The sequence below is a fragment of the Paraburkholderia sp. BL6665CI2N2 genome (assembly GCF_004366535.1).
Classification (GTDB): Bacteria; Pseudomonadota; Gammaproteobacteria; order Burkholderiales; family Burkholderiaceae; genus Paraburkholderia.
On sequence record NZ_SORC01000002.1, the window covers coordinates 634018 to 749360 of the forward strand.

General features: G+C 60.0%; 93 protein-coding genes, 26 pseudogenes and 1 other annotated feature (1 of these 120 running past the window's edge). Of the genes and pseudogenes, 59 read left to right on the forward strand and 60 right to left on the reverse strand.

All coding sequences use genetic code 11. The annotated features are described in order from the left end of the window. Nucleotides 1-271: 271 nt before the first annotated feature. The 3 genes from B0G81_RS40630 to B0G81_RS40645 all read left to right on the forward strand — a co-directional run bounded on the left by B0G81_RS40630 (nucleotide 272) and on the right by B0G81_RS40645 (nucleotide 4357). On the forward strand, nucleotides 272-1267 hold the full coding sequence (locus B0G81_RS40630; RefSeq protein WP_243856869.1) for an EAL domain-containing protein: 996 nt from the start codon (nucleotides 272-274) through the stop codon (nucleotides 1265-1267). Next, complete coding sequence (locus B0G81_RS40635; protein WP_134143819.1) at nucleotides 1264-3177, forward strand: diguanylate cyclase; 1914 nt, start codon at nucleotides 1264-1266, stop codon at nucleotides 3175-3177. The genes B0G81_RS40630 and B0G81_RS40635 overlap by 4 nt, the downstream gene beginning before the upstream one ends. Nucleotides 3178-3545: 368 nt before the next feature. Continuing rightward, nucleotides 3546-4357 (forward strand): IS5 family transposase gene (locus tag B0G81_RS40645; RefSeq protein ID WP_134143646.1). Its coding sequence is split into 2 segments (ribosomal slippage): nucleotides 3546-3885 and nucleotides 3885-4357, totalling 813 coding nucleotides; the frame shifts between segments, so codons are not numbered across the junction. 14 nt (nucleotides 4358-4371) lie between these two features. Here B0G81_RS40645 and B0G81_RS40650 read toward each other — a convergent pair. Continuing rightward, a pseudogene (locus tag B0G81_RS40650) lies at nucleotides 4372-5559 on the reverse strand (PLP-dependent aminotransferase family protein); the annotation flags it as partial. A gap of 243 nt (nucleotides 5560-5802) precedes the next feature. On the opposite strand from B0G81_RS40650, the gene B0G81_RS40655 reads away from it, so the two are divergent. The 4 genes from B0G81_RS40655 to B0G81_RS40665 all read left to right on the forward strand — a co-directional run bounded on the left by B0G81_RS40655 (nucleotide 5803) and on the right by B0G81_RS40665 (nucleotide 9557). Continuing rightward, nucleotides 5803-7359 (forward strand): EAL domain-containing protein, encoded by a 1557-nt coding sequence (locus B0G81_RS40655; protein WP_134143820.1) that lies wholly within the window; start codon nucleotides 5803-5805, stop codon nucleotides 7357-7359. Between the two features lie 65 nt (nucleotides 7360-7424). Further along, a complete protein-coding gene (locus tag B0G81_RS40660) occupies nucleotides 7425-8876 on the forward strand; it encodes a PLP-dependent aminotransferase family protein (RefSeq protein ID WP_134143821.1) in 1452 nt (483 codons plus the stop codon). 282 nt (nucleotides 8877-9158) lie between these two features. Continuing rightward, complete coding sequence (locus B0G81_RS45505) at nucleotides 9159-9293, forward strand: hypothetical protein (RefSeq protein ID WP_279590548.1); 135 nt, start codon at nucleotides 9159-9161, stop codon at nucleotides 9291-9293. Nucleotides 9294-9308: 15 nt separating this feature from the next. After that, the gene (locus B0G81_RS40665) at nucleotides 9309-9557 is read left to right on the forward strand and encodes a hypothetical protein (RefSeq protein ID WP_134143822.1); all 249 of its coding nucleotides are present in this window, start codon (nucleotides 9309-9311) and stop codon (nucleotides 9555-9557) included. A 408-nt stretch (nucleotides 9558-9965) separates the two neighbouring features. Here B0G81_RS40665 and B0G81_RS40670 read toward each other — a convergent pair whose 3' ends face one another. Next, nucleotides 9966-10382 (reverse strand): hypothetical protein, encoded by a 417-nt coding sequence (locus B0G81_RS40670; protein WP_134143823.1) that lies wholly within the window; start codon nucleotides 10380-10382, stop codon nucleotides 9966-9968. Nucleotides 10383-11711: 1329 nt separating this feature from the next. On the opposite strand from B0G81_RS40670, the gene B0G81_RS40675 reads away from it, so the two are divergent. The 4 genes and pseudogenes from B0G81_RS40675 to B0G81_RS40690 all read left to right on the forward strand — a co-directional run bounded on the left by B0G81_RS40675 (nucleotide 11712) and on the right by B0G81_RS40690 (nucleotide 16800). Then, nucleotides 11712-13025, forward strand: a complete 1314-nt coding sequence (locus tag B0G81_RS40675; RefSeq protein ID WP_134143824.1) for a DUF2254 domain-containing protein — start codon at nucleotides 11712-11714, stop codon at nucleotides 13023-13025. 18 nt (nucleotides 13026-13043) lie between these two features. After that, a pseudogene (locus B0G81_RS40680) lies at nucleotides 13044-13719 on the forward strand (carbonic anhydrase). 460 nt (nucleotides 13720-14179) lie between these two features. Further along, nucleotides 14180-15358: a porin gene (locus B0G81_RS40685; protein WP_134143825.1), complete on the forward strand. Its 1179-nt coding sequence runs from the start codon at nucleotides 14180-14182 to the stop codon at nucleotides 15356-15358. A gap of 488 nt (nucleotides 15359-15846) precedes the next feature. Continuing rightward, nucleotides 15847-16800: a LysR family transcriptional regulator gene (locus B0G81_RS40690; RefSeq protein WP_134143826.1), complete on the forward strand. Its 954-nt coding sequence runs from the start codon at nucleotides 15847-15849 to the stop codon at nucleotides 16798-16800. Here B0G81_RS40690 and B0G81_RS40695 read toward each other — a convergent pair. Together B0G81_RS40695 and B0G81_RS40700 are read right to left on the reverse strand one after the other, a co-directional pair. Then, the gene (locus tag B0G81_RS40695) at nucleotides 16797-17741 is read right to left on the reverse strand and encodes a cupin domain-containing protein (protein ID WP_134143897.1); all 945 of its coding nucleotides are present in this window, start codon (nucleotides 17739-17741) and stop codon (nucleotides 16797-16799) included. The genes B0G81_RS40690 and B0G81_RS40695 overlap by 4 nt on opposite strands. 714 nt (nucleotides 17742-18455) lie before the next feature. Beyond that, the gene (locus tag B0G81_RS40700; RefSeq protein WP_134143597.1) at nucleotides 18456-19586 is read right to left on the reverse strand and encodes an IS110 family transposase; all 1131 of its coding nucleotides are present in this window, start codon (nucleotides 19584-19586) and stop codon (nucleotides 18456-18458) included. A 248-nt stretch (nucleotides 19587-19834) separates the two neighbouring features. Between B0G81_RS40700 and B0G81_RS40705 the strand changes: the two genes are divergently transcribed. Together B0G81_RS40705 and B0G81_RS40710 are read left to right on the forward strand one after the other, a co-directional pair. Further along, the gene (locus B0G81_RS40705) at nucleotides 19835-20710 is read left to right on the forward strand and encodes a site-specific integrase (protein ID WP_116120094.1); all 876 of its coding nucleotides are present in this window, start codon (nucleotides 19835-19837) and stop codon (nucleotides 20708-20710) included. Between the two features lie 26 nt (nucleotides 20711-20736). After that, nucleotides 20737-21903 carry an IS91 family transposase gene (locus tag B0G81_RS40710; protein WP_243856907.1) on the forward strand — a complete coding sequence of 389 codons (1167 nt, stop codon included), beginning with the start codon at nucleotides 20737-20739 and terminating at the stop codon, nucleotides 21901-21903. A 789-nt stretch (nucleotides 21904-22692) separates the two neighbouring features. On the opposite strand, the gene B0G81_RS40715 is transcribed toward B0G81_RS40710, so the two are convergent. Both B0G81_RS40715 and B0G81_RS40720 read right to left on the reverse strand, forming a co-directional pair. Next, nucleotides 22693-22914 carry a DUF1488 family protein gene (locus B0G81_RS40715; protein ID WP_243856872.1) on the reverse strand — a complete coding sequence of 74 codons (222 nt, stop codon included), beginning with the start codon at nucleotides 22912-22914 and terminating at the stop codon, nucleotides 22693-22695. A gap of 262 nt (nucleotides 22915-23176) precedes the next feature. Beyond that, entirely contained in the window at nucleotides 23177-24892 is a 1716-nt protein-coding gene (locus tag B0G81_RS40720) for a site-specific integrase (protein WP_134143828.1), read from the reverse strand. Nucleotides 24893-25449: 557 nt separating this feature from the next. Between B0G81_RS40720 and B0G81_RS40725 the strand changes: the two genes are divergently transcribed. Continuing rightward, nucleotides 25450-25917 (forward strand): transposase, encoded by a 468-nt coding sequence (locus B0G81_RS40725; RefSeq protein ID WP_166679195.1) that lies wholly within the window; start codon nucleotides 25450-25452, stop codon nucleotides 25915-25917. 269 nt (nucleotides 25918-26186) lie between these two features. Here B0G81_RS40725 and B0G81_RS40730 read toward each other — a convergent pair. From B0G81_RS40730 to B0G81_RS40755, 6 genes and pseudogenes are all read right to left on the reverse strand, one after another. Next, nucleotides 26187-26516, reverse strand: a pseudogene (locus B0G81_RS40730) (divalent metal cation transporter); the annotation flags it as partial. A gap of 75 nt (nucleotides 26517-26591) precedes the next feature. Further along, nucleotides 26592-28209 (reverse strand): annotated as a pseudogene (locus B0G81_RS40735) (oleate hydratase). A gap of 158 nt (nucleotides 28210-28367) precedes the next feature. Continuing rightward, nucleotides 28368-28559, reverse strand: a complete 192-nt coding sequence (locus B0G81_RS45150) for a hypothetical protein (RefSeq protein ID WP_243856873.1) — start codon at nucleotides 28557-28559, stop codon at nucleotides 28368-28370. Between the two features lie 247 nt (nucleotides 28560-28806). After that, a pseudogene (locus B0G81_RS40745) lies at nucleotides 28807-29530 on the reverse strand (IS6 family transposase). Between the two features lie 60 nt (nucleotides 29531-29590). Then, nucleotides 29591-29991 (reverse strand): annotated as a pseudogene (locus B0G81_RS40750) (SDR family NAD(P)-dependent oxidoreductase); the annotation flags it as partial. A 24-nt stretch (nucleotides 29992-30015) separates the two neighbouring features. Next, complete coding sequence (locus B0G81_RS40755; RefSeq protein ID WP_106285645.1) at nucleotides 30016-30558, reverse strand: hypothetical protein; 543 nt, start codon at nucleotides 30556-30558, stop codon at nucleotides 30016-30018. 307 nt (nucleotides 30559-30865) lie between these two features. On the opposite strand from B0G81_RS40755, the pseudogene B0G81_RS45155 reads away from it, so the two are divergent. After that, nucleotides 30866-31537 (forward strand): annotated as a pseudogene (locus B0G81_RS45155) (IS3 family transposase); the annotation flags it as partial. Continuing rightward, nucleotides 31157-31273 (forward strand) — a sequence feature (AL1L pseudoknot). (Overlaps the previous pseudogene by 117 nt.) Here the strand turns inward: B0G81_RS45155 and B0G81_RS45685 are convergent. Both B0G81_RS45685 and B0G81_RS40775 read right to left on the reverse strand, forming a co-directional pair. Continuing rightward, nucleotides 31484-32475: pseudogene (locus tag B0G81_RS45685) on the reverse strand (IS110 family transposase); the annotation flags it as partial. The pseudogenes B0G81_RS45155 and B0G81_RS45685 overlap by 54 nt on opposite strands. 340 nt (nucleotides 32476-32815) lie before the next feature. Further along, nucleotides 32816-33190 carry a DUF3564 family protein gene (locus B0G81_RS40775; protein WP_106285648.1) on the reverse strand — a complete coding sequence of 125 codons (375 nt, stop codon included), beginning with the start codon at nucleotides 33188-33190 and terminating at the stop codon, nucleotides 32816-32818. Between the two features lie 287 nt (nucleotides 33191-33477). Between B0G81_RS40775 and B0G81_RS40780 the strand changes: the two genes are divergently transcribed. The 3 genes and pseudogenes from B0G81_RS40780 to B0G81_RS40790 all read left to right on the forward strand — a co-directional run. Next, a complete protein-coding gene (locus B0G81_RS40780) occupies nucleotides 33478-34284 on the forward strand; it encodes an IS5 family transposase (protein ID WP_116146006.1) in 807 nt (268 codons plus the stop codon). Nucleotides 34285-34602: 318 nt separating this feature from the next. Next, nucleotides 34603-34836 (forward strand): hypothetical protein, encoded by a 234-nt coding sequence (locus B0G81_RS40785; RefSeq protein WP_243856876.1) that lies wholly within the window; start codon nucleotides 34603-34605, stop codon nucleotides 34834-34836. A gap of 176 nt (nucleotides 34837-35012) precedes the next feature. Further along, a pseudogene (locus tag B0G81_RS40790) lies at nucleotides 35013-35303 on the forward strand (IS30 family transposase); the annotation flags it as partial. Between the two features lie 189 nt (nucleotides 35304-35492). On the opposite strand, the gene B0G81_RS40795 reads toward B0G81_RS40790, so the two are convergent. The 7 genes from B0G81_RS40795 to B0G81_RS40825 all read right to left on the reverse strand — a co-directional run bounded on the left by B0G81_RS40795 (nucleotide 35493) and on the right by B0G81_RS40825 (nucleotide 43784). Then, a complete protein-coding gene (locus B0G81_RS40795; RefSeq protein WP_134143830.1) occupies nucleotides 35493-36881 on the reverse strand; it encodes a cytochrome c peroxidase in 1389 nt (462 codons plus the stop codon). Between the two features lie 365 nt (nucleotides 36882-37246). Continuing rightward, nucleotides 37247-38404, reverse strand: coding sequence for a PLP-dependent aminotransferase family protein (locus B0G81_RS40800; protein WP_106285650.1), 1158 nt, complete (start codon nucleotides 38402-38404; stop codon nucleotides 37247-37249). Nucleotides 38405-38422: 18 nt separating this feature from the next. Then, complete coding sequence (locus tag B0G81_RS40805) at nucleotides 38423-40006, reverse strand: class I tRNA ligase family protein (RefSeq protein ID WP_106285651.1); 1584 nt, start codon at nucleotides 40004-40006, stop codon at nucleotides 38423-38425. A gap of 1 nt (nucleotide 40007) precedes the next feature. Then, on the reverse strand, nucleotides 40008-40382 hold the full coding sequence (locus tag B0G81_RS40810; protein WP_243856877.1) for a cupin domain-containing protein: 375 nt from the start codon (nucleotides 40380-40382) through the stop codon (nucleotides 40008-40010). Beyond that, nucleotides 40360-41139 carry a phytanoyl-CoA dioxygenase family protein gene (locus tag B0G81_RS40815; RefSeq protein WP_106285653.1) on the reverse strand — a complete coding sequence of 260 codons (780 nt, stop codon included), beginning with the start codon at nucleotides 41137-41139 and terminating at the stop codon, nucleotides 40360-40362. Before B0G81_RS40815 ends, B0G81_RS40810 begins: the two co-directional genes overlap by 23 nt. Nucleotides 41140-41179: 40 nt before the next feature. After that, nucleotides 41180-42421 carry an MFS transporter gene (locus B0G81_RS40820; RefSeq protein ID WP_106285654.1) on the reverse strand — a complete coding sequence of 414 codons (1242 nt, stop codon included), beginning with the start codon at nucleotides 42419-42421 and terminating at the stop codon, nucleotides 41180-41182. Nucleotides 42422-42425: 4 nt separating this feature from the next. Then, nucleotides 42426-43784 carry a SidA/IucD/PvdA family monooxygenase gene (locus B0G81_RS40825; RefSeq protein WP_243856878.1) on the reverse strand — a complete coding sequence of 453 codons (1359 nt, stop codon included), beginning with the start codon at nucleotides 43782-43784 and terminating at the stop codon, nucleotides 42426-42428. A gap of 266 nt (nucleotides 43785-44050) precedes the next feature. On the opposite strand from B0G81_RS40825, the pseudogene B0G81_RS40830 reads away from it, so the two are divergent. Further along, nucleotides 44051-44304, forward strand: a pseudogene (locus B0G81_RS40830) (transposase); the annotation flags it as partial. A 205-nt stretch (nucleotides 44305-44509) separates the two neighbouring features. On the opposite strand, the gene nodU reads toward B0G81_RS40830, so the two are convergent. The 3 genes from nodU to B0G81_RS40845 all read right to left on the reverse strand — a co-directional run bounded on the left by nodU (nucleotide 44510) and on the right by B0G81_RS40845 (nucleotide 49085). Further along, nucleotides 44510-46231 (reverse strand): nodulation protein NodU, encoded by a 1722-nt coding sequence (gene nodU / locus B0G81_RS40835; RefSeq protein ID WP_134143831.1) that lies wholly within the window; start codon nucleotides 46229-46231, stop codon nucleotides 44510-44512. Nucleotides 46232-46244: 13 nt separating this feature from the next. Further along, nucleotides 46245-46880 (reverse strand): nodulation methyltransferase NodS, encoded by a 636-nt coding sequence (gene nodS / locus B0G81_RS40840; RefSeq protein ID WP_106285657.1) that lies wholly within the window; start codon nucleotides 46878-46880, stop codon nucleotides 46245-46247. A 192-nt stretch (nucleotides 46881-47072) separates the two neighbouring features. Then, nucleotides 47073-49085: a carbamoyltransferase gene (locus tag B0G81_RS40845; protein WP_134143832.1), complete on the reverse strand. Its 2013-nt coding sequence runs from the start codon at nucleotides 49083-49085 to the stop codon at nucleotides 47073-47075. Nucleotides 49086-49598: 513 nt separating this feature from the next. On the opposite strand from B0G81_RS40845, the gene B0G81_RS40860 reads away from it, so the two are divergent. After that, nucleotides 49599-50546, forward strand: a complete 948-nt coding sequence (locus B0G81_RS40860) for a LysR family transcriptional regulator (RefSeq protein ID WP_106285659.1) — start codon at nucleotides 49599-49601, stop codon at nucleotides 50544-50546. 440 nt (nucleotides 50547-50986) lie between these two features. Here the strand turns inward: B0G81_RS40860 and B0G81_RS40865 are convergent, their stop codons facing one another. The 7 genes and pseudogenes from B0G81_RS40865 to B0G81_RS40890 form a co-directional block, all read right to left on the reverse strand. After that, nucleotides 50987-51472 (reverse strand): hypothetical protein, encoded by a 486-nt coding sequence (locus B0G81_RS40865; protein WP_106285660.1) that lies wholly within the window; start codon nucleotides 51470-51472, stop codon nucleotides 50987-50989. Between the two features lie 77 nt (nucleotides 51473-51549). Further along, nucleotides 51550-51844 (reverse strand): annotated as a pseudogene (locus tag B0G81_RS40870) (ferredoxin family protein). Continuing rightward, nucleotides 51841-53154 (reverse strand): annotated as a pseudogene (locus B0G81_RS40875) (FAD-dependent oxidoreductase). The pseudogenes B0G81_RS40870 and B0G81_RS40875 overlap by 4 nt, the downstream one beginning before the upstream one ends. Continuing rightward, nucleotides 53151-54278, reverse strand: coding sequence for an electron transfer flavoprotein subunit alpha/FixB family protein (locus tag B0G81_RS40880; protein WP_134143833.1), 1128 nt, complete (start codon nucleotides 54276-54278; stop codon nucleotides 53151-53153). The pseudogene B0G81_RS40875 and the gene B0G81_RS40880 overlap by 4 nt, the downstream one beginning before the upstream one ends. Beyond that, nucleotides 54275-54607 carry a hypothetical protein gene (locus tag B0G81_RS45170; protein ID WP_243856879.1) on the reverse strand — a complete coding sequence of 111 codons (333 nt, stop codon included), beginning with the start codon at nucleotides 54605-54607 and terminating at the stop codon, nucleotides 54275-54277. Before B0G81_RS45170 ends, B0G81_RS40880 begins: the two co-directional genes overlap by 4 nt. Further along, nucleotides 54604-55005, reverse strand: a complete 402-nt coding sequence (locus B0G81_RS45175; protein WP_243856880.1) for a nitrogenase-stabilizing/protective protein NifW — start codon at nucleotides 55003-55005, stop codon at nucleotides 54604-54606. Before B0G81_RS45175 ends, B0G81_RS45170 begins: the two co-directional genes overlap by 4 nt. A gap of 42 nt (nucleotides 55006-55047) precedes the next feature. Beyond that, nucleotides 55048-55809: pseudogene (locus B0G81_RS40890) on the reverse strand (homocitrate synthase); the annotation flags it as partial. A gap of 319 nt (nucleotides 55810-56128) precedes the next feature. Between B0G81_RS40890 and B0G81_RS45510 the strand changes: the two are divergent. Continuing rightward, the gene (locus B0G81_RS45510) at nucleotides 56129-56254 is read left to right on the forward strand and encodes a hypothetical protein (RefSeq protein ID WP_279590549.1); all 126 of its coding nucleotides are present in this window, start codon (nucleotides 56129-56131) and stop codon (nucleotides 56252-56254) included. Between the two features lie 314 nt (nucleotides 56255-56568). Continuing rightward, nucleotides 56569-57350 (forward strand): annotated as a pseudogene (locus tag B0G81_RS40895) (LysR family transcriptional regulator); the annotation flags it as partial. A 532-nt stretch (nucleotides 57351-57882) separates the two neighbouring features. Here the strand turns inward: B0G81_RS40895 and B0G81_RS40900 are convergent. The 5 genes from B0G81_RS40900 to B0G81_RS40920 form a co-directional block, all read right to left on the reverse strand. After that, the gene (locus B0G81_RS40900; protein WP_106286437.1) at nucleotides 57883-59256 is read right to left on the reverse strand and encodes a carboxyl transferase domain-containing protein; all 1374 of its coding nucleotides are present in this window, start codon (nucleotides 59254-59256) and stop codon (nucleotides 57883-57885) included. A 211-nt stretch (nucleotides 59257-59467) separates the two neighbouring features. Next, entirely contained in the window at nucleotides 59468-60808 is a 1341-nt protein-coding gene (locus B0G81_RS40905; RefSeq protein ID WP_134143834.1) for an amidase family protein, read from the reverse strand. A gap of 36 nt (nucleotides 60809-60844) precedes the next feature. After that, a complete protein-coding gene (locus B0G81_RS40910; protein ID WP_134143835.1) occupies nucleotides 60845-62533 on the reverse strand; it encodes an NAD(P)/FAD-dependent oxidoreductase in 1689 nt (562 codons plus the stop codon). A gap of 596 nt (nucleotides 62534-63129) precedes the next feature. After that, nucleotides 63130-64356: an ATP-grasp domain-containing protein gene (locus B0G81_RS40915; RefSeq protein ID WP_106286440.1), complete on the reverse strand. Its 1227-nt coding sequence runs from the start codon at nucleotides 64354-64356 to the stop codon at nucleotides 63130-63132. Nucleotides 64357-64367: 11 nt separating this feature from the next. Further along, a complete protein-coding gene (locus B0G81_RS40920) occupies nucleotides 64368-65066 on the reverse strand; it encodes a hypothetical protein (RefSeq protein WP_106286441.1) in 699 nt (232 codons plus the stop codon). Nucleotides 65067-65708: 642 nt separating this feature from the next. On the opposite strand from B0G81_RS40920, the gene B0G81_RS40925 reads away from it, so the two are divergent. Together B0G81_RS40925 and B0G81_RS40930 are read left to right on the forward strand one after the other, a co-directional pair. Further along, nucleotides 65709-66641 carry a LysR substrate-binding domain-containing protein gene (locus B0G81_RS40925; protein ID WP_106286443.1) on the forward strand — a complete coding sequence of 311 codons (933 nt, stop codon included), beginning with the start codon at nucleotides 65709-65711 and terminating at the stop codon, nucleotides 66639-66641. A gap of 306 nt (nucleotides 66642-66947) precedes the next feature. After that, nucleotides 66948-67175 (forward strand): annotated as a pseudogene (locus B0G81_RS40930) (transposase); the annotation flags it as partial. Between the two features lie 305 nt (nucleotides 67176-67480). On the opposite strand, the gene nifV (B0G81_RS40935) reads toward B0G81_RS40930, so the two are convergent. The 8 genes and pseudogenes from nifV (B0G81_RS40935) to B0G81_RS40960 all read right to left on the reverse strand — a co-directional run bounded on the left by nifV (B0G81_RS40935) (nucleotide 67481) and on the right by B0G81_RS40960 (nucleotide 72547). Next, a complete protein-coding gene (nifV, locus tag B0G81_RS40935; RefSeq protein WP_134143836.1) occupies nucleotides 67481-68617 on the reverse strand; it encodes a homocitrate synthase in 1137 nt (378 codons plus the stop codon). A 423-nt stretch (nucleotides 68618-69040) separates the two neighbouring features. Then, nucleotides 69041-69401: pseudogene (locus B0G81_RS45690) on the reverse strand (DDE-type integrase/transposase/recombinase); the annotation flags it as partial. A 15-nt stretch (nucleotides 69402-69416) separates the two neighbouring features. Continuing rightward, nucleotides 69417-70307 (reverse strand): annotated as a pseudogene (locus B0G81_RS44265) (glycosyltransferase); the annotation flags it as partial. Nucleotides 70308-70590: 283 nt separating this feature from the next. Then, on the reverse strand, nucleotides 70591-70917 hold the full coding sequence (locus tag B0G81_RS45180; protein ID WP_243856882.1) for a polysaccharide deacetylase family protein: 327 nt from the start codon (nucleotides 70915-70917) through the stop codon (nucleotides 70591-70593). Continuing rightward, on the reverse strand, nucleotides 70914-71546 hold the full coding sequence (locus B0G81_RS40950) for a NodA family N-acyltransferase (RefSeq protein WP_106286478.1): 633 nt from the start codon (nucleotides 71544-71546) through the stop codon (nucleotides 70914-70916). The genes B0G81_RS45180 and B0G81_RS40950 overlap by 4 nt, the downstream gene beginning before the upstream one ends. After that, entirely contained in the window at nucleotides 71543-72190 is a 648-nt protein-coding gene (locus tag B0G81_RS40955; RefSeq protein ID WP_134143837.1) for a hypothetical protein, read from the reverse strand. Before B0G81_RS40955 ends, B0G81_RS40950 begins: the two co-directional genes overlap by 4 nt. Beyond that, nucleotides 72187-72309 carry a hypothetical protein gene (locus B0G81_RS45515; protein ID WP_279590550.1) on the reverse strand — a complete coding sequence of 41 codons (123 nt, stop codon included), beginning with the start codon at nucleotides 72307-72309 and terminating at the stop codon, nucleotides 72187-72189. The genes B0G81_RS40955 and B0G81_RS45515 overlap by 4 nt, the downstream gene beginning before the upstream one ends. A 19-nt stretch (nucleotides 72310-72328) precedes the next feature. Continuing rightward, nucleotides 72329-72547: a hypothetical protein gene (locus tag B0G81_RS40960; protein WP_106285665.1), complete on the reverse strand. Its 219-nt coding sequence runs from the start codon at nucleotides 72545-72547 to the stop codon at nucleotides 72329-72331. Nucleotides 72548-72999: 452 nt separating this feature from the next. Here B0G81_RS40960 and B0G81_RS40970 point away from each other — a divergent pair. Both B0G81_RS40970 and nifA read left to right on the forward strand, forming a co-directional pair. Continuing rightward, a pseudogene (locus B0G81_RS40970) lies at nucleotides 73000-73312 on the forward strand (transposase); the annotation flags it as partial. A gap of 505 nt (nucleotides 73313-73817) precedes the next feature. Beyond that, nucleotides 73818-75653, forward strand: a complete 1836-nt coding sequence (nifA, locus tag B0G81_RS40980) for a nif-specific transcriptional activator NifA (protein ID WP_134143838.1) — start codon at nucleotides 73818-73820, stop codon at nucleotides 75651-75653. 1201 nt (nucleotides 75654-76854) lie between these two features. Here the strand turns inward: nifA and B0G81_RS40985 are convergent. The 11 genes and pseudogenes from B0G81_RS40985 to B0G81_RS41040 all read right to left on the reverse strand — a co-directional run. Further along, nucleotides 76855-77595 (reverse strand): helix-turn-helix domain-containing protein, encoded by a 741-nt coding sequence (locus B0G81_RS40985; protein ID WP_106285667.1) that lies wholly within the window; start codon nucleotides 77593-77595, stop codon nucleotides 76855-76857. 11 nt (nucleotides 77596-77606) lie between these two features. Beyond that, a complete protein-coding gene (locus B0G81_RS40990) occupies nucleotides 77607-78311 on the reverse strand; it encodes a (2Fe-2S) ferredoxin domain-containing protein (RefSeq protein ID WP_308705950.1) in 705 nt (234 codons plus the stop codon). 11 nt (nucleotides 78312-78322) lie between these two features. Beyond that, nucleotides 78323-78622 carry a ferredoxin family protein gene (locus B0G81_RS40995; protein ID WP_106285668.1) on the reverse strand — a complete coding sequence of 100 codons (300 nt, stop codon included), beginning with the start codon at nucleotides 78620-78622 and terminating at the stop codon, nucleotides 78323-78325. After that, entirely contained in the window at nucleotides 78619-79929 is a 1311-nt protein-coding gene (locus B0G81_RS41000) for an FAD-dependent oxidoreductase (RefSeq protein ID WP_106285669.1), read from the reverse strand. The genes B0G81_RS40995 and B0G81_RS41000 overlap by 4 nt, the downstream gene beginning before the upstream one ends. Before the next feature lie 11 nt (nucleotides 79930-79940). Further along, nucleotides 79941-81044 (reverse strand): electron transfer flavoprotein subunit alpha/FixB family protein, encoded by a 1104-nt coding sequence (locus tag B0G81_RS41005; protein ID WP_106285670.1) that lies wholly within the window; start codon nucleotides 81042-81044, stop codon nucleotides 79941-79943. Continuing rightward, the gene (locus B0G81_RS41010) at nucleotides 81041-81889 is read right to left on the reverse strand and encodes an electron transfer flavoprotein subunit beta/FixA family protein (RefSeq protein ID WP_106314631.1); all 849 of its coding nucleotides are present in this window, start codon (nucleotides 81887-81889) and stop codon (nucleotides 81041-81043) included. The genes B0G81_RS41005 and B0G81_RS41010 overlap by 4 nt, the downstream gene beginning before the upstream one ends. A 34-nt stretch (nucleotides 81890-81923) precedes the next feature. Further along, nucleotides 81924-82262 carry a nitrogenase stabilizing/protective protein NifW gene (nifW, locus tag B0G81_RS41015; RefSeq protein WP_106285671.1) on the reverse strand — a complete coding sequence of 113 codons (339 nt, stop codon included), beginning with the start codon at nucleotides 82260-82262 and terminating at the stop codon, nucleotides 81924-81926. 154 nt (nucleotides 82263-82416) lie between these two features. Further along, the gene (gene nifV, locus B0G81_RS41020; RefSeq protein WP_106285722.1) at nucleotides 82417-83553 is read right to left on the reverse strand and encodes a homocitrate synthase; all 1137 of its coding nucleotides are present in this window, start codon (nucleotides 83551-83553) and stop codon (nucleotides 82417-82419) included. Between the two features lie 384 nt (nucleotides 83554-83937). Further along, nucleotides 83938-84090, reverse strand: a pseudogene (locus B0G81_RS41025) (2Fe-2S ferredoxin); the annotation flags it as partial. 23 nt (nucleotides 84091-84113) lie between these two features. After that, nucleotides 84114-84488 (reverse strand): iron-sulfur cluster insertion protein ErpA, encoded by a 375-nt coding sequence (gene erpA, locus B0G81_RS41030; protein WP_106285672.1) that lies wholly within the window; start codon nucleotides 84486-84488, stop codon nucleotides 84114-84116. Nucleotides 84489-84780: 292 nt separating this feature from the next. Beyond that, a pseudogene (locus B0G81_RS41040) lies at nucleotides 84781-85035 on the reverse strand (aminotransferase class V-fold PLP-dependent enzyme); the annotation flags it as partial. A gap of 231 nt (nucleotides 85036-85266) precedes the next feature. Between B0G81_RS41040 and B0G81_RS41045 the strand changes: the two are divergent. The 15 genes and pseudogenes from B0G81_RS41045 to B0G81_RS44270 all read left to right on the forward strand — a co-directional run. Next, a pseudogene (locus tag B0G81_RS41045) lies at nucleotides 85267-85455 on the forward strand (nif-specific transcriptional activator NifA); the annotation flags it as partial. A 291-nt stretch (nucleotides 85456-85746) separates the two neighbouring features. Beyond that, entirely contained in the window at nucleotides 85747-87342 is a 1596-nt protein-coding gene (nifB, locus tag B0G81_RS41050; RefSeq protein WP_106285673.1) for a nitrogenase cofactor biosynthesis protein NifB, read from the forward strand. 35 nt (nucleotides 87343-87377) lie between these two features. Beyond that, a complete protein-coding gene (locus B0G81_RS41055) occupies nucleotides 87378-87572 on the forward strand; it encodes a 4Fe-4S binding protein (RefSeq protein ID WP_090811334.1) in 195 nt (64 codons plus the stop codon). Between the two features lie 50 nt (nucleotides 87573-87622). Then, a complete protein-coding gene (locus B0G81_RS41060) occupies nucleotides 87623-88030 on the forward strand; it encodes an iron-sulfur cluster assembly accessory protein (RefSeq protein WP_106285674.1) in 408 nt (135 codons plus the stop codon). Between the two features lie 15 nt (nucleotides 88031-88045). Beyond that, the gene (locus B0G81_RS41065) at nucleotides 88046-88627 is read left to right on the forward strand and encodes a hypothetical protein (RefSeq protein WP_106285723.1); all 582 of its coding nucleotides are present in this window, start codon (nucleotides 88046-88048) and stop codon (nucleotides 88625-88627) included. Continuing rightward, complete coding sequence (locus B0G81_RS41070; RefSeq protein ID WP_134143839.1) at nucleotides 88624-89208, forward strand: 4Fe4S-binding leucine-rich repeat protein; 585 nt, start codon at nucleotides 88624-88626, stop codon at nucleotides 89206-89208. The genes B0G81_RS41065 and B0G81_RS41070 overlap by 4 nt, the downstream gene beginning before the upstream one ends. Next, the gene (locus B0G81_RS41075) at nucleotides 89201-89581 is read left to right on the forward strand and encodes a nitrogen fixation protein NifZ (protein ID WP_106285676.1); all 381 of its coding nucleotides are present in this window, start codon (nucleotides 89201-89203) and stop codon (nucleotides 89579-89581) included. Before B0G81_RS41070 ends, B0G81_RS41075 begins: the two co-directional genes overlap by 8 nt. Next, on the forward strand, nucleotides 89578-89853 hold the full coding sequence (locus B0G81_RS41080; RefSeq protein WP_071336673.1) for a nitrogen fixation protein NifZ: 276 nt from the start codon (nucleotides 89578-89580) through the stop codon (nucleotides 89851-89853). The genes B0G81_RS41075 and B0G81_RS41080 overlap by 4 nt, the downstream gene beginning before the upstream one ends. After that, complete coding sequence (locus tag B0G81_RS41085; protein WP_134143840.1) at nucleotides 89850-90221, forward strand: hypothetical protein; 372 nt, start codon at nucleotides 89850-89852, stop codon at nucleotides 90219-90221. Before B0G81_RS41080 ends, B0G81_RS41085 begins: the two co-directional genes overlap by 4 nt. A 77-nt stretch (nucleotides 90222-90298) precedes the next feature. Continuing rightward, nucleotides 90299-90673, forward strand: coding sequence for an aminotransferase class V-fold PLP-dependent enzyme (locus B0G81_RS41090; RefSeq protein ID WP_243856883.1), 375 nt, complete (start codon nucleotides 90299-90301; stop codon nucleotides 90671-90673). Then, nucleotides 90645-90863 (forward strand): putative nitrogen fixation protein NifT, encoded by a 219-nt coding sequence (gene nifT, locus B0G81_RS41095; RefSeq protein ID WP_007177241.1) that lies wholly within the window; start codon nucleotides 90645-90647, stop codon nucleotides 90861-90863. The genes B0G81_RS41090 and nifT overlap by 29 nt, the downstream gene beginning before the upstream one ends. Nucleotide 90864: 1 nt before the next feature. Beyond that, nucleotides 90865-91143 (forward strand): hypothetical protein, encoded by a 279-nt coding sequence (locus B0G81_RS41100; protein WP_106285677.1) that lies wholly within the window; start codon nucleotides 90865-90867, stop codon nucleotides 91141-91143. After that, nucleotides 91130-92293 carry a DegT/DnrJ/EryC1/StrS family aminotransferase gene (locus B0G81_RS41105; RefSeq protein ID WP_106285678.1) on the forward strand — a complete coding sequence of 388 codons (1164 nt, stop codon included), beginning with the start codon at nucleotides 91130-91132 and terminating at the stop codon, nucleotides 92291-92293. Before B0G81_RS41100 ends, B0G81_RS41105 begins: the two co-directional genes overlap by 14 nt. A 10-nt stretch (nucleotides 92294-92303) precedes the next feature. After that, entirely contained in the window at nucleotides 92304-93092 is a 789-nt protein-coding gene (locus B0G81_RS41110) for an SIR2 family protein (RefSeq protein ID WP_106314627.1), read from the forward strand. Continuing rightward, nucleotides 93024-93171, forward strand: a pseudogene (locus B0G81_RS44270) (hypothetical protein); the annotation flags it as partial. The gene B0G81_RS41110 and the pseudogene B0G81_RS44270, both read left to right, overlap by 69 nt. A 101-nt stretch (nucleotides 93172-93272) precedes the next feature. On the opposite strand, the gene B0G81_RS41120 reads toward B0G81_RS44270, so the two are convergent. Beyond that, nucleotides 93273-93509 (reverse strand): zinc ribbon domain-containing protein, encoded by a 237-nt coding sequence (locus B0G81_RS41120; RefSeq protein ID WP_106285680.1) that lies wholly within the window; start codon nucleotides 93507-93509, stop codon nucleotides 93273-93275. 82 nt (nucleotides 93510-93591) lie between these two features. Next, nucleotides 93592-94160 (reverse strand): annotated as a pseudogene (locus B0G81_RS41125) (OmpW family outer membrane protein). Nucleotides 94161-94522: 362 nt separating this feature from the next. Between B0G81_RS41125 and B0G81_RS45695 the strand changes: the two are divergent. From B0G81_RS45695 to istA, 9 genes and pseudogenes are all read left to right on the forward strand, one after another. After that, nucleotides 94523-94995: pseudogene (locus B0G81_RS45695) on the forward strand (radical SAM protein); the annotation flags it as partial. 170 nt (nucleotides 94996-95165) lie between these two features. After that, entirely contained in the window at nucleotides 95166-96062 is an 897-nt protein-coding gene (gene cyoA / locus B0G81_RS41135; protein WP_166679197.1) for a ubiquinol oxidase subunit II, read from the forward strand. Between the two features lie 3 nt (nucleotides 96063-96065). After that, nucleotides 96066-98072 (forward strand): cytochrome o ubiquinol oxidase subunit I, encoded by a 2007-nt coding sequence (cyoB, locus tag B0G81_RS41140; protein ID WP_106285681.1) that lies wholly within the window; start codon nucleotides 96066-96068, stop codon nucleotides 98070-98072. 3 nt (nucleotides 98073-98075) lie between these two features. Next, on the forward strand, nucleotides 98076-98684 hold the full coding sequence (gene cyoC / locus B0G81_RS41145; RefSeq protein WP_134143842.1) for a cytochrome o ubiquinol oxidase subunit III: 609 nt from the start codon (nucleotides 98076-98078) through the stop codon (nucleotides 98682-98684). Then, complete coding sequence (gene cyoD, locus B0G81_RS41150) at nucleotides 98685-99017, forward strand: cytochrome o ubiquinol oxidase subunit IV (protein ID WP_106285683.1); 333 nt, start codon at nucleotides 98685-98687, stop codon at nucleotides 99015-99017. Between the two features lie 142 nt (nucleotides 99018-99159). Next, nucleotides 99160-100200 carry a fatty acid desaturase gene (locus B0G81_RS41155; RefSeq protein WP_134143843.1) on the forward strand — a complete coding sequence of 347 codons (1041 nt, stop codon included), beginning with the start codon at nucleotides 99160-99162 and terminating at the stop codon, nucleotides 100198-100200. Nucleotides 100201-100476: 276 nt separating this feature from the next. Continuing rightward, a complete protein-coding gene (locus B0G81_RS41160) occupies nucleotides 100477-101586 on the forward strand; it encodes an HBL/NHE enterotoxin family protein (protein ID WP_106285685.1) in 1110 nt (369 codons plus the stop codon). Nucleotides 101587-101672: 86 nt separating this feature from the next. Further along, complete coding sequence (locus B0G81_RS41165) at nucleotides 101673-102473, forward strand: hypothetical protein (protein ID WP_106285686.1); 801 nt, start codon at nucleotides 101673-101675, stop codon at nucleotides 102471-102473. A 232-nt stretch (nucleotides 102474-102705) separates the two neighbouring features. Beyond that, a pseudogene (gene istA, locus B0G81_RS41170) lies at nucleotides 102706-103655 on the forward strand (IS21 family transposase); the annotation flags it as partial. Between the two features lie 18 nt (nucleotides 103656-103673). On the opposite strand, the gene B0G81_RS41175 reads toward istA, so the two are convergent. From B0G81_RS41175 to B0G81_RS41185, 3 genes are all read right to left on the reverse strand, one after another. Then, nucleotides 103674-104186 carry an ankyrin repeat domain-containing protein gene (locus B0G81_RS41175; RefSeq protein WP_106285687.1) on the reverse strand — a complete coding sequence of 171 codons (513 nt, stop codon included), beginning with the start codon at nucleotides 104184-104186 and terminating at the stop codon, nucleotides 103674-103676. A gap of 76 nt (nucleotides 104187-104262) precedes the next feature. Continuing rightward, complete coding sequence (locus B0G81_RS41180) at nucleotides 104263-104871, reverse strand: hypothetical protein (RefSeq protein WP_106285688.1); 609 nt, start codon at nucleotides 104869-104871, stop codon at nucleotides 104263-104265. Between the two features lie 34 nt (nucleotides 104872-104905). Next, nucleotides 104906-105325 (reverse strand): group II truncated hemoglobin, encoded by a 420-nt coding sequence (locus B0G81_RS41185; protein ID WP_106285689.1) that lies wholly within the window; start codon nucleotides 105323-105325, stop codon nucleotides 104906-104908. Between the two features lie 378 nt (nucleotides 105326-105703). Between B0G81_RS41185 and nifH the strand changes: the two genes are divergently transcribed. The 9 genes and pseudogenes from nifH to nifN form a co-directional block, all read left to right on the forward strand. Further along, on the forward strand, nucleotides 105704-106585 hold the full coding sequence (gene nifH, locus B0G81_RS41190; protein WP_018423167.1) for a nitrogenase iron protein: 882 nt from the start codon (nucleotides 105704-105706) through the stop codon (nucleotides 106583-106585). Nucleotides 106586-106688: 103 nt separating this feature from the next. Further along, nucleotides 106689-108152 carry a nitrogenase molybdenum-iron protein alpha chain gene (nifD, locus tag B0G81_RS41195; protein ID WP_134143844.1) on the forward strand — a complete coding sequence of 488 codons (1464 nt, stop codon included), beginning with the start codon at nucleotides 106689-106691 and terminating at the stop codon, nucleotides 108150-108152. 74 nt (nucleotides 108153-108226) lie between these two features. Next, nucleotides 108227-109786, forward strand: coding sequence for a nitrogenase molybdenum-iron protein subunit beta (nifK, locus tag B0G81_RS41200; RefSeq protein ID WP_134143845.1), 1560 nt, complete (start codon nucleotides 108227-108229; stop codon nucleotides 109784-109786). A gap of 16 nt (nucleotides 109787-109802) precedes the next feature. Then, nucleotides 109803-110150 (forward strand): annotated as a pseudogene (locus B0G81_RS41205) (hypothetical protein). Between the two features lie 112 nt (nucleotides 110151-110262). Continuing rightward, on the forward strand, nucleotides 110263-111411 hold the full coding sequence (locus B0G81_RS41210) for an AAA family ATPase (RefSeq protein WP_243856884.1): 1149 nt from the start codon (nucleotides 110263-110265) through the stop codon (nucleotides 111409-111411). Beyond that, a complete protein-coding gene (locus B0G81_RS45185; RefSeq protein ID WP_243856885.1) occupies nucleotides 111408-111668 on the forward strand; it encodes a hypothetical protein in 261 nt (86 codons plus the stop codon). The genes B0G81_RS41210 and B0G81_RS45185 overlap by 4 nt, the downstream gene beginning before the upstream one ends. A gap of 318 nt (nucleotides 111669-111986) precedes the next feature. Further along, on the forward strand, nucleotides 111987-112148 hold the full coding sequence (locus B0G81_RS44055; protein WP_018423161.1) for a hypothetical protein: 162 nt from the start codon (nucleotides 111987-111989) through the stop codon (nucleotides 112146-112148). A gap of 500 nt (nucleotides 112149-112648) precedes the next feature. Continuing rightward, complete coding sequence (gene nifE, locus B0G81_RS41215) at nucleotides 112649-114106, forward strand: nitrogenase iron-molybdenum cofactor biosynthesis protein NifE (RefSeq protein WP_106285725.1); 1458 nt, start codon at nucleotides 112649-112651, stop codon at nucleotides 114104-114106. A gap of 50 nt (nucleotides 114107-114156) precedes the next feature. Next, nucleotides 114157-115343 carry the 5' portion of a nitrogenase iron-molybdenum cofactor biosynthesis protein NifN gene (gene nifN / locus B0G81_RS41220; RefSeq protein ID WP_106314628.1) on the forward strand. 205 nt of this gene lie beyond the right edge of the window, so 1187 of the gene's 1392 nt are visible here — the first part of the coding sequence; it begins with the start codon at nucleotides 114157-114159; its stop codon lies beyond the right edge, outside the window.

Here is a 115343-nt window from a genome sequence, read left to right on the forward strand (position 1 = left end):
TTGCCAAGATCATCCATTGCAGCTTGCCAGTCAGGCGAGCCCACGCAAAGTCGCTGGGATCATTCTTACGCCGTGCCTAGCATATCGTCTTAACGGTTGTGGCGCGCGTGAGCCGCCGGGTAAAACAAGCCTGCCTCAGCGAGTTGCCGCACCGACTTACCGCGTACGGCTGCGGATCTGATACGCATGTTTTGACGCGTAACTGCTACTCGTTTTCGGATCGCAGTCAGGTCATAGTTCGCAACTCAGATAACCGTGCGAAAACAACCTCATGCGTTTTTTGCAACGCTACACAGGACGAATACGCTGGCCGCGACCTGTATTCGACGAGCATCTTGACGCGGTGGTGACTCTCGCCGTTGCATCGAGCGTGGCTGGTTTGCTCACTGCCAGCCTGACCGCATCTCGCGACGCCGTCGTGCTGGTTATCGCACTATCGGCTTGCTGCGCGGTTGTGTACGTTGGTTACCGGGTCCGCCCAAAAGCAAGATTGCAGCGCGCGGCGCGCATCGGTCTTCGCCGCGGGGAGTTCCATGTCGTTTATCAGCCCATTGTGGACACGCGCACGCGACACTGCGTGGGCGTGGAAGCTCTGCTCCGGTGGGGCCATCCAAAGTTCGGAGCCGGAGGGCCGGGGCTATTCATTGGAGAGCTCGAAGGCACGCGTTTGCTCAGAGCGTTGACCTGTTTCGTGCTGCGCGAGGCGAATAACGCGTGCACCCAGCTGCCGTTCCCTCAGCACTGGCATATATCGGTAAATATCTGCGCGCGCCATCTGCTGGAGGACCGCTTTGTCGAGGATATCTGTGAGTCCGCCGGTCCGACGCTGGAGCGTCTTGTTCTGGAACTCACCGAGCGCAGCTGCGTCGAGCGTACGCCGCGGGTGGTCACCGCGCTTGACCATTTGAAGCAACGCGACGTGCGCCTGTCACTGGACGATTTCGGCACCGGCTTCAGCAATCTGGACCTACTCGCGGACTTCCAGTTCGATCACGTAAAAGTGGACCGGCGATTTCTAGCCATGAGCAGCGAAGCGCGCATCCAGTTTCTGAAGTCGATGGCCGCATTAGTGCATGCACTGGGGGCCAAAGTTGTCGTGGAAGGCGTCGAGAGCGCTGCAGAACACGATGTGGTAAAGCGCTCGGGAATCGACCTGGCGCAGGGATACTGGTATGGGAAGCCGATGGCCGTCGATCAGCTCCGGGCATTTGCGTCGGCGTCGATAAACACGTTACAAGATGGCACCGGAACGGAGCTTACAGCGTGAAAGACGAATGCATTATGAATGCGCAGCAACAACGACAACCAGCCAGCGCCCCCCTGCGCCCGGAAAGCGACTACGATCAGTACTTTGAGCGGGTGACCCGGGTCGCCGCCCGCGCGCTGAACTTACCTATATCCGTCGTATGTCTCGACCGACTGGGCCAGCCAGAGGTCATCGGCGCATCCGGGAGCGGACGGGACGTCGTATTCCATGTGGAGACGTACTATTGCCGCACGCTCCAGTGCGAGGAGCCGTTCGTCGTCCGGGATGCGTTGTCTGATGCGGAACTTGCGCAGGGGTCACTGGCAACCGGCGAATCGGGGATCCGCTTTTTCGCCGGCATTGCGCTGCGTCTACCGTGCGGCAAACCCATCGGTATGCTATGCGTGATGCACGCGATGCCGCGGCGCTTCACGCGCCAACAGCGTCAGATGCTGGTAGACCTGGGGCAAATGATCGAGCACGAGGTTGGACTGCGCAAGCTGGACAGCTCTGATCGTTTGCAGGTGCTTCAGGCGATCGACCGGCTTCAGGCCCAGCATGCGCTTTACGTCGAAACGTTCCATCGGACACCGGTCGCTATCGCGCATATCGGAAGGGACTGGGAGTGGCGGCACATGAATGATGCCTGCGTGAAATTCTTCGCGCACTCGCGCGCTCCGCTGACGAAAACGAAGATACTCGATCTGCTGGATGCGAGCGACCGGACCAACCTTGAAGAGGCCGTGCAGGCACTTGATCGTGGCCGCGGGGTCGAGGTCCTGACTCTCGACGTAACGTTCCGGTTGCGCAACAAGCGATGTAAGCCAGCGCGAGTGCAGGTGGCACTGAAGCAGACGACGTCGACCCGCGACGGAGGCTGGCTGTTTGTCATTCACGATACCCAGGCGGAGCAACGGGAAAAAACCGCGCGCGATGTGCGGGAGGCTGCGTTGCATCGGGGAGCACATGAGGCGTCGGAAGTTCTGCGCAGGGCGCATGAGCAACTGACGAACGCCGAGCGCCAATTGGGAGCCACGCGCGTAGATTTGCGCGCCGTCGCTGACAATCTGCCTGTGCTGGTCGCTTACGTCGACGGAGAGCGACGTTATCGGTTCGCCAACTCAACCTATCGCGAGTGGCTGGGGGTGGACCCGGAGGAGATCGTGGGACGGCTCACCCATGAGGTTCTCGACGCTGACTTTTTTGCTGCCATCGAGCCGTACGTCCAACGCGTGCTCAGCGGCGAAAGGGTCGAGTACGAGGTTGGAGCGACGCTTAACGGGAGTCAACGTGTCCTGCGTGGTGTGCTGATGCCGCGTCGCGTCCATGATCAGGCGGCTGATGGGTACTACCTGCTGGTGCAGGATGTGACGGAGCGAACGGCGTTGCTCGATCGCCTGCGGCATCAGGCGTTCCACGATGCGCTGACCGGCCTGCCTAACAGACGCTCGTTCCTCGAGAGGCTGGATGAGGCGTGCGCAGCAGGTGGCGACGGTGTGGCTGCCATCATGTTTATCGATCTGGACGGCTTCAAGGGTGTGAACGATACATACGGGCATCAGTGCGGCGACGAAGTACTGGTTGAAACCGCGCGCCGGATCAGCCGCTGCGTGCGTGGCGGGGATGTGGTTGCGCGGCATGCCGGGGATGAGTTCACAGTGCTGCTGACCGGCCCTGCAATTGATCGTGCTGCACTGGAGAGAATTGCACGTGCAATCCTGCTGACACTGAGCCAACCCATAACGTTGGGGGCGAAGGTCGTCCGGTTATCGGCCAGTATCGGCATGCTACTGCGCGGGCAGGCAGGGTCATTGAGTGGGGAAGCCCAGTTACGCGCGGCGGATGCCGCAATGTATCGCGCGAAAGTCGCAGGCAAGGCGCGTATTGTCGTGCATGAGCTTCACGATTCACCGGCCGGCGTGTCGGGTTGAGATCGACGCCCGTATCATGCCGGCTGAACCGGACCGGCCAGCTTTGCGCCGCAACGCGATTCATCGGCGCACAAGGCACCTAGTGTCGCGACCGCTTTATCGAGCCGCGCCGACCACGGGTAGCCATAGTTCAGACGCACATGGTGGCGAAAGGCGCCATCCGCAGAGAAGATAGGTCCGGGCGCGACGCTGATGCCACTGTTGAGCGCAGCCTGGAAGAGCTGTATCGAGTCTGCGTGATCCGGTAGCGCCACCCAAGTGAAATAACCGCCGTCAGACTTAGAAACTGTTGCGAAATTAAGTTTTAGGCCTGTTAACTTTTCTGACTTGGTGTTAACTTTCTGTCTTGTTTTGCCTGACAGGAAGCAATGCCTAAAGAACTCATAGACGACGAACTGTGGTCACTCATCGAACCACTTCTGCCTGCGCGAGCACCTCGCAATCGGCAATATGCGGGGCGCAAGCCAACACCCGACCGTGCTGTACTGACGGGCATCGTGTTCGTACTGCGCTCAGGCATCGCGTGGAATCTCCTGCCGCAGGAGATGGGATGCGGCTCAGGCACAGCCTGCTGGCGACGGCTTGTCGCATGGCAGGAAGCAGGTGTCTGGCAACGCATCCACGAAACGCTGCTGGCCGAACTACGCCGTCGCGGCGAAATCGATTTGTCGCGAGCGCTCGTGGACAGTTCATCGATTCGCGCCATGCTGGCGGGAAAAAAACCGGCCCGAATCCCACGGACCGGCGCAAGCTCGGCAGCAAACACCACCTCATCGTCGACGCGCAAGGCATCCCGCTCGCGGTCATCCTGAGCGCAGCGAATCGACATGACATCACCCAACTCGATGCACTCGTCGAGGCAATTCCATATATCAGAGGCAAGCGCGGGCGCCCCCTGCATAAACCACAAATCGTTCAGGGTGACCGGGGCTACAGTTCCGAACCCCATCGGCAACGTTTGAGAGCGCGCGGCATCACGCCGTTGCTCGCAAAAATTGGCTCGGTCCATGGAAGTGGTCTCGGCAAAACGCGCTGGCCCGTCGAGCGTTCGATTGCATGGCTTCACTCGTTTCGACGCCTGAAGATTCGCTACGAACGTTATGCCCACATCCATGAAGCCTTCCTGTCTCTGGCTTGTGCCTTAATTTGCTGGACACGTCTCAAGCCACTGTTTAGCTAATTTCGCAACAACTTCTTAGTCGCCGTCGTATTGGCCGGGAAGTACCGGCTGATCGCGTCGAGCATCTGCGATTGCTGATGGGCCAACTCGCGACGTAGTTTGTGCAGGAAACGTTCGTAGCCGCCATGCTCCAGATAGTCGGCGATGGCGCGCTGCGCCGGCATGCTGGCCGATAGCGTGGTCATCCATTTCGCACGTTCCAGCCCGCCCGCGAACCTTCCGGCTGCCGCCCAGCCGATACGATATCCGGGCGCAAGGCACTTCGCGAACGATCCACAATGGATGACAAGACCTCTTCGGTCGAAGTATTTGGCCGGACGCACCGGGTTCGGGCCAAAATGCAGCTCGTTGTAGACGTCATCCTCGATGAGCGGCACGTCGTGTCTGGCGAGCAGATCAACCAGTGCCTGTTTCCTGGAATCGCCCAGTGTCACCCCGGTCGGATTGTGGAACGAGGTCATGAACCAGCAGGCGCGAACCGGATGTTGCTGCAGCGCACGCGCGAGCGCATCCAGATCATGCCCCTCCATCGGGTCAACCGGAATCTCCACTACGTTCAGCCTCAGACGCTCGATAGCCTGCAGCGCTGCATAGAACGTCGGCTTTTCGATCACGATCACATCGCCTGGAGCGGCGAGCAACTGGGCGCTTAGAGTCAGGGCTTCGAGTGCACCGCTTGTAATGATGATCTCGTCGACGGGCACCGTCATCCCCGCCATCAGGTACCGCAATGAAATCAGTTGGCGCAAGTCTTCGTGTCCCGGCGGCAGTGTGTCAACCATCGTCGCCAGGTCCACTGAGCGATTGACAGTCGCGCACGACTTTCCGACGCGTGCCATCGGAAACAGCGCAGGGCTAAGGAACGCTGAACCAAATGGGACAGTCTCGGGCTGCCTGATCATCTTGAGGACCTCGAAGACAAGTTCGCCGACATTGACGGCCTTCGGGTCGGTACCCAGCGAGGTTTCGGGGCTTTGTCGCGGTAATTCTCTGGCCGTCGGTAACACGAAATAGCCTGAACGCGGGCGCGCCATGATCGTGCCCCTATTTTCGAGCAGGTAGTAGGCGCGAAATACCGTCGCGGGGCTCACGCCCCAGGCCTTGCACGCGGCGCGAACCGAAGGAATACGCGCGCCGGGTGGCAGATCACCGCGCGTGATGAGCTCGCTGATTTGGTCCGCCAACTGCTCGTACCGTTTCAACTTTTACTCCTCACAGACACCATTGCCGACGTCGGACCCGCCCCGCTAGCACATACACCTACCATTAAAAGATAGCTGCTTTTCGATCTGATACGGCCTTTCTTTCGCAATCTGCTTCTATTGCGGACGCACACACGCTGGCAAAGTGCGCGCAGACCGGTTCCACTTGTTTCGATGTTTCGCGTACGCGTAGCGGTCCGATCGACAACGATTTTCTAGCCTAATTCTCTTAGCGATAAATCAATGGCATTGGGGTTCCCGGCATCAACTATCAGGCGCAGCGCCTTCATCGCGCTCCGTCGTTCCTCAAGACAAGGGTTGGCAGTCGTCCTGGTCATCTGCACAGGCACCTCATTCGCTCTTGCAGGTCCGGCCAGCCCAGGTTCCGGTCGCATTCTCACGTTTGAACGCGAAGTCTGGCAACAATTGACGGACTGGCTTGCTGGTCCACCAGCGCCCCGGATTCGCTTCGGCTCAGCCTGCGCGTCCATTGCGCAGTTGCCCGTTGTTCCCGCAGCCCTTGCCGGACCGGTCGCTGGCCCGATGCCGGTACTGACAAACACCTGCGATTCGCTGGACGATATGCGTGCGGATACCATCGGCACCGCTGCTGCAAGGGCCAGTTCGGGGCCGAACGTTGTGACGCTGCTTAGGGAACTGCGTTGGCAAATCAGCAACCACGAGACGGCAGTACGAGGCGGCTTTCTGGCCTCTGACGCGGTGGCCGGTATCGAGTCGTGGGCCGGCCGGGCGGAGCAGTCGACGGAACCACCCGCGATGTCGACCCCGGATTGCTCATTGGGTAAGAGTTGTCAAACGCAAGCGATCTCGGCTTCGATCGCCACCGACACACTCGCCTCGGTGCGGCCTTCGGCCAGCACTACGACGCAGCGTATTCCAGTATGGACCATATTGGGTTTTGTATTGTGGCCGATCCTGGTGGCAGTTTTAGTCGTTGGGGTCGGTTGGGCCCTCAAAAGGTGGTTTCGCTACGACAAGTCGCTGCTGCGTGCTGCGCGTGCAGGGCTGCGTCGCGGCGAGTTCCATGTTGAGTACCAACCCGTCGTTGGCGTGAGGCGCGCCAAGTGCGTCGGCGTCGAAGCGTTGTTGCGATGGGACAACCAGAAGTACGGCGCGCTGGGTCCAGCTCACTATATGGAGTTCATTGATAACAGTAGTTTGATCGGACCGATGACGCGATTCGTCCTGTCGCGTGCCTCTCAGGAGCTGCGGGAAATCGGCGCTCCGAAATCGCTCTACCTGGGCGTTACCGCTCCCGCTTCTTACCTGGTAAGTTCCGCCTTCATTGCGGACCTGGGCGACATTGGCTCCCTCGGTCTTCCACCGCTAATACTAAAGATCGGAGCAGGCAGCGCGAGGAAGTTCAAAAAACGTCTCATCCCTATGATGGCGCAGGCGCGTGATAAAGGAATGCGTTTTGCCCTGTCGGCCGTGCGTTCCACTGACGTCGGACTTGAACTGCCGGCAGACATGAGTTTTGAGATGGTGAAGATTGACAGGGACGTGCTGGGAATGGATCCCGATGAGCGCTCCAGACAGCTCAATGCGTTGACGAGCATGGGCCATGAGATCGGCGCCGTGGTCGTGGTCGAAGGCATTGAAAACTCGGCGCATCACAACGTCGCGCGGGCGAGCCGTGCCGAGTTTGGTCAAGGGTTCTTCTATAGCCGTGCACTCGGCGCCAGCCGGCTGAAGGTATTTATCGAGACCGCCAACGCGCCGTCCTCAAAGCTGGCGGGAGCCGCAACCGTGCTCGGCTGGCGGGTTCGAAATTTTTAAATGAGGCGTTCACCCCGCAGCCGGAGCAGGTCGGGACAGCTCTACGTAATTAGCATGACATAATAATGAAGCGCTATCTCCAACTGGCGGCGGAGTTCGAAAACCTGATTGCGAACGGTACGCTTGAGCCCGGTGTGCGGCTCCCATCGGTGCGCCGGGCCAGCAGTTCGTACCGCGTGAGCCCTTCAACCGTTTTCCAGGCTTACTACACTCTCGAACGACGAGGCCTGATCGTCGCAAGACCTCGGTCGGGTTATTTCGTCGCCAGTCGGCCTGCGTCAACGAAATCACTAGCGATTGTTTCGAAGCGCAGTATTGACGAGGCTGATGGCGACAGCCTGATTATCCGCTTCATGAAGGCTCAACGTCGATGCGCGCATCCGGGGCTTGGCTCTTCGGAGCCATGTGCCCAGCTGTTCCCGTTTAGCCGGATTTCGCGCTCTTGGGCTACAGCGATCCGGAGGATGGCGAGTTCCCGGAACGCCTTGTCGGCGGGAGAGGCGGAAGCAGATCTGCGTCACCAGATCGCCCAGCGCTACATTCTCACGGGTGTTACGGTTCCAATTGATGAGGTTGTTGTGACGAGCGGCGCGCTCGATGCACTGATACTCTGTCTGCAGGTTCTGACGCGACCTGGCGACACTATCGCAATAGAACGTCCCGCTTTCCATGCTGTGCGAGATGCGGTTAAGCGCCTCCGTCTGAAGTTCGTGGAAGTCCCTGTCGACCCACACCGTGGACTCGACCTCGGCGTATTAGCGGAGGCGTTGCGGCAGCATCCGGTACGGGCTTGCTGGTTTATGACGACGCTGCACCAGCCTACAGGCGCGACGCTCTCCGATGATCGGAAGGAGGCGCTCGTAAGGTTGCTGGCAAAATATGACGTGCCGCTAATCGAGGACGACGTATTCCGCGAACTGCATTTTGGCCTGACGCCGGCATATCCGGCGAAGCGCTTCGATTCTAACGGTCTCGTGCTGCACTGCGGTTCGTTTTCGAAGTGCCTTGCGCCGGGTCTGCGCCTCGGTTGGGTAGCGGCGGGGCGCTACGCTGCGAGAATTGAGCACGCACGTTGGCTGACGATGACCCCGGCGTCTGTGCCCGCGCAATGCGCAATTGCTGACTACCTTGAGCATGGGGACTACGACCGGCTTCTACGTAAACTGCGCCGCGAACTGGCGTCCCTCCAGTCCCGGATGGTGGCCGCGGTCGTCAGGTACTTCCCCCAAGGGACACTGGTGGTCCGGCCGCCGGGCGGATTCTTTTTATGGGTGCAACTTCCAGAAGGAGTAGAGGCAGTGCAGCTGTTCGAAATGGCGGAAGCGCACGAAATCGCGATAGCACCCGGCGCAATCTTTTCATGCAGCCGCGAATTCCGCCGTCACATCCGGCTTAACTATGGCCGTCCGTGGACCCCCGACGTTGAAAAGGAGATCCACACTTTGGGCATGCTGGCGAGGCGAGCAATGGCTGAGCAACGGACAGCACGGCATACCAAGCGCGAAGGAGCGGAATAAATGGCAGACGAGGGGTCATGATTGCAGCCGATACGAACTGCAGCGCGGAGGATCGAGGCCGCCTGCGACCGCGTCTGGCATGAGTTGCTCGGCCGCTAACACGGATTGTTCAGGGCCGACTAAAGTAAAAGGGCACACCCCGGGTTGAAAGGGCACACGCCAGATGGGGCGGTAACCTCCGCGGGAACAAGCTGCAAGCGTAATGGAGAAGTCGGTGTTACTTGCTTAAAATCGGGAGTCCCGCTCCTGCCTCCATCGCAGGACTTTGGCGCAACGCGTCGCGTGCTTCTGATCGTCCTGATCGTGTCAATCATCGTGCCTGTCGCCTGCTTCGTCGGCTACTGTTACCGCGACTATGTCTTTCGCAAAGCGGACGCCAACGATGTCATCATGCGGCTCGTGCGAGTTGCGCAGTAACATGCGCTCAAGGTCATGGATCTGAACAACGACATGACGACGCGCGTGATGGAACTGCTTGGCCACAACGACGCAGCGCAGATCCGCAAGGCGCGGCAGGATCTGCATCGAAGACTGGCGTTCATCGGCGGCAGCTACCCGCAGGTCGCCGCTGTTGCGGTCTTCGGCGCTGGCGGTGAACTGCTGGCGAGCAGCCGTTATTTTCCGGTGGCGGAGGTATCGATCGCGCACCGCGATGATTTCGGCGCAGCCCAGGCCTCCTAGCCTGCCTCGTACATTTCGCTGCCGATGCATGCCAGCGTTTCCGAGCGGCCGGTTTTTGATACGACTACTTCGCGCTTCGACCTGAACGGGCGCCTTTCTCGGGGTCGTAACTGTGGCAGTGCGCCGCGACTATTTTGGACGGTTCTATAACGAACTTGCGGGCCAGGATCTGCCGTTATCGGCGGGGCTATACCGGCGCGATGGAACTCCGCTGGTAGCGGTCTCTTGTGAGCGCCGCTCGCCCACCTCTGAAGCTAACGGAAGTGCACAGGACCGGAACTCGGCCACTCGGTATCTGGAGACACGCTGTCAGGGCTCGGTGAGCTACGCGGCAGCGATGGCTCTCAGTGGCTTGCGGCGTTTCGGCGAGTAGGCGACTATCCGCTCGAGGTCGCAGTCGGATATCGTCTATCTGCGCTCATATCGCAGTGGTGGCGGCACTGTGCCGTGATCGGTGCGCTCGTCGGTGTGCCGAGTGTCGCCGTATGGGTGCTTATCGCGTATTCCCTGCGCCGCCTCGCCGCAGAAGAGCGCACATGGCAGTAATGGCATCGCGAAATCGTGCGCCGTGAATCGACCGAGGCTTCTGCGCGGCAACATCAGCATATGAGCGCGCTCGGCAATCTGGTCGCGAACGTAGCGCACGATCTCAACAATCTGCTGCTCGTGGTCGCCACACACATGGCCGTCGCACGCGATAAGGGCTTCAATGGCGTGCAAGACGAGGTCACCGCAGTCGAGCGCGCGCTGCGCGGTTCTGCCTCGATGGCAAGAGGACTGCTGAGCGTCTCGAGGAAGCTGCCGCTCAAAAGGCAGCGTTTGCATCCCGGCACCTGGATCCCGTCTGTCCGGCCTGTGATTCGGAACGCGCTCGGCGACACAGTCACGCTCTCGATGGACGTGCCGCCAGATTCGTGGCCGGTGTTGGCGGATGCGGCGGAACTCGAGCTGGCTTTGGTCGACGTCGCAACAAACGCCATGGACGCGACGGGCGCAACCGGACGTTTTGTCATCCGCGTTCAGAACGTTGAATGGGCGGGCGACGATCCAACGATGCCGAAGGGCGACTATGAAAGATTGAGATGGGGTGTCCTGCGATGTCCGCCGTCCGTCTCAGTACGGCCACAACGTGCCGTTCGACGAGCGAGGAAAGCGGCCGTTGGACGGCTGCATTACTCCGGAATCTGACAGACGGGCTACAGGCATAATTCGGCAATTGCCGACATTGGGGCGGTCTGGGTTCTACGTCAGCAATGTGGCGGACTGCCGACGGTGGCGGCATCGAACAGCCCGACGGCAGTTTCATGCATCAGCGAACTCACACTCCCGACCCGGAGCGGACCTTCCAGCCGGCGTCACCTCTGCGGCTGCTTTGAGGGGTTGAACGGTCGGCTGAAAATCGTTGCCCATAACTGTTGATCGCGGTTTCGCGAAAGCCGATTGGATGTCGCCAATCCGAATTTTCCGTGCGATCGGGGCCGTGGAGCGAGATGCGCGGCGCTGCGAAGCGCGGTTTGCCTGCTCAGCGTCCCGTCGCCGTCAGCCTTCCACATCCCGGAACCCATCGAAGCGTCATGCTCGAAACTCGACAGGCATACGACAATCTTTGTCTTGAGTGCCCGCTGAATTCCGTGAGTTGAATTTTCAATCGGCGCGCATGTAGGCACACAAGGCGAGTCGCGGCGCACCGTGCACATGACGAAAGACGGCTTCGTGCTATTCGTAATGAACCTCGCGCCATACCGGTTTGGGTAGCCTCCCGAACAGCACAGCGCGTGGCAGTTACACGCGAGGTCACGCGGCGCGTACGCGACGATCAACAGCGCGCGCGGTACGGTCGTGAAGTGGTCGAGCTGGCGGCGGATGCGTCCCGCCGTGTCGCCGCCGCGTCGCCGGTCAGCGACGCGATGTCCCTAGACCTATTGGACCAAGGTCTCATTGACCGGCCTGAAGCTCAGGTGTCTGATCGTATAAGGAACGTTCATGCATCCAGCCTGATCCTCGCCAGCGGGAACTCTCCACCACTGCAGGAAGCGGCCGTGGTGCGAAGGCGGTCATGCGCGTCATTGTCTGGAAGTCTCCTTTCATGCCACCTGACGCACCGCGAATATCCTTTGTCTCCGCTGCAATATGAATCGTAGGGAGAGAGCAAACATGGACTGGAATCGCTGGTACAGCTTAAAGAGTTACCTAAGATCTTCGCTTTGGACTGTGCCGTTCATCGCAGTCGCGATCGATGCCGTGGTGAAGCCTGTTTCTGAAATGGTGGGAAGGTGGATGATCAGGCAAGGAACCCTCGATCCGAAAACCGGCTTTCTTGGGCTGTCCATGACTGGGGCGCGATCGTTGCTCGGTGACATCGTTTCCGCGGACCTGGCGTTCCTGGTCTTTACGTTCGGTTCGCTGCTCGTCGCAATCCAGGTCGCGGGTGGGCAGTACACGCCTCGGATCATCGCGACGACACTGCTGCGCGATAACATCATCCGTGGCATCTCGGGATTATTCGTTTTCACACTGCTGTTCGCCAATAGAACCGAGAGCTGGATGGGCGAGAATGAGGTACACCAGCTTCAAGTGTTCATTACAGCGCTATTCGGCTTCGCTTCCCTCGTTGCCTTCCTTTTCCTCATTGATTACGCCGCGAAATTTCTGCGTCCCGTGAGCCTCGTGGCTCGCGTTGGCGAGCAAGGGATCGCGGTCATCGATAGCGTTTATCCGGCCGCGACTAAGGGCGTAACTATCCAGCCCGAATGTGACCCGAAGCGAGGCGCGCCTGATCGCATTGTTCATCAGCGCGGCAAATCCGGCATCGTTCTGGCCCTGAACCTGGAAATGCTGGTGGCCAAGGCGCGGCGTGCTGACATAGTCATCGAATTCGTGCCGCAAGTCGGCGATTTCGTCGCAGTGGGCGAACCCTTGTTTTATTTGTATGGAAACGCTGGCGCAATCAACGAAAAGCGGCTCCTCACATTTGTCGCGTTCGGCACGGAACGCACGATGGAGCAGGATCCTATGTTCGCGTTTCGCATCCTGGTCGATATTGCGCTGAAAGCGCTGTCGGCAGCGATCAACGATCCGACCACGGCCGTGCTCGCGCTCGACCAGTTGCACCGTCTTTTGCGCATCGTGGGCAAACGGTCTCTGCACATCGAAGAGATAGAGGATAGGTCGGGTCAGGTGCGCGTGATCTTGCGGACGCCCAATTGGGAAGACTTCGTGCATATCAGTTTTCGCGAGATACGACAGTACGGCGCGGGGAGCATTCAGATCGCGCGGCGTCTGCGCTCAGCGATAGAGAATCTCATCCAGACCCTGCCGGAGCATCGTCACGACGCATTGCGCATCGAGTTGACACTGCTCGATCGCACGATTACCTCGACGCATCCATTTCCGGAAGACCTGGCGTTGGCCCGTGTTCCCGACTCGCAAGGGCTTGGAGGTTCGGCAGGCTTGACGGCGAACAATTAGCCACTTTGGAGGCAAGCCATGCGCAAACTCATCATGGGCATCGTCGAATTCCGCGAAAATAGGCTGCCGCAATATGCGGGACAGTTCAGTAAGCTCGCGCTCGCCCAGACACCTGATGCGCTCTTCATCACATGCTCGGACAGCCGGGTCGTACCTGACCTGCTCGCCTCGACCCATCCGGGCGATCTGTTCACGATGCGCAACGTTGGCAACCTGATACCACCGGCGACCGCGGAAGGGGCCTCTAGAGGCGACCTCTCCGAGGCAAGCGCAATCGAGTACGCAGTGCTGGTGCTGAGAGTCGCCAATATCGTCGTGTGCGGGCATTCTGAATGCGGTGCGATGAAAGCCGTGTACGCGCGCAACCCGAAAACAAATGCGCCGAACCTCGATAAATGGCTGTACCACGCCAACAACGCGGCGTTTCGCCTCGAACACGAAGGTCCGCTCGATGACAGGCTGAAACCGCACGATCAATTGTCGCAACTCAATGTACTTGTGCTGCTTGAGCATCTGATGACTTACCCGATCGCCCGCCAGCAGGTCACTGCCGGGGCGCTGGTATTGAGCGGCTGGTGGTTCGACATCGCGACCGGCGATATGTATGCCTATGAGCGCGCGAGCCGCTCGTTCGAAGTTATTGACCGCGCGATGGCTGATCGGATCATTGCGCCTTGCCGCACGGGCGCGGTGACTGCGCATGAAGGGAGGGCTGATTGGAGACACGACTCACATATTCTGCGCACGAAGAATCGCTCGCTCTCTGGTTGCGAAGCCGACATTTGAATACCCGAGTGAAGGCGCGGGTCAACATCAGTATGCGATACCGAAATACTGAATCCAGTCCGTCTCGAAGCGCGATTCTCGTCATCTTTCTTGCAGCCAGGCTGTCGCTACTGGTGCTCTCTGCTCCAGGTCGTCGATCCAAGCATTTAGTTGCGTGTGTATCGCGCAAAGCGCGGGATCTCCTGACGCGGCAGTTTGAACAGCATATTTGAAGTTGGCGGTTCTGGGTGCGGTCGCATAAAGTGTGTGGAGAACACCGCGCCTTGTTCTGATGATGATCCGCACGGCTGCGCGCCGGCGGGCATTGAGATCTATGTAGAAACCGTTCCAAGAAGAATCGTATCTCTCGTCTTGGCTGGAGCACGCAAATGAATAAGCTTGTTATAAGCGGTGCGACGACGATGATCACACTGGCCGGCGTAGCGCATGCGCAAAGCAGCGTCACGCTTTACGGTTTGATCGATGCGGGTCTGACTTACACGAACAGCCAGATCACTGGAACCGGCGGCGGACACAGCAGTTGGGAGATGACGAGCGGTGCGGTTCAGTACAGTCGCTGGGGTTTGCGCGGGGCTGAAGACCTCGGCGCAGGATTGAAGGCCATCTTCACCCTGGAGAGCGGCTTCAACCTGAACAACGGACAGTTCTCATCGAACAACCGCATTTTCAATCGCCAGGCGTATGTCGGCTTGTCGAGCCGCGATTACGGCACGCTCACACTGGGTCGTCAAACCGACGGCATGGTCGACTTCGTCGCACCGCTTTCCTTGACCGGTACGGAATTCGGCGGCACGCATTTCGCGCACCCGTTGGACAACGACAACCTGAACGATTCGTTTCAGATCAATAACTCCGTGAAGTATCTGAGCCCGGACTTCGGGGGCCTCAGGCTCGGTGCGCTGTACGGCTTTTCCAATCAGGCGGGTGGGTTCACGAACAATCGCGCCTATAGCTTTGGCATGTCCTATGTATTGGGGGCGCTGAACTTCGGCGCTGGTTACCTCCAACTCAACAGTTCCGCGCACACTCCTGGACAGTTAAATACGAATGGCGCAGTCACCGATACAACCGGCTCGTCCCTGCAGGGCGCGCTCTCGCCGGCCACTGTGCCTTTAGGCGTGCTGGCCAGCAGTCAGAAGACCTTTGGTGCTGGCGTGAACTACACCTTCGGCCCGGCTGTGGCGGGTTTCGTGTACTCGCACAGCAAGCTCGCCCAGTTCTTTCAGACCGGGCTAAGTGGAACTTTCCAGAACTTCGAGGGCAACTTTCGCTATGCGCTGACGCCGGCGGTCGCACTTTCGGCCGCGTACACCTATTCGCGTGCTGGCGGAAATGGAGGCGGCGGCATTCCCCATTGGAATCAGGTAAGTGCGATGGCCGATTACCGCCTCTCGCGGCGCACCGATATCTACATTCAGAGCGCGTGGCAACGGGTGAGTCCAAGCGGCACTTCGCCATTGGGCGTGGCATGGATCAACGGTGTGAGCGCCCCGTCCTCCACAAGCGACCAGATCCAGGCGACGGTCGGCTTGAGACATCGCTTCTAATGCCCTAGGAAGGAAAATTGCTTTTGCGTCGCCCTCGACGCATGTGCCACCTTTCTCAGCGGCGGCTCAAGGTTGATCAGGAGACCTTCAATCGACGGGGTTGCCCCACTGCTCAGTGACTGCTTGTGGCCGACAGCGTCAGTTCAATGAAGGTACTGTAGAGCAGCCGTTGAAATCGTCGGCGGTTGCTTTCGGGCGCCTTCTGTGGATGAGTACAGTCGGCCAACACGCGACACTCGCGGACCGGTAACCAACGGCCGAACGTTCCCGTGAAGCGGACTTTCGCATTTCAACGCTGTGGCTTTGACTCTGCGATCGGCTCCTCTTCACGTTAGCGGCTCGGTGCCAGTAGACTACCCATCTAAGCAAAATCTGGATTTTCCGGTTCGCGCGTATGCGCCGAGGTCCCGCGGACAGAGCGTTTCGCGGGTTCTGGTCCTCACTTCGTGAAGCTCCTTGCAGAACGCTCGATTCGCGTCAGGAATGTCATGGATTATTTTGCCGCGGTACGGGCGTTCGTTTGCGCAGCGGAACTGCAGAGCTTCAGCAAGACGGCCCATGAGATGGCAGTCAAGACCTCGACCATCTCGCGCTACGTGAGTGAGCTGGAAAAGGATCTGGGCATTGCCCTGTTTAACCGGTCGACGCGGGGGCTCGTCCTGACGGAGGGCGGCAGGCTATTTCGTGAGCACGCCATCGCCGCCCTGCAGGCACTCGATGACGCGCGCGAGGTTACGTCGTCACTGAATCGCACCCCGCAAGGCGTGCTGCGCGTCACGATGCCGTCGGCCTTCGGACGCCGGCATATCGTGCCGCATCTGCCGGCGTTCATGACGCGCTATCCTTCCATTGACCTCGATATCGTGTCGACCGATGAAACGCTCAACATGATCGAAGCAGGCATCGACGTGGCGATCCGTATCGGCGTGCTGCCCGATTCGTCGTTGATGGCCAAACGCATTGCGCCGCACCGTCGCATTGTCTGCGGCAGCCCGGCGTATTTCGAGCGGAGCGGGATGCCTCGTGTGCCTGAAGATCTGGCCGCGCACGATGCGCTTCGCTTGTCCCTGCTGCCCGACGACAAATGGTTTTTCATCCGCGTCGCCGATGCACAGGTATCGCCGGAGCAGGTGCTGGTGGAATTGCAAGGGCGCTTGCGCGCGGACGACTCCGAAGCCGTGCTGGAACTCGCTGTAGCCGGCTGCGGCCTTGCTCTCCTGCCGACCTGGCTCGCGTCTACGGCTCTGCGCGAAGGGCGCCTTCAGCACGCGCTGCCTGAATGGGAGGCGCGCACGGGGCGAGCCGAACCAGCGGTCTGGGCGGTCTACCCACCGAAGAAAATCGTATCGTCGAAGGTGCGGGCGTTTGTGGATTTCTACGCCGAGACGATTGGCGAGCCGCCGTACTGGGACGACGGACTCGCGACGGAGCTTCGGCCTTAATGGGTAAAGCGGATGTCGAGCGTGCGCAGCCAGGTCTGCAAGCCGGCATCCTGAATCGGGATCACGTAGGCGTTTTCGTTCGTTTCGTTGAAGTGCGCATGCCAGTATCCCGGCGGCGTAACAAACGTCATCCCGGTTTCCCAGTCCACGCGGGTCGGATTCGCGATGTTGCCGTTCTCATCCAGTTCGGTACCGACCAGCGTATAGACGCCTCGGTTGCCACCGGCGATGAAGTCTAGTGCAATCGACTGGTGGCGGTGCGGCTTCTGCATAGAGTTGGGCGGCACAATGCCGAACATGGCCCACAACACATGCGTGACCGTTCGCGTCTGCGGGAAATTGGCGTTGCCCATCAGCACGCTGATGCGGTTGCGGCGGCCCGCATTGGCTTCTTCCGAGACCTTGCGCAATTCCGCCTGCGCCTGGGCGGCGGGATAGAGCGTCGGCGCAAATCGCGCGCGGACGCCCGTCGTGCCGAGATAGGTGAGCAGCGGCGCGTCGTTGACGTAATAGAGCGTGGCCGCCGCGTCGGCGGACAGCACTGCAGCATCGCCGCCCGGCAGCGTGAAGAAATCGCCCTGCGCGAACGGGAAGCTCGTTTCGGCCTGCGTCACGCTGCCGGTCCCGCTAATGACATAGCAGACCTGCGAGGTCGCGTTCGGGGCAAGCGTCAATGCATCGCCTGCGTTGATGCGCAGAAAATTGGCGCTCAAGCCGGGGCCGGTCGCGGGGCTGGGGCAACCCAACTCCGCGGAGAGGTCGAGCGGCACGACTCGAGTGGCGCCTTCTGCGTACAGCGAAGGCGGGAAACTGCAGAAAGGCACGCGCGAGATGAGTTTCGCACCGATCGGATTGGCGGACGACGTGTACTCGAAGTATTGCGCGTCCAGGGTCGCGACAGCGGGTTCGGCGAGAAGCGCCGGGGACGTCTTGGTCAACATGGTCTGCTCCTTCAGGTTAGGGGAGCTTCGTGCGGGTTCCCCCATGAAGTTGGGGTTGGCGTCCGAAAGCTGATCTGACTGTAGGCGCGGGTCGTTGGCCTCAGAAGTGCCGGGAATCGAAATCACCTTTGCGCAAAGGGGTACACCGTACATCCGCTTCGGGGGCACCGGCGGTTGTTCGGGGTGGGGCCGGTGTGGCAGTTCGTCGTCGACCCGGTTCGCATGGGAAGCGACGTCAACAATGGCGTGTTGGCGGGCCGCAATCACAGTAACAGCGGACGTTTGTCGTCCGACATTAATCGTCCGCTCCGGGTCGCAAGTACGCATTCGGTTGCAGTGGCAGCAGACGCTCGCCGCCGCCGAAGTGCGAATGTCGGCAAAGCGACTCGTAGCTGCCTGACAGATGCGATACCTGAATGTCGGGAATGGCCGAATGGACTGATATGACTTTCCGTGTCAATCGGGATCGGTTTTTGTTTTCGCTTTGTAGGCGCATGAATTTCCTGAGGGCGGCGTAGCAGTAAGTCTCGACGGTGGATCGCACTGATATCCGCGGGTTGGTTACCGCATTACAGAGGTCCGCCCCTTGAGCCTGCCGCTATCTAAAGCCGCAAATCGAATGATGTCCGTTGCATAGTCCAACCGCGGGTTGCTCGGGTGCCGGGCTACGCCGCCTTCAGGAAACTCGCAAAACCTATGTAGTGAAGCTCAACGCTACGCTGACTGCTCGTTTCTCGTTACGGCGAGCGACATTGCGAGCTTGCTAATGTCCCAGATGAACCCCGCCAGTTCGCGTGCGACGGCGACGACAGCAATGTTCACATTCTTGCCGCGTGCTGCCAGCTTGCGGTATCGGCGGCAGAGTCGGACCTGCGCGTCCCAGGCACGGTCAAGGATGCGTTTGGGAATGCCTTCATGTCGACGCTCGATTTCCGGACTCACGCGTGCTGGGTATCTGTAGCTCCAGGCGGCCTCGACGAGCAGCTTCCTTGCATAGCTGTTGCCGTTCTTCGTGATGCTGCCCTGGCGCCGCCGCTCACCCGAAGAATGTTCTGAGGGCGTCACGCCCAGCCAGGCCATCAACTGGCGCGGATGCTCGAAGCGGGAGAGGTCCCCCAATTCGGAGAGCATGCCCACGGCGGTGATGAACTGTATGCCGCGCATGGTCTGCAGACCTAGTATGGCTGGATAAAATCGCCAGCCGACGACAGCCTCGTGCAAGGTCGCCTCGAGGCGCTCACATTGCGCAAACCTGTCTTCAATCGTGCGGCGGCATTCATCGAAGGCTAGTTGCTGCCAGGGGTTTGGAAATGCAAATACGCTTATCCATCGCCGGTGCGCGGGACCCCAGTTGGCGTTACCCGAGTAGCGGACTCCATGCGATAGCAGGAAGGACTTCAACCGCTGGCGGGCCTGTCTGAGATCTGCTTTCGCTGCCGCCCATGCGCGCGCCAGGTCCCGGAACGCCTCATCTTCAACATCCGGCACGTGTACAACTGACAGGTCGCCAGCGCGTAGTGCGCGTACGAGCTTGACCGCGTCGCGCCGGTCCGTTTTGACACGTTCGCCCGGTTTCTTCGGAATCAGGGACGGCGCGCATATCACGCAGTCGAATCCTCTTTCAACGAGTTCTCTGTAAAGTCCGTAGCCACAGGGGCCGGCTTCATAGACAACGCGGACATGGCGCGCCTTCGACTGAAGACGTTTGCACAATCGATCGATATCCGCCTTCAGCGTTCCGATTTTGCCCAACAGTTCGACGTCGCCCATATCGATCGCGTACGCCACCGTGATCGACTCCTTGTGAACATCCAGACCGACAAACACCGTGCTATCGTGGTTCACGCTGGCCTCCGCGCTGGAAATCGCCGGGGTGTGCCCTGTGCACACCGTGCGGCTCTGGCAGTGATGCTAACCCGCGTTTGGTTCCTCACGGCGGGCCAGCCACTGGCTCACGGAAAGTCATACTGCCTAAACCGCTCGCGCGGTAGGGGGCTGCGGCCCGACTCTGGCGGCGAATGGGAGGCCAGTGGCGCCGGTGGTTATGTTGGTGGTTGAGGCAATCCGCCTCGCCCTCCAGCAGGAGCCCCATCATGACCTCCTCCGATCCCCGCGTCAGCCCGATGCGCCGCCATATGCTTGAGGACTTGCGCATGCGCAAGTTCGCACCCAGGACCCAGGCCGCCTATCTGCGTGCCGTCCGTCAGTTCGCCCGATACCTCGGGCGTTCACCCGATACCGCCACCGTCGAGAACCTCCGGGACTACCAGCTGCATCTGGTCGATCACGGCGTGTCTCCGATATCGCTGAACGCCGCGATCAGCGGGCTGAAGTTCTTCTTCGAAGTCACGCTCGGCAAGCCTGAGCTGATGGCGCGCATGCAGCCGGTACGCGTGCCCCGCACGCTCCCGGTTGTGCTCAGCCCCGAGGAGGTGCGGCGGCTCATCGCGGCAGCTGGAAACCTCAAGCATCAGACCGCGCTGTCGGTCGCCTATGGTGCCGGGCTGCGTGCGAGCGAAGTGGTGGCGCTGAAGGTCGGCGACATCGACAGCCAGCGCATGACCCTGCGCATCGAGCAGGGCAAGGGCCGCCGCGACCGCTACGCGATGCTTTCGCCGGTCCTGCTCGAACGTCTGCGCGTCTGGTGGCGCGTGGCCCGTGCCCAGGGCTGCATGCTCGATGGCGGGTGGCTCTTTCCGGGCCTTGATCCGATCGACCCGCTCAGCACGCGGCAGCTGACCCGCGCCATCCATGCGGCCGCCGAGGCCGCAAACATCAACAAGCGCGTCTCCATGCATACGCTGAGGCATTCGTTTGCCACGCACCTGCTGGAACAGAAGGAAGATATCCGCGTGATCCAGGTGCTCCTTGGACACAGGCAGATCGAGACCACCACGCTCTATACCCAGGTCGCCACTGATCTCCTGCGCAAGGTGATCAGTCCACTGGACCGCCTGCCCGCCGGCTAGCCCGGCCGCACGCGGAGCCCTCCGTGCTGGAGGTCGCGGATATCTTCCGCGCCTGCGGGCCAGCGTGGCGCCGTACGGTAGCGCTGAGCCTGGGGCAGCTGAAGGTCATGTCGGCCATCGAACAGTGCCGCAGCGCGGCGCTGGGGGGACATGTGCTGCGCTGTTCCGGCTGCGCAAAGGTTGAGATCGCCTATAACTCGTGTCGTAATAGACATTGCACAAAGTGCCAGGCGAGCGCCGCACACCGGTGGCTCGAGGCACGTCAGGCCGACCTGCTGCCTGTGGAGTATTACCACGTCGTCTTCACGCTACCTGCCGCGATCAGTGCGATCGCCTGGTACAACAAGGCGGTGCTCTATGGGCTGCTGTTCGATATCGCCGCCGAGACGCTGCGTACCATCGCGGCAGACCCCAGGCACCTCGGCGCGCAGATCGGCACCACGCTCGTGCTGCACACGTGGGGCTCGGCGCTTACGCATCACCCGCACGTGCATGGCATCGTCCCCGGCGGCGGCCTGTCGCCCGACGGGCAGCGGTGGATCGCCTGCCAGCCCGGCTTCTTCCTGCCGGTGCGCGTCCTGTCACGCCTGTTCCGGCGCCGCTTCCTGGAGGCACTCGATGCGGCGCACCGGCAGGGCCAACTGCAGTTCTTCGGCGAATATGCCAGCCTCACCGATCCGGCCGTCTTCACCGCATGGCTCGCGCCGCTGCGTGCCTGCGAATGGGTCGTCTATGCCAAGCGTCCCTTTGCGGGACCCGAAGCGGTACTCGCGTATCTCTCACGCTATACGCACCGGGTGGCGATTTCCAACCAGCGTCTGCTCGCCTTCGACGAGCGCGGCGTCACGTTTCGCTGGAAAGACTATCGCGCGAAGGGGCGCACCCGCTACAAGACCATGACCCGCGAGGCCGGCGAGTTCATGCGCCGCTTCATGCTGCATGTCCTGCCTGGCGGCTTCCATCGCATCCGTCACTACGGACTGCTTGCCAACCCGGTGCGCCGCGCCAGACTCGCGAAGGTGCGCGAACTGCTGCACGTTGCCACCGGCGTCGTCACGTCTCCGCGCGAAGCCGTCAGGGAAACACGGCCCGCCTTCATCTGCCGCCACTGCGGCGCGCCGATGATGGTCATCGATATCCTCGCGCGCACCGCACCGATCCGCGCGCCCCCCACGCGCCGGGGCCCGACATGAATACAACGGTTTCCGGACGTGCTACCCGACCGTCGGCTTCGCGGCAACGCGGCCCACGAGCGGACGTTTGCGCCTGTCGCTTCACGCAGTCGCTCCCACGTCCACTTCGCCCTTCCGACTGCGCCACTGCGCCGCTTCGTCAACGCGTCAGTCCCGATCCGCCACCCCGCCTGACTGCGCATCCCGCAACACTGCCTGGCATCCCGGCTCATCAATCGCCATAGCCTCAAAGCTTCCCACCGCATCGCGGCATCCCGCGGTTTCCTCCCTTCAGGTTTATTCAACGCCTGCCCACACGTCCCGTCGTGCATCTCCAGGCCTGTGGACACGGGCAGGCATCGAACAAACCTTAAGACTTGCCGTCCTCCCGGATTACCGCCGGCTGCCCGACCGCTCAGCTAGCCGTCCGCTGAAATGCCGCTTCGTCGCCGGGGGAGAGTGGGTTGGCGGGGCGATGTGCCCATTCCGAGACGGGCTCTGTGAGCACGTAATGGGTCGGGCTTTCCCCGTGTCATCGACGGACGCCACCCTGCTGAGCAGGCAGGAGCAGCGCTGGCGCTCTCGCGCATAGTTACAGGCCGCAGCGGCCGCCGATTCTCCTTTCCAGCTAAGAAGTGCTAAAGATAGTGCCGCGTTCCCGAGAATCAAAACCGATTCATTGGTGTACGCAACTAACGGTCAGGCCCTTGCAGCGGCCGACTTGGCTCCGCCACAACAGCATTGCCCAAAAAAGGGCCGCCGGCCAGCTTATTCATGCTTCAAGAAGCGTGCCCGATTCACCCGCGCTGTTCAGGGGCGCTCGAAGTCATCCGGTGTCAGTGTCAGGCGTGCGCACGGATGCGCGAGCAGCTTTCGTTCGGCGATCGCGCGGATGCGGCTGTACCCGTCCCGGAAAATCCTCAGGATCCGGGCGTCCCCGGCCCGCGGCTCAAGCCAGAAATGGGCCTCCGGCGCTGCAATCGTGACGATGCATTCGACGGTGGTGTTTCCGCGGACGAGCCAGAACGACACGCCCTATCGATTTGCCAGAATCTGCGGCTCGAATTCAGGTTTTTCCATGGCTGGTTCCGGGCGTCATCTCGTAGGCGAGTGAGCAGGCTGTCGATCGCTCCGATGATGCCAGCGATGGTCGCCGGCATCGGGCCACTGGCTGCCTGACATCACTAAAGTGGACGGAGGATTGCGCGCTCCGCTTGCCGGTTTGTACCGGCGATAGAACCGTCATCAGGAAACGGTCAACCACCGTGCCGGTCGGTCATGCAGGTTGTCTCGCTCACTTCCGGGTCGTAAACGCCTCACTGATCTGCCGCGCGCGCTTAACCTCGTCACTGTGGAGGTAGATCGAGGTGGTCGATACCGAGGCGTGCCGCAGGTTGTCGCGCACCGTGGTAAGTTCGGCGCCGTGACCGAGCGCGTAGGTAGCGTGGGTGTGCCGCAACCAGTGGGGGCTGGCGCGGCGCAGCTTCTCCGCGAGCGGTGGGTGATCGGTTTCGATGGCACTCGCGGCAAGGACGAGAAAGCGCTCAAGCACGCTCCACAGGCGCACGCTGCTGATGGCCGCGTCACTGTCCGCGTCCAGGCTGCCGATGACCGGTGTGTCCGGCCGCCAGCGCGCCATAGTAGTCGGCAACTGGCGCCCGGCCAGATAGCGGGTTAGTGCGTCCCACGCGAGCGGCGGCAGCGCCACCCGGGCGACCTTGCCGCCTTTGCCGGTGACGCGCAGCCAGTGCTCGCCGCGTGCGTCGGTCTCGACGTGGCCGAGCGTCGCGCCGACCAGCTCACTCGCGCGCAAACCCGTCGCAAAGCCGAAATCGAGCAGGAACCGCAAGCGCTGCGCGGCGGGAACCGTCCAGCCGTGAGACCATTCCAGCCCCTCGGCCATCGTACGCACCAGCGCCCATTCCCCGTCGGTAAAGGCGCGCGACGCATCGAGCGTCGATGCCGTCTTGCCGCCGCGCACCCTGATGCCGGCAAACGGATTGGCCAGCACGTAGCGCTGTTCGACCAGCCAGCGGAACAGGGCGCCGAGAATCGACAGCGCGTGCGCGACCGAGCGCGCCGAGAGGGTGCCGTTAAACGGCCGCCAGTCCGGTGACGTGCGGGGCCGCACCGGGCCGATCCAGCGTCCCCGCGGCGCCGGATGGCGCAGGAACGTCCGGTACGCAATGGCGTCTTCGGTCGTGAGCGACGACAGCGCGCGGCCGCGTTCGACGATGGCCCAGAGGATCAGCCGCTCGGCTTCCTTGCGGTAGGTCCGCTGCGTGGCGGGCGACTCGTGCAGGGACAGCCACGTCTGCACGGCGTCGTAGTCGTTGGACGCGTCGAGCGTGCAGGTGGCGGGGGGTGCGCGGAACGTGCCGGCGGAGCCGTCGACCTCGTGCGGCAATTTGAGGGTTTCCCACGGCACGATGTCGCCGCGCTGGCTCGCGACCACCAGCGCACGCGCCCTGTCCGTGAGCGCGGGCCAGGCGGCGAAGAACGCCTCGATCGAACGGGCGCTCGCCATGCCGAGCCCCGGCACGGCCTTCCACCACTGGCGCCGGCGCGGAATGCGCACGGTGAGATCGGCGAGCGTCGTGATGCCGGACGCGTGCAGTACGCGCACCGCGCGCGGGGAAAACCACCGCACGACGTCGTCGGCGATCTGCGGTCCCGGAGAGCGCGCCGTGCGCAGCGCATTGATCGCCTGCGCCACGCCTTTCGCTTGCTGCTCGCGTCCTGCTACCGGATGAGTGAGGAGTGCGACGAGATCGTCGCGATGGGCCGCGCGCGCAACGTCCAGCAGCCTGCGCCGGATGCGCCCGAGGACGCCGCGCGCCGATTTCCCGTCACCCAGTGCGGAGGGCAGGTAACGCGCCACGGCCTGCCGCACGGACACGCCGGCGTACCACGCGCGGAGCACGGCAAGCTCGTCGGCACCGGGAAAACCGGATGCAGAGGATTCAGCGTCAGCAGCAGGCGCGCAGGGCAGGGTGAGGCGCGTTTTCATACCCCGGAGTTTAGCGTAGAAACAGATGCCTTTAGATAAGAAAACTTATCTTAATAGCGACACGCACGCACGTTTTTTTTCGTGAAACTGGTCGTCGCTCACAAAGTAAAGTTGGTTCCAAATTTCAACTAAAGCTGCCAGTTTTTAGCAAAACCGCACACGGACCATGAGCCGGGTACCAGCTATTGTTAGATCACGCGTAGTGGTATCTGGCAGCGTAGCTGAATGACATCTGGTGCATCCGGCAACTGCCGGATTGCCTGTACTAAAGCATGGCTCCGGTCATGATCAGCCGCACATTTTGGTGACCGTTGCTTCCCGCTGGAAAGAATTTTTCATATGGCGTGACCGGGCCGGGGCCACCGCGCGCATTGTGATATCCCCATGCGGAGGTCACCATGTCACAGGAACTCCCGACGCTGGAATCCGCTAGCCGCGTTCGTCGACGTTGGCAGCGAACACATGCATGTTTCAGTGGGCGGCAACAAGCCGGAAGTGTTCGGTACCGTGACGTCCCAGCTGCACGCGTTGCGCGACACTGGCGGATCGCGCAGGGCGTGCGTTCGGTTGCGATGGAAGCGACCGGCGTTTACTGGTTGCCGTTGTACGGCGTACTTGAAAACGCCGGTCTCGAAGTGCGCGTGGTCAATGGCCAGCAGACACGCAACCTGCCGGGCAGGAAAACCGATATGGCCGACAGCCAGTGGGGCGCCACGCTGCACATGTGTGGCCTGCTGCACGCCGGCTTCGTACCGCCAGCTGACCCTCGCCGGTTGCAGGACTACCTGCGTCTGCGAGCCGATCATGTCGCGGTCGCAGCCAGCTGTGTGCAACTGATGCAAAAGGCGCTCGAGCGCATGAATATCAAACTGCATGACGTCATATCCTCACTGGCCGGCGTCAGTGGCATCGCGGTGGTACGTGCGATCATCGCTGGCGAGCGCTCCCCCGAGGGACTGGTAGCACTTTGCGCCGTGCAGATCCGGCGAAAAAAAGTATCGCACTCAGGTCGTCCGCTGCGCTGATCTGCTTTCGACCGTTCGCACGGTTGACGCCGTGGCGACCGTCAAGGTCGCGCGCATCGAGCGGGCGCGGCGCGATCAGGGTCGCCGGCATGGTCTGAACGTGGATCGGTGGGGGCACATGTCATCGTAATGGTCGCATGCGCGGAAGAGCCTTTGACACTACACGTGTGATGTCAAAAAATCGAATGTAACGTCTCGATAGGACGGCTTTTTGTCAATGAGCTCCAAGGAGCAACAGGTGACGAACCTCCGCCGGCGTGTCGTCCTGCTGTATTGGCCACCAGCAATACCAGCACCACGCCGTAAACCACCACAGGCGGAAACGCTTCCTTGATGTTGGCGGCCAGGCCCTTGCCGGTCACGCGGCCCAGGCTGGCGCACATCGCCTGGACGGCCGCCATTAACGGAAACGCGAACGGTATCGTCCACAGCATGCTCAGACCGAATTGCGCACCGGCCTGCGAATATGTGGCGATGCCGCCTGGATCGTCGTCGGCGACGCCCGTGATGAGGCCGGGGCCGATGCGCGCGAGCGGGTGTTCCTTGAGTCGTGCGAGTAGCGCGCCCGGGCGTTTTTGCTGTGTTGCCTCGAGTTCCACGGCGCTCTCCTAAACATGCGCGTACCGCACGGCGTGTGAGGGCGGCCGCACAGGGCGCAAAACCTGCATCACCGGTTAGTGCCTGTGCAACGCCGAAGCCGCGCTATAAACCACGCGCGGATCGTGCTGGCCTTTGTACACTGCCGGAGCGGTTCTGCAGCGTGTACACAGCTGTCTGCGCCGAGCGAACCGAATATTCGACGGTGAACACGACGTCGTTCAGCTCGCAAAACTGTCCGACGAACGCGAGGTTTGCCCAGCCTTCGGGCATCACTTGCGGACGGTCGCCGCGCTTGCGCCGCAGGAACTGGCTGGTGATGAAGGGCATCAGGCACGGAATGCAGATCGCGTCGTCGAGAATATTCGGGGCTTCCGCCTGAATGTTCAGATGACCGAGAAGTTCCGTCATGATTTCGCGGCCCGTGCATCCGGCCATCGGCTTGGCGATGAAATTGCCCGGCCGGTCGATGAAAAGCCCGTAACCCCAGAACACCTCGACACCTTTCGGCTGCCCCAGGAAATGCGGCTGATGCGGCAGCACAATCGAGACGAGCCAGTTCGATTGGGGAAAGGTAATCAGGCCACCTTCGCCGGGCACGTTGCCCGTCAGATCACGGATCAGGCGGAACAGCGTCGGATCATGCAACGTCGCTGTAAAAGACAGCCATTTGGATTCTTCGACATGGTCGGCGAAAACGGATGGATGGCCGAATTCGGCTCGTCCTGCTGCGATGGTTTTCCAGAGCGCCCACGCGCCGCTGCTGTCGTTATGATTGAACACGGCAGGGCGGTTCGTGCCGCCGAGGCTCGACCCTGCCGTCATTGACCCGAGCGTGACGATGACCTTGTCCGCCGCACCGACTGGAATCTCGACGCGACGGCTTTCATGTTCGCAGACGACGCCTGCCACCCGATTCAGTGCGCCGCTTTCGTCAGAGCGCAGATCGATGACCCGCGTGTTGGTGCGAAATCTCACCCCGTGGTTATCGAGCCATTTGCGCAGCGGCCGCACCATCGAATCATACTGATTGTAGACCGTGCGCATGATGCCGTGCAACTGGTTGAAGCCCGACGTCATATGTGCGAAACGTAGCAGATAACGCCGGAATTCGGCGGCGCTATGCCAAGGCTGGAAGGCGAACGTCGTGCACCACATATACCAGAAATTGGTTTCGAAAAAGTCCGGCTCGAAGTGGTCGGAAATCCGGCTACCGCCGAGCTGGGCTTCCGGTTCGAGCGAAAGACGGCCGAGTGAGAGCAGGTGCGTTTCGGCGAGCCAGTAAGGGGGCGCGTCTTCGCGCTGGCCGTTGCGTATGAGCCGAGCCTTCGAGGAAGTGCGGCTCGTCTCGTTCCAGTCAAAGATTTCCTTCGTGACGCTGATGCGGCCGTCAAGCGTGGGAATTGAATCGAACAGATCGTAGGTGCACAGATACTTGCTCTCGAGCATGCGGCCGCCGCGCACGACGTAGCCTCCCTGTGGCGTGCCGGCGCCGTCGAGGCTGCCGCCCGGTTTGTCGAGCGCTTCGAGGATCATGATGCGGCAGCCGGGTACGTCGGCGTCGCGAATCAAAAACGCCGCGGCCGCCAGCGAAGCGATACCGCCGCCGACGAGATAGAAATGGCCGGATGCGATCGCTTTATCGCGGCCCTGACCCGCGACAGGATGCATGCCAGAGTATTCGGAATTATTCATATCGTGCTCCCCGTAGGGTGATGGCCTTGGATGTATTGCTTGGACCATACCCGCGCAGCGGGAAGGCTCATTGAGTTGGATCAACAGAGCTCGACCGGGCTCGCCAATGCAGTGCAAGTGATCCACACGCATGCCCGGCAAAAAAGGAGGTATTGCCTTTATACGACCCACCACGCGAGCGCGGCTGTTATCAGCACGCCCCCCCACGACGGCCACTCGCCACCGGCCGAGCAGGACCAGGGCCGCGACGACCAGCGCGAAATCGCGCCCGGTATGCACTGCGCTGGTCCACACGGGTCGTACAGCGCGGCGATCAGAATGTCGACCACAGCGGCGTTGATGCCTGCCATGGCGCCGCGCATTGGTGCGAACGCGCGAAACTCGCCCCATAGGGGGTAGCGCCGCGCTGACCAGCAGGAATGAAGGCAGAAAGATCGCCACGGTAGCGATCAGTGAGCCGGCCGTACCCCGCCGGCTGACCCGTGCTGGCGGCGCCGAGAAACACGGCGACGAAAAAAGCGGAACCGGGACCGTCTGCGCCCGGTTCCGTCGCATTAAGGCAGGCGGGACAAGCAAAGGCGATATGCGAAGGATAGCTTATGAAACTATCGAGTAAAATTGCTGGGCGGCAGACAGCGGACAGTTGCCAGAACATTGCAGCTGTCCTTTCTTGATCATGCGCATTAATTCGATGCCACTCAGAATAACACGCGCACAGTTGAAATCCTTGAATCCGAGCATCGGTCGGGTTCCGCGTTTGATGGCCCGATGGTTCTGCTCCACGATGTTGTTAAAATACTTGATCTAACGAACCTTGACGGGCATGTTGCGCTCGGCATTCACCGCGTTAAGCGCGGCCAGATTGGAGCCGTTTTTGTCGATGGTCACCGTCTCGGGCGAACTGTTCTGACCGATTGCCTTTTCGAAGAAGCGCCGCGCAGCAGCCTTGTCCCGCCTAGCTCTGAACAGAAAGTCAATGGTATTGCCCGCCTTATCCACCGCGCGGTAAAGATATTTCCGCGAGCCCTTGACCCTGATATAGGTGTCACCAACCCGCCAGCTCTTGCCGACCGGACGCTTGTACTTGCGAAAACGTCTTTTCAAACAGCGGCACCAGCTTGATAACCCAGCGATGTACCGTCGAATGGTCGACGTCAATGTCACGCTCAGCCAGCATTTCCTCAGGGTTCCGAAGACTCAGCGAGTAGGCCACGTACCACCGCACGCACAGCAGCATCACTTCAAGGGGATAGTGCAGCCGCTTCAAAACCTTGGCGATGGCCGGAGCAAGCGTAGTTCGTGGTCTCAGTGTCTTCTTCATCGTGCGAACAAAGCGTTTGCATCAGCCTCGAAGTTCACCTCCCCCGCGTTAATGCGACAGAGCCCCGCGCGCGCCGTTCACCGAACTGACATTGACGATCCGCCCGAACTGCCGCTTGAGCATCCCGCCGAGCAGAGGTTTGGTCATGTTGAACATGGAATCGAGATCGGTGCGCAACACCTTGTCCCAATCTTCCTTGTTCATCCTGACAAAAGTCGAGTCGCGGGTGATGCCCGCGTTGTTCACCAGAATGTCCACCGTACCGAATTCGGCGAGCACGCGCTCGGCGCAATGGGCGCACGAATCGAAGCTGGAGACGTCGGCCTCATAGGCGATGAAATGGCGACCGGCATCGCATTCATGGGGGAGGCAACGTGATCGTTGCGCTCGGAGTGCGACATGGCGACCACCATGCCCGCATCGTGAAGACGCCGGCTGACCGCGGCGCCCAAGCCACTCATGCCACCGATAATGAAAGCTACACGCTAGCCGGCATGATGCTCTTCCTGCTTCGGACGGTTGCTGGAGGCCGGCGAATTAGCCGAAGTCACTGGCGAAACCTGACTGGAGACGTCGCCTGGGCCCGCTTGTCCGTTGGCCATGCCCGCCGGCGTGCTTGCCATACGTCGCAGCCATTCCCGCCACGGCAGCATGACCGGATTCATGGGGGCATGCGTCGGCCATTGCTCGCTCCAGGCCGATTGCCAAGTCGCCAACGCTTCGCGCAGGCCTTCGCTGAATCGGCTTTGCAGTCGCACGGCAGAGTCCAGCCCTTGCTGCCAGAGGTTTGTGGTGGTCGCCATGTAATCGCGCACCGTAGAATGGTAAGACGCCGAGAGTTCGCTCCAGTCATGAGCGGTCGACACCGCATTGCGAATGGCATGCGCCGCCGCAAGATCGCGCCGGATGCGCTGCATCTCGAACTCGGAAACCTGCTGCCGGGCTTCGTGGCTGAAACTCACCATTTGCAGCGCAAACGAGAGATTCGCGCGGTACAGATCGAAGGGTGTGACGGATTTGCCTGCCATGATAAATCTCCTGACGTGACGAAGCGGTCCGCATGCATGCAACGAGAGGTTGTGGCAAATGCGTGCGCGGCAGCAGTACGTCCAATGTACACGAGGCAGTCAGAAGTTGGTTGACCCGTGTCAACCGCGAGATAGTTTTCTGCGAGCGCGAGCGCGAGCGCGAACGCTTTGCGCTGTCCGTCGGCCGTTTCGCCGTACGTTCTGACGTGACGGACGACTCCCGCTACGCAGCGAGAGAGTTATGCCAGAGTGGAGAGTGAAGCGCGCCGGGTTTTCCGGAGACTCCAATTCTTGAGAAAACGGAGCTATGGAAAACACCAAAAAGAAGTCCCCAAGGTACTCGCCGGAAGTTCATGAGCGGGCTGTGCGAATGGTGCTGGAACATCAAGGCGACAGTGAATCGCAATGGAAAGTGATCGCCTCGATCGCAGCAAAGTTTGGCTGCTCAGGCGAGACGCTGCGCAGCTGGGTGCACAAGGAAGAGCGGGATCGGGGGTTGCGTCCGGGCACGAGCACGCAGAGCAGGATCGGATCAAGGAACTGGAGCGGGGGTGCGTGAGCTTCGGCAGGCCAATGAAATCCTGCGCAAGGCGTCTGTTGCGTATTTCGCACAGGCGGAGCTCGACCGCCGACCGAAGTGATGATCACGTTCATCGATGATCACCGGCGCGTCTACGGGGTCGAGCTGATCTGTAGGGTGCTACCGATCACGCCGTCGACGTACTACAAGCACGTGGCCCGCCGCGCCGATCCTGGCTTGGTGCCGCCGCGGGCCCGGCGCGACAGGATGCTCAAGGATGAGATCCGGTGCGTATGGAAGGAAAACTTCCAGGTCTACGGCGCAGACAAGGTCTGGAAGCAATTGAGGCGGGAAGGCATCATCGTGGCGCGCGGCATGATCGAACGGCTGATGAAGTTGAATGGGCCTGCGTGGCGTGGCGTGGTGCGGGGCAAGACGGTACGAACAACAGTGAGCGACGTTGTTTTTGTGCCGGCGCCGACATAGTTTCATGACCCACGAATCAGTCATTTCAGGCTAATTGGCTGCCATACGAATAACAGCACGAGCGCCGTGAATCAGAAGCGTTCGTAGTGCTGTATCGCCACGCTTGCTGATGCCCAGCAAACGTGGTTTGCCACACGAGGAGTGCTGACGCGGGACCGGACCCGGCCACGCGGCGAGTTTACGGCCGTCTCGAAAGGCTCGGGGGTTACCGATTGATGCTGCCAGCGCGGAAGCGGTGAGCGGCCCGACTCCGGGAATCGTTTCAAGAAGTTGCCCAGCCGCATCCGTACGATGCATCGCGCGGATGCGCCCCTCCAGTTCAGTTGCCTTGTTGCCCAGTTCGCGTAAGTGCTCCACAAGAAACTGGATCAGGGTCCGGAACTGTTCACAAAGCTCATGCTCGCGATTGGAAAGAGCTTCGATGACCCTTTGTCCGAGCAGCCGGATGCCTTGCGGCAGGACAATAGCGAACTCGCTCAGCAAACCGCGAATCTGATTGGCCAATGCCGTACGGGACTTACTGTAACGAGCCCGGCGCGTGCCCCATGCAGTGAAAGCATCGTCTGTTGCGCCTGCGTCTTGATCGGCACAAAGCGAATGTGCGGTCGATCTACCGCCTCGCAGATTGCCTCAGCATCGGCTGCATCGGTCTTGTTGCTCTTTACGTAAGGTCGAACGAACTGCGGGGCAATGAGGCACGCCGTGTGTCCAAGCTTCGTGAGTTCCCAGCCCCAATAATGCGACGACCCACATGCCTCCATGCCGACCACGCACGGTTCAAGCTTTGCGAAAAACGCCAGTACATCAGCGCGGCGCAGTTGCTTGCGTACGACAACATGCCCCTGAGAATCCACTCCATGAACCTGGAATAGAGTCTCTGCAAGATCCAGTCCGACAGTGGCAATCTTCATGATGAACACTCCTTTGCCGTGGAAGTCACGACTTCTCCACTTTGGCACATGCCGAACCCCGAAGGGCGGGAGTCGTCCATCACGTCAGAGCCCTTAATCTCTGGAATTCGTTTGGCAGACCCATTTCTTGCATAAATTTATAGTTGCGTCCGTCGCATCGAAAGTCGGACCCCTCCGAACAAAGCCCGCCAGAATCATCTCCAGCGGATAATGCAGGCGCTTCAGTACCTTGGCCAACCCCGGGCTTGGCATCTTCATCGATTCACCCATCAGCGACTTTGTATCAGCCGGATTCTACCGGCCGTCTCCTACTGCGACACGACCTGTAACCCAGATTGCGTTAGGAGTCGCCAGCGGTAGCGAACAGTCCGTGTTCCGGTTGCGCCCGTTCGTTGTCGATACACTGCACACGCCAATGGCCGGACATCAGAGCGAGGTCGCCTTCCGTGTACCACTGCACGCGTCCAGCTTCACCTTGGAAGAGTCCGTAGCAACGGTCTAGATTCAGTCCTTCTAGAACATATACAGGTGCCCTGTCGTTGGGCTTGCACACTAGCGTATTGCCGCGATCCACGTGCAGCGAGCCCCATTTAGGCAGTTCAAGTCGAAAATGACCTTCGCGCGACCATTGCCGCTTTTCCTTGTCGATCCAGAGGATTGCAAATGCCATCGGATGGGCCCGATTGAACATTTCGAGTTGGACAGTAAGACGCATGAAGATTCTCCGAACATATATTCCGCCAAGCTGAGACTACCGAGAAAATCGCGGCGCTTGCCGCGAAATCACTGACCGAGTGCTCATTGCATCAGCGCATGCGAGTCGTACGTCTATGTCGGGCCACCCGACCGGCCCGTAGGGGTATCGCCATCTCTCCCCAATGCATCTTGCGAGGAGGATCAGCGTGTGCGCGCACTGCGCGTCGCGTGTACGACAAAATGTGCAGTGACGCTCGTCACTAGAGGGTGTTAGGCACTTTTTGTCGGACCTGGTATCCTGGTGGGATGAAAAAACGCAGGCCTTACCCAACGGATGTATCGGATGAAGAGTGGTACTTCGCCGCTCCGTACCTGACCTTGATGAACAAGGACGCACCGCAGCGCCGCTACGAACTGCGTGAGATGTTCAACGCGCTTCGCTGGATCGTACGCGCGGGTGCACCGTGGCGTTTGTTGCCCAATGACTTTCCACCGTGGGAACTGGTCTACCAGCAGACGCAACGCTGGATTCAGGCCGGCTGTTTCGAGGCCATGGTGAATGACCTGCGTTCGATCATCCGGATCGCCCAGGAGCGTCGTGGTCAACCCAGCGCGGTCATTCTCGATGGGCGGACCCTGCAGTCGACCTGCGAGAGTGGACCTCGCGCCGGTTACGACGGCTACAAACGCAAACGTGGCAGCAAGGTCCACATGGCGGTTGATACGTTGGGGCAATTGCTTGCTGTGCATGTTACGCCGGCCAACGAACAGGAACGTGCGCAGGTCGGAGAACTGGCGCGTCAGGTTCAGCAGGCCACGGGCCAGACGGTCAAGGTGGCGTTCGCCGATCAGGGATATACCGGCGAAGAGCCTGCGCAGGCAGCACTCGACGAAGGAATCGAGCTTCAGGTAATCAAGCTGTCGGAGGCGAAAAAGGGCTTCGTGCTGTTGCCGCGCCGCTGGGTGGTCGAGCGCAGCTTCGGCTGGCTCAACCGCTTCCGCCGGCTGGCCAGAGACTACGAGCGATTGCCCGAAACCTTGGCTGGTTTGCACTTCGTCGTATTCTCCGTGCTTATGCTTGTCCACTTTGCAGCCCTTAACAAAAGTGCCTAACACCCTCTAAGGCGGCTGGTTAGGGAGCGGCATGCGCCGCAGCGGCGGCACATACGAATAACGCGGTATATGCGAGCTGCGGGGCAGGCATTGATGGTACGCGCTCCTACGCTAGGGTACGAGTCAGTTTACGGCCCGCCACTGACCGTGTCGTTGATCTCGATCAAGCCGAGAATGTGCGTGTATTTGACGTGTTGTGGTAGCGCCTATGCTGATGGCTGGCGCACGGCGGGGTCCGCGCCGAATGAATTTTAAGAAGGTGAGGCACGTCCAACGCACCGAAAGCAACCCAAGGCGAAGCACTGGTGGAGAAGTCGGGTGGATCCGTTCGCCGACGCGTGGCCGGTAATCGAAGGGTGGCTGATTGCAGAGCCCTCTGTGCCGGCCGACGTCTTGATGGATCGGTTGGCCGAGATGTTTCCAGAGGCGTACGCAAGTCAGGCACAACTACGAACGCTGCAGCGCCGGGTCAAGGCATGGCGAGCAGAGCGCGTAAAAGAACTGATTCTGGGCGGCCTACGAAAGTCCGCTGATGCGCCAGCCGAATTGTGAGTTGCGGAAAAGTTGAAACTCGCCGGGGACCGGGCGCTCCGCGCCCGGCAAACCACGAAAGAAGAGAAGAGAAAAGCGAAACGACAACAATCCCTCGGGTAACATTCCTTCGTGAGGCAACACGGACCGGCCAAGATGGTTGTCGGTAAACCGGACTTCCTGCTTGACGCTTTCCACTTACATGGGACCGCGGCACTGAGATGGCGAGTCACAGGAAATTTACGGTTGCCACGGACGTGCAGGTGTATTTCTGCGATCCGCAAAGCCCATGGCAGAGAGGCAGTAACGAGAACACGAATGGCCTTCTACGTCAGTACTTCCCCAAAGGGGTGCCAGTGGACGGCTATTCGCAGGCTGAGTTGAACAAGGTTGCCGCGCGCCTGAATGGTCGGCCTCGACAGACCCTGCAATTCATGAACCCTGCTGAGAAACTGGCAGAAACGTTGGGTGTTGCATTGACCGGTTGAATCCGCCTTGCCAAAGCCCTCGGTGGCGCACGGTTTTTTTTCATAGTGCGATCCAATGGAATTGTCAACGCCAAGTGTCAGGACATCAGAACCCCTCATCGCATGAAGCCCTTGGCATTCGACCTAAGTTGCGCGCGGCCGTTGCAAGGTGCCTTTGTCGGGGCCCTGATGTCAGCCGCGGTGGTCGGATCAATGGGTCGCGGCGGGTTGGTGCGTACCCGTTAGCGTCCTCAAGAACGCGACGATTGCGTCAATGTCCGATTCCGCCAATTGTTTGCCGACCTGATATGTCGCCATGTCACGTACAGCTTCGCGCAGATCGATGCGGCTGCCGTCGTGGAAATAGGGCGCGGTCAGCTCAACGTTGCGCAGCGTCGGCGTCTTGAACGCATGGCGATCGAGCGGATCTTTCGTAAAGTTGGCGCGGCCGTTGTCCGCGTCGGTGCGCGCGTGGCCCCGCGCGGCGAAGTAGTCGGCCGCGAGGCCCATCCGTTCGAACGACTGCCCGCCCAGATTTTTGCCAACGTGGCAGGTCGCGCAATGGTTTGCCTTGAATAACTGGTAGCCGCGCTGTTCCTCGCTATTCAGCACATCCCTGTCGCCGCGCAGGTAAGCATCGAAGCGACTCGGCGTTAGCAGTGTCGTCTCATATTCGGCGATCGCGTCTGTGATGTTCTCGCCTGACCAACCGTCCGGGTACACCCGCAAGAACTGTTGCGTCAGCGATGAGTCCTGTTTCAGCTTATCGATGATCTCACTCCATGACGTGGACGCCATTTCGACCGGATTCAGCGGTGGGCTGCCGGCCTGCTCCTGCAGCGTGGCGGCGCGACCGTCCCAGAACTGCTTGCGGTTGAGTGCCGAGTTGAACACTGTCGGTGCGTTGATTGCACCCAACTGGCCGCCCACGCCGGACGAAACCTTATTTCCATCTACGCCACCGATCGCTAGCGTGTGGCAGCTCGCACACGATATCGTGTTGTCCGCCGATAGTCTGACATCGTTGAAAAGCTGCTTCCCGAGCGCGACCTTGCCCGCGTCAGTCGGCAAGGAATGAGGCAAAGGTTGTACCGGCTCGTTAGCGAACTCTGGTGCAACGCCGGGCGTCGCATATGCGCTGCGTCGCTGGGACGCGATCCAGTCGAGAAGCGCACGTTGATCGTAGGCGCTCAAGCCGGTGGTCCAGTGTACGAAGCGAAACAGATTTGGTGGCATTGTGCGTTCGTTCACAGTGGTTTCCAGCTTTGCAAGATCGGCTTCGGGGGCCGGTACGCCACTCTCGAGCGCCGCGTACAGGCTGTCGATGCGGAAGTAGGCGAGGCCCGTCTGTATGTCGTGCTCGGCTAGCTGACGAATGCCTGGTAGCGCGGCATAGTTGGGCAGGACGGTTTTCGTCGAGTGGCAGTAATAGCACGCGTTTCGATCTAACACTTCACGGATGCCGTACGCTTGTGGGGACGCGGCCAGTCTCACGGCCGCTCTTTCCGCATAGTCCTTGTCGTGGATGTACGCGATACCGCTGATGCATAGATAGCCTATCAGCACGACGGCGATCGATACGATCAGAAGTTTCTTCACTTGCTCTCCTGCTTCGATTTTGGTCGGAATTCCATACCGTTTACATCAGGTAGGTCTTGATGTTGATATCGGCTTCAGAGCGATGACGCGTTGATCGTACAGAACGCACAGCAATCGACTATTGCGGTAAAGCAATTGTCGAACCGAACGCAGAATGTACTGAGGTTCTCACGTTGAGGGTTCCGAGACACGCGCGAAGGGGGTGTCTGTCTATATAACGGACGGATCCTGGGCGAAATCAGTGACGTAGTGCCATGCCGAAAGGCGTTCGTCGAGTTGTTTGCGGTAGGGGCGGCGCAGTGGATGTCTTCGCTCGGCCTACGCTTGTGCATCTCGCACCGACTATCCGTAGTACTTGGCATTCTCTAGCCACGCAGCTTAAAGCGTGTCGATGTCAGAAGGCTCGCATGCGCATCGTCTATCTGAGCCAAGCCGCGCTCGATCAAACGCGGCTGGAGATAACTGAAGCTTAAGCGTACACGGGCTGCACCGCACGGTCCATGGTGCTTTCCTTCGACGAGTTTCACATTGTGCTTCCGGCGCACCTCGCCGACCAATTCGGCGGAATCGATGCCTTCGGCAAGCGAGACCCAGAACGAAAATCCACCACTCGGAATCTCGTAATCCGGTTTGCAGAATCGGCAGGCCTGTAACAGCCTATGCATTGCGTCACGCTTGCTCCGGTAGTGCGTCCTTAGGTGTTCGACGTGAGCGTCCAAAGACGACGACTGCAATAAGGCGAGCGCCATATTGCTGACAATGGGACTCACACCTCCATCGCATTTCAGGTGGGCCAGGCGGTCGACAATTTCCGGCTCGGCCAGCACCCAGCCTACGCGAAGCCCGGGGCCTGAGATTTTGGAGAAGCTATGCACATTGATGATGTTGCCACCCGCCTGCAGAACCTCGGGTGACGCGCCATCATAGGGCAACTCGCTATAAACCAGGTCCTGCACCAGCCGCACGCCGTTGCGGGACAGCAGAGCCTCCACCTCGACCATATGCCGGTGTGCAAAGTATCGTCCAGTCGGATTGTGGAACGCCGGAGTGGTGTAGTACAACTTGGCTCGCCCCTTTGCGTGCAGCAATGCTTGTTCGAGCAGATCGAGGTCGACACCCGAGGAATCCGCACCTACTTGAACCACCGTCGCGCCCGCTATAGAGAAAATGCGCAACGCGCCGAGATAGGACGGGTCTTCGGTCAGCACGACGTCTCCTGGGTCGATAAAAGCATCGGCGAGCAGTTGCAGGGCTTGTGAAGCGCCGTTCGTCAGAATCACATTGCCACGCGCCATCCGGTACCTTTGGCCAAGCTGTCCGCGCAGTTCGGGAAGGCCATAGGCGTCGGTGTACTGTGGTAGGTCGGAGATGCTGACGCCCGTCTCGACGGTAAGCGGGTCCGGCCATTGCAGGCGGGCGAACGTCAAAGGGTCGGGAAGCCCATAGGCGAAGTTGACTGTGTCCTTGCCTGAGGTGTAGTCGAATACCCCATAACTGAGCGAAGTGCGACTGCGCATCGACATGACTGGCTCCATCGTTGGTTACGCGGCATCGACGGCGCGCTGGAAGCGCGACTGATATTGGCGGATGAACGAGTCGGCAATCGGCATTCCGAACGGCGGAAATTCGGCCGTTGCTCTGGGAGGCGTAGCCAACAGCGTGGCGTTTGCGCCGAGTGCCGGTGTCCAATTCTCGCCAAAGAACACGTTTCCATAGCGTTCGGCCAGCACTGGCATCACGGGATGGAGCATGCTCAGAAAGACGGATACGTGCACCGGCCGCCACGTTTCCGGGCTCGTGCCGAAGCCCGTCGCGACGAAGTATTCGTCAATCAGATCGAGGGCGTTCCAGAAGCGTACCTGGTCCATCGCGGTGATATAACGTTGGACTATGTCGTCGTGCGCCGGCGTAAGACCGCTTCCATCGACATGCGCCGAGTGCAGTGAATCGCGGCGGAGGGCGCTTTCCCACGCAAGGATGTGCGAAGCCGACCGGATCAGTTCGCCGATCTGGAAATCGTTATTGTTGGTGCCGAACGGCTTGGCAATCCGAGCGAGCGCATAGCGCAATACACTCGGGTCGACCTGCCGGGATACTTCGTCTGCCCAGAGTGCATGGTCGCGGCTGGTCGAGAATTTCTCGCCCTCCAATTTGTAAAAGTCCTGGATCGAATGATTTGCCGGAAGCGGATAGCCGCGCGCAAGCAGACTGCCAGTCACGCCGATGGTGTAGTAGAAGCGGTTATCTTGGCCCATGAAAAACAGGAGGCGTGTATCGGGGTCGCGCATCACGGTGTCGTAGTTGACCCCGTCGCGCGCGCACTGCAGGCGGATCCCCGTCTCGAAACACCAAAGCCCTTCGAACCACGTCATCAACGTTTGTCCCGCAATCTTCGCGGGTGCTTCAAGTGTCACACCCCGGTCGAAAATGCGCGACATAGGCAGCGGCCGCAATTCGTTACGCAACCATGCACGCGCTTTACGCTGGATCGTTCGATCCCATTCACTCCCCTTGATCGCATCGTCAAGCATGGCTGCCATGCGAGGGATGTCGAAAACCGCCTGTTCGATGGGGCGAAGCGATAGCGGTTTGCCGCACGACGTGTGGACTGGCGCTCGCAACTTCGAGTGCTGTTGCGCCAAACCGCAGTTTTCGCACAAGTTGCTGTCGGTGGACGCATCGCACGCGGGGCAGCGGCCGACGGCAAGCGAATCGGCCACGAACTGGTCACAGTTTTCGCAGTAGAGTTGATGGCCATCACGCACATCAATGTAGCCTGCAGCTTCCAGCTCGCGAAAGATCTTCAGACTGTTCTGCTTGTGCGTAGCGTCCGTTGTTCTGACGAAGACATCGGGCTCGATGTGCATTGCCCGCAAGCAATCCATTATCTCGTCAATATGCAACTGCGCGACTTCGTCAATCGGACGACCGAGCTTGCGCGCCTTCACTACCGTATAGGTGCCATGCTCGTCCGCACCTGTGACGTGGTAGGCGCGGTGACCTCTCATGCGTTGAAAGCGAACGAAAAGATCGGTGAGCAGATAGACCCCGCCAATATGGCCGAGATGCAGCTTGCCGTTCGGGCAGGGCGGTGCGGGGCAAACGAAAAAAGTGCGTGTGGTCACGTTAGTCCCACCATATCGATAGAAATTTCAGGCTCGCTGCCGGATCGGCATTGCGAATCGCGTGCTCCTGGTTCGGCTCGATATAGAGCAGCGTTGAATCTGCGACTGGCTGCGCCTGACCATTCACCTCGAATACTCCGTTGCCTGAAATCAGTACCCACAGTTCATGCTCGGAATGGGAGTGCAGATTGACAGCGCCCGCCGGCACGACCTCAACAATCGACGTGCCGAACGCTTTTGTCAGGCCAGCGGGCAGATGTTCGAGCAGCCGGCAAACAAGAACGCCGTATTCCGGCCGCATCATGGATGGGTCAATCTGCTTTGTGTACACGCACATCCTCCGGTGAATTACATTAGGTGCGATAGAAAATGCCATTTGGCGGCTTCAGATCGTGGATATCCGATTCCTTTCCTTCGGGTGGGTTGTAGGCACGCTTCAGTTTGTTGTATTCCGTACGCGTGGGGCCGCCAGTTGAGGCGCGCTGGAACACCAGATAGAGCACGCGGCGCGAACGTTTACTTTTGTTGGGCTGCGAATAGTGCGGCGCGTAGTCGTCGAAGACGAAGATGTCGCCGGCCTTCCAGGGCATGGGTTCCCACTTGAACGTCTCGGCCACCTCCGGATGAATCACGCCGCCGGCATCCATCGGAAACACACCTTTCTGATGGTTGCCCGGACTGAAGAACAGGCCGCCGTTGTCCGGACCGGAATCGTCGATGGCGATGGCGACCACGGCATGCACCATGCGTTCAGGAATGTTGTGCGGGATGTGATAGATGTCCTGATGCGGACGATAGCCGCCGCTGTCCGGGTACTTGAAGATGAGCAGTTCTTTGAGCATGCGGGTATCTTCATCGAGAAGCGATTCGACAGCCGTCTGGATACGCTTGTCGGCCAGCAACAGGTCGCGCAGCTCGTTGTTGAAGTCCAAAAAGTTCTCTACCTTTGAAACGATCCTGCGGTCGTCCTCGGTCTTCTCGAACCACATCATCCATTTGTTGTCGCTGATTTCCCAGCGCGAGACATCGTTGACCAGAGCAGAAATCTTTTCGCGGGTGACCGGATCGAAAAAGCCCTCTACTTTTAGATATCCATCTTCGTGCCACTTGGATTTTTGCGTTTCATTCAGCATGCGAACCACCTCGTTAAAGAAAAGAGTTTTCAAGGAGAAGTCAGGCGGTGAAATGCGCCTTCATGCGCATGACGCCGAGTAGCACCACATTGGCGAGTACGGCGCCTAGCAGGACGACGAGCATTGCATCGGCGCCGAAAACGTGAATCAGGGCGCCACATAGGAAAGGGCATCCGAACAGACCGATGAAATAGGCAAGCGTAAAGATTTGCGAAGTCATCGGCACCGAAACGCTGTGGTCTCCGGCGAGGTTCACGGCCATGCCGTTCAGGGTCGAGTAGCTCAGTCCGTAGCCCGTGGCGAACAGCGCGGTAGCGACGATATAAAGCGTCGTGCTGCCGTGGTTCAACAGGAACAGTACGAGCGAGGCGCCGGTCAGCAAAAACAATGCGAGCGCCAGTCGCTCGGGCTTGATGCGTCCCATGGTTCTCGCGAGCGACAAGCGCAGTGCCACGCTGGTTATCGTGAACGTCAGGAAGAACAGGTCTGGCCTGAGGTTACGCGAGACGGCATAGGGTGTCTGGTAAGTCGCCAGCCCGGCGAAGACACAGGCTGCCAGTGCGATCATTGCGATCGGCACTGCTGTTCGTGCCCTGAGCAGGGCCAACGTGTCGGTCGCGGTAATGGCCACGCGCGTCATCGGCAAACAGGACCTATCCCTCATCGCCTCACTGGCGATCTTGACGCAGACTGCCGCCACCGCGCATGCCGCAGCGGACAGAAGGTAGGCCAGCGCGATCGAGCCGGTATATTGGGCGATCAGGCGGCTCAAAGGCGCCGCCATGCCTAGGCCGGCCATTTGCGTGCCGGAAACGAAGGTCAGGTACTGGATACGCGCGTTGGGGCACAGATGATGGATGATTTGCAGCGGCGCGAGTATGAAGAACACGGACCACCCAGCGCCCAACAGCAAACCGCCTGCATAGACGGCACGAATGTCCATTGGCGCAGCGGCGAAGCAGAGCATGCTGCCTGCCATGACGAGCGAGGCCAGCGCAATGGTCGGCATGACACCGATACGCTGGGCTATGCGCCCAGCCACGCAGCAGCAGATCATGGTCGAGACCATGCCGCTCGAAATCACGGCGCCGGCGACATCGCTCTTCATGCCCAGGGATTGCAGGTACTCGGGCAGGAGAAAACTCGTCCCGTACGAAGCGGCGATCACCAGTGACGCGATCAGAAACGGAATGAACGCCCGTAATTGGAGGGATGCCGGCAAGTGCTCGGCGTGTGAGATCGCACGCTCGCCAGTCGATAGATAAATGGAGGAGCCAGTCATGCGCTTACCCCACTGCCGGTTGATGCGAGGCCTGAGGCGCGTCGCACAGTATCGATCCTGCTTCAGTCTCCTGATCCTCAAGGCTGTCGAGCAGTTGCCGGTCCGGAACATCCGGATAGAAGGCAAGACCTAGCAGACTGTTGATGATGCGGCTGTTCCTGTACGCGACCAGCGAAAGATTGACGCTTTGCAGGCCGTGCTGCACGCGGCTTTGGTTTTGCAGATACACGGGACCGGGCATTGGCGCATCGAAGCGCACGGCGTAATCGGGATCGAGCGTTGGCAGACCGTCTTCACGGCTTGCGCCGTCAAGCAACTTCTGAACGAATGGCAAATGGCGCGGCTGAAAACCGGTTGCCAGGATGATTCTGTCCGCGCTTATCCCGTTGCGCTGCGACGTGACGAGCGAGGTCAACCCGATATGCCAGCGACCGCTGCGGCGTGTGATCTCGTCCATTGTCACCGAAGGCAACAGACGAAAGCAGTCGGCTAGCGTGCCATGGACGCTGCGTTCGTACAACGCTTCATAGAGCCGGTTGCACAGGCTGGCGGAGATGCCGTCGCTGGTGAGCTTTTCGCTTTCGACAATGGCCCAGCGCCGCTGGATTGGCAGCGTGTGAAAGCGTTGGCTATAACTGGGCATGTATGCTTCATTGACAAATGCGTTGTCGTCCATCGCAAACAGATTGGCGCGCGACGTCGCCCAAGTGATCTTGTCGGGACCTGACTCGGTCAGCATGTGCTCGACGACTTCCGCGCCGCTCTGCCCGCCGCCCACCACCAGCACATGTTCGTCTTCGCTGAACGGTTTCCGGTTAAGGTAGTCGTCTACGTGATAGACCGTCTCGCCAACCACCTGCCGCGCACATGCCGGCACCTTGGGTTCGACGCCGACCCCGACCACTACTGCGCGCGCATGATAGGTGCGCGCGGTAGTGGTCACGCAATAGCCCTTATTGCAAGGCCTGATATCGATCACCTCCTCGCCGAATCGAAGCGTGTCCAGGCATTGCGCGACCCATTGGTAATAGTGGGTGAACTCACGTCGCGACGTGCTGTTTCCACCTTTATTCACGAAGCTGTACAGGCGTCGATGTACAGCGAGATAGTTGAGAAAAGAATATGGGCTTGTGGGATTCACCAGGGTCACACAATCCTTGAGCGGCGACACCTGGAGTTGACTTTGGGGCAGCATGAGCCCCGGATGCCAGGAGAATTTTATGCGCTTCTCAAAGAAGAGCGCTCGCAAACCGGTGGGCTGAATGAGCGCGGCGAGGCTTAGATTGAACGGTCCGATACCAATACCGATGACGTCTAGCATGTCCATAGGAACTTGTTCCGCCGTTAGAGGGGAATTGGCCAACCGAGATAGTGCAGCGCAATTCCCGTGGACTAAGATTGAGGCGGCGGTGCCGGCGTACTGCGTAGCCGATGCCCGCTTCAGGAAGACGAAAGCGGTAGATGACGATCACTTTTTTTCCCAATGGCGTCATTCTGACCAGCACTATGCTTGGTTCGACATTACCTCTGGCCGCCTGAGTGAATCATACGAGGAATTGAGAAGCTGAACACTTTGAACCTACGCAAACCTTGCGGTGCGTCAATTGTCCACGCGTGTTGCGGCGGTGGTGGTGCACCAACGTCATGCGCTCGAAGGTTGAGCCGATGAAGGAAGTGGCGCGAATGATTCGCCAGCACTTCGATGGCATCGTCGCCTAGACTCAGACCCGCCAGACCAACGGCTTCATCGAGGTCATCAGGGCTTGTTTCAAGCTGCCAAGCGCAAGGCTCGCGGTGACACGCGCTTCACGACGATGCGCACCGTCCTCTTTCTCATCGCCGGCAACCTGGATTTCTCCAGCTTTAACCCGCACGCCCCGTGAGCCACATTACCCACCGCATTTTGAAGAAGATGCCAAGTTTCCGAGGATGGCATCGAGGTTCCGCGATTCGATGAGCAACCTCCGCGCGGGATAAGTGCTTGCGAAAATCGAGCCAAGGGAGGCCGGCTGATCGTCTTCGGACCGTAGCGATAGAGCGAGCTGCCGCGACAATAGACCGCGTCGTATTGACCACTGAGCTGCAACGTCAGCAATCTTCGAACGGCAACGTAGCGAAAAGTGTTTCGTCGACTGACGGCGACAGACCAGTCCTGGTCAGTAACAAACCATCGCACCACACACGTTCGACGCGTCCCCACGCACAGGCTGAAGCAGCGTCCGGGAAGAAACCTCGCCCGTGATAGTTGGCGCTCGTGTTGCAGAGCAACGGAATACCCGTCAGCTTTTCGTATTCGACCAGAAGTTGCGCCACCGGACGCTCGGAAGTTCTAGAAATGGTCTGCAATCGGGCAGATCCGTCGAGATGCACGACAGCAGGGATTCTTTCTTGCCATTCCGCGCGCGTCTGATGATCGAACAACATATAGGGATCAGGGCTCCCCGGGCTAAAAATGGTCGGCGCACGATCCTCAAGGCAAATTGGCGCCACGGGACGGAAGTGCTCTCGAAACTTGATGTCGTTGAGATGATCCTTCATTGTGGGCAAAGTCGCGGCGGCCAGAATGCTTCTGCCCCCCAATGCTCGTGGTCCGAGCTCGGCTCGGCCGGCAAGGAAAATGACGGGCTTGCCACTGGCGAGTATGCTGGCGAGTTCTGCAATGGAGCAAGTAGATGCCATCCATCCGGGCGGTACTTGGCAACCTTTTAAGGCCGGTCCGCTATACACCGACCATTCCAGCGGCACGAAGCCCTTCTCGGCTGCCAGCGCGCAACAAGCGGCGCCAATCGCAGACCCGCTATCGTTGGGAAACGGTGGCACCCAGATTGCGTCGAACAAACCGCTCGCGCGCAGGGCGCTGTTCCATTTGATATTGAGTCCGCATCCGCCAGCGATGCACAGATTTTTCGGCCCCGCAATCGAATGGCGCTGCAGCGCGATACCCATTTCATGAACGAGAAGACGCTCGAGGAATACATGGAACGAGGCGAGTACGTCTTCGGGCGGCTTGGCTTCCAGTCGCAGCGCGCTTGCTTCGAAGAACTCTCCTACAGCCGCTAGCGACGCGTCCGCGCTGTGGATGTTCTCGCGATAAGCTTGCGCACACTCCGTGTCGCCGGCAAAGCGTGCCTGATAAAGCTCGCGAAATACCTCAACGATATCTTCGTCAACCGAGCCCAGCGCGATGTAAGCCATCAGCTTGCCGGCCACACCCAGATCCCATCGGGCGCCGCCCGGCTTCTTATAAGGACCAAAGTGATGACCCGCCGCAGCGTAGATGTGACCTATCACGGGGAACAGGCAGTCAACATGGCGGGCGCGGTGGCGTTCTACATGATAGAGGCGTGGGACGATGCCACCATCCCACACCAAACAGAATGCAGGTTGCCCGCTTTGGGCAAAGGGACTGGTGCAGTACGCGGAGGCCACATGGCCTGACACGTGAGGATAGCTTTTATAAGGAAAGGACTGGCCGCCGGCAAGCAGTCCGGAGCCGTCGATCGAAGCGAGAAGATCATCGGCTTGGCGTTCGGCATAAGGGGCTCCTTTCAGGCTGACGGGAATCGACCCGCTGAGGACCTGAAATTGCGACTCGACTACTCCGTCCCAGCCGTCGATGACAAACTGGTCGATATCGTGCGCACCGAAACCATGCTCGGCCAATGCGATCGCGATCGCGTCGAGGTCGTCGATCGCCTGATACCGCGGATTGTTGTCTCGCTTTTCCTGCTCCACGCAAAAAACCAGTTTTCCATCCTCGACAAGGGCGATCGCTCCGTCGTGCGTCAGTTTGATCCCACAGATGCGCATAATATCTCCCGGCCTAACGCTGGTAAGTTGGTCCACACGAAGGCGAAGCCGCGTTCCGAAAACAGGCGAGCAGACAGTCTTCATTCAACGACTGACCGACGCACCTCCACCTCAAACGATCGATCTCAACCAGCTCGTCTTTCAGGATGGTTATGACCGTCTCGGCTCCGGCAATGTGACCCCATCGCCGGCAATTGGCGTCACGTGCCGATCCGAAAACCAGCTGTCCACCGGGCGCAAGCATCCGTGCTAAATTGCGGACAGCGGCGCGCACCTCGGCGCTGCCGTCGAGGTAATAGAGAACCTCCGCCACCACGATCAGATCGAACTGTTGCTCAGTCGAAAAATGCTGGACATCGGAGACGATCCAATTGATGTGTGGCGGGGCCATCATCCGTTCGCGTGTCCTAGCAATCGCGTGTGGCACGATATCGATCACGGTGAGCCGTTGGCAGTGCGGTGCCAATTTTTCCGTGAAGGCTCCGCCTGCGCATCCGACTTCGAGCGCATTTGTGACGGATCCCTGCGAAAGTGCCATCCGAAGCATTTGCCTGTGGCGCTCGTGCTCAAAGGGATTGCTGTCGAGCCGCCATGGATCGTCTGCGTCCAATTCCCGACGCAGCAATTCGAAGTTCGTTTGATGTGTCAATTCCGCCTCCCTTTATGGCGCGCCGCTGCAAGTGTCCGGACCTTGGGCCGGGACTGGTGCTCCGTTGAAAGCCGGCGTGTCGGTACAAGAACCGCACGGCGGCCAAACGCTATTGTTTAACGTTCTAGAAAAATAGCTCGCGAGTGCTGTTACCTAGCTTCAGACCTTCAGCAACTCATTGGAGGCGCGTCGTTACCGTGACAACGCCCGTGAGGGATGTAGCCGAACCCGACGCTGTTCCCACAATCCCCGCAGCTCCTTGACGAGGGCTTCACGTCGAGTCTGCTCAGGCGTAGTTGTATCGAGAAGATGTCCGAGCACGGCTTCGCCTTCGATCCGCATCAGCAGATCGAACAACTCATGTGAAATACGCACACGGTCATAGTTGGAGCCGCCGGTGCGAATTTCGCACACCGTCTCCTGACGATCCCGCGCAGTGTGAGCGCGGACTCGATAGAGCGATGCATAGGGCGGCAGTGAAACCGCGAGCGCAGTCCAATGTTCCTGCGTTGCGAGCCGCTTTTTGACGAGGAACGGCCCGACCACAAGTCCATCCAGCTCTGTCGTCAGAAATGTGGCAATCGCGTCTGCAACGGAATCTACGATCGGCTCAGCGTTGTTATTAAAGGAAGTATTGAGCAGAATTGGGATTCCTGTCCGCTTCTTGAACGCATTAATAACCTCCCAGTAGGCGGGATTGGTCTTCCGCGATACTGTTTGCAGCCGCGCTGTACCGTCAATGTGCGTGATGGCGCCGAGCAAGGCACGCTTGGAGTCGCGCACGCGAACTACAAAATTCATAAAAGGAAATTCGCGGGTACCCTCTGGGAGGTCAAAAAATTCGTGCGCATCATCCTCCAGCACTGATGGCGCGAACGGTCGGTAACCCTCGCGCTTCTTGACCATGGCGTTGATTCGGTCTTTGTTTGCGGTCGGCCTGGGATCGGCAAGAATGCTGCGGTTGCCAAGCGCGCGTGGCCCGAATTCCGAACGACCCTGGACCCAGCCAATCACGGCGCCATTGGCCATCCAGTCGGCTGCTCTGCCGGCCACGTCATCACTGCGTTCAACATCGAGGTGCCCGGCCCACGCATTCAATTCTTGCTCCACGGCCAGATCGCTCCCCAGATCGGGCCCCCAATAAACCTCCTGCAATCGCTCACGCGGCGCGGGCCGACCGAAGTCGTTTGACATCATAAGGGCAGCGCCTAATGCGCAACCGGCGTCATGCGCTGCGGGCTGCACGAAGATGTCTTCGAAAAGTCCCGAATACAGCAGCTTACCGTTCATGGTGCAGTTATGAGCTACTCCTCCGGCTATACACAGCCGTTTCATACCGGTGACCTCGCGGTGATGGCGGAGAATGTGAAACACGATCCGCTCCAGCGCTTCCTGCAATGAAGCACCCACATCCCGATGCTGCTGTGTGAATGGCATTCCCTTTCGCCGGACCTGGATGCTGCGGAGCAACGTCGGACCGATGCGGTCCAGGTAGACGCGGTACTCACCGTTGGCGGACAGTTGATAGAATTGCTCGAAGAGCCCGCGATAGGGAGCGGGATCCCCATAAGGTGCAAGCCCCATGACCTTGTATTCGTCGAACAAGCCGTACCCGAGGTACCGGATTGCTTCGAGGTAAAACAGCCCTAGAGAATTATTCTCTGCGAAAGTCGCGAGTTGCGTAATTTCGGTTCCAGATCCGAGCGCCAAGAGCCCCGAGAGGAAATCACCGCCGCCATCGACCGCGAGGATCAGACTTTGCTCGAATCCAGACATCGCAAACGCGCTCACGGCATGCGCCAGATGGTGACTCACGAATGAGACTCGCGAAGGATCGACCTCGGTACCGAATTCCCGCATTAGTAAGTTACGCAGAAACAGCTTGGCATCCACCGGAATGGAGATGTTCGGCTGGGACAGGAACAGGCGTTCGAGCATAACGTTGCAATAGGCCTCGGTAGCGTAAAACGCGATGTGGTCGATATCGCTGAGTTGAATCCCTGCGGATGCGAGGCAGTATTGAATTGAACTGCTCGGGAACTTGTTAGAGTGCTTGATCCGGTTGAGGCGCTCCTCTTCGACGGCCGCTATTACGCGTCCGTCCCGGACAAGCGCCGCAGCGCCGTCGTGCAGAAATGTGTTCGGCAGTTCGAGTGAATTTTCATGAAGTTTGTCTAGCCCGCCGCTCACTCCTAAGCACAGCATGTTTCTCTCCTTCATCGTGGTAGGAAGCCCCTTTGGCAAGACTCGAACCCCTGCCACATAGGTAAAGTAGGGTATCGCTCGCCGTTGCGAACACCGGTCAGACGTCACCAGCCCCAAAGAATCTCGCGTAGGGTCCGTCTGCAAAATGGCGCCGCAATTCATGAAAATTCTGTACCGTTTGGTCCGGGGTCGCGTTTCTTGGCGACGAAGGATGGCGCGACCAGAAAGCTGAAGCGCTGGAACCCCGAGGAAGTCCCCAATCGTTGCCAAACATGCGGCGGGTTCAATAGGATGGCTCCCGATGCATGTGATTGATCGACAACTGCTGCAACGTCATTTCCTCGGCTTCGCTCAGTTCTACGACACACTTCATCCACTACCCGGCACCACGAAGGTGCCAGCAGGTTTGCGAAATTCAATCGGATTTACAAGGAACACTATCCTCCATGCCGTACAATTCGTAAAATCGTTTGTCTTGATGGAACACATCCACACTATGGATAAGTTGGGATCATGCGTTTCAAGGGCCTCGATCTAAATCTCCTCGTCGCGCTCGATGCTCTGATGACCGAGCGTAATCTCACCGCGGCGGCACGCAGCATCAACCTGAGCCAGCCGGCCATGAGCGCGGCCGTCGCCCGGCTACGCGCCTATTTCTGCGATGAACTATTTACGATGAGGGGCCGGGAACTTGTCGCAACACCGCGTGCAGAAGGGCTCGCTGCTCCAGTCCGCGAGGCTCTGGTGCACATCCAGCTCGCCGTTATTTCCCAGGACGTGTTCAACCCAGCCAAATCGGATCGCCGCTTCAGGATCATTCTTTCCGATTTCATGGCAGTCGTATTTTTTCGAAAGATCGTGGAGCGTATTGCACGGGAAGCTCCCGCCGTCAGCTTCGAATTGCTGCCACTTGCCGATGACCCCGATGAGGTTCTCCGGCGCGGCGAAGCCGATTTTCTCATCTTGCCGGAATTTTTCATGTCGAGCGCGCACCCTAAAGCGAAGCTGTTCGAGGAGACGCTCGTGTGCGTAGGCTGCCGTACGAACCAGCAGCTATCAGGGCAGCTCACATTCGAGAGATATATGTCGATGGGGCACGTTGTGGTCAAGTTCGGGCGTTTGCGGCAGCCCTCCATCGAGGAATGGTTTTTGCTTCAGCACGGTCTCAAGAGACGGGACGAGGTCACCGTGCCGAGCTTTAGCATGATCCCGCCTATGCTATTAAACACTGTCCGTATAGGGACGATGCCCTTAAGGCTGGTCAAGTATTTCGAAAAAGCGATGCCTCTGCGGATCGTCGAACTTCCGCTGCCACGTCCCGCATTCACCGAGGCCGTCCAATGGTCTGCCCTTCACAACAGTGATCCGGCAAGCAATTGGATGCTGGAGATAATATTGCAGGAGGCGTCACGCATGATTTCTCCGCCTAAGACCACGCGAAGACCAATCCAGCCAAGTTAGGAAATGGGATCTTTCAGCAAGGTTTTTGCGGCATGGATTTGTGGCGTTTCGAGGGTTTTGTGGCGATATAACGTGTATCGCCACATTAGGCCTCATTCGGCGCGGTGACGGCAAACGCCTGATCGAGCAGGTTCGGCGCGACCGGCAAGCCGTGTGTCAACCTGGTTGTTGCCTTGAAGCTGCGGTTCTGGTTGCAACGCCACCCCCTGCTTGCGACGCAGTCTCTTTATAGGATGTACGCCGAATTGTCGGCACCGCTGGGGCTACCGGTCTCCACGGCTCGCTGAAAAGCGTCCACGGCATGGCGTGCGCGCCCGCGCGAAGTGTGCGGTGAGCGTCGGCTTTGACTAGTGAAACGATCGCCATGAACTGCAATGGAGTTTTGCCATAGCCAAGCCGGGGACATATTGTCGATCTGTCAGTTGATCTTCCGGCGGCGATTATCGGGACCCGGACTGTGCGAGCAAGGCTTCGACGACGTCCAAGCCTATGCAATCGATCGGGTCCAGCCTGCGCAGCTTGGCGATCAGCTTCAGTGCAACGGCGCGCTCGCCGCGCCGCACGCTGATGAACGCGAGCGCCTTCAGTGTGAAGAGCCAGAAGCGGCCCGGACCAGGAATGGTGAAGTCGGTGTCGCCCGGCTGTACTGCACACCAGTCGCTGTCGAGCGACGCCCGCCGGGCGGCGACCGCCAAAGCCTTGGTCGCGACCTCCTGGGCCTCGCCAAGTTCACCCCGGTTCGCATGGAACTTATACAGCAGATAGTAGGGTGGCAGGCAGCGCGGGTACGACAGGACCGCAGTCCACAACGCGGCGGCCACATCGTCATTGCTGCCGCCGCGGGTTCTCTCGATCAGCTGTAGCACGGGGGAGGGAACATTGCCGCCGAAGAGAACGGTCGATTCGATACCAGTAATGAGATTCATCAATTTGCTCCGATATGATGAGGCGTCCGGCTGCTTTTGCAGCGCTCGGAAGCCGATGTGACGATGGATGTGTTTGTCTACGCGAACCTGAACTGGATGCGATGCCCGCCGCGCGGACACGCCCATTCGAGATTGTGATGGTCCGTGCACAGAATGCGGCAACTACCGCATTCCAGGCAGCCGCCGGTAATCAGCGTGACCGAGCCGTTGCTCTCCTTCCGATAACAAGGCCGGGCACACGAACGTGCAGTTTTTTTTGGCAAAGTCGTTGGTGCAGACTTCAACGTTTTTGATGTGGACGTGCGGCCGCCCGACGTCCACGCGGTAGCGGTTCTGAAACAGCTTTTCGATATTGACAGTGACCGTTTTCATCGGAAGGCTCTCCAGAAATTGTATGCGTCGCCGACCGTCCGGTCAGCGAGCGATTTTTGCGGAAACTGACCATGACATCGTGCTTTTTGGCCTTGTTGTCGACGCCATCTACCGTAATCACGGTGCCGGCCGCTTGAGCGACGAGATCAGGGTATGTTGTAAAGAACTGTAGATTGCGGTGCGGAATTTCTGGCATGTCGCGGTACTTGTGCAAATCCTTCATCACGAAGCTTTTGTCGAGCGCAACCTTGTACGCCGACAGCACGTTAGTGCGGTAGCCGCGGCGGCCGGCTGCTTTTGCGGCTATCGCCATCTCCGCGGCGAGGCGTCCTGTGGTCATGGGGAGGTTGGAATCTTCGCGATGCGTGGCGTTGACGAAGCCGCCCGAGTGACCGACGATCATCCAGCCATTGCCGTAAACTTACGGAATCGCATTGAAGCCCCCTTCGGGGATCAGGTGAGCGCAGTACTCCTTCATCTCGCCGCCCGCGATGAGTGGAGCGATCGACGGATGATGCTTCATTTTTTTTGAGCAGCACATACGTGCTCATGCGGTTCGGGTTCTTTTTGAAGTCGCCCGGCATGCAACCGACGCCGATGGTCAGCGACTCTTTATTCGTGTAGAGAAACCCCGTTCCTGTCATGCCTTCGGTGATGCGGCCGACCATCTCTATCACGAAGCCTTCCTGATCGGCGACATTAAAGCGCTGGCGAATTGTCTCCTCCGGCATGAGGAGAATCTCCTCCACAGCTAGCGCGACGTTGCCCGTCCTAATTTCGCCATGAAAGCCCGCCTTGCGCGTCAACGTTGAGTTGACGCCGTCCGCAAGAATCACGATATCCGCATAGACTTCACCGTGTTCGCGGTTGCATTGCAGGCCGACGACCTGGTCCCCGTCCATAATCAGGTGATTTACGGTGGTCTCGCAGATCAGCAATGCACCGGCCTCGCGCACTTTCGATGAGAACCACTTGTCGAACTGCGCGCGGATGATCGTATAGCGGTTATACGGCGGTTTGTTGTAGTCGTCGCTGCGTACGTGTGTGCCCACGAACGAAGTATCGTCGAGCATCCACATGCGCTGTTCGATGATGTGGCGCTCGAGTGGCGCGTGGTCACGAAAGTCCGGAATGATCTGTTCCAGCGCGTCGGCGTAGAGGATTGCGCCTTGAACGTTCTCGCTGCCGGGATATTCGCCGCGCTCGATCTGAAGCGCCTTTAGTCCGCTCCTGGCCGTAACGTAGGCTGCAGCGTTGCCGGACGGTCCGGCGTCCACGGCGATCGCATCGAATTGCGAGGGATCTCTCATCTAACTCTCCTTGTGTGCCGGATTTGCCGCAGCGCCAGATGGTCCTTACAGGCATGCGTCAACGCCGGCAGCAGTTGCAGTGCGTCCCCTACAATGCCGTAGTGCATGTAGTCGAAAATCGGTGCGGTCTGGTCGGTGTTGATTGCGACGATTACGTCCGAGCTTTCCATACCGACGCGGTGCGGGATCGCGCCGGAGATGCCGGCAGCGATGTAGAGTTTCGGTCGCACGGTTTTTCCGGTCTGCCCGACCTGCCGGTCGTCCTCGACCCACCTCGCCTGCACGCACGGGCGGCTTGCGCCAACTTCGCCACCGAGTACCCGCGCCAGATCGAATACGAGCTTGAAGTTCTCCGGATTCTTCAGTCCTTTGCCGCCGCTAACGATCACGTCCGCGTAAGGGAGGTCGATCTGGTTGCTTTTCGCATCGGCGATGAAGTCGAGCAATTTGGCCACAATATCGGCCTCGAAGATCTCAAGCGCGTCCTGCACGATCTCTCCACCGGGGCCTTCCTGCGCCTGCGGCATCGCCATGACCCGTGGGCGCACCGTCGCCATCTGTGGACGGTATGCGAACATCATGATCGTATAGAGCAGCGAGCCGCCGAAAGGCGGCTGTGTGGCCGCCAGTGCGCGCGAGGCCGGGTCAATGTTCAATTCAGTGCAGTCGGCGGTGAGGCCGCTCAAGAGCGTCGTTGCGACAGATCCGGCGAGATCCCGGCCCATCGAGGTTGCTCCGAGCAGCAGAATCTCGGGGCGGTACTTGTTGACCAGGTCGGCCAGCCCCTTCGTGAACGGTTCGTTGCGATAGCCGAGCAACACAGGGTCGTGAATCACGTACGTTTTGTCCGCGCCGAAACTGAACGCCTCACTGGCAAACTGCTCAAGCGGCTCGTCGGTACCGCCGAGCACGGGCACAGCGACACGACTGCCGAGTTTGTCGGCGAGCTTGCGCGCGTGAACGAGCAGCTCCCACGACACGCTATGCACGTGGCCGCGGTCGTGCTCGAGAAAGACCCAGACGCTCTGGTAGGCTTTCAGATGTTCGGGCAGATCGAGGTTACGGCCGGTGGCCCGTTTGACCGGCGCGGCCGGCTTCGTTTCCGAGGCAGCGGGCGAGTTCATGAGGCCGTTTTCATCAACAGGTCCGCCTCCAATGTCGGATGGCGAGCAAATATCTCGTGCAGGAGTTTCAGCGACACGTCGCGCAGGCTGGACGCGTCGAATTCGAGCATCTCGGCCTTTTCGTCGCGTGGTGTCGGCCCAAACACTTTGCTGACCGCGGTAGGTGAACCTTTCAGCCCGATCTTGCTCACGTCCTCAATGCCGGCCTGCTCGCGATTCCATTTGCGCACCGGGAATCCTGCCGCGTGGATCGTCGCGGGCAGTGTCGCGAAGCGCAGCTCGTTCGTATTCTCGAGCCTCGTCACGAGACAGGGCAGTGCGGTTTTCAATACTTGCACACCGCCTTCGACGCGCGCTCGACTACGATCGTGCGCGGGTCGAGGTCAGTCTCGACGATCCGGGAAACATACGTGAGCAACTGGACGCTCAATCGCCTTGCGATGCCGGGGCCGACCTGGGCAGTGTCGCCGTCGATGGTCTGCTTGCCGGCGAAGATGATGTCTACTGCCTGTCCATTTGCAATCTGCCGGATTGCATCGGCGAGTGCAAGCACGGCCGTCGCGTTGTTACTCGGCAGTCCTTTCTGTTGCTCGATGTACTGAAAGAAGCGCTTGAGGATGTGCAGGCGGCTCACGTTCACCACCTTCTCGTCGAATGCGATGTCGAAAAATCGCAGGAAATCCTCGGCCGACGACAGGTGACGCAGTTGTTCGATAACTTCTTGCATCTCGTTACTTCTATTGGACAAGTTTGGCCGCCATAACCACACTCACGACACCGTCACCCGCGTGTTGGTGGCTTGGATCAGGAAGTGGCGCAAATCGGTTGCATTCGGCGCCCGCTTGTACTGCGTGGCGAAAGAGCGGATGCGCGCAAGCAGGAGCGGGATGAGCCGCTCCGACACCCTCACGCCTAGAGCGTCGTAGGCCTCACGCACACTTTGAGATCCAGAATGTTTCCCGAGTATCGTCGACCGTTGCCGGCCGAGCTCTGCTGGATCGAATCCCTCGTAGGTCGTGGGGTGCTTCGCGAGGCCGTCGGTGTGAATGCCCGACTCGTGAGTAAAGATGTTCCTACCGATGATGCTCTTGTTGAAGGAAACTGCGCGGCCTGAGGCTTGTTCGACTAACGACGAAATGTCGGGCAGCGCTCTGGTGTCGACGCCAGTTTCTCGTCGCAGCAGGTGCCGTGCGCCCATCACGACTTCTTCCAGCGCTGCATTGCCGGCGCGCTCACCCAACCCGTTGACGGTGGTGCTCGCATGGGTCGCGCCGGCCCCAAGGGCGGCTAGTGTGTTGGCTGTGGCGAGCCCGAGGTCGTCGTGCGCATGTATTTCGATATCCAGATCGACGGCAACGCGTAGCGCTGCAATGGCGTAGAAGGTCTTAAAGGGGTCCAGGATACCGACAGTGTCGGCAAAGCGCACGCGCTGGGCGCCGTGCTGCTGCGCGCATTGAGCCACTTCTACGAGAAATGAGGGATCCGCGCGCGAGCCGTCTTCCATGCCCAGGGAAATTCTTGGATGGTTTTTTTCGCTGCCTCGCAGAAAGGGTTTGGAGAACTATGCGAAGTTTTGCCGGTAGTAAGCGCCTACGCGACCTGCCAGACGCTTGTCGCGTCGTGTCGGCGCGATCCGGCTTGTCCATGTCGCCGAAGACCGTGGCCGCATTGGACATGCGCCTCGGTTGATGCTCGGCGTACGCCTGAGGATTTTTCTCGGAGTCAGGGCAAAGATCGACAACCATTTTGATATGCCTAAATTCCATTTCTCCGGCCCGACGTTTTGCTACAGTATTCATGAGAGCGTCCACGAGAAATTGACTTGAAATTTGGTGCCGTATCCGCCGAGAATGCTCAGCGAGTTCGGCATCGGCGTTTCCTTCGTGCAGGCGATGAAGCGTCGCCAGTGGTGGCTTCATGTGCTCACCGTAATGGCGGTCATCGGGCCGTCCACGCCGCTGTTGCGCCATGTGTGAGCCAGTCGCAGACGGACTGCCCGCTCACGCCGAGTTGCCCGGCGGTAAGCTTGCGCTTGATCCTGTGTCCGAGCAGCGACAGGGCCGCGCTCGCGTGTCTCGATGCATGTGATTGATCGACAACTGCTGCAACGTCATTTCCTCGGCTTCGCTCAGTTCTACGACACACTTCTTCCGCTACCCGGCACCACGAAGGTGCCAGCAGGTTGGCGAAATCCAGTCGGATCTACCAGGAACACTATCCTCCATGCCGTACAATTCGTAAAATCGATTGTTTTGATGGAACACATCCACATTATTTATAAGTTGGGATCATGCGTTTCAAGGGCCTCGATCTGAATCTCCTCGTCGCGCTCGATGCTCTGATGACCGAGCGTAACCTCACCGCGGCGGCACGCAGCATCAACCTGAGCCAGCCGGCCATGAGCGCGGCCGTCGCCCGGCTACGCGTCTATTTCTGCGATGAACTGTTTACGATGAGGGGCCGGGAACATGTCCCCACACCGCGTGCTGAAGGGCTCGCCGCTCCAGTCCGCGAGGCTCTGGTGCACATCCAGCTCTCCGTTATTTCCCGGGACGTCTTCAACCCGGCCAAATCGGATCGCCGCTTCAGGATCATTCTTTCCGATTTCATGGCAGTCGCATTTTTTCGAAAGATCGTGGAGCGTATTGCACGGGAAGCTCCCGCCGTCGGCTTCGAATTGCTGCCACTTGCCGATGACCCCGATGAGGTTCTCCGGTGCGGCGAAGCCGATTTCTTATCTTGTCGGAATTGTTCATGTCGAGCGCGCATCCTAAAGCGAAGCTGTTCGAGGAGACACTCGTGTGCGTAGGCTGCCGCACGAACCAGCAGCTATCAGGGCAGCTCACATTCGAGAGATATATGTCGATGGGGCACGTTGTGGTCAAGTTCGGACGTACGCGGCGGCCCTCCATCGAGGAGTGGTGTTTGCTTGAGCACGGTCTCAAGAGACGGAACGAGGTCATCGTGCAGAGCTTTAGCATGATTCCGCCTATGCTATTAAACACTGACCGTATAGGGACGATGCCCTTCAGGCTGGTCAAGCATTTCGAAAAAACGATACCTGTGCGGATCTGATTGTTGCCTGAATGGCGCTGCGGTGATGGACGACGCTGCGACTGCGCGATCGCTGGGTGCTGAAGATCATCATTAATCAAGTCTATCGCTCACAGTACGCGTGCGGTGCGCCACGGGGACTGTCGTCGTTGTCGACGCTAGCGGCCGTTATGTAATACAGGTTTCTCGGACGGTTGTGAGTGATCGCGATGGTTCGGCAGCGTGCCACCACTCCGTGCACCGAACTCACGACTTAACGTCGGACTTCCACGGCCAGTGAGCGCTAGTTTCAACATTTTCTCGGTCCTTCTGGATCTGCTCGCGGTTGAGCCTGGCTTAGCTGGAGACTGCAACTTGGTTCGTCGAGATTCGGTCGGCGTCGGCTTCAGTCGATGCCGCATGCACCTCCTCGCTAGCTCTCAACAACGGCAGACCGAGGCCAAACCGCGAAACTTCGCCCTTTAACGCGGCGATATCCGCCCGCCATGTATCCGCGTTACCGACAAGCAGACTGCGCTGGACTGTGGAAGTGAGACGCTTGCGATTCAACTCAGGCGCTAGCTTCACTCCCTACAGGGAACAAATACTTGGTAATTTGTTCTCGAGTATGTTCTATCTCGATGACATCAGTAATCAGCCCATTAATTTTCAACAATTCTGGGTTTTCAATTTCATCAGTCAGTTTTCGCATTATGGATCTGGTGGTTTCATCAGACTCAGACATTACTTTCTTCATCGTGTCCGGGCTGAAAACGCCGATGTGGGCCCGCGGATACGCCAGTACTGCCACAGGCTCAAATCCAGGACCACCCATGGCGTACACGCCTCCCGTATACGCTTTTCTGGCAACGAGCAGTAATTTTGGTACCTTGCATCGAACATGTGCTCTGAATAATTCCGCTGCGGCCGAAAATATGCCACTATTTTCAGCTTCTCTACCGATCATAAATCCCGGGATATCGGCAATGAATATGATTGGCATGTTGGTTTTTGCGGCAATATTTATCATTTTTACCATTTTTGAGGCGGATTTCCGATAAATTGCACCTCCATTATGTCGGGGGTTGTTGGCGATAATTACAGCGAAATTTCCTTTGATGCTCGCGTAGGCGGTCAACACTTCCTCCGCGTATTCGGCGCTTATCTCCGTAAAGCTGCCTTTGTCGATAAAGGAATTCAGCAAATGATGCATGTCATAGGGTGTGCGATGATCTGTTGGAATTAATTTTTCAAAATCAACCGCATCGGGCTCTTCATATTCAAGACCATGGGGTCCCTTGCCTTTGAAACTTCCATGCAGTAATTTTCTTATGCACTTGAATAAACCTTCTTCATCTTTGAATACCAGTTGAACCGAGCCCGAGCCCCTGCTGTGAACGTCTGTTCCACCTAGCGAATAGAGATCGGACTCCTGGGCCAGCATTGCCTTCACCATATCCGGACGACCCATACATAGAGCACCTTTCTCAGTCATCAACACTAGGTCTGCGAGCATCAACGGTAAAGCAAGTGGACCTGAGGTCGGACCGAGTATGACGGAAATTAGCAAATTTCCTTCCGCAAAGTCTGCGAGGGATGCACTGACCCTGCCCATTCCGAATGGAGATAAAAGTAATCTGGCCATGTCCGGCGAGAGCACTTTCGTGGTGTCGAAACTGCCTGTCCCTCCTGTCTTGTCCTGAATGTAGATTAAGGGGGCGCGTTCATCCCGGGCCTGAGTTACTGTGCTGATGATCTGCTCGGCAGTGCGCCACTGTCCGCCTCCCTGAAATTCACAGTCTCCTCCGCGATTCATGACCAGAAAGGTTTTTACCAAATTTATGGTTCCTTCGCCGCAGATGAAATGACTTTTTGCGGCAGGTTGACGGTCAACAAAGCTATCTGCGTCAAAGAGCACGTTTATTCTTTTCAACGAAATTTGCATTAGCTATCTGCCTCCTGGCAATGCGTATGAATGTTGGCTGTTATCGGTGCCGTGCGACGGCCGCACGGCAGTCATCGCGCACGCGTCGCTACGGGGTACGCACCGACGCGCAAGCGGTGACGAAGCCGCCCGCGAAGCTGGTTGGTAGTTGCGCTGCGTGCAACTCGCCGTCCGCAGCGGTCCTGTGCGGTGCTGAGTGGCAGCCTCATTTTCAGGAAGCCAAAATGTCTTCCATAGACATTGCTGCGGCCAGAAGGCGGCGGTCCTGGCCCCGCGCGGCGTCAATACTCAACCCCACCGGTAATGCATCATCGGGAGCAACTGGAAGGGTGATAGAAGGTATCGCGGCGTTGCTGGCCAAGTCGGTGTTACGTATCACCTCGGCAAACAGTCCCGGCCTGCTGGCATCGCTCAGATGAGGGACGCTACGCGGAACTGTCGGGTACACGAGAAAATCGATGCCTCGAGTGCTGAACAGCGAGTCTATTTGTAGACGTAAGACGCCTATATTCTGAATTGCTGATGAATAATCGGCGGCAGATATAAGCTGTCCACCAAGATTGGCGTGAATGATGTTGCGGACAATTTTGTCGCGAATGTTATCAAATACGGCATTTATCCTGTTTCCCCATCCTAGGGAAAGCAATGTGCGGGGAAAGTCAGTGAAGAATTCGTAAACCGGAATGGTGAAGGTTCCGCTTCTATTCAGGTCAGCAACAACCGCGTCATCCAGTTCAACGCACTGGAAACCAGCGCAAGTCAATCGCCTGACGGCATGCCAGCAATACTTTCGGACATCATCCTCCAGGTCAGTCCACATGGAGGCCGGAAGGCCTATTCGGCCGCGAGTATTTTTCTGTTTTGGCGGAAGGTGGCTATCGGGGGACAGCAGGTCATATAGAATTAATGCATCTTTCGCCGTCCGCGTCAGAAGGCCCGGCGAATCCTTCGTGCGAGAAACTGGAATGATTCCGGCCGAAGACCAGCGACCACTTGTGGGCCTGAAGCCGGTGATACCACAGAAGGCGGCCGGTATCCTTACGGAGCCGCCGGTGTCCGTTCCGATCGCCATCGGAACGATGCCGGCTGCCACAGCAGCGGCACAGCCGCCACTGCTGCCGCCAGCCAAATGCCCTGGAGCCGCTGGATTTCCCACCGTTCCCCATCGAGGATTGACCGATGTGATACCAAAGCTGAGTTCATGCATGTTGTTCTTGCCGGCAACGACAGCACCGAGCGCTCTCAGCTTTCTGACAACAAGCGCATCGCGCGTGGCTATACAACCTTCCATCCCCGGTGTCCCGGCAGTGACAGGGAGCCCCTTAACACAAATATTGTCCTTTAAGGAAAAGGGAATGCCGTAGAGCGGTGCGCCTTTCAGGGCATCATTCGCTTTAGCGAAATGCGCGTCCGGGCCGCAAGCACGGATGAAGCAGTTGAGCTTTTTCAGATGCGAATCAGCGCTGAGTGCACGCTCACGGATTTCAGCCGCTGAAAGTGCACCGGTACGTATGCCATCGCAAAGCGATTCCACAGTGTTTTTCGAATACATAAAATTTCCGCGAATAGGAGGTCATCGTGTCCGATGTCAGTAACGATAAGCACTGCGGATCTCGTCAAGAGGATTGCCCGGTAAAAGATTTCCTCCTGCGCTGCGTATGACGGCGCAGGCGCTGTTCACAGCCGTCTGCACAGCTCCCTCAATCCACCCACCGGTAAAAGAGCAGCCACATCCTGCCAGATAAAGGCCGGAATCCCATGCGGGATCATTCGCGGTCTTGAACTGAAAGAAGAGACGCTGCGAGTAAACGTCTTCGCCCGGATAGTTGAGCTTAAAGGCACCCGAAGAATGCGGATCGGTCAGCCAGTCATGGTGCAGGATGCTACGTTCATAGTCGTCATCGGCGGGAACCAGGTGGCGCGCAAGTTCTGGATGGAATGTAGCAAGGTCGTCAACAAAGCACTCACACCGCTGTTTTTTGTCGGGAACACTCAGTAGCTTGTGAGCGTCATCTTCCCAAGTGTAACTAAGCAGAACCACACCCTGACCATCTGGCTTATCGGGTTCGTAATCAAGGCAATATACTCCTCTCGCAAAACTGTCAGACTGGATGGTGACTGGCAGGTCTTTAGTGATCCAGAACTTGTCGCGGGTGAGCATGAATAGCTTTGAGGAACCCGTAAGATGCGTTTCCCTGACGGCTCGTGAGACGTCGCGGCTGAGAAACGTTTCGTCGTCGGTCAGGCAATGAACCATCTGCATTGCCCTGTTGTTGCTAGTGACGATCACTCGGTCGAAAACCAATGCCTCGTCTTCATCAGTTACCAGCGTTATCTTTCCATTCTCTTTGTAGATGCGACCCACGCTATTGAAGCGAACCCGTTCAGAAACGGAGCACCCTGCGATCTCCGCTCCCGCCAGGCGCTCAGCCAGTGTAGAGATTCCGCAAGAAATCAGGCGTTGATCATCCAGATAGCCGTTAACGACCACGCGCAGTATTTCGGTGAATCCGGCCTGATAAACAGGTAGGAAACCTCCGGATCCTATTCCTAAAGAGCCAAACAGCTCAAAGTGATAAGGCCTTTCCCAAGGGATACCTCCGGGGGGGCGAGGGCCAGTGAATATCGCGACAATGGCCGCATAGAAAGAACTGTCACGGAACACATCGAGCCACGTTTGCCATGCCGCACGCGCTTCCTGAAAGCGATGTGATTTCAACATGACCGTGATTTCTGTCGGCGCTACAAGAGATGTGCCATTGATCACGCACCCTTCCTGTAAAAATGCCCTCCAGCCTTCATGAACGAGCTTGAACAAAGGTGGCGGCGAATCCCCCGCCGGCCAGGTATGGCGAGTGCCGCGATAATGCAATTCGGTATCAACCACTCCTGGATCGGGGAAAGACGTGGTCGTGGAAATGCCGTGTTTGTTCAAATAATGGAAAAGACCGGTTGCACTCGGAGGGACCCGCATTGCGCCCATTTCAGCAATAAGGTGCGGGTACCGCGGATCAAATACTTGTGACCATATTCTTCCTCCAATGCGATCGCGGGCCTCAAAGACCGTAACGTCGGTTACGCCTGCCCGCATCAGCTCAGTCGCCGCCACAAGACCGCTGATACCGGCCCCCACGATGCCAACGCGCGGAGTTGGAGTGCGTGATGAAAAGGAGCCGATTCCCCCTTCAGACTCGCAGAGCTGGAGGAACGGCGCGTAGTCATACAATAGGTCAACAGTCGGTGATGGACTTTGTGACGATGCGACGTGATTTTTCATGGATTTTCTCCTTTATGGCAATGCATCCACTTGAGGAATGATGATGGCTGGAAATAGCGCAGGGACCTTCGACAGAAGAGATCGAGGTTATTTATTCCGTTGCCGATAGCTGTGCTGCTCCTCGGCAGAAAAATGCTATTCATCGTGAATATCCATGGATGCCACGATATCAAATTGACTGCGGTCATATCAAACAAATAAAATTGATGTTTGTAGCAAGCTAACGTGAGAGTAGCTTCGTCAGCCATGACTCACTACTGATAAAGGGAGTTGGTCGATTTGTGAGAAGATATTTCGGGCGTGCGCAAGCTATTTCGTCTGCCCTGAACAATCCGTTTGGCGTGGTGCCAGCCGGCGCGTGTCAAGGTACTCGCCTCAGTCATGCAGCCAAATGCTGTTTAAGTGCGGTGTGCGAGGCTATCGTGACGACTGACTCGCGCCCGGATTGGGGGCGACGGCGCCGATTGGCGTCCAGTGCAGCGTGACGGCATGATCGATGTTGTGATATTAGGCAGCGAACTCGTCGGACCAACGGTTGAGCACGACTATGCGACTACCCTCAGAGGATCAGTTGATTCTCATGTCGCGAAAATTTTTCAGCTACCGTTATCGGCGTGATCGAATTTCAGCGCTTTCAGCGCTTCGGCGAGGCGCAAATCGAGCGTCGGGCGATCTGCGGCCGTAAACAGCACATGTCCGACGCGGGCGCAAAAGTCCGTCAGTTTTGGGACTGTACCGCCGATGTGCGAAAGAACCTCGACCTCTTCGAAGCCGGGCGTCGCGCGCACGCGTTCGACCGCAGCGGCGCCGGCGAAGCGCCCAGTTGCGGCCGTGAAGAACTGCACACCGCTCACGCGCGTCGCATGCCTTGCATCACAGAGGGGCGCTGGATCGGTGTCGCCGAGATGACTGCGTATCATCACTTCTGGCAAGGAGATGGACTTGCTGAGTTCAACCAGCCGGTAAATCCGATCACCTCCGAGCCGTGCGGCGATCTCGATGAGCACGGGGCCGTCGCGCGTCATGCGCGCCTCTGCATGGAAAACGCCGAGGTTGAGGCCGATTTTCGCGGCGACCTCCTCGACGTAAGCGACCAGCGCTGTACGATGCTCTGGCGCCAACGCTGCTTCGACAATGTGCCCCATCTCGACGAAATACGGCTCGGCACTCAGCAGCTTTTCTGCCACCGCAAGCACGCGCGGCCCATGTCGGCCGACGTAACCTTCGATGCTGTACTCCGGACCCTCGACATATTGCTCAAGTAGCAACACGTGGCCAATTTCGCGACCCATATCTACAACGCCGTGGCGCATGGCGCGCTCGACCGCGAGCTGCAGCCCGACAAGAGAGTTGACGCGCGTCGCGTGCTGGTTACCGCAGCCGTCCACAGGCTTAACGACGGCTGGAAAGCCGACCTGCGAGGCGGCCGTCACGATGTCACGACGATCTGCGATTCGGGCGAATCGGGGCCCCGCCAGTCCCGCAATTGCGAGGTGTGATCGGCTGCGGTACTTGTCGCGAGTGAGCGCTGCCGCTTCGAGCGGCAGATGCGGGAGACCGAGCCGAGCGGCCGCTTCCGCCGCTACATCGACTGAGTATTCGAACCCAGGTACGATTCCATCGGCGCCAATGGCGCATGCGGCGGCTGCGACGGCGCTCGACGAAGCAGTGTCCACCACCGTGAACGACGTGACGCCCGCCCGTAGGTCACGCGGCACGACGCGCTCGGCGGAAAACACGTGCGCAGCGACACCAAGGCGCGCAGCGGCGGCGACAAGCGCTGTGCCGGACGACGCCGGTTCAATCACTATGATGGCGGTCATGGGGACGTTCCTTATATAGCAACAGTTTCGCGTCGGGGCGTGGTCGCCACGAGTAGCTCGTCGAAGTACTCGTGGAGCAGTTCGATGAAGTGGCGCAAATAGGTCTCAGCCTGTTTGATTCCGCCCCACCCGTCGATTGCCCGCTGCAGACCGACCCACATCACATCATCGTGACCGTGAGATCCGTCGTGCTGAATGTGGTCGAGCGGGCGCTTCACGAGATCGTGCCCGAACGCGCGCGCTCCTGCTTCGGTGATGATTTTGTTATAGCGATCCGAATACCATTCGACAAACCAGTTCCAAACCATTGTCGGCAGTGGACCGTCGCGGCTAATGCTCAAATAAAGATAGCCAATCAGCTTGTCGGTGCTGTGGAAAGGTGCGATGCAGTCGATCTCGGCTGCAGACAGGCTGAATTTCTCGATGTCACGCAGAAATAGCCCCTCATGCCGATATTCTTCTGCAAGGTATTGCGCGAGAATTTGCGCGAGCGTGTTGTCCTTGAAGCCGATTTTGTACAGCGCGAACGCGTCGACCTCGTTGTTAAGGCGGATTCGCAACACTGTTTCGATGAGGTGGCGACGATAGTATTCACTGTCGATCCAATCGCCACGATGGAAGGCGGCGGTCTCCGGCGAAGTAGCGAACATCTGGGCGACTGCGTCTTGAGCGACTCGCTCAAGACGGGCTCGATCGTTGCTTGTATTCATATAACCATCCAGATGAAATAAAAAACAGGGCGCACCGGTTACTGTTTATGCCTGCCGGACGAACCAGGGGCACAGCTGCCTTTACAATAAGCAATGATGTCCCTTGGAGAGTCTGAGAATTCTCCTGCAGTGGGGGCTAAGCCGCGTTGCAGTCGCTGTGCGGGGACAGGGCGCTGTCGGGCGCTCCTAGACGATTTTTGATCAGCGTGGCTTTTGCGAGTGGATTCGTGCCAAACGTTGCGGAACGCTCTCGCCTCGAATGTTTTTGTCGACTGAAGCTAGCTGGTTCGATCTTCTCGTGTGCCGCCACATGGAAACTCCTTCTCGAGAGGTGGCTGGACCATGGCCACGAGCGCTACCACCGCAAAGCGGTGTGGTAGCCAGGTTGTGCTAATCGTGCTGTATGCCATCGTCGCGGGTAACGGCACTGTACTTCATTGGATCGCGCATATGGATGCGACGGTGGACATCGGCGCGGTAGCACGCACGAATGTCACGGACGCTTTCAGCAACGCGTATCCGGTTTGCTGTCCGTTCAATTCCTCTTCATCTATGCTCTCTGCGTGAGTGACGGAAGGATATTAACCGCGGCTGTATGCGTGGTATAACCTGATAATCTTTATGTTTGCATGAGGGGAATTGATGATTCGCGATCTCGACAGCACGCTGCTGCGTACGTTCGTTACGGTGATAGAAGCCGGCAGCGTGAGCAATGCGGCGGTGACTCTTCATCGCACCCAGGCTGCCGTGAGCATGGCCCTTCGGCGTCTCGAAGACGAAGTCGGCCAACGCCTGCTCGAACGTTCACCGCGCGGCGTGAAGCCGACCTCGGCGGGCAGCCTGCTACTGCCGTATGCACACAAGGTGCTTGAAATTGGCCTCGCGGCCCGTTCCGCGCTGACTGTCGGTGACGTCTCGGGTACGGTGAGGGTGGGCATTCTGGAAGACATCGCAATGAGTCACCTTCGCCATGCATTGCGGCAATTCTCAGCATCGTTTCCCGATGTCTCGTTGGAGATAGTCGTTGATGCGAGCCCGGCGTTATCGCAGCGGCTCGCAAGCAACACACTTGATTTCGCGATCGGCGATCCTGCGCTGATCCACGCGGAGCCGCTCGTTACCTGGCGGCATCCGCTTCGCTGGGCCGCCGCACGTTCCCGCAATGCCGACCTGCGTGATGGCCCCCTACCAATCGTCGCATTCGGCGGAGCATGTCGATGGCAGGAGAACTTCTTTGCGACGTTGCTTGACGCTGGCATCGTGTGGCGCGTTGCCTGCACGAGCACGAGCCTGTCGGCGATCCAGTCGGCCGTCGAGGCCGGACTCGGCATTGCTTTACTGCTCGACTGGCACGTGCGCCGCGATACTATGCACGTGATCGATCCGCGTGCTGTCGGGCTGCCGATGCCGCCTGTGGCTGAATTCGGTCTATTCAGCCACGCGAATTCGAACGACCGCACGTCCGCAGCAACCGCACTGCAGCGCTTCCTCTTTCGCTCGCTGCAACTCTGTTTGCCAGAAGACGGCGCACTCGGCAGAGAACGCGCCACCATGCCGCTACGTTTTCCCAACTGATCTACGTCGTGCCGCGGGTTGCGTCGAAGGGGCGATCTTTCGATGCGTCGACATCCGCAGAATAGTTGCGCCGAACAGTCTTGATCCTAACGCAAGCGTCCAGTCGGAGATTTGGTGCGAGATGAAGAAGCCGGCGGGCGAACTTTGACGAATGTCAATGAAAAATCCGGATCAAATTTATTAACATTATTTTCAGGATTACTGATATCGCACATTAATCTTGCACCAAAAAACAAAATTGGCTGGGCAATTGGCCGGATTAGGGGAACACTGATTTATCAGGCCCGGCCGTCATCGCTGAGGTGTCCGCTGAAGGATCTGGTGATCCAGGTCGAGCGAACGAAGGCGCAGATTCGCGCACGGGTCGAGCATCCGTCGCATATCGTCAAGAACCTGTTCCGTCGTCGCAAGGTGCGCTACAGGGGACTGGCCAAGAACATGGCGCAACTGTTCAGTCTGTTCGCCCTGGCGAACCTGGCGATCGCGCGAAACCGGTTGCGGTCGGTTCATGGGAGCAGTCCGTCATGCGTATGAAAAGTGCGAGAAATGAGGCGCATCCTCGGGTCAAACTCACCAGACTTGCCAACGCTTCATTTCTGCATCCGGAAATTCCGACCCATCGCCGCCGACAACCTTGCGGGATGGCCTATCAATCAGCGATTCCTTAACAGCCCCTAATATCATTTTGTTAAGGCTTCTTAACAGTCCCGGGTCGTCGAGCGCTGCGTCAGGCGGATCGCCAGCGTCTGCTGCCAGTAGTCATCCTCCACATAGCCCGGCTCGGCATAGCCAGTTCCGCAGTCCGCCCCACCAGCTCGACATGCGTGGGCATAACCACACTACGACACTTTGACCCGTATGCCGCAGGCTTGGATCAGGAAGTGGCGCAAATCGGTTGCATTCGGCGCCCGCTTGTACTGCGTGGCGAAAGAGCGGATGCGCGCAAGCAGGAGCGGGATGAGCCGCTCCGACACCCTCACGCCTAGAGCGTCGTAGGCCTCACGCACACTTTGAGATCCAGAATGTTTCCCGAGTATCGTCGACCGTTGCCGGCCGAGCTCTGCTGGATCGAATCCCTCGTAGGTCGTGGGGTGCTTCGCGAGGCCGTCGGTGTGAATGCCCGACTCGTGAGTAAAGATGTTCCTACCGATGATGCTCTTGTTGAAGGAAACTGCGCGGCCTGAGGCTTGTTCGACTAACGACGAAATGTCGGGCAGCGCTCTGGTGTCGACGCCAGTTTCTCGTCGCAGCAGGTGCCGTGCGCCCATCACGACTTCTTCCAGCGCTGCATTGCCGGCGCGCTCACCCAACCCGTTGACGGTGGTGCTCGCATGGGTCGCGCCGGCCCCAAGGGCGGCTAGTGTGTTGGCTGTGGCGAGCCCGAGGTCGTCGTGCGCATGTATTTCGATATCCAGATCGACGGCAACGCGTAGCGCTGCAATGGCGTAGAAGGTCTTAAAGGGGTCCAGGATACCGACAGTGTCGGCAAAGCGCACGCGCTGGGCGCCGTGCTGCTGCGCGCATTGAGCCACTTCTACGAGAAATGAGGGATCCGCGCGCGAGGCGTCTTCCATGCCCAGGGAAATTCTGGGATGGTTTTTCGCTGCCTCGCCGACGACGCGTGCGATCTGCGCCAGTACCCAACTGCGCGACTGCCGCAGCTTGTGTTGCAAATGAATATCCGAAACGGGAACCGAGAGATGAACGATATCGGCATCACAACGCAATGCCGCGGTGAGATCCTCGTCGGTGAGGCGCCCCCAAACCATCAGGCGGGCGTCGAGGTTCAGGTCGACGATTGCAGCGATGCACGCCATTTCGTCCTCACCCATGGCAGGAATTCCGATTTCGAGTTCGGCCACGCCGGCCTGCGACAGTGCGGCGGCGATTGCGCATTTTTCCTCAGTGCGAAATGCGACGCCAGCGGTCTGCTCGCCGTCGCGAAGCGTTGTGTCATTGATGATCGGATTGCGCATGTCAGATCTCTTGAGTTGTCGCTGATGGATTGCAAGCGTTGTGCCAAGCGAGCATCTACAGTCGGAGCGCAATTTGCGGGATGTTGACCGGCACAATGTCGGGTTATAGCGGTGCATCGTCCGATTGTTCGTGTCGCGAATGTTACGTTCCGGACAATTCGGTCGTGCTGCAGGTGGCTCGATCAGCTCCATCCGCCAGCGAATGGAAGGTCGAATCTGTTCGCTTGATGCATACTCGAAATAATTAAAAAAGCAATTTGGCCATGGACCGGTCGAGATGGAATGGACGCCGCCCTCCCTCCGGAGAAGTGGGAGCGCTTGGGGTCCCCAGGACCGAACGACATCAATGTGTCGAGGTGGGGTTGCGACGGCGCTGTCACGTTGCTGACTCCATGACGAGATATCGGCCAGGACAGTCGTGTCTCAGAACACGGTGGTCGGAGCTTGGGCAATGCCGGTGAAGAGACGCCATGCTTCAAATCGCGCGGCGAGCTGTTTGCGATAGAGCGAGGCGCTCAGCAGATGACGCTTGAGCGAAGTGTTGGGGGATCGGACCGAAGCACGACAGGAATGACTGCGTGCGTTCGGGCAAGCGAAAACCTCGCATCCGGCGCTCGCATTCACGCGTGGGTTGATGACTGTTTTCAGCAGGGTTGTTCACGCGCGCGCAAGCCTTGACGAACACGTGCTTCGCATTCGCGAGCTCAGGGATCTCCGTTTTCGCGGCCGGGTAGCTGCGCAACTGGTCGGTGACGATTTTCTTCGGCGCCGCAGGAGGATAGGTACTGCGCGCCCAGCGCAGTTGTTGGCGGAGATACGTCCCCAGTCTGTCTGGAACGACTGTCGCCGCAATGGCGTCCGGAACGTACTCGGTCCGATAACCTGCGGTCAGCATGAGAATTGTGAGATGGCGGTCCTCGCCGAAGTCGCTCCGCTTCCCGCGAAAAAATTGTGTCTCGTACTGGTCTAATAGCAAAAGAAGCACGGACCGTCGGTATATGGTACACGGACCGCAGCAGCACATAACAGCGCCGAAGCGAGCCTGTGCGGCGCGTTCTTCGTTGCAAGCCAACCAGTACCCCATATCGATCAGACGGGTCAGCCAGGTATCGCTGCGGTTGCTGGCCGTCAACTGACCCATGGCCGTGCCGATCGCTGGATTTTGCATTTTCAATGCAAGCTTCGTGACCACGTCTGAGCCGATTATCGTGTCCGATCTGACGTTAAGCACCAAATCTCCAAACGAGCGGCGTATCGCGGCGATCTGTGCCTTGCGCTTTCCCATATTTTGGGGAAGCGTAATGAGGTTGAATCTCGGGTCGCGCGTGTACGCATCGTATACCGGCCGCACGGCGTCGAGATTCGCAGAACCATCATCAACTACATAGACCCGCAGTTTTCCGTCGTAGTCCTGGTTTGCAATGGACTCTAGGCATGCCGAGAGTGTGCATGGATCCTCGTTGAAGCAGGGAACGATGACATCCACGCCCGGCAGAGCGTCGGAGTCGACCAGGCCGTCCGACAGCGATGACACGTTTGTCGGCTGAGCATAAAGCGCCTGCGTGCTTTTATAGACAGTCGAGAGCAGCGCATAAAACGAGAAAGCGCTAGTTGCGGCAAGCATGTTCATAGGGTGTCTGGTTCGTCCGCTGAGGTTGAGGAAGCGATCGGATTGCAAACCCCCGGTCATGCAATGCTGGAATCATGAGGGAAAGCGCCATGAGGGTCTGCTCGCGCAGACCAGCGTGAGTGCATCGTCCCAACTCATCGGGAGGGCATCCGTCGTGCAAGAGTACAATTGCGCCAGGCCGGACAGAGGCCAGCACTGCGCTGACAATCGCGTCCACGCCGGGACGGGACCAGTCTCGCGGGTCTACCGACCAGTGGAGGGGCGCCAGGCCAGCGCTCGCTGACGTAGTGAGCACTGCTTCGGTCCACATGCCATACGGGGCACGCATATACCGCAGCGGAGCCTAGGGGCTCGCCATCCTGATGACCCTGCTTGCCGTTAATATTTCCTGTTTTACTTCGGTGGGTTCGCATCTGGACAGGTCCGGATGAGTCATCGTGTGGTTTGCGACCTCGTGCCCTTCTGCGATCATTCGCTGGATCAGCTTCGGCTGACTCGCTGCGTACGCGCCGATGACACAGAAAGTCGCTGGCACCCGGTGTTCCGCCAGCACATCGAGGACGTCCGGTGTGCAAAGTGGACTAGGGCCGTCGTCAAACGTCAAATAAACGCTGCGACATCCGGTGGTGTCAGCGCACTCGCTGCGCGCTTCGGATAAGCAGTGCCTCACAGCTCTGGCCCATTCCGATCAATTATCGTTCCGGTCGGCCAATCGCTCATTGACCGTCCTATCGGTAAGACGACAATGAGTACGTCCTCGATGCGCGTGGGCGGCGTGTCGAGATGCACTTCTCGCAGGGTCGACCTCACGCGAACTCCGGACACAATAGTCGCCAGACCGTGTCGGCCGAGCAGCCTTGCAATATGCTGCCGCAACGCGTGTCGAACCGTGCCGAAGCCGAATGGAACGTCAAGTTCCTGCAACACGGGATACATCACGCGCATTAAATGAGGGATTCCGAGTCCCTCGAGATCCGGACGTACCGCGTACAATCCTAGTTCGGCCACTAGTAGATCGACTGCGCCAACCTTGATGAAACGACGCAGTGCGCCGACATGAGCCGCTACGCCGCGCGCGTCGTAGCCGATTGCACGGACCTCTGGCCTCGCACCAGCCCAACTGTGATTGCCTTCGAATGGTTTTGCATTAAACGCCCCGGTCGGTCCGTAGGTATTTTGGAAGAACTCGGACAGTTCGATGTGGTCGGCGAGTCGCAACTCATTTTCCCAAGCCAGCCTCCACCGCACCTGAGAGCGCAGGGAGAGAGGTCCTCTATCTGTGGACACGGCCAAATTCACGACTGCCTCCTATGCGCCGTCCGGCCTTTGAGGGTGGACCTGACGCACGCGAAGGACTTGCTGAGAAAACGGTGCGATTTCAAGAAATCATCTGCACTCTGGAACAGTGCTGGGATGAAGCCCGAAGAAAAGAGTATTTCCGTCAACGCTTCACGGACCGATTGAACCTCTTCCACGATGGAGATTACATCGAGTTCGCGTGCCTTGCGCACCGGATCTACCAAAGACTTCCCCCGCATCTTCCGCACGATCTGACCGCGATTGACACGAGATCCATTTGGCCGGGTCGCTGAAGCATTTGGCACCTGCAATCGGCTGCTCCCAATTCGTCGCGAAGCCCAGCCGAAGTCGAGGGTTGCATCAACTGTACGAAGGTAAGCGGCCGATATAGAAAGGGTTTGGAGAACTATGCGAAGTTTTGCCGGTAGTAAGCGCCTACGCGACCTGCCAGACGCTTGTCGCGTCGTGTCGGCGCGATCCGGCTTGTCCATGTCGCCGAAGACCGTGGCCGCATTGGACATGCGCCTCGATTGATGCTCGGCGTACGCCTGAGGATTTTTCTCGGAGTCAGGGCAAAGATCGACAACCATTTTGATATGCCTAAATTCCATTTCTCCGGCCCGACGGTTTGCTACAGTATTCATGAGAGCGTCCACGAGAAATTGACTTGAAATTTGGTGCCGTATCCGCCGAGAATGCTCAGCGAGTTCGGCATCGGCGTTTCCTTCGTGCAGGCGATGAAGCGTCGCCAGTGGTGCTTCATGTGCTCACCGTAATGGCGGTCATCGGGCCGTCCACGCCGCTGTTGCGCCATGTGTGAGCCAGTCGCAGACGGACTGCCCGCTCACGCCGAGTTGCCCGGCGGTGAGCTTGCGCTTGATCCTGTGTCCGCGCAACGACAGGGCCGCCGCTCGCGTGCGCGTGTCCCGATGCATGTGATTGATCGACAACTGCTGCAACGTCATTTCCTCGGCTTCGCTCAGTTCTACGACACACTTCATCCGCTACCCCGGCACGACGAAGGCGCCAGCAGGTTTGCGAAATCCAGTCGGATCTACCAGGAAACACTATCCTCCATGCCGTACATTTCGTAAAATCGATTGTTTTGATGGAACGCATCCACGCTATGAATAAGTTGGGATCATGCGTTTCAAGGGCCTCGATCTAAATCTGCTCGTCGTGCTCGATGCTCTGATGACCGAGCGTAATCTCACCGCGGCGGCACGCAGCAAGGCCCAACTCAACGTCGTTCGCTACGCCGATGACTTTATTGTGACCGGTATGTCGAAAGAAGTGCTCGAGATGCTTCCGGCGGTCAGGCAGTTTATGGGCCGCTCAAGGTCTGGAGCGCTCGGAAGAGAAGTCCCGGATCACGAACATTGCAGACGGTTTCGATTTCCTTGGCCAGAACGTGCGCAAGTACGATGGCTACTGGCCCGGCGCCTGCACGCTTTGCCCGCTCGAGGAACGATGTCACCCCGCGACTACCGACGCATTCGACGATGGGAACATGAGCATATAGTTGAGGCCATGCAGCGTCGGCTAGAGCGCAAGCCTGACGCAATGACCATCCGCAGAAGCACATGTCGAACATGTCTTCGGCACGCTGAAGCACTGGATTGGGGGTCACACACTTCCTGACCCGAACGCTCGGACGGGTCAGCACCGAAATGAGTCTACAGGTGTTGGCCTACAACCTGAAGCGCGTCGTGAAGATACTTGGGGTTGCCAAAACAATAGAGGTAGTGAGGATGGCTGGCACCTAGAGCCCGGAGGGGCTTTTTTTTTGCACTTGAAACGTTACGCTAACGCAGCCATGACTTACCAAACCAGATTAATCGGACCGATAGGCTCGGATGTGACGATCTGAAATCGGTTTCCATACGTCCTCGGCCAGTTCAGGACAGACATTTTGTCGCCCGACACGGAAGCGCTTCTTGTGCCAAATATCCCACTGCGCCGGGCGGGCACGCCCGAAGCGGTCGCAAAGATAGATCTTCGTCCTATGCTCGGATGCGGCGAGTTATCTCACGGGCACCGAGGCAGCAATCAATGATGGACGACACCTGTAATCGGCTGCACCTGGAGTAGACAAATCGCAGTTGATTTGAGCGACATCAATGGAACTCGCGTTCCTAACGGAATCCACGCAGCGAAATCGCAAAAGCAGAAAATAAGTACATCAAGGCACTACAGTTTCACCGTCCTTCCATGAAAGGGCATTATCTTTTGAGGTCAGCCCGTGAAATTGGGCGCTAGATCGAGGATGATATGCAACACAATGCCCGCAAATCCGAACAAGGTGACGGGGAGCACGGTCCCCACAACGAGGACGTCGTCATGCTGCATATCGCTTCCGTACGCGAAAGGCCTAGCTCAAAGTCCGAGACGGACCACGCGGTCCCTATTGTGCAGTGGTACGAGAGCGCGCTTACCGGCATCTTGGAGATATCGAAGGTACTTAGCGCCTCCTGCCGGCTCGAAGTCATGTTGGCCAACGTCGTCGATCTCCTGCAATCGTTTGTGCAGATGCGGCTCGGTATCGTCTCTCTCTTCGACGATGATGGCGTACCGGACATTACCGTTGGCGCCGGCTGGAGCGAAGGCAGCGATGAGCGCTACCGGATGCGCCTGCCGCAGAAGGCAATTGACCAGATCATGTCGACGGACAGGCCGCTCGTCGCCGAGAACGTAGTGGGGCATTCGGGCTTCAGTGCCGCCGACGTGGGCGTGCTCGGTGCTTCCGACAACACGCGAGTGTCGTTCATCGGCGTTCCTATTCGCATCGACGCGAAGGTCGTGGGCACGCTGACCATCGACCGCATCCTGGACAATGGGTCTAACTTCCGGCTCGATTGCGACGTGCGGCTGCTTACTATGATCGCCAACCTGGTGGGGCAGACGGTGAAGCTGCATCGCTTATTCAAGAGCGACCGCGAGCGGCTGATGGCGGGGAGGGACGGGCTGCAAAATCAATTGTCCGAGCTCAAGTACCCTGCGCAGGAGCGTAAGAAGTTTCATGTCGAGGGGATCATTGGCGACAGTCCGGCGCTGCGCGGCCTGCTTGAGAAGATCGCGGTGGTAGCCAAATCGAACAGCACAGTTCTGTTGCGCGGCGAATCCGGTACCGGGAAGGAGCTGGTCGCCAAGGCCCTTCACGAGCTGTCGCCGCGAGCCAAGCGGGCCTTCATCAAGCTCAATTGCGCGGCGCTTCCTGAGACGGTGCTGGAATCCGAATTGTTCGGTCATGAGAAGGGTGCCTTTACCAGCGCCTTCAATTCGCGCAAGGGGCGCTTCGAGCTCGCCGACAAGGGGACGCTGTTTCTGGACGAGATCGGCGAGATTTCGGCCTCGTTCCAGGCAAAGCTGCTGCGCGTCCTGCAGGAGCAAGAATTCGAGCGCGTCGGCAGCAACCAGACCATCAAGGTCGATGTTCGCGTGGTTGCCGCCACGAATAAGAACCTAGAAGATGCGGTGGCAAGGAACGAGTTCCGCGCCGACCTTTATTATCGCCTCAGCGTGGTTCCCTTGCTGCTGCCGCCGTTGCGTGAAAGGCGCAGTGATATTCCGCTCCTCGCCGTTGAGTTTCTCAAGAATTTCAACAGCGAGAACAGCCGTACGCTGACCTTCGATGCGAACGCGATTGAAGTGTTGATGAACTGCGGTTTTCCCGGCAATGTCCGCGAGCTCGAGAATTGCGTGCAGCGGAGCGCGACCCTGGCGCCGGGACCAGCGATCGTGAGAAACGACTTTGCCTGCTGCCACGGCCAGTGCCTGTCCGCGATGCTGTGGAAGAGCAGATCGGACGAGATGGTGCTGCAGCCCGGGCCGATCGTACCAGTGCAAGTGAAGCCGGGTACGCCCCCGGCTGAGGCTGCTACGCCGGGCGCAGTTGCGGTCCCGCCTGTCGACAGCGAGCGGGCTCCGATAGTGCCTGGCCGTGCAGCTCTCGGAAGTGGTGCGAAGATGACCAACCGCGAGCGTCTCATCGCCGCCATGGAAAGATCCGGCTGGGTGCAGGCAAAAGCGGCGCGGCTGCTTGGACTGACGCCTCGCCAGATTGGCTACGCGCTGAGGAAATACGGTGTCGAGATCAAGCGTTTCTGAAAGCACTGTCGGACTTGCGGCGTGTCGGGGCCGCGACATCGCGACTGATGTGAATAGCTCAGACAAGTCAAGCCAGGGTTTGGCGCGGACCTTGGCATGATCACGATCGGAAGCGACCCAGTCGGCGCCAATTCGGTAATCGTCGAGAACAGCCCGGCCGACCTCAGGGGCGGTCGGTATCTCGAGTAAGGTGGTGCGAACGCGGCGCTGTCATCGCCGGTGCGTCGGCCATGTCGCGCTCGACCATCAGCCCACACCGGATGCGGTCAGCGACGCAAGCGGTGGTGTTCGATCCCGTTGAATTTCTGGAGGCGCGCCCGGGGTCATATCAGCGAGGCTGACTCTGTCGCACGCCAACAAGATCGTGCGCCGTATGGACGCTGTGGGCAGATGACCGGGAGTTCCGGGCAGAAGACACATCTGCCGCTGCGGTTGCGTAGTCAGCCCGGCTAATAGCAGGACAAAACGCTGACAACACGAGAAGAGTCGACCGATTGCTTAGGTAATCATGACGTGATGGCACGACAGGTTAGAGCGTGGTCGGCAAAGCCCGGGAATGTCCGAGCACCGTCGAGTGTGCGAAAGCGACGGGGAACCGATCAAGCGAAACCCGTCAGGCACAGCGGCACAGCCACATTGAAAGTCCGAATCTATGGTTGCAATCTACCTACCCATCATCGCCGATTGAAAACTTGGCAAACTGAGGGTGTCCATGGTGTGCTACGAATGCAAGCGCAGCGATTGCGTGAGCAATGCTTTATTGAAGATGAGGGCGGGCCCCTCGAAGTCGGCTTGCAGGAGCTGGCTTCAAATCACCTCAAGCTGCGCGGGTAAAGAGTCCGCGTGGTGAGCGTTGAGGAAAAGGCGGAGAGAAATTCTGTCAGATGAGTGCTGGTGAGACGAACGCAGAGCGTAGTGCCGGAAATCGGCCCGCTGCGTTCGACGTGGCGGGAGCTGGAAACGTGACCACGGTTGCCGGATTGCGGGCCATCGCGAAAGCGGTGGAATCACCACCGGCGCCTATCGGTGCGCGCGCCAGTTCTCGACCCTACCTGGGAGGGCCTGTGGGTTCGATTCCCACGGGCTACCCACCTACTGACATTCGTTGAGTCGAAGTTGGGATCGAGCGCGGCTGGCCGCAATGGCCAACATTAAGACATTCAGTAAAAGCGAGTAACAACCCAAGTTCGTTCCTCACGCATCAACACCCGTCTGCCTCGCCCGGCTTGATTCCGCCAAGGTATCGTGTGAGAGTTCGCGCAGAATTCCTCACTATCTCCGCCCAAGCGGAGTCCAGTCTCTCGCGGGGCATGGTCAGCGTAATGACACCGGCGAGTTGCCCGGACGGGCCGAACACCGGCGCGGCGATACCTGCCAATTGCGGATCGCGGTCTCCTGCTAGCGCGATGACCTGCTGGCGGCGGATCTGCTGACCGAGTGCCTTATCGCCCTCGTGGCAGTAGGCTCGCAACACCCGGCCTCCTGTGCCACGATCCAGCGGCAGTAGCTCGCCCGCGCGGATGTGATCTCGCACAGGCTGTGGCGAGTCGACGCGATACAGGCATAGCCGTTGCGCACCTTGACGTACGTGAAACGCGGCGCTTTCACCGGTCGCGGCCACCAGTTCCTGCAGCACGGGTATCACCAGCGACTCGCTGGAAGACGATTGCGCATAGATGGCATGCAGCCTTGCGACGCCGGACCCCAGCACGTAGCAGCCATCGGCGCGGCGCACCACGAGATGCGCATGTTCCAGCGACGCGAGCAGGCGCAGCACGGTGCTCTTGTACAGGCGCGTGCGTTCCGCGAGCGCGCTCAATGACAGCACGTGCGTGCCGTTGCCGAAGGCGGCCAGCAGGGTCAGCGCACGGTCGACTGCTGCCACGCCGCCGGCTGCCAGATTGTCGTCGGCCAACGATGCAATGGCGGGCTGTTTGGACATCGTGCTTCTCCTCAGACGGACCGTTGCAGCAACGCTTCCACTACGCCGAAGCCGAGGTGGCCAGCCGGATCGAGCTGTCGTAGTTGTGTGATCAACTGTGTGGCGGTTTCGCGTTCGCCGCGCCGCAGGCCGATGAAGGCGAGCGCCTTTAGCGTGAACAGCCAGAAGCGGGCGGGATCGGGCGCGTGGAAGTTCGCGTCTCCGGCTTGTACCATCTGCCAATCCTCATTCAACCCGGCGGCATGCGCAGCTGCTTTTAGTCCCAGATGGGCCGCGTGCTCTGCCTCATCGAGTTCGCGGCGTCCGGCATGGAATTTGTTGAGCAGATAGTAGGCGGCAAGGCTTCGCGGAGAGGTCAGCGTGACGCTCCACAGGACTGCGTCGATCTGCTCGGCCGGCGCGCCATGCAGGCCTTCGATGAGGCGCCGCACCGGTTCGCGGCCTTCGAGTTGACGCGTGAAGATTTTCTCCACGTCGGCCATCGTCACGCTGCTGTAGAGCACCACGTCGGGATAGATGAGCACGTTCGTGCGCTGATCGCACGGGCCGAGACAGCCCGAATACGTGATCGCGACGGTATCGGGCGCCTGGCGTTTCTGCTGTTCCGCCCAGAAGGCCTTCAGCAGCGCGGTCGAGCCCTTGCCCCCGGCGCCCCGCGGATGCGGCGGCGGCCGGTTCTCGGTGCAAGCAAACACATGTCGTTCTGGTCTGGCCATGACGATGTTCGTCAACCGAACTTGAACAGGATGCCGTGACCACCACGCGGGTAGTCCCACTCGATATTCTGGTGGTCGCTACAGAGGATGCGGCAACTGCCGCATTCGAGGCAGCCGTCGGTGATCAGCGTCACCGCGCCGTTGCCTTCGGCCTTGTAGCACGAGGCCGGGCAGACAAAGGTGCAACTCTTCTCGCTGCATTCGCTCCGGCAGACGTCGGCATCCTTGATGTGGACGTGCGGCCGTCCTGCATCGACGCGGTAACGGTTCTGGAACAGCTTTTCCTCTACGTTGACGGGTAGGGTGCTCATCGGAAGGCCCTCAGGAGTTTGTAGGCGTCACCCACGATGCCGGAAAGCGAACGGGCTTTGCGGAAGCTCGAAAAAATCTCGCGCTTCTTGCTTTTCTTGTCCTTACCGTCGACCGTGATCATCGTGCGCGCGGCGCGTGCCATGAGGTCGGGGTAGGTCGTGAAGAACTGCGGATTCTGGTGCAGCACGGCCGGCATGTCGCGGTACTTGTGCAGATCTTTCATCACGAAGCTCTGATCGAGCGCGGCCTTGTAGGCCTTGAGCGTGCCGGCGCGGTAGCCGTGGCCCGCGGCTTTCGCGTGGATCACCGTTTCGGCGGCGAGGCGTCCTGTGGTCATGGCAAGATTCGATCCTTCTCGGTGCGCGGCGTTCACGAAACCGCCTGAATCGCCAACGATCATCCAGCCGTGGCCGTAGACCTGCGGGATTGCGTGAAAACCGCCTTCGGGAATCAGATGCGCGCAATACTCCTTCATCTCGCCGCCCGCAATCAGCGGTGCGATCGACGGGTGCCGCTTCATCTTTTCGAGGAGCACATAGGGGCTCGTGCGGTTGGGGTTTTTCTTGAAGTCGCTCAGCATACAGCCCACGCCTATGGTGAGCGATTCCTTGTTGGTATAGAGGAAGCCAGTGCCCATCATGCCGTCGGTGATCCTGCCGACCATCTCGATCACGACGCCGTCGTCCTCGCCGACGTTGAAGCGCTGGCCGATCGTCTCCTCCGGCATGAAGAGAATCTCCTTGACGGCGAGCGCAACGTCGCCGGCCCCGATCTCTCCATGAAAGCCCGCCTTGCGCGCGAGCGTCGAATTCACGCCGTCGGCGAGCACTACCACGTCGGCATAGACATCGCCGTGCTCGCGGTCGCACTGCACGCCGACCACCCGGTCGCCGTCCATGATCAGTTCCTTCACCGTGGTCTCGCAGAGCAGCAGTGCGCCGGCTTCGCGCACTTTCGATGAAAACCACTTGTCGAACTGCGCGCGGATGATCGTGTAGCGGTTATAGGGCGGCTTGTTGTAATCCTCGCTGCGCACATGTGTACCGACAAACGACGTATCGTCGAGCATCCACATCCGCTGCTCGATGATGTGGCGCTCCAGCGGCGCATCGTCGCGGAAGTCCGGGATGATCTCTTCGAGCGCCTTCGCGTACAGGATCGCACCCTGAACGTTTTTGCTGCCCGGATATTCGCCGCGCTCGATCTGCAGCACTTCCAGACCTGCCTTGGCCATCGTGTAAGCGGCAGCGTTGCCGGACGGACCGGCGCCGACCACAATCACATCGAACTGTGAAGGTTTTCTCATCGTGATTCTCCTCAGGCAACCTGCTTGCGGCGCCGGGTCAAATGCTCAACAAAAGCCTGCTTCAGCGCGGGCAGTACTTGCAACGCATTGCCGACAATCCCGTAGTGTGCGAAATCGAAGATGGGTGCGTTCGGGTCGGTGTTGATCGCCACGATCACGTCTGCGCTTTCCATGCCCACGCGGTGCTGGATCGCCCCGGATATGCCCGCGGCGATGTAGAGTTTGGGCCGCACCGTCTTGCCGGTCTGTCCCACCTGGCGCTCCCCCTCGACCCAGCCGGCCTGCACGCATGGCCGGGTCGCACCCACTTCGCCGCCGAGCACGTTCGCCAGTTCGAACGCCAGCTGGAAGTTTTCCGGGCTCTTCAACCCCTTGCCGCCGCTCACGATCACATCGGCATAGGGCAGGTTGATCCGGTTGCTGCTCGCATCCGGGATAAAGTCGAGCAGCCTCGTGACGATGTCCGTCTCGACCATCCCCAGCGTTCCATGGACGATATTGCCGGTGCGTTCGGCGTCGCGCAGCGGCATCGGCATCACGCGCGGGCGCACCGTCGCCATCTGCGGACGGTACGCGAGCGTCATGATCGTGCACAACAGCGAGCCGCCGAAGGTGGGGCGCGTCGCCGCCAGCGCACGCGACGCGGGATCGATGTTGAGTTCGGTGCAATCGGCGGTCAGCCCGGTCAGCAGGGTCGTCGCTACGGAGCCGGCGAGGTCGCGGCCCATCGACGTCGCGCCCAGCAGCAGGATCTCGGGCTGATGCCGGTTGACGAGGTCGGTCAGCCCTTTCGTGAACGGCTCGTTGCGATAGCCTTGCAAGACCGGGTCGTGGACGATGTACGCATCGTCCGCGCCGTAAGTGAAGGCTTCTGCGGCGAACTGTTCGAGCGGTTCATTCGCGCCGCCGAGCACCGCGATGCCCACTCGGCTGCCGAGCGTGTCGGCCAATTTGCGCGCTTCACCGAGCAGTTCCCACGAGACGCTGTGCACGTGTCCACGATCGTGCTCGATAAAGACCCAGACGCCTTTGTAGGCCTTCAGGTGTTTCGGCAGTTCGAGGTTGCGTCCTGCGCGGCCGGCGGGTTTCTTCGCGGGGGCGGCGGGTGCGTTCATGAACCCTCCTTCATCAGCAGGTCAGCTTCCAGGGTAGGATGGCGCGTGAAGATCTTTTGCAGCAGGTTCACCGACACGTCGCAAAGACTCGATGCGTCGAGGTCGAGCATCTCCGCTTTCTCGCTGCGCGGCGTCGGTCCAAAGACTTTGCTGACCACTGTCGGCGAGCCCTTCAGGCCGATCTTGCTGAGATCTTCGATGCAGGCCTGTTCGCAGTTCCATTTGTGCACCGGATAGCCGGCCGCATGAATCATCGCGGGCAGCGTCGCAAAGCGCAGTTCGTTGGTGTTCTCCAGCATTGTGATCAGGCACGGCAGCGCCGTCCTGAGCACGTGCACGCCTCCCTCGGCGCGGCGCTCGACGGTGATCGTGCGCGCATCGAGAGCGGTCTCGACGATGCGCGACACGTAGGTCAGCAGTTGCAGCCCGAGGCGTTTGGCGATACCGGGGCCGACTTGCGCGGTGTCGCCGTCGATCGTCTGCTTGCCAGTGAACACGATGTCCACCGCCTGCTCCTTCGCGATCTGCTGGATACCCGCTGCCAGCGCGTACGACGTAGCGAGCGTATCCGCGCCAGCGAATGCACGGTCGGTGAGCAGCACGGCGTCGTCCGCGCCGAAGCTGATGCACTTGCGCAGCGCTTCCTCGGCCTGCGGCGGGCCCATGCAAAGCAACGTGACCTTGCCGCCGAAGCGGTCCTTCAGTCGCAGCGCCTCTTCGAGTGAAAACAGGTCATACGGGTTGACGATCGCCGGAACACCCTGGCGCATGATCGTGTTGGTGACCGGATGAACGCGGATCTGCGTCGAGTCCGGGACCTGCTTGATGCAGACGACAATGTGCATGGTCTTAACGATGTGCATGGTCTTGCTCCACCTGTCAGGCAAGGGTGCGCGCGGGCAGCGACGCGCGCAGACTGTCGAGTGAAACGTGCTGCCGCCCATTTGTGTTCCGGAACACCTTGAACACTTTTTCCTGCGCCGGCGTGGAGGTGACGAAGTCGCCGTAAGCCTTCAGCAGCAGCGCGTGATACGACGCGAACAGGGCGGGTTCGTCGCCTTCCGGCAGCGCGTCCTGTTGCTGGATGTACTGAAAGAAGCGCTTGAGGATGTGCAGTCGACTCACGTTGACGACCTTCTGGTCGAACGGGATGCCGAAGAACTGCAGGAAGTCCTCGGCTGAGGACAGCGCCTTGAGTTGCTGGACAAAGCTTTCCATCGCGTCTACTCCTTGCAAGCGGATGAGGATAGGTGTGGGCAGAACGTCGGCTCGGCGAAGTACTTGTCGCAGGCGCCGCTGGTGGCGCACGGTGTCGTCGTGCCCGACTGTCCGGGTTTCGCGACGCACTTCGTGAAGCCGACCACAGCGCCGCTCATGACAATTCTCCGACGGTGTAGCGCAACTCGATCAGGAAGCGATACAGGTCGGCGGCGCTGGGCGCTTGCTTGTGCTGGGTGGCATGGTGGCGGATACGGGTCAGCAGCAGCACGAGCAGCTTTTCACTGACGGGCAGGCCGAGCGCGTCATAAGCCTGGCGCACGCTTTGCGAACCCGAATGCTTGCCGAGCACGACCGAGCGTTCGCGACCGAGTTCGGCGGGATCGAAGCTCTCGTAGGTCGATGCATTCTTCGCGAGCCCGTCTGTGTGGATGCCGGACTCGTGCGTGAATACGCTGGCGCCGACAATGCTTTTGTTCAGCGCGACCTGGCGTCCTGAAGCCCGTTCGACAAGCCGAGAGATGCTCAATAGCGCGGTCGTGTCGATGCCGGTGTTGCGACCCATGATATGGCGCACGCCCATCACGATCTCCTCCAGCGCGGCATTTCCGGCGCGTTCGCCGAGACCATTGACGGTGGTGTTGGAGTGGGTTGCGCCGGCGCGCAGTGCGGCAAGGGTGTTCGCGGTCGCGAGCCCGAGGTCGTTGTGCGCGTGGATTTCGATTTCCAGATCGACCGCGTCGTGCAATCGCGCAATCGCTTCATAGGTCGAAAAAGGATCGAGGACGCCGAGCGTGTCCGCAAAGCGGATGCGTTGCGCACCGCACTGTTGCGCGTGCCGCGCCACGTCGTCGAGGAACGAGGGGTCCGCGCGCGAAGCATCCTCCGCGCCCAGCGAAACCTTGCGGCCGCTTTTGACGGCGGCGCTGATTACGCGATTCACCTGCGCGAGCACCCATGAGCGCGGCTGGCGCAACTTGTGTTGAAGGTGGATATCGGAGACGGGAATCGACAGGTGAATGATGTCGGGATTGCAGCACAAGGCCGACGCCAGGTCCGCGTCGGTGAGACGGCCCCAGACCATCAGATCGGCGTCGAGATTCAGCGCGACGATGGTCCGGATGCAATCGATTTCCTCGGCACCCATTGCGGGGATACCGATTTCCAGTTCGGGTACCCCGGCGCTTGACAGCGCCTCGGCAATCGCGCATTTTTCGGCAACCGTGAATGCGACGCCAGCGGTCTGTTCGCCGTCGCGCAGTGTGGTGTCGTTGATGATCGGATTCGACACGGGAAGTTGTCCTTTAGGCATTTGATCATACGGTTTGCAAGTACTGCGCCATGCACGGTTAGTGCGAATAGCCGCTTGCCGCAGGGCTTTCCGGTGTTCGCTGGCGCTGTGATGAAGCGGTTCCAACGAAGACCTGTCGCGAATGTCCTGTTTCGAACAGCCAGGTGTAGCGATGAACACGGCGCTGCAGAAAGCGATGCGCGATGCGATGGGCGTGGTCAGCCAGGACGTGCGGACGCGGTCGGCGCGATTATGCAAACGCTGTAGGGATTGGTTATCCATAGGAACGGCGATGCGGGAAGATAAACACATGCGGCGGCTATCAGCGCGGCTATGACCGCTATGGCGCTTGAAGAGGCCGCACGGCGCAAAGGACGCATGCCCTCAACGCTCACGCGCGAGCTCGCGCGTATGTGGCGGCAGTTCGATCGTCAGGTCGGCGTCGCGCAGCTTCACGCAGCACGCGAGACGCGATTGCACGTCAAGGCCCCACGCATTGTCGAACTGGTTGTTCTCCTCGTCGTCGGGAGGCGCCAGTCAGTGAGATCTTCATGATTGCCTCACACGGAAAACGAACTGCCGCAGCCACAGGTGCTCTGCGCATTGGGGTTGTGAATGACGAAGCGCGAACCTTCCAGGCTGTCCTCGTAGTCGACGCGCGCGCCGGGCAGGTATTGCTGGCTCATCGAATCGACCAGCAGCGTGACGCCGTCCGTGACGGTCTGCATGTCGTCGTCCGCCACCTGGTCGTCGAACGCGAAGCGGTACTGCAAGCCCGAACAGCCGCCGCCGGACACGTACAGCCGCAGCTTCAGGTTGGGATTGCCTTCTTCCTCGATCAGCGAGGCCACTTTCGCAGCGGCCTGAGGCGTGAATTCGAGTAGGCCGGGCATGACGCCGGGTGTGGCGGAAGCCGGTTGGGTGAGCGTCTCCATGGAGGTTCCTCTCAGGCTTGAATGGACTCACTTCGGGTTAGACGAGCAGGTCGGTTGCTCGGCGAGTAACAGGTCGTCGGCTGCTGCGCGTCGAATCGTCTGGCGCGAGAGAAAGTCAGACACTGCCGCCTTGATCGCGTCCTCGGCGCGAGAATCGAGCAGTGGATCTCGACCGGCGGCAATGGCAGTTCCTCGACGATCTGATGCGTGCACAACGTCCCGGAGCGCATGCCACGCTCGTGGACGCCGCCGTGCATTTGGCACGCGATCCGCATGCGCGGCCCGAGCCCCACGAGGTCCAGACAATCTCGTGCGGGTCCCCGTTGACGAGCGCGCTGACCTGCTCGCGGGCGAGTTCCATCGCTTCTTCGCCGACCCAGCCGTAGGCATGCGAACGGCTGGCGGAATTGCCGTACATCTCGGTCAGGTAAGGCAGCATGCGTCTGATCACGCGCGGATTGACCGGCGTGGTGGCGGCATGATCCAGATGCACCGGGTTGGCGCCGCGCGGATGGAGGCTGGTACTGACGCGTTGGAAATCCGACATTGCAGGCTCCTGAAAGCGGGGGTAGTGCGACCTTCAGGGCAACTTCCATGCCAGTGGATTTTCACGCTCTAGTGGCCTCTTTCAGCTGGGCCGCTGTTGTTTCGCTGTTGTTTTTGTGTCGATGCGCCCGACGAGTGAGGATTGCCGCCGTTCTTTTTGTCGGATTTGTCGTTAACATCGAAAGCGCGCAGCGCACGAAGGGGAAGTCAACGGTGAACATTCAGGCAAGCGTTGGACTGCGTCTACGAGGTGAGCAAGACGCTGGTTTCGTCGCTCGATGTGGCGAAAGCCTTCCGCGAGTCCCCGAATTATCTTGTGCAGACGATGGAGTGGCGGCGCGCCTTTGTGGTGCTGGCCGAACCGGACGGGCAACTGCGCGGCCTGAGCGCTACGGGACTCTCGCGTGACGAGCAGCAGCGGACGACCACACGTTCGCGAAATCGCAAGCCGGGGAAGCCGGAGGGTGAACGCGAACGATTGATCTGGTTTGTGCGGGTCCCTCTCGCTGGTTCAGAACATGCTGTCCGGGTCGTGTGAGATTTGTCGCAACACCGACACGACGCAACGAAATTGTAGGGATACGTCGCGCGCCGGGATCAAACAGAACTGCGAAATATATCCTAACCCATTGATTCCTGGCGTTCTTGTCGAGTGGCATGGATCTGGCTCTATGGCTTGCGCGCGGCCGCCGTTGGTTGCGAGGAGATATCCATGCAAGCGAGTTCAAATGCGAGCGACTTGCCCGCAGCGGCCTATATCAGCATTGGGCAGATTAAACCGCTCGGTGTGAAGATCGAAGACCCGTCCACCGGTGGCGGCTGCGGCACGCACGGTGGCGAGGGTAAGGCCAGCTGCGGCGTGTCGGGTAGTCTCGACGACATGCCGCCGGACATCTGGGAGAAGGTCAAGAATCACCCATGCTACTCGGAAGAAGCCCATCATCACTATGCGCGCATGCATGTGGCGGTGGCGCCGGCTTGCAACGTCCAGTGCAACTACTGCAACCGCAAATACGACTGCTCGAACGAGTCGCGTCCCGGCGTGGTCTCTCAGAAGCTAACGCCGCAACAGGCAGTGAAGAAGGTCGTGGCGGTCGCAAGCGAGATTCCACAGATGACGGTGCTTGGCATTGCCGGTCCTGGTGATTCGCTGGCGAGCCCGAAGAAGACCTTCGAGACGCTCCGGATGCTGCAGGAACAGGCGCCGGACATCAAGCTGTGCCTGTCGACCAATGGCTTGGCGTTGCCCGACCTCGTGGACGAAATCTGCAAGTACAACATCGACCACGTGACAATCACCATCAACATGGTCGACCCGGCGGTGGGCGAGAAAATCTATCCGTGGATTTTCTGGAAGCACAAGCGCGTGACCGGTTACGAAGCAGCCCGAATCCTTCATGACCGGCAAATGAAGGGTCTCGAGATGCTCACCGCACGCGGCGTGCTGACCAAGATCAACTCGGTGCTGATTCCCGGCATCAACGAGGACCACCTGGTCGAGGTCAACCGCGACGTCAAGAAACGCGGCGCGTTCCTGCATAACATCATGCCGCTGATCTCGGAGCCCGAGCACGGCACTCACTTTGGCCTGAGCGGCCAGCGCGGACCGACTGCGCAGGAACTCAAGGCCGTGCAGGACGCCTGCATGGGCGGCGCCAACCTGATGCGTCATTGCCGCCAGTGCCGCGCGGATGCGGTTGGCCTGCTGGGCGAGGACCGCAGCGAGGATTTCACCCTTGACAAGATCGAGCAGATGGAAGTGGTCTACGACCTCGACCGCCGCCGTGAATACCAGCAGCGCGTCGAAGCCGAGCGTCAGGCGCAGCACGACGCGAAGCAGGAAGCGCTGGCTGTCTCTCGCGAGATCGACGTCGCCGACGACATGAAGGTGCTGGTCGCGGTCGCAACGAAGGGCGGCGGCCGGGTCAACGAGCACTTCGGCCACGTCACGGAGTTTCAGATCTTCGAGGTCTCGGCAGCCCAAGCGCTGTTCGTCGGCCATCGCCGGGTGGACCTGTATTGCCGGGGCGGTTACGGCGACGACGAGCAACTACCGTCGGTCGTGCGCGCGCTTCGCGACTGCCACGCGGTGCTGGTCGCGAAGATCGGCGCCTGCCCGAAAGACGAACTGGCGCAAGCGGGCATCGAGCCGGTCGATCAGTACGTCGGCGAATTTATCGAAAAAGCGGTGCTTGCTTGGTTCAACGACTACCGCAGTCGCATCGCCAGCGGCGCCATTGTGCACCTAAACCGCGGCGATGCTTCGATCCGCCAGGGCGCTTACACCTCGTCAGCCTCAGCGGCGTGACACACCCTTCCAGACAGGACAACAGGAGAGCCGCCATGCCTCTGAAGATTATTGCGTCCACCTGTACGGGATGCTCGGCCTGCGAACCGGAATGCCCCAATGTCGCGATCAGCGACAAAGGCGGCGTGTTCGCGATCGACCCCAAGAAATGCACCGAATGCGAAGGCCACTTCGACGACCCGCAGTGCGTCGCCGTGTGTCCCGTGGACGGCTGCATCGTTCAGGTTTGAGTCTGGCTCGTGGCCGGCCCGGCCATTCATCCATCAGGAGACTACGCATCATGCTGTCCAACGTAACTGTTACGAGCGCCGCCGAGAAGTTCATGCGTCGTATCGTGCGCTTTTCGGGCCTGCCGGCTGGGGCCGGCTTTCGTCTGGTGGCGAGCGCCGGCGGCTGTTCCGGCTATACCGCGAAATTCACCGCCGAGCCGGCGCTGCAACCAGGCGAACAGGAACTCGACATCAACGGCCTGCGCGTATTCCTGCCGGCTGAGAGCCGGCTGATGCTCGAAGGCATAACGATCGATTTCGCCGACACGCCAACCCAGTCCGGCCTGATCTTCTTCAATCCGAACCAGGCCGCTTGTGGTTGCAGCAGCAGTGCGGAATCGGCGCCGCCGGGCGTGGCGACCATCGATGTCAGCGCGATTGGCCGCGGGCGGCCGCCGCTGCCGCGTCAGATCTCTTGAAGAGGAGCGATGGCGATGGAGTCCGGCGACCGTGCCCTCGACGACGTAATGACCGCGTTTGCGCAGAGAGCGATTGGCGGCGGCTTGCCGTCGGGCGTCAATGCATTGATCGCCGAGGCGGGTCGGTTGCGCGAGCGCCCCGACGAGGCGCTCGCGCTGTTGCAACGCGCCCGCGCCGCCGCGCCGCGCCATCCGGTGCCGTTGATCGCGCTGTACCGCTTTTACTTCTACGGCCATCAATTGGCGCAGGCGCGTGCGATCGGCGAAGACGCGCTGGCGGTCGCCCGCACCGCGCTGGGCTCAGATCTCGGCGACGAACCGCTTGCGGCCGCGATCGTGACCACGCGTTATGACGCGGCCGCGCGTTTTTATCTGTTCACGCTGAAGGGCCTCGCGTACCTCAACATGCATCTCGGCGACTTTGAAGAAGCGCGCATGCGACTGCGCGAATTGCGCCGGCTCGATCCCGAAGACCGGGTGGGGGGCGCGCTGCTTTCGCAGGTCTTGGATCGTCATGAGACCGGCGTCGGGTCCGACGATGCAATGGATGCGCCGAGCGCTTATCCGACGCGCGGCTGGACGGGGACGCAACCATGAGCGTACAGAACGTGCGCGTACCAGGCGGCGACATTGCACCGCGCCACTGGCAGGGCGGCCCGCTCGACTGCGCCGGCTGCGGGTACGTGCGGTTGCGCGAGTTGCCGGCGGAGCACGGTTGCGGGCCAGCGAGTCACGCCGGTGTGTTTTGTCTGCCCGCATTGCTCGGCGACCCCGACGAGATGGGCCGGCTGCAGCTCGCATTGCGATTGCCGCAGGCGCAACTGGCGCGCCTGATCCACGATCCGCATCGCGAGGTGCGGATTCGCGTGGCGCAGCGCCTGTCGCCTGCTGCATTGATCGGCATGCGGGGCGATGCCGACGCCAGCGAGGTCGAGGTACGCCGCAGCGTTGCCGAGCGTCTGCCCGCCACGCTGCTATCGCGCCTCGCGTTCGATCGCGATTGGCGAGTGCGCTGGCAAGTCGCGCGGCGCGCCGCTGGCGAAATCGTGGCGTCGCTCATGGATGACGCGGACGAAGAGGTGCGCGCGCTCGCGCGGCGGCGCCGGCGGTCGGGCGAGGTCGCGAACCTGATGACCACCGGACAGACGCAACGATCAGCAGGAGTGAAGCATGGCTGACATCAACCGCGATGACGACCTGATCGAGGTCGCGTTTCCCCCGCGCTTCAACTACGGCGAGCGCGTGATCGCACGCGCGGTGATCCGCAACGACGGCACCTACAACGGCAAGGACATCGGCGAAGTGCTGGTGAACAAGGGCGAGATCGGCTACGTCACCAGCATCGACACCTTCCTTCAGCAGTTCTATATCTACGCGGTGTATTTCGTCGAGAGCGGCCACCGTGTCGGCATGCGCGCGAAAGAGCTATGCACGCTCGACAACCTGCCGGACGACGTGGTGCAAGGCTTGGGCGAGCGGGCCGAAGCGCTGCACAAGATCGGCACGCGGGTCCAGCCGGAAACGTCGCAACCGCAGGAGCCGTCAGCATGAGTATCGAACCGGTTCAGCCTGCTTATCAGTGGGGCATGCGCGTGATCGCGCTGGATGACCTGTGCAACGACGGCAGCTTTCCGGAGCGCGGCCAGGACGATTGTCTGGCCGAGGCGGGTACGGTCGGCGAAATCGTCAACGTCGGCCAGGTGATTGAGAGCGGCGAGCCGGTCTATCTGGTGGAGTTCGGCAACTGTGTCGTCGGATGCACGGAGAATGAAATTGCGCCCGCACCCGCCGGCCTGCTACCCGAAGAAGGAGCCATGTCATGACGGTTCGGGCGAGCGCGCCAGAAGCGGCGGCGCCGCGCGAGGGTTTGCGCGCGGGCCGCCCGTTCGACCTGACCCAGCGCCAGATCGAGCAAGCGTTGCGCGAGCGTACCCGCTACCGCTATGTGGTGCCGCGCGTGCTGCGCGATGGGCCGGGGTTCCGTATCGAGAGCCCGTGCTGCTCCCGCAATGTCGACGCGAATGGCGGGCTGATCGACATAGCCTGGCTCACGCGCGATGAAGACGGTATGTGGCACCCGAGCGCGCGCGATCATGCGTCGCACCGATGGATGCCCCAGCATGAGAGCACCGATCTGGCCGAGCTGCTGGACACGCTGTGCATCGATCGCGAATGCGTGTTCTGGCCGTGAAGCAAACTAACGGAGCCGGGCGACGATCTATCCCGACCACAACGCGACCATGCAGCCAGCCTCTGCCGTGGCAGGCGATGCTGTCCATCCTGACGGATGTGTGGGGCAACGCGTCGTCGCAGCATGCCGTCGGGCAGCAGGCGAAGGGCACGCTCGCTGCGGCCCGTGCGACGCTCGCGCGAGCGCTCGGTTGCAAGCCCGCAGAGTTGATCTTCGCCAGCGGCGCCACCGAAGCCAATCACCTGGCCGTGTGCGGGCTGCACGCGGCGGCGCCGGAGGGCCGGCACCGTGGCGTATTCAGCGCGATCGAACATGCAGCGCACCTGAAGCTGGCGCGTTCGCTGGCTGCACGCTGCTGGAGGAAGCAGCGCATCCCGCTTGAACCTGGTTTGAACCTGTCATCAATCTCCGGAGTCCGCAACCATGAAAGTCATGATCCGCAAGGACAGTAAGGGCGCGCTGAGCGCCTATGTGCCAAAGAAGGACCTGGAGGAGCCCATTGTCGCGATGGCGCAGCCCGGGATGTGGGGCGGTCTCGTCACGCTCGCAAACGGCTGGCAACTCGAATTGCCCGCGATGGCCGACGATACGCCACTGCCCATCACGGTCGAAGCGCGACGCATTGCTGGCGTGGAGGAGTGAGATGAGCCTGAACGCCGAGCAATTGGACTTCGCGGCGGACCTGCTCCGCACGGCACAGACGCTACGCGACGCCGCCACGCAATGGCACGAACGTTATCCCGAGGTGCGCACAATGCATGTCAGCGCAACGGTGATGCGCGACGAGACAGCAGCGCTCCGGTTCGGTGCGCGCAGTGTCTATTTCGCGATGTCGGCCGGGCATTGCAGGTTCATCACGCAGCGGCCTGAAGAGGCCGATGCGTTGATCCTGACCGAGGACGAGGCGCATGGAAATCGATGAGATCGCGCTGAGCGAACCGGCTTGCGCGGCGCGCGAGATCGATCTCGTCAACGCGGTGCTGCAATCCTCGCGTTGGAGCGACGGGCCGATGCTTGATTCGTTCGAGCGCGCGTTTGCGGGCTGGGTTGGCCGGGAGCATGCGGTCGCGGTCGCGAGCGGCACGCTCGCCACCTGGATTGCGTTGCGCGCGACGGGGATCGGCCCGGGAGACGAGGTGGTCTGCGCGTCGCACACCTGGCATCAGGTGGCGCAGGCGATCACGCTGGCGGGAGCCATGCCGGTGTTCGCCGACATCGACTACTGGAGCGGTTGTCTGAGCGCCGAAAAAGCCGCGCAGAAGATCGGCCCTCGCACGCGCGCGATCCTCGCCGGCAATACCAACGGTCACCCGGCCGCGTGGGCGCTGCTGCGCGAACTGGCCGACGCGCAGCGCTTGCGGCTGATCGAAGACAGTACCGAGGCGTTGGGCTCGCGCTACCGGGGCCGCAACGTCGGCAGTTTCGGCGACGTATCAGTATTCGACTTCTCCAGCCCGTCCGCGCTGTGCACAGGAGCGGGCGGCATGCTCGTCACCGACGATGACGAACTCGTCCATGAACTGCGCTATCTGCGCGAGCGGCGCGTCACGGACCGCGCGTCCGTCTCGGTCGGCTCGCGGGTGCCGCTGCAGGCGGGCATCAGTGATCTGACCGCCGCGCTCGGTCTCGCGCAACTGGCCGAACTCGACACGCGCCTCGCGCAGCGAAAGCAGGTCGAGACCTGGTATCACGAAGAGATGCAAAGCTTCGAAGGGATCAAGCCGGCCTACGTGGCCGAGGACGTCGAAGAAGTGCACTCGATGCTCTATGTTGTGCATTTGGGCAAGCGTTTTACGCAGAGAGCGCGCGCCCAGATGATCGACGACATGAAATCTTGCGGCATTGAGACGGTGGCCTACAGCCATCCGCTGCATCAGCAGTTCCACTACATGAACGCGGGCGATGCGATCGGCCGCAAGAGCGGCCTGTTGCCCGACACTGAGCGCATCGGCGATCGCGCGCTGGCGCTGCCGCTGCACACACTACTCGACACCGACCAGGTCAAGTACATCGTCAAGACGCTGAAAGACACCGCGACCAACGTGGGCGCCGGCGCTGCCATTTATCTGTGAGGCGCACTCCATGACCGTTTCAGTCCAGACGATCGCCGAACGCCTGTGTGCGGGCGGCGTCATTCCGTACCTGGGACCGGCGCTGCTCGCGCTGTGCCCCGATACGGCCGCCCCTGCCACGCCGCTCGCGCTCGCCGAAATCATCACGGCCAAGGTCAGCGTGCAGCACAAGATCCGCACCCGGCTGACCCGGGCGGCGCAGTTCATCGAAAACTTCAAGCATCGCAAGTCGCTGGTGAGCGTCATGAATGAGGCCTTCGCCATGACGTCGACGCCGTCAGCACTGCATTGCGCGCTGGCGGCGATCGGCGCCGGGCTGGTTGTCGACAACTGGTACGACGACACCTCGCCTGCGCGCTGGCAGGCGCGGCCGCAGGACGGCTGGGCGCAGTTGCAGGGGCTGTCGCAGGCCGAGCATTTCGGCCATTGGTTCGCGGCCTATAGCGCAGACGGCGCGTTGCTGGATGCCGTGCCGGCCTCGGGCGCGCTGCTCTACAAGCCGATTGGCGGCCGTGCGCCGGCCTCTAACTACCTGGTCTCTGACAGCGACTTCGTCGAAGTCATGACCGAGATCGATATCCAGACGCCTATTCCGCCCGCCGTGCAGGCGTGGCGCAGCGGTCGAAGTTTTTTGTTTCTGGGCTTTGAGCGACGAGATGACCGCGGTCGAATCGCTGGTGGTCGACGTGGCCATCGTCGGCGCGGGGCTACGCGGCCTCGCGCTGGCGCGCGTACTGCATGCGCAGGACGTTTCCGTCGTGGTCATCGAAGCGCGCGAGCGCGAGGGCGGCCGTGCTGACGCAATGTTGCGAAGCCACGCGTCGAGATCCGGGCAGATGCCCTTCGCGCGTTCCAGCAGGCTGTCGGCGGTGGCCTGATCCAGCGTGCCGGCCATGAAGACGGTGAGACTGAGTGCCATCCCGTAGGCGCCCTCGAGGTTCATCTACATCTATATCGACAGCGCGATTCCCCATTGGGCTCAGCGCAGCAGCTTGCGGCGCTCGGCCGGCGAATAGTTGCTGAGGTGCCCTTCGCGCGCCGCCTGACGCCGCGCGCGGGAGATGATCGCGCGGCTCTTGCCGGGCGAGGCCGGCGCGCTGACCTGCTTGTCCAGCGCGGTGCCGCCGCATTGCGGGCAGGCGGGCGTGTTGCCGGCGCGCACCAGCGTTTCGAATGCGTGGCCGCAGGCCGCGCAGCGGTAGTCGTACAGAGGCATAGTGACCAGATCTCCGTTTCAGGTGGATGGGGCGCAGCGGATCGCCCGTTGGTGCGAGCTGTGGTCTGTCATTGCGCGCTCGCTAGAACTTCATCCCGACGCCTATTCCCAGTACCAGTGGGTCGATGTCCAGCCGGCCCAACGAACTATCGCCGACCGAGGCGTCCGTGTGCATTCAGATCTTCTTGATATCCGCGTTGAGAAAGACGGTCTTCGTGATCTGCACGTCGACGCCAGCCTGCACCGCCGGACCGAAGCTGCTGCGTGACACCTGGATGCCTTCGGAGCCCGCGCTCAGGCCGTCGTTGTAGAAGTACGTGTAGTTGACTCCCGCGCCGACATACGGTCGGATCATGCCAGCATGGTTGAAGTGATATTGCAGTCGCAGCGTCGGTGGCAGCACGTTCACGCCACCAGATCGCCGAGGCGAGACGTCACGTGGTGCCGCGAGGTGGCGAGAATCAGCTCGATGCCGATCGCGTCGCGGATCATATAGGTCAGGTCCAACTCCGGCACGAGTGCGTTATTGACACCCACGCCGAGCGACGACAAGGTGCCGCTGGTGTGTACTTCGCGCTCGATCGAGATGGCACGCAGACGCACGAGCACGTCACCGGCGTGGATCCTATCCGCCGTCACCTGGCCTGCCATCGTGCTTCCGTTCGCGCTGACGTCATCCGCGTATGCCAGCACTTCGAATAAACCGGTAGAGCACAGGCTTGCCACGATCATGACGGCCTTGATCATGTGCTTCATCGCTTTCCCCTTGTTGATGTATGCGGGGAATTGTCGACGCGCAAATCAGGGCTGCCCTTGCGCAGGGTCAACCGGTCCCGATCCCGAAGTCAGGATGCGACACCGGGTCACGCGTAGGAATGTCGATAGCGGGAGCCTTGAGGCCGGACTATTGGCCTTCAACCGCATTGACTGGTACCCAAGATGTTTCTCGCACCCGGAGACACCGATTTCGCAGCCATTGCCGGACTGGCTGCAGCCGCCGAACGGCACGCAGATCATTCTGCTACTTCTGCGCATGCAACAAGGTCATTACGCACGACCATGGCTGCAGCGCCAGATATCTGAGCTACCTCGTTCGTGAGATGGATCTGGCCGCGTCACATCTCGGATCTGACCGGCGAACCGTGCAGCTGCATCTGGGAGGTGGAACGCCGACCTTCTTCCCTGTTGCCGAACTCGAAGAGCTTTCCAGCAACTGCAGAACCGCTTCGCGTTCTCGATCGACGCAGAACTTGCCATCGAAATTGATCCACGAACCGTCAGCGCCAGAACGCTTTCACCACTCGCGCGCCTCGGCTTCAACCGAGCGAGCTTCGACGTACAGGACTTTGCTACCGACGTTCAGCAAGCTGTCAATCGCATCCAGCCGCTCGATGTGGTGGAACGCGCACTCAGCGGCGCACGCGATGCGGGATTTCTCTCAATCAACGTCGACCTGATCTACGGTTTGCCGCAGCAGACTGTCGCCTGATTTAGCCCGCGCACTGCGTCAGTGCACCGCACCCCGCCGTTTTGCTCATCCTTGATCGACATCAATCACAAAGCTGGCCGGTTGTCGGACCATGACGCTGCGAGTGTGATGCCGCATGCGTCAAGCCAGCTTCAGGTCAAAAGTGCCACAATCCGGACTTAACCACTATGACAGACAGAAAAGCCTTAAGGAAACGGCCGATAGCCATCGTCACGACATTGAGCGCCTGTCTATCGGGATGTGATCTGACTGTGCTTGATCCAAAAGGGAGCGTCGGCGCGGCCGAGAAGTCGCTGATCGCCACTGCCACGTGGGCGATGCTGATCGTCGTGATCCCGGTGATCCTGCTGACGCTGTTCTTCGCGTGGCGCTACCGTGCGTCGAACCGTCACGCGGTCTATGCACCCAAATGGGCGCACTCGACGGCGATCGAGATCGTCGTCTGGACGATCCCCGCCCTGATCATCCTGTACCTCGGTATCCTGACCTGGCGGACCACATATGAGCTCGACCCGTACCGGCCGCTGCAGTCGAGCGTGAAGCCGATCGACGTCGAGGTGGTCGCGCTCGACTGGAAGTGGCTCTTCATCTACCCGGACCTCGGCATTGCGTCGGTGAACCAGCTCGCCGTGCCAGTCGATACGCCGGTGAATTTCCGGATCACGTCCGATTCGGTGATGAACTCATTCTTCATCCCGCAACTCGGCACCCAGGTGTATGCAATGGTCGGCATGCAGACCCGTCTGCACCTGGTCGCGGATGCACCGGGAAATTTCGAAGGCATGTCCGCCAACTTCAGCGGCAAGGGATTCGCCGACATGAAGTTCCGCACGCTCGCGACGAGCGCCACCGACTTCGACGCATGGGTGCGGAAGGTCAAGGCTTCGCCGGACCGCCTGAGCATGGACGAATACGCCGAAGTCGCGAAGCCGAGCGAGAAGCAGTCGGTACGCTACTTCTCATCGATCGACCAGTACCTGTTCCGCAACATCGTTGCCCGATACAACAACGGCAACGTCACGGCCTTCCGCGACGCCTCCTGTCGCACGCAGACCACGGAGTAAGCCATGTTTGGAAAACTCACGCCCGGCGCGATTCCATTCGATCAGCCGGTCATCATGGGCGCGGCCGCGTTCATGGCGCTCATCGTGCTGGCGGTCATCGTCACGCTCACGAAGCTCGGCCGCTGGAAGTGGCTCTGGACCGAGTGGCTGACAAGCGTCGATCACAAGAAGATCGGCATCATGTACATCATCGTCGCGGTGCTGATGCTCGTGCGCGGTTTTGTCGACGCCATAATGATGCGGCTTCAGCTCGCGATCGCGTTTCATGGCCCCGGTTACCTGCCGCCGCACCACTACGACCAGATATTCACCGCGCACGGTGTCATCATGATCTTCTTCATGGCGATGGCGCTGATGGTCGGCCTCTTCAATCTTGTCGTGCCGCTGCAGATCGGCGCGCGCGACGTCGCCTTCCCGTTCCTGAATTCGCTGAGCTTCTGGATGACAACGATCAGCGCGATCCTGATCAATCTGTCGCTTGTGATCGGCGAGTTCGCGCAGGTCGGCTGGCTCGCGTATCCACCGCTCTCGGAGCTGCAGTTCAGTCCCGGCGTCGGAGTCGACTACTACATCTGGAGTCTGCAGCTCTCCGGCGTCGGTACGCTGATTACCGCGATCAACTTCTTCGTGACGATCGTCAAGCTGCGCGCGCCCGGCATGACGCTGATGAAGATGCCGGTGTTCACGTGGACCGCGCTGTGCTCGAACGTGCTGATCATGGCAACGTTCCCGATCCTAACCGTGACGCTCGCACTGCTCGGCCTCGACCGCTACGCAGGCATGCACTTTTTCACAAACGAGCTCGGCGGCAACGCGATGGTGTACCTGAACCTGATCTGGGCGTGGGGCCACCCGGAGGTGTACATCCTCGTGCTGCCCGCGTTCGGCATCTACTCGGAAGTGATCGCGACCTTCGCGAAGAAACCGTTGTTTGGCTACAGAACGATGGTCTACGCGTCGTGCGCGATCACGGTGCTCGCATTCCTCGTGTGGGCGCACCACTTCTTCACGATGGGTTCCGGCGCGGACGTCAACGCGTTCTTCGGCATTATGACGATGGTCATCGCGATCCCCACGGGCGTGAAAATCTTCAACTGGCTGTTCACGATGTACCGCGGTCGCATCGAGTTCACCGCACCCGTGCTGTGGACGATCGGCTTCATGGTCACGTTCACGATCGGCGGCATGACGGGCGTGATGATGGCGATCCCGGGTGTGGACTTCGTGTTGCACAACAGCCTGTTCCTGATCGCGCACTTTCACAACGCGATCATAGGCGGCGTCGTGTTCGGCTATCTCGCAGGCTTCCATTACTGGTTCCCGAAGGCGTTCGGCTTCAAGCTTAACGAGAAGCTCGGCAAGCGGGCGTTCTGGTGCTGGTTCGTCGGCTTCTACGTGTCGTTCGTGCCGCTCTACGTGCTCGGCTTCATGGGCATGACCCGGCGCCTGAATCACTACGACAACCCGACCTGGCATCCCTGGCTGTTCGTCGCCGCATGCGGCGTGGTGCTGATCGCACTCGGTGTCGTGCACCAGATCGCCCAAGTCGTCGTGAGCGTGATCCATCGCAACGAGCCGGGATACGGCGACCTGACGGGCGACCCATGGAACGGCCGCACGCTCGAATGGGCCACCTCGTCACCGCCCGCTGTCTACAACTTCGCGCGCATACCGGTCGTCGACCAGCTCGACGCGTTCGCGCACATGAAGGAAAGCGGCGCAGCAAATGCCGCACTGGCGCATTACGAGGACATCCACCTACCGTCGAATACCGCGGACGGCTTCCTGATCGGCGCATTCAGCCTCGTGCTCGGCTTCGCCGGCGTCTGGCACATCACGTGGCTCGCCGTGCTGGCCTTCCTCGCGATCGTCGCCGCGCTGATCGCGCGTAGCTTCCGCGACGACCATGGCTACGTGATTCCGGCCTCGCGCGTGCGCGAAATCGAAGCACGACGCGGCAGCGCACCCACCCCGGCCGCCCTTGAACTACCCGAATCCGCGGAGACCTGATCCATGTCGCAATCTGCATCACTCGTCCATCACGGCAGGTCGAGCGCTGAGCACGGCCCAACGCCCACCGTGTTCGGCTTCTGGCTGTACCTGATGACCGACTGCATGCTGTTCGCGTCGCTGTTCGCCGTGTTCGCCGCAATGGCGCACGAGTTCGCGGGTGGCGCGTCAGGACGGGACCTGTTCGACATCCCGGGTGTCGCACTTCAAACCGGCGTGCTGCTGCTGAGCAGCACCACCTACGGCTTCGCGATGCTCGGCGCGCAGCGCCAGGGGCGTGGTGCCGTGATCGGCTGGCTCCTCGTGACGTTCGTGCTTGGCGCGCTGTTCCTCGCGTTAGAGCTGCGCGAGTTCTCGCACCTGGTCGCCGACGGTGCCGGGCCCAGTCGTAGCGCCTTCCTGTCGTCGTTCTTCACGCTGGTTGGCACCCACGGCCTGCACGTAACAGCCGGCCTCGTCTGGATGGCCGTGCTCGTCGTGCATGTCGTCCGCTCGCCTGAACTGTCCGGTCGCGACCTCACGAGTCTGACATGCCTGAGCCTCTTCTGGCACTTCCTCGACATCGTGTGGATCTGCGTGTTTTCGTTTGTCTATCTCGGGAGCATGCTCTAAATGGTCCATTCACACTCGACGTCCACGACCGCCTCGCGTGGTGACGTCGCCGGTTATATCACCGGTTTCGTGCTTGCCGTGGCGCTGACGGCTGGCTCATTCTCGATCGTCACGCAACGGTTGCTGCCGTCCGGCTCCGCGATTATGGCGCTCGCGTTGCTGGCGTTCGTGCAGATCATCGTGCATCTGGTGACGTTCCTGCATCTCGACCTGTCGCGCGGCCAGCGCTGGAACGGGCTGGCGTTATGCTACACCGCGCTCGCCGCGCTGTTCCTGATCTTCGGCACGATCTGGGTAATGCACAATGTCAGCATGAACATGATGTCGCGCTGACTCGCCACCATCGCGAAACGGTCTGGTCACATCATCGCGGACACGGCATGTAGCCGTTGGCCGCGTGCGTGGTGTTGTGCTGCACCGCTCTACCGGTCTTCTTCATGAACAGTCCGAATCACCCCGTTCCCGCCAATGACCATTGCCCCATCGCAAGGTCATCCGCTCGTGGCTGACACCGTTCGCCGAACGCCGCACCGCCTACGCGCTTCTGCTGCTCGTATTCGACTACGTTTTGCTATTGTGTGCGCTCGCCGCGAGCGTGTTCGCGCACGGGTTCGTGCTGAAGACCGTATTCGGATGCATGGCGGGCTTCGTCATCGGACGGCTCTTCGTCATCGGTCACGACGCATGTCATGAGAGCCTGACCCGGCACCGCACGCTCAACCGCTGGCTGGGCCGGATCGCCTTCCTGCCGTCGCTCACGCCGTACAGCCTGTGGCAAGTGGGTCACAACGTGGTGCATCACGGCTACACGAACCTGAAAGGCGTCGATTTTGTGTGGGCACCGCTGACGATCCAGGAATATCGCGCCTTGAGTGGGCCACGGCGCGCACTGGAACGTATCTATCGCAGCGGCTGGACGCCCGGTCTCCACTACATGATCGAAATTTGGTGGACGAAGATGTTTTTCCCGTCGCGGGCCGCAATGCCGACGCGGCGCCCCGTGTTTTTCCGTGACTGCACGCTGGTATCGGTGTTCGCACTGCTGTGGATCGGCGCGCTCGCGTGGATCGCTCGCGCGACGCAGCGGGGGGTGTTCCCGTCAATCGCATGCGGGTTCGGGGTGCCGTTCCTGTTCTGGTTCGCGATGGTGGGTTTCGTCGTGTACGCGCACCACACGCATCCGCAAATCCGCTGGTACGACGATCGCGCGAAATGGGGGCGTTCGGATCCGTTCGTATCCACGACGGTGCACTTGACCTTTCGCTGGCGTTTTGGCGCGCTGTTTCATCACATCATGGAGCACACCGCGCATCACGTCGACATGAGTCTGCCTCTATACGGGCTCGTCGGTGCTCAGCGAACCCTCGAAGCGATGCTTCCGGAACGGATCGTCGTGCAGCGATTTTCGTGGCATTGGTACTTCGACACCGCACGAGGCTGCAAACTATACGATTTTTCGACTGATCAGTGGACCGACTTCGCTGGTCGCGCGACGCACGTCCCTCTTAGTAATTGAATCGGTCGTAAGAAAAATGTCACACCGTACGGCAAAATTCGCCCTATTAGCCTTCTGGCTTTGCAGGGAATCAGTGCAAGCCGTAACGCATAAAAAAAAGCCTGCAGGCCAGCACTACCATAAGCCGGGAAGACGATTAATACGAACACTGCGGTTCGCTCGGGGGCCTTCATCTAATCCCGCAACTCGGGGTTCCGTGCTTTCGCTCGGCGTTCGTTACGTGCGGCCACTTCAGGTCGCGTTCAATGCAATTTGAATTCAATCACGAGGGTAAAAATGCCGGATATCAGCGGAAATGCGACAGCAATTGGCGAGGCAAACACTCAGCAAATGTGTGCTGCCCTGACCGTTCAAACCTATGTAAATAGCGTTCTCGAACAGCCCCAGGTGGATTTTTCTGGCATCGACGGTCTGTCGCAATACGAGACACAAATCAACGACGGGCTCACCACCGCGAAAGACCATGCGATCTATTATCTGGACACGCTGCAGCCCAGCCTGATCGAAAACATGGCAAACATCGACAACTACTACCAGCTCAACAAAGCACTACCGGCGACCCTGCCGGCAGGCTCGACTGTTGCTGAGTGGACAGTCGCCCTCACGGCGGTGCAGCAGGAGTCGGTGAAATACCAAGGCGCCGCGAACCAGATTGTCACCAACCTCCAGACGCTTGGTGCGAATCTAACGACGGACTCAGCGGACTTCACAACCACCGTTACCAATATGAATAGTGCGGTTGGCGGAGCAGACGGGATTCTCGCCATCATCATAGGGGAACTCAGCAAAGCTCAGGCAGAAATCGACGGCGCAATCGCCGGAATCGTTCTGAGCGGGCTGACTGTCGTAGGCGGCGTATTTGTCATCTGCGTAGGGGCGAGCGCTGAGTTTGTCACCGCTGGCGCGTCTACCGGTGCAGGCGTCGGCGGCGTTGGCATTGTCTTGGCGGGAGTCCTCGGTGAAGCCGGCGCGGCAGCCGGGCTCGTCGCAGCGAATAAGGCGAAGGCGTCGCTGCTCACCGAACAAGCGGACCTGAAGGAAGAGGTAAAGCTCGCTACGGCGATTAGTGGCGGCTACACATCACTTTCCACGCAGGTCAATGGTGCCATTACTGCAGCATCGGCGATGGCAAACGCGTGGGAAAGCATCACATCTGATCTGGGCGACATCATCGCCGATTTGAACAAGGGGATTTCGAGTGCGGACGAGATCCGCACCCTGTTCATAAACGCGGCAAACGGCGAAATCGGGACGCTCCTGGCGGACATCCAGACGGTCAAGGGCCAAATGGCTGGCGTAACCGTGCAATCGGCCGCCGCGCATCAGACCGTAAGCGATCTCATCGCGAAGGTCGCCAATCTGCCCGCCTCAGCAGGAGTGGCGTAACGCGATCCGCTAGCCCGTGCGGCCTCCGTCGGGATTGATTCCAACGGAGGCGGCCCCGTCATACCACAACGAAGGAAAGAGACAACATGGGTCCTTTTTCACAGACTTTGGCCGCCCTGAACAGTAGTGTCTCCAAATTGCGGTCCATCCAAGGATTGCCCGGCGACGGGGTGCCAATTCAGAACTCCGTCTGCAATTCTCTTATCGGCATTCTGAAGGACGCCGCTCCTTTTCAGACGGCCCTGCTCGGCTATACCGGTTCGGCAATCACCGCGCTGAATGGTGCGCTCGCTGACCTTAAAAAAGGTGCAAGTCCGGGCTCGATAGCCAAAACTGTCTCGGGCGTCGCTGCCACCATCAGTACGTACCAACGAAGCGCGACATCACTACTGACCCAATCGAACGCTGCCGCGGCTCTCATGTCGTCGTCGTTTACGCAGCTAGCCCACGTCGAAGGCTCTATCCAGAGTCAGATGACGACTTTGCAGGCACAGGAAGGCGCGGCACGGGGCCAATTGGCTGCCGCACAAAAGCGTTACTACTATCTCCTTGCACTGGGGCCATTCGGTCTACCGGGCCTTACGGCTGCGCTTGGTCTTTATCTCAAATGGAAAAGCGATGCTGCGGCGATTCAGAATCGCATCAACTCGCTATCGAGTCAGATCGGCGTGCTGCAGGGTTTGGTCACGGCGTGCAAGACATTGGCCACCGCCGAGGCCTCCAGCCTTAGCGACCTGACAAATCTGAAGACCGCGATCGATGACACTGCCGCAGACTTCACCGTGATTATTAACGATCTCAATCAGGACCCGTCTCCCTCCGTCGTTGAGCTTCGTTTAACCACTTGTATCGCAATGCTCGGCGTTCTACAGGCCGACGCTTCCTGATAGTTCGAAGCTTTCGCGCTGCTCAATCGGTGGCGGAAGCCACCGATGAGTGGTAACCAGCGTGCCATACTGAACGCATCTCAAGACGTGCCACCGGGGCTTGGGGTGAACATACCGTGTTTACGCCGACCGAAAATTCGGCCACGTGTAGGGATCGCGCCGACTGAAAATTGAGCCGGGCAATCAACCTATCCTGCTAGTTTTTCTGGCAGGGTGTTTGGGGATGATCCCGATGACGATGATTGGCAAGGTGCGGCGGATGTTCCGCCGCCAGAACAAGTCGGTACGCGAGATAGCACGTCTCACAAGCCTGTCGCGCAACACGATTAGTAAATATCTGAACATGGATGTTCAGGAGGAGCCGAAGTATCAGCGGCGCTCCCAGCCGACCCGGTTGACGCCGTTTCATGAGGCGCTGGTGCAGGCGCTCAGTGTCGACGCGCGGCGGTCGAAGAAGGAGCGGCGCACCGCCTGGATGCTGTTTCAGGAGATCAAGGCGGGCGGCTACGACGGCTGTTACTCGCGGGTGACCGATTTCATCCGGGGCTGGCAGCAAGGCGAAGGCAAGGCGGTTTCGAAGTCGGCGTTTGTGCCGTTGCGATTCGAGCTGGGCGAGGCATTCCAGTTTGACTGGTCCGAGGAAGGACTGGTTGTCGGCGGCATTTACCGCAAGCTGCCGGTGTCGCACATGAAGCTATGTGCGTCGCGGGCGTTCTGGCTGGTTGCCTATCCGAGCCAGGGGCACGAGATCGAGATGCTGTTCGATGCCCATACGCGCTCGTTCGCGGCCTTCGGCGGGGTGGACCGCTGGGGCATCTACGACACTATGGAAACGGCCGTAGACAAGGTTCACAAAGGCAAGGGTCGCACAGCAAATCCGCGTTTCGCAGTGATGTGCTCGCACTACCTGTTCGATCCGGACTTCTGCAACGTCGCCAGTGGCTGGGAGAAAGGCGTCGTCGAGAAGAACGTGCAGGACAGCCGTCTGCGCATCTGGATTGAGGCGCGTGCGCAACGCTTCGGCAGTTTCGCTGATCTGAATGCATGGCTGGCGAACCGGTGCCGGTCGTTGTGGGATCAGGTGCAGCATCCGGACTATCGTACCTGAGCGTCGCCGACGTGTTCGAGCAGGAGCGCGTCCATCTGATGCCGATGCCGACACTGTTTGACGGTTACTGTAAGACTCGCTAACAAAGCCTGTCATCCGAAAGCAAGCAGCAGTTGCAGCCCGAGGTCGGCTGCCATGTCGAGTGCGCTGCGGCCATCCGGTGCGCACAGTTCTGCGTTCGCCCCATGCGCAAGCAGCATCTGCAGGACGTCGAGGCGAGCGCTCGCGGCTGCCTGCATCAGGCATGTGATGTCGTCGTCGTTCACATGGTCGATTGGCGCGCCGGCGTCGATCAGTTGCAGGATGGTCGCGGGGCCGCCGTGCAGGCACGCGAACCAGAGCGCATGGTTGCCGTCGTCATCGAGCGCGTCGACGCGTGTGCCGAGTGCGAGCAACGCTTCGACCACCGCGTCCTCGCCATGCTGCGCGGCGCGCATCAACGGCGTTTCGCCGTTCACGCAGCGCGAATGCGGAGCAGGGAAGCCGTGGTACGTCAGCCAGGTGGAAAGTGCGGCGGGCACGATCGTTTCGAGTTGTGCATCGGCGTTCTGGACAACGCGCGAGGCTAGGCGTTCGCGGACGACGAAAGCAGTGTCGGTATGCATGATTATGGTCGCCTTCGGGTGCAAGGGAACATCGGTTGGCGCAGCCGCACGGGCGGCAGCCGTTGGGATCCGCGCTTCAGACGGGCCGGTTCTCGTTGGGGTTGCGCACCGGCCCCATCAATTCAAGTCCTTCGCTGTAGGTGATCGTGTCGAAGGTCACCTCGAATTTGATGGCCGCGTCCGCTACCGCATCCACTTTGCCGCCTGAGTCCTTCTTCTTCAATTCATTCTTTTCGAGGTACAGCAGTTCGAGCATCTCGTTGTAGACGGTGGACTCGAGAATCGGCAGCACATAGAACATCGCGCCCTTGTATGGCACCTGATATCGCTTGCTCAGGTCGATGTTGTCGCAAAAAAGAAAGTACTTGCCACTCGCCGAGAGCGTGTCGCTGAGCACCTCGGCCACGTCCTTCAGATGCTCGAAGCTCAGCAGATACCCGGCGAAGAAAGGCAAGTGCTTATGGCCGATCGTCGCGCATGCCATCACCTGATCGCAGGTCAGCTCCGGCGGCCGCGCTTCGTCGGCGAGCTTCGGGGCAAAGCGCAGCGCGAGTTCGCCGCGGAAGCCGACCCGGCCGAACTTGTTCGTCAGCCCCTTGAGTACCGGGTTGAGCAGACGGCCTTCATGTTCGAGACGGGCGAACGCGGTGTCGTCGATCTCCTTGTGGGCGAGCGTTTCGGTCATCACAGATCCTTGGGTTGAACAGTTGAAGAGGGATTCACGTCTGCGTGTTGCGCATCCGGTCGGCGATTTTGAAAAAAGCCTGCATCAGTTCGTCGCGCAGCGCCGGATCGACACCTGTCTCGTCGAACGCGGCGCGCATGCAAGCTAGCCACGCATCCCGTTCGGCGGTGCCGATCGCGAATGCGGCATGACGCGTGCGCAGCCGTGGTTGGCCATGCTGTGCCGAGTATCGCTTGTCGGCACCGAGCCATTCGCACAGATACAGCACCAGCACGGCCTTCGTCGAAGACAGGTCCGGGTGATGCATCGCGCGAATGCGCTGCGCGTCGGCCCGCGTATCCATGTGCCGATAGAACGCGTCGACCAGGCGGTTGACGTCGGTCTCGCCGCCTAGACGGTCGAAGTGCGTCTCGCGCGGCACGGGTCGCGAAGGTTGGGTGGCTGGTGTGTCCATGGTGCCATCAACGCAATAACCGAACCAGGCGGCAACCCGGCGATTGTCCGGCTGCACGCAGGCCAATGCGACAGAAATCGCACGACAAACGCGCCGAATGGTTTCATTGGCGACGAAGTTCGCGTGGTTTGTCGCGAAATCGACAAGACACAGGAGGAGTCCGCAAAAGTCCCGAACCAACCGCCGCAGCGCGGCGGGGCGGACGCGACGCAGTACCGCTGGTGACGTGGCACAGAAGCTGCATTTGGAGTCCAGCGCGGACACAGGTCCGGCCGATGCGTGACTCGATATAAGAAGACCCATACAGGCACGACAGGCTGACATGGTCGCGGTTACGCAACCCTGGTTTCAACCCTTCTTCCTGAATGGAGAAATGCAATGTCTAAACTTCGGCAAATCGCGTTCTATGGCAAAGGCGGCATCGGCAAGTCGACCACCTCGCAGAACACCCTGGCAGCCCTGACTGAACTCGGGCAGAAGATCCTGATCGTCGGCTGCGATCCCAAGGCGGACTCTACCCGCCTGATCCTGCATGCAAAGGCGCAGGACACCATCCTGTCGCTAGCGGCCGAAGCCGGCTCGGTGGAGGACCTCGAACTCGAGGACGTGATGAAGATCGGTTACCGCAACATCCGTTGCGTGGAGTCCGGCGGCCCGGAACCGGGCGTCGGCTGCGCGGGCCGTGGCGTCATCACGTCGATCAACTTCCTCGAAGAAAACGGCGCCTATGACGGCGTGGACTACGTGTCGTACGACGTGCTCGGCGACGTGGTGTGCGGCGGTTTCGCAATGCCGATTCGTGAGAACAAGGCGCAGGAAATCTACATTGTGATGTCCGGCGAAATGATGGCCATGTATGCGGCCAACAACATTTCAAAGGGCATTCTGAAGTACGCGAACAGCGGCGGTGTGCGGATCGGCGGGCTCGTGTGTAACGAGCGTCAGACCGACAAGGAACTCGAACTCGCCGAAGCGCTGGCGAAGATGCTCGGCTCGAAGCTGATCCACTTCGTGCCGCGCGATAACATCGTGCAGCACGCCGAGCTGCGCCGCATGACGGTGATCGAGTTCGCGCCCGAATCCAAACAGGCGGAAGAGTATCGGCAGCTCGCCACCAAGGTGCACAACAACGCGGGCAACGGCACGATCCCGACGCCGATCACGATGGATCAACTGGAAGACCTGTTAATGGAGCACGGAATCATGACGTCCATCGATGAATCGCAAGTAGGCAAGCCTGCAGCGGAACTGACCGCCTAAGCGAGCGCCGCTGCGCGCGGCACGGTGTTCTTCTTCACGCGATGAACCGGGCCGTGCCGGCTACCCGCTGCCAGGCTTGATACCCACCCTATGGAGCATTCCCATGAGCGTCACAGTTGAAGAGCGCAAGGCCGCGAACAAGGCCTTGATCGATGAAGTGCTGACGGCCTATCCGGAGAAAATGGCCAAACGGCGCGCCAAGCATCTGGGCACCTTCGAGGACGGCAAGCCCGACTGTGGCGTGAAATCAAACATCAAGTCATTGCCGGGCGTGATGACGATTCGCGGTTGCGCGTACGCCGGCTCGAAGGGCGTGGTCTGGGGGCCCATCAAGGACATGATCCACATCAGTCATGGTCCGGTCGGTTGCGGCCAGTACTCGTGGGGCGCGCGTCGCAACTACTACATCGGCACTACCGGTATCGACACCTTCGTGACGATGCAGTTCACGTCGGACTTCCAGGAAAAGGACATCGTCTTCGGCGGCGACAAGAAGCTCGACAAGATCATAGACGAGATTCAGGAACTGTTTCCGCTGAACAAGGGCATCTCGATCCAGAGTGAATGCCCGATCGGCCTGATCGGCGACGACATCGAGGCCGTCTCGAAGAAGAAGAGTGCCCAGTATGAAGGGCACACCATTTTGCCGGTGCGCTGCGAAGGCTTTCGCGGCGTCAGCCAGTCGTTGGGCCACCATCTGGCTAACGATGCGATTCGAGACTGGATATTCGACAAGGCCGATCCGGACAAGCGGCCCGAATTTGTTTCGACGCCTTATGATGTTGCGATCATCGGCGATTACAACATCGGCGGCGATGCCTGGTCGAGCCGGATTCTGCTCGAAGAGATCGGCCTGCGCGTGATCGCGCAATGGTCGGGCGACGGCTCGATCGCCGAGCTCGAGAATACGCCCAAGGCCAAGCTCAATTTGCTGCATTGCTACCGCTCGATGAACTATATCAGCCGGCACATGGAAGAGAAGTACTTCATTCCGTGGACGGAATACAACTTCTTCGGCCCGTCGATGATCGAGAAGAGCCTGCGCGAGATCGCCAGCCACTTCGACGACACCATCAAAGCCAACGCGGAGACGGTGATCGCCAAGTATCGTCCACTGGTCGATGCGGTGAACGCGAAGTTCAGAGCGCGCCTGCAGGATAAGACCGTGATGCTGTTCGTTGGCGGCCTGCGTCCGCGCCACGTGATCGGCGCCTACGAAGACCTCGGCATGAACGTGGTCGGCACCGGCTACGAATTCGGCCACAACGACGACTATCAGCGCACCACGCACTACGTGAAGGACGGCACACTGATTTACGACGACGTGACCGGCTACGAGTTTGAGAGGTTCGTCGAACAGGTCCAGCCCGATCTGGTCGGTTCCGGCATCAAGGAAAAGTACGTGTTCCAGAAGATGGGCGTGCCGTTTCGCCAGATGCACAGCTGGGACTATTCCGGTCCATATCACGGCTACGACGGCTACGCCATTTTCGCGCGCGACATGGACATGGCCATTTCCAGCCCGGTGTGGGGGCTCGCCAAGGCGCCCTGGAAGAAAAACCCCTAAGCGCCGGCCACCGTACCGGTCACCGGACTGATCACCGGCCAGCAGGCCATTGAATTGAATGTCAGGAGCATCCCGTGCCCCAATCCGCAGACCACATTCTCGATCAGGAACTCCTGTTCCGTGAGCCCGAATACCAGAAAATCTTCCGCGCGAAAAAGGAAAACTTCGAGTTCAACCATTCAGACGGGCAGGTCAAGCAGATCGTCGAGTGGACCAAGAGCGAAGACTACCGGCAAAAGAACTTTGCACGCGACTCGCTCACCATCAACCCGGCCAAGGCCTGCCAGCCGCTCGGCGCTGTGTACGTGGCCATCGGCTTTCACAGGACGCTCAGTTTTGTGCATGGCTCGCAGGGCTGTGTAGCGTTTTACCGCTCGCACTTCTCGCGTCACTTCAAGGAGCCGACCTCGTGTGTCAGCTCGTCGATGACCGAGGACGCGGCGGTGTTCGGCGGCATGAACAACATGATCGACGGCCTTGCAAATGCGTACAACCTGTACAAGCCCGACATGATCGCGGTCTCCACGACCTGCATGGCGGAAGTGATCGGCGACGACCTCGACGCGCTCATCAAGAACAGCAAGCAGAAGGGCAGCGTGCCGGAAGACTACGACGTGCCGTTCGCGCACACGCCGGCCTTCGTCGGCAGCCACGTGACCGGCTACGACAACGCGCTCCTCGGCATCCTCAGGCACTTCTGGGACGGGAAGGCCGGCACAGCGACGCCGCTTGAGCGTGTGCCCGACGACAGCGTCAACTTCATCGGCGGCTTCGACGGCTATGTGGTCGGCAACATGAAGGAAATTCGCCGCATCTTCGATCTGTTCGGCGTGACGGTGAACATCATCTGCGACCCATCCGAAACGTGGAATACGCCGACCGACGGCGAGTTCCGGATGTACGAAGGCGGCACGACCAAGGAGGTAGTCGAGCGCGCGTTGAACGCGAAGGCGACCTTCGTGTTCCAGGAATACTGCTGCGAAAAGACCAGCAAGTTCATTGGCGAGCATGGCCAGGAAGTGGTGGTGCTGAACTCGCCGGTTGGCGTCGCGGGCACCGATCAGTTCCTGATGGAAATCTCGCGCGTGACCGGCAAGCCGATTCCGGCGCAACTGGAGAAGGAGCGAGGCCAGCTCGTCGATGCGATGGCCGACAGCCAGGCTCACCTGCACGGCAAGCGCTTTGCACTCTACGGCGACCCGGACCAGATGCTGGGCTACACGCAGTTCCTGCTGGAACTCGGCGCCGAGCCGGCTCACGTGCTGGCGACCAACGGCAACGAAACCTGGGCTGCGAAGGTGCAGGCGCTGTTCGACGCGTCGCCCTACGGCGCCGGCTGCAAGGTGTATCCGAAACGCGATCTGTGGCACATGCGTTCACTGCTGTTTACCGAGCCGGTGGATTTCCTGATCGGCAACACCTACGGCAAATATCTCGAGCGGGATACCAAAACGCCGCTGATACGCATGGTGTTCCCGATCTTCGATCGCCACCATTACCATCGCTTCCCGACCTGGGGCTATGAAGGTGCGTTGCGGGTGCTGGTCACGCTGCTGGACGAGTTCTTCGAAGCGCTCGACGCCAACACGATCGACGTGGCGAAGACCGACTACAGCTACGACATCATTCGCTGACGAGGAGAGCGCGGCCATGGCAGACACAGCAGATGCATCGGGCGCGGCAGATGCAGTTCTGGTCAAGATGACGCAGGGCGGCCGTAACGTCGAGGTCATCAACGGCTAGGTTTGCCTGGCCGGTGTGGGCGAGGCCGACCACCTCGTCCCGCTGCTCGAACACCCGAACCGGCAGGTGATCGCCCAGGTGCTGCCGGGAGGCTGCGCATGTGGGCGCCGGTTGCCGTTGACGCACGAGGAGATTGCGATTGCACAGGGTGCGATGTCGGCGGCTCGACGGCAGTTCGACGCGAGCCCGGCGGGCATCGCGCCGCGGTTACCTCGTGCGGTGTGGGCGAAGATTGCGGCGGAGGGTGTCGAGTAGCGGGGCACCGCTGAAAACGAAATTGCTGCGCTGTGTGTAGCTAGCTGTAGCGACTCGTTGTTGCGCGTTCGCACCGGTACTTGGCGCCGCCATCTAATCAAAGAGTCCGTTCATGAACCAGTTCACCGATATTGATCACAAGAACCTTGACCCGGTAAGGCAGCAATTTGCATGGGAAGCGCTAGCTGCGCATTTTGATGATCGGTCCCCGGAAGATCTCACCTCCTCGCAGCGGCAGTTTCCCCATCACACGCGCCCCGAGCTTCAACAGACGCTGTCCCGCCTGCTGACGCCGTTCGCTCCGCGCCTTCTCGGCCTCAATCAGGTTCATGAGCGGTTTCCGTTGACAATTTCCTCGCTGTTTGTGCAGAGTACCGGCCCGATGTCTACCACGGTGTCCCTTGCTCCTGTGAAATACCGGAATGTCGATGTCGGAGAAGAAACACCGGTCGCGGTACTTGACAACGGCTTGTGGCTGATCACCGATGGCGAGCTGAGAGCCGCTGTGCTGTTCGAGCAGCACATGGAAGGAATGAACACGTCTATCGCGAGCGTGGAGATTGTCAGTCTGCCCAACGCGCGCGGGCTGGCCTTCGGCAGCGAGGTGTATGCGGGGCTGGAGCAGGCAATTCGCGAGTCCCGTCTGTACCGAGGCAAGGTTCTTTCCCTCGAGGTAACCGAGGATTATTCAGGCCAGCCCCGCAGCATCGTCGTGCACCGTCTGCCTGCCGTGGAGCGTCAGGACGTCATCCTGTCACCGCAAACGATGGAGCTGCTGGATCGCAATATTTTTGAATTCGCACGCACCAGAGAGGGATTAAAGATATTACGCCAGTCGTTGCAAAAGGGTGTCCTGCTGTACGGGCCGCCCGGAACGGGCAAAACCCATACGATCAAGTACCTCGCCAGCAATCTGCCAGCGCATACCACCCTTCTGATCAGCGCCAATCAAGTGGGGCAACTCGACAACTATATGCTGCTGGCCCGGTTGCTACAGCCAAGCATGGTGGTCATCGAGGACGTCGATCTCATCGGGAGACATCGCACCGAGATGCGCAGCCCCAAGGAAGAGAGTCTGCTCAACCGGTTGCTCAACGAAAATTTACGGACTTCACCAGGACGCCGAGATCCTGTTCGCGCTTACCACCAACCGGCCGGAGGAAATCGAGGAGGCGCTCGCGGCCCGTCCAGGCCATTGAAATACCGGCACCTGATGCGGATTGCCGGGCGCGCCTGCTCCGGCTCTACGGTTCGAGGATGAGCATCCCGACAGGCGTCGCAGCGCTTGCAGTGGAGCGGACTGAAGGCGTCGGCGCTGCATTCATCAAGGAACTGGTGCGCCGGTTGGCCCAGCAAAGTATTGCGCGTAAGGCCCAGGGCGAAGTGAGCATGGAGGATGCTGAAAACGCGTTGCAGGACATGCTGGTGCGCAGCGGATACCTGAGTCAGGCGCTCCTTGGCGGCGCACCCGCACGGGAAAAACCGCAAGTACGAATCGTGGGTGACCAGTGCTTCTGAGCGTTGCAGGGAGCGAGGGGTCCGGTCCGGAAGAATGATCGGAAGGGGCCGGCGGCCCATATGCCGCCTCTGACTCACCATTTCATCTGCTGGCTACCTGAGTGCCCGTCGAGCATTCTCACTGATTGTGGATCCTGGCCGATGTTATCGAGCCGTTCTCAATTAACGTGACCCCGTTCTCACTTAATGTGGACCTGGACGCGCCGATATTCTCAGCCAATGTAATCCCGAAAAGGCGCTGTTATCGGGCCTTGGAGATTTATGTTATCGAGCCGCTACAGCTAGCCTGCGTGACGAACCTCAGCGAGGGAGCGGGGCATGATTTATGTAGTCGAGCAGTCTGACTCAGTGCCGCTGCGTGCGTGGTTCGCCTACGACGACTTTGAGCGCGAGGTGGCGGCGTCCGACCCGTTGAGCCTCGCGGAGATCAATGACGAGGTAACGCCGCGCGAACTGCTCGCGCTGGTCGACGACGACTGAGCCGCCCAGCGGGGCAGGCGGCGCGAATGGCGCATACACACTGGAAGATCGTTCGGGATATGGGCGCAGGCGCGCTCGGTGCATTGCTCGAACGCGTACCGGCCGAGATCAGGCCTGAGCGCTTCGAGCGCTTGCTGGAAGTCTGTCTCTGCGACTTTGCGGCGTATCCCGGTCATGGTAGACGGACTACGCGAAAGCTCCACGGATGCGCCGCGCGCTGACTGCTTACCTGGCGGTTCGCGAACCCTTGAGGCCGGATGCGTTGCTGGAGGCGCGCGCGAATGCGATCGCACGGGTCCTGCTCAATAGGGAACGGCAAGGCAGGCAGTGAACGTGTGTTGTCATTTTCTGTGTCGCGAACCGTCTGTCGCAAACCGTTCAAACTCGCCATGACGATGCGCGCGAGCGACTGCTTCAGCGCCAATTGGCACGTTTTCAAGGCGTTTCCCGGTGGTATGGAACTTGCCACTAGAGAAACGTCCATCCATCAGGAGCACGTCATGTCTGCTTCGCTCAATGCCCAAATCGCCGAAGTTTTCGACGAGCCGGGTTGCGACAAGAACCAAGGTAAGAGCGAGAAGGAACGCAAAAGGGGCTGCACGAAGCAGCTTTCGCCGGGTTCGGCCGCAGGCGGGTGCGCGTTCGACGGCGCGAAGATCGCTTTGCAGCCGGTGGTGGACGTCGCACACCTCGTGCACGGGCCGATTGCCTGCGAAGGTAACTCCTGGGACAACCGGCACGCCGCTTCGTCCGGTTCGCAACTCTATCGCACCGGCTTCACCACCGATATCAACGAACTCGACGTGGTGTACGGCGGCGAGAAGCGCCTGTTCAGGAGCGTGCGCGAAATCATCGAGAAATACGATCCGCCCGCAGTGTTCGTCTACCAGACCTGCGTCACTGCGCTGATCGGCGACGACATCGAGGCAGTCTGCAAGCGCGCCACCGAACAATTTGGCAAGCCGGTGATTCCGGTCATTTCCCCCGGTTTCGCCGGGCCGAAGAATCTGGGCAACAAGCTTGGCGGCGAGGCGATCCTCAACCATGTGATCGGCACGCGCGAGCCCGAGTACACGACGCCGTACGACATCAACGTGATTGGCGAATACAACCTGTCGGGCGAACTCTGGCAGACCAAGCCGCTGCTCGACGCGCTAGGCATCCGTATACTCTCGTGCATCTCCGGCGACGGGCGCTACAACGAGATAGCAAGTTCGCATCGCGCCAAGGTCAACATGATGGTCTGCTCGAAGTCGATGATCAACATCGCGACAAAGATGCAGCGGCGCTACGGCATCCCTTACTTCGAGGGCTCGTTCTATGGGATCGGCGATATGAGCGACACGCTGCGCCATATCGCCAGCCTGCTCGTGCAGCAGGGCGCGCCGGACGATCTGCTCGAGCGGACCGAGCGCCTGATCGCCGCCGAGGAAGCGCGCGCGTGGGAGCGCATCGCGCACTACAAGGCGCGCCTTACCGGCAAGCGGGTGTTGCTCATCACCGGTGGCGTGAAGTCTTGGTCGGTGGTTTCCGCGCTGCAGGAAGCAGGGCTTGAAATCGTCGGGACCAGCGTCAAGAAGAGCACTAAGGAAGACAAGGACAAGATCAGGGAGATCATGCGCGACGACGCCCACATGATCGACGGCATGACTCCGCGGGAGATGTACGCGATGCTCAGGGACGCGCGGGCCGACATCATGCTGTCGGGTGGCCGCTCACAGTTCGTCGCACTGAAGGCCCGCATACCGTGGCTCGACATCAATCAGGAACGCCACCACCCTTATGGCGGCTACGAGGGGATCGTCGAGCTGGTGCATGAGATCGACCGCGCGATCTACAACCCGGTGTGGCAACAGGTGCGGATCCCTGCTCCGTGGGGCGACGACGGGGGAGCGCTCGGTGTGATCCAGGCGCAAGCCGCACGCCCGCTGTCGAGCGCCGCGGGGTGGGGGCGATGAGCCTCGAACCCGGTGTACCGAACTGACGCCCCCGAACTCGAGAACATGCCATGGCCGATGTCGTCGAATCTATGAAAGCCTGTGCGGTCAATCCGCTCAAGATGAGCCAGCCGCTGGGCGCGAGCCTCGCGTTCCTTGGGCTCGATGCCTGCATGCCCGTGATGCACGGCTCGCAGGGCTGCACGTCGTTCGGCCTCGTGCTGCTGGTGCGCCATTTCAGGGAGGCGATCCCGCTGCAGACGACAGCCATGGACGAAGTCACCGCGGTGCTCGGCGGCTACGAGAACATCGAGGCCGCGCTGCTCAACATCCGCAAGCGCGCTGCGCCGAAGGTCATCGCGATCTGTTCAACAGGTCTCACCGAGACCGAGGGCGACGACGTGGACGGCTATCTCGTTACCGTGCGCAAGCGCAAGCCCGAACTCAACGACACTGAGATCGTCTATGTGTCGACCCCCGACTATGTCGGCGCATTCGAAGACGGCTACCGGCATGCGATTACCGGCATCGTCAACGCGCTGGTCAAGGCGTTGCCAACGGTGGCCAATCAGGTGACGTTGCTGCCCGGCAGCCATCTGTCGCCTGGCGATATCGACGAACTGCGCGAGGTCATCGAAGCGTTCGGCTTCGATGTCATCGTGCTGCCCGACATTTCCGGCTCGCTCGACGGCCATATCGCGCCGGACTGGCGCGGCACCACACTGGGCGGTACCACGCTCGCGGAGATCCGGGCCGCGGGTGCATCGGCATTTACGATCGGCGTGGGCGAGCAGACGCGCGACGGCGCCGAGGCATTGCATGCTATCGCCGGCACACCGTTCGAAGTGTTCGGGCGGCTCACCGGACTGGAACCCAACGATCGTCTGCTGCAATTGCTCGCGCAGCGCTCCGGACGACCCGTTCCCGCGAAATACCGGCGTCAGCGCAGCCAATTGCTCGATGCAATGCTAGACGGCCATTTCTACACCGGAGGCATCAAGGTCGCGATCGGCGCAGAGCCCGATCTGCTGTTCGCGGTCGGCAGCATGCTGCACGAGATGGGCGCGCAGTTGCGCTGCTGCATCAGCACGACGCGATCGCCCGCGCACGCGTTGCTGCCCGCTGATCAGGTCGTGATCGGCGATCTCGAAGACATGGAGCGCGCTGCGGCGGACTGCGACCTGCTGATCACCCATTCGCACGGCAGGCAGATGGCCGAGCACCTGCAAAAGCCGCTCTTCCGGATCGGTTTTCCGGT

Coding starts and splice junctions, on each gene's coding strand:
- B0G81_RS41085 (WP_134143840.1), top strand. CDS start 89,850: ATGACGGTTCGGGCGAGCGCGCCAGAAGCGGCGGCGCCGCGCGAGGGT.
- B0G81_RS40985 (WP_106285667.1), bottom strand. CDS start 77,595: ATGTCCAAACAGCCCGCCATTGCATCGTTGGCCGACGACAATCTGGCA.
- B0G81_RS40670 (WP_134143823.1), bottom strand. CDS start 10,382: ATGCAAACGCTGCCTTTTGAGCGGCAGCTTCCTCGAGACGCTCAGCAG.
- B0G81_RS40995 (WP_106285668.1), bottom strand. CDS start 78,622: ATGAGCACCCTACCCGTCAACGTAGAGGAAAAGCTGTTCCAGAACCGT.
- B0G81_RS41090 (WP_243856883.1), top strand. CDS start 90,299: ATGCTGTCCATCCTGACGGATGTGTGGGGCAACGCGTCGTCGCAGCAT.
- B0G81_RS45150 (WP_243856873.1), bottom strand. CDS start 28,559: ATGGCAGGCATCAACGCCGCTGTGGTCGACATTCTGATCGCCGCGCTG.
- B0G81_RS40960 (WP_106285665.1), bottom strand. CDS start 72,547: ATGAAGTGTGTCGTAGAACTGAGCGAAGCCGAGGAAATGACGTTGCAG.
- B0G81_RS41165 (WP_106285686.1), top strand. CDS start 101,673: ATGGGTCCTTTTTCACAGACTTTGGCCGCCCTGAACAGTAGTGTCTCC.
- nifT (WP_007177241.1), top strand. CDS start 90,645: ATGAAAGTCATGATCCGCAAGGACAGTAAGGGCGCGCTGAGCGCCTAT.
- B0G81_RS40675 (WP_134143824.1), top strand. CDS start 11,712: ATGGACTGGAATCGCTGGTACAGCTTAAAGAGTTACCTAAGATCTTCG.
- B0G81_RS41210 (WP_243856884.1), top strand. CDS start 110,263: ATGAACCAGTTCACCGATATTGATCACAAGAACCTTGACCCGGTAAGG.
- nifW (WP_106285671.1), bottom strand. CDS start 82,262: ATGGAAAGCTTTGTCCAGCAACTCAAGGCGCTGTCCTCAGCCGAGGAC.
- B0G81_RS40820 (WP_106285654.1), bottom strand. CDS start 42,421: ATGACTGGCTCCTCCATTTATCTATCGACTGGCGAGCGTGCGATCTCA.
- cyoA (WP_166679197.1), top strand. CDS start 95,166: ATGACAGACAGAAAAGCCTTAAGGAAACGGCCGATAGCCATCGTCACG.
- nifV (WP_134143836.1), bottom strand. CDS start 68,617: ATGCGCAATCCGATCATCAATGACACAACGCTTCGCGACGGCGAGCAG.
- B0G81_RS40915 (WP_106286440.1), bottom strand. CDS start 64,356: ATGACCGCCATCATAGTGATTGAACCGGCGTCGTCCGGCACAGCGCTT.
- B0G81_RS41100 (WP_106285677.1), top strand. CDS start 90,865: ATGAGCCTGAACGCCGAGCAATTGGACTTCGCGGCGGACCTGCTCCGC.
- nifD (WP_134143844.1), top strand. CDS start 106,689: ATGAGCGTCACAGTTGAAGAGCGCAAGGCCGCGAACAAGGCCTTGATC.
- B0G81_RS40665 (WP_134143822.1), top strand. CDS start 9,309: ATGGATCTGAACAACGACATGACGACGCGCGTGATGGAACTGCTTGGC.
- B0G81_RS41110 (WP_106314627.1), top strand. CDS start 92,304: ATGACCGTTTCAGTCCAGACGATCGCCGAACGCCTGTGTGCGGGCGGC.
- B0G81_RS41000 (WP_106285669.1), bottom strand. CDS start 79,929: ATGAGAAAACCTTCACAGTTCGATGTGATTGTGGTCGGCGCCGGTCCG.
- B0G81_RS40720 (WP_134143828.1), bottom strand. CDS start 24,892: ATGAAAACGCGCCTCACCCTGCCCTGCGCGCCTGCTGCTGACGCTGAA.
- cyoD (WP_106285683.1), top strand. CDS start 98,685: ATGGTCCATTCACACTCGACGTCCACGACCGCCTCGCGTGGTGACGTC.
- B0G81_RS41120 (WP_106285680.1), bottom strand. CDS start 93,509: ATGCCTCTGTACGACTACCGCTGCGCGGCCTGCGGCCACGCATTCGAA.
- B0G81_RS40910 (WP_134143835.1), bottom strand. CDS start 62,533: ATGAAAAATCACGTCGCATCGTCACAAAGTCCATCACCGACTGTTGAC.
- B0G81_RS40655 (WP_134143820.1), top strand. CDS start 5,803: ATGGCATTGGGGTTCCCGGCATCAACTATCAGGCGCAGCGCCTTCATC.
- B0G81_RS41055 (WP_090811334.1), top strand. CDS start 87,378: ATGCCTCTGAAGATTATTGCGTCCACCTGTACGGGATGCTCGGCCTGC.
- B0G81_RS41160 (WP_106285685.1), top strand. CDS start 100,477: ATGCCGGATATCAGCGGAAATGCGACAGCAATTGGCGAGGCAAACACT.
- B0G81_RS40920 (WP_106286441.1), bottom strand. CDS start 65,066: ATGAATACAAGCAACGATCGAGCCCGTCTTGAGCGAGTCGCTCAAGAC.
- cyoC (WP_134143842.1), top strand. CDS start 98,076: ATGTCGCAATCTGCATCACTCGTCCATCACGGCAGGTCGAGCGCTGAG.
- nifB (WP_106285673.1), top strand. CDS start 85,747: ATGCAAGCGAGTTCAAATGCGAGCGACTTGCCCGCAGCGGCCTATATC.
- B0G81_RS40775 (WP_106285648.1), bottom strand. CDS start 33,190: ATGCGTCTTACTGTCCAACTCGAAATGTTCAATCGGGCCCATCCGATG.
- B0G81_RS40780 (WP_116146006.1), top strand. CDS start 33,478: ATGAAAAAACGCAGGCCTTACCCAACGGATGTATCGGATGAAGAGTGG.
- B0G81_RS41005 (WP_106285670.1), bottom strand. CDS start 81,044: ATGAACGCACCCGCCGCCCCCGCGAAGAAACCCGCCGGCCGCGCAGGA.
- B0G81_RS40865 (WP_106285660.1), bottom strand. CDS start 51,472: ATGAATCTCATTACTGGTATCGAATCGACCGTTCTCTTCGGCGGCAAT.
- B0G81_RS40900 (WP_106286437.1), bottom strand. CDS start 59,256: ATGCAAATTTCGTTGAAAAGAATAAACGTGCTCTTTGACGCAGATAGC.
- B0G81_RS41065 (WP_106285723.1), top strand. CDS start 88,046: ATGGAGTCCGGCGACCGTGCCCTCGACGACGTAATGACCGCGTTTGCG.
- nifA (WP_134143838.1), top strand. CDS start 73,818: ATGCAACACAATGCCCGCAAATCCGAACAAGGTGACGGGGAGCACGGT.
- nifH (WP_018423167.1), top strand. CDS start 105,704: ATGTCTAAACTTCGGCAAATCGCGTTCTATGGCAAAGGCGGCATCGGC.
- B0G81_RS40990 (WP_308705950.1), bottom strand. CDS start 78,311: ATGGCCAGACCAGAACGACATGTGTTTGCTTGCACCGAGAACCGGCCG.
- B0G81_RS41075 (WP_106285676.1), top strand. CDS start 89,201: ATGGCTGACATCAACCGCGATGACGACCTGATCGAGGTCGCGTTTCCC.
- B0G81_RS45185 (WP_243856885.1), top strand. CDS start 111,408: ATGAGCATCCCGACAGGCGTCGCAGCGCTTGCAGTGGAGCGGACTGAA.
- B0G81_RS40810 (WP_243856877.1), bottom strand. CDS start 40,382: ATGGCATTTTCTATCGCACCTAATGTAATTCACCGGAGGATGTGCGTG.
- nifE (WP_106285725.1), top strand. CDS start 112,649: ATGTCTGCTTCGCTCAATGCCCAAATCGCCGAAGTTTTCGACGAGCCG.
- B0G81_RS40660 (WP_134143821.1), top strand. CDS start 7,425: ATGAAGCGCTATCTCCAACTGGCGGCGGAGTTCGAAAACCTGATTGCG.
- B0G81_RS40815 (WP_106285653.1), bottom strand. CDS start 41,139: ATGCTGAATGAAACGCAAAAATCCAAGTGGCACGAAGATGGATATCTA.
- B0G81_RS40705 (WP_116120094.1), top strand. CDS start 19,835: ATGACCTCCTCCGATCCCCGCGTCAGCCCGATGCGCCGCCATATGCTT.
- B0G81_RS40630 (WP_243856869.1), top strand. CDS start 272: ATGCGTTTTTTGCAACGCTACACAGGACGAATACGCTGGCCGCGACCT.
- B0G81_RS44055 (WP_018423161.1), top strand. CDS start 111,987: ATGATTTATGTAGTCGAGCAGTCTGACTCAGTGCCGCTGCGTGCGTGG.
- B0G81_RS40880 (WP_134143833.1), bottom strand. CDS start 54,278: ATGAACTCGCCCGCTGCCTCGGAAACGAAGCCGGCCGCGCCGGTCAAA.
- B0G81_RS40800 (WP_106285650.1), bottom strand. CDS start 38,404: ATGTCGATGCGCAGTCGCACTTCGCTCAGTTATGGGGTATTCGACTAC.
- B0G81_RS45510 (WP_279590549.1), top strand. CDS start 56,129: ATGCTCAGCGAGTTCGGCATCGGCGTTTCCTTCGTGCAGGCGATGAAG.
- B0G81_RS41070 (WP_134143839.1), top strand. CDS start 88,624: ATGAGCGTACAGAACGTGCGCGTACCAGGCGGCGACATTGCACCGCGC.
- B0G81_RS40695 (WP_134143897.1), bottom strand. CDS start 17,741: ATGTTGACCAAGACGTCCCCGGCGCTTCTCGCCGAACCCGCTGTCGCG.
- B0G81_RS40905 (WP_134143834.1), bottom strand. CDS start 60,808: ATGTATTCGAAAAACACTGTGGAATCGCTTTGCGATGGCATACGTACC.
- cyoB (WP_106285681.1), top strand. CDS start 96,066: ATGTTTGGAAAACTCACGCCCGGCGCGATTCCATTCGATCAGCCGGTC.
- B0G81_RS41180 (WP_106285688.1), bottom strand. CDS start 104,871: ATGACCGAAACGCTCGCCCACAAGGAGATCGACGACACCGCGTTCGCC.
- erpA (WP_106285672.1), bottom strand. CDS start 84,488: ATGGAGACGCTCACCCAACCGGCTTCCGCCACACCCGGCGTCATGCCC.
- B0G81_RS41175 (WP_106285687.1), bottom strand. CDS start 104,186: ATGCATACCGACACTGCTTTCGTCGTCCGCGAACGCCTAGCCTCGCGC.
- B0G81_RS41060 (WP_106285674.1), top strand. CDS start 87,623: ATGCTGTCCAACGTAACTGTTACGAGCGCCGCCGAGAAGTTCATGCGT.
- B0G81_RS40860 (WP_106285659.1), top strand. CDS start 49,599: ATGCGTTTCAAGGGCCTCGATCTAAATCTCCTCGTCGCGCTCGATGCT.
- B0G81_RS40845 (WP_134143832.1), bottom strand. CDS start 49,085: ATGCTGTGCTTAGGAGTGAGCGGCGGGCTAGACAAACTTCATGAAAAT.
- B0G81_RS40690 (WP_134143826.1), top strand. CDS start 15,847: ATGGATTATTTTGCCGCGGTACGGGCGTTCGTTTGCGCAGCGGAACTG.
- B0G81_RS45175 (WP_243856880.1), bottom strand. CDS start 55,005: ATGCAAGAAGTTATCGAACAACTGCGTCACCTGTCGTCGGCCGAGGAT.
- B0G81_RS45515 (WP_279590550.1), bottom strand. CDS start 72,309: ATGAAGCACCACTGGCGACGCTTCATCGCCTGCACGAAGGAAACGCCG.
- B0G81_RS41105 (WP_106285678.1), top strand. CDS start 91,130: ATGGAAATCGATGAGATCGCGCTGAGCGAACCGGCTTGCGCGGCGCGC.
- B0G81_RS40925 (WP_106286443.1), top strand. CDS start 65,709: ATGATTCGCGATCTCGACAGCACGCTGCTGCGTACGTTCGTTACGGTG.
- B0G81_RS41010 (WP_106314631.1), bottom strand. CDS start 81,889: ATGCACATTGTCGTCTGCATCAAGCAGGTCCCGGACTCGACGCAGATC.
- B0G81_RS40955 (WP_134143837.1), bottom strand. CDS start 72,190: ATGAATACTGTAGCAAACCGTCGGGCCGGAGAAATGGAATTTAGGCAT.
- B0G81_RS40755 (WP_106285645.1), bottom strand. CDS start 30,558: ATGGCAGGCAAATCCGTCACACCCTTCGATCTGTACCGCGCGAATCTC.
- nodU (WP_134143831.1), bottom strand. CDS start 46,231: ATGCGCATCTGTGGGATCAAACTGACGCACGACGGAGCGATCGCCCTT.
- B0G81_RS41080 (WP_071336673.1), top strand. CDS start 89,578: ATGAGTATCGAACCGGTTCAGCCTGCTTATCAGTGGGGCATGCGCGTG.
- B0G81_RS40685 (WP_134143825.1), top strand. CDS start 14,180: ATGAATAAGCTTGTTATAAGCGGTGCGACGACGATGATCACACTGGCC.
- B0G81_RS41185 (WP_106285689.1), bottom strand. CDS start 105,325: ATGGACACACCAGCCACCCAACCTTCGCGACCCGTGCCGCGCGAGACG.